Origin of the sequence: Rhodococcus sp. 114MFTsu3.1, assembly GCF_000383555.1 — a bacterium.
GTDB lineage: Bacteria > Actinomycetota > Actinomycetes > Mycobacteriales > Mycobacteriaceae > Rhodococcoides > Rhodococcoides fascians_E.
Genome location: NZ_KB911553.1, coordinates 57,672 through 173,014 on the forward strand (window position 1 = coordinate 57,672; position 115,343 = coordinate 173,014).

General features: G+C 65.0%; 94 protein-coding genes and 3 tRNA genes (2 of these 97 cut by a window edge). 51 read left to right on the top strand and 46 right to left on the bottom strand.

Translation table 11 applies throughout. The features are described from left to right. Both H292_RS0117535 and H292_RS0117540 read right to left on the bottom strand, forming a co-directional pair. Positions 1-154, bottom strand: partial view of an esterase/lipase family protein gene (locus H292_RS0117535; RefSeq protein ID WP_020112237.1) — the beginning only. The gene continues 1,076 nt to the left of window position 1, outside the view; the window shows 154 of its 1,230 coding nt (coding positions 1-154); the start codon lies at positions 152-154; the stop codon falls past the left edge of the window. A gap of 201 nt (positions 155-355) precedes the next feature. Then, complete coding sequence (locus H292_RS0117540) at positions 356-1,195, bottom strand: LysR family transcriptional regulator (protein WP_020112238.1); 840 nt, start codon at positions 1,193-1,195, stop codon at positions 356-358. Positions 1,196-1,279: 84 nt separating this feature from the next. Between H292_RS0117540 and H292_RS0117545 the strand changes: the two genes are divergently transcribed. Beyond that, positions 1,280-2,296: a bile acid:sodium symporter family protein gene (locus tag H292_RS0117545; protein ID WP_020112239.1), complete on the top strand. Its 1,017-nt coding sequence runs from the start codon at positions 1,280-1,282 to the stop codon at positions 2,294-2,296. Between the two features lie 21 nt (positions 2,297-2,317). Beyond that, the gene (locus H292_RS0117550; RefSeq protein WP_020112240.1) at positions 2,318-3,721 is read left to right on the top strand and encodes a glutamate decarboxylase; all 1,404 of its coding nucleotides are present in this window, start codon (positions 2,318-2,320) and stop codon (positions 3,719-3,721) included. Between the two features lie 23 nt (positions 3,722-3,744). On the opposite strand, the gene H292_RS0117555 is transcribed toward H292_RS0117550, so the two are convergent. Next, positions 3,745-4,353, bottom strand: coding sequence for a YqgE/AlgH family protein (locus H292_RS0117555; RefSeq protein WP_019665081.1), 609 nt, complete (start codon positions 4,351-4,353; stop codon positions 3,745-3,747). A gap of 47 nt (positions 4,354-4,400) precedes the next feature. After that, positions 4,401-5,108, bottom strand: a complete 708-nt coding sequence (locus H292_RS0117560) for a TetR/AcrR family transcriptional regulator (protein ID WP_019665080.1) — start codon at positions 5,106-5,108, stop codon at positions 4,401-4,403. A gap of 148 nt (positions 5,109-5,256) precedes the next feature. Between H292_RS0117560 and H292_RS0117565 the strand changes: the two genes are divergently transcribed. Next, positions 5,257-6,189 carry an NAD-dependent epimerase/dehydratase family protein gene (locus H292_RS0117565; RefSeq protein WP_020112241.1) on the top strand — a complete coding sequence of 311 codons (933 nt, stop codon included), beginning with the start codon at positions 5,257-5,259 and terminating at the stop codon, positions 6,187-6,189. 25 nt (positions 6,190-6,214) lie between these two features. After that, positions 6,215-7,498, top strand: a complete 1,284-nt coding sequence (locus tag H292_RS0117570; RefSeq protein WP_020112242.1) for an MFS transporter — start codon at positions 6,215-6,217, stop codon at positions 7,496-7,498. Between the two features lie 53 nt (positions 7,499-7,551). On the opposite strand, the gene H292_RS0117575 is transcribed toward H292_RS0117570, so the two are convergent. After that, positions 7,552-9,021, bottom strand: coding sequence for a CCA tRNA nucleotidyltransferase (locus H292_RS0117575; RefSeq protein ID WP_020112243.1), 1,470 nt, complete (start codon positions 9,019-9,021; stop codon positions 7,552-7,554). A 177-nt stretch (positions 9,022-9,198) separates the two neighbouring features. Here H292_RS0117575 and H292_RS0117580 point away from each other — a divergent pair, with 177 nt between their 5' ends. The 8 genes from H292_RS0117580 (at position 9,199) to H292_RS0117615 (ending at position 20,773) form a co-directional block, all read left to right on the top strand. Further along, positions 9,199-9,762 carry an NUDIX hydrolase gene (locus H292_RS0117580; RefSeq protein WP_026347790.1) on the top strand — a complete coding sequence of 188 codons (564 nt, stop codon included), beginning with the start codon at positions 9,199-9,201 and terminating at the stop codon, positions 9,760-9,762. Then, on the top strand, positions 9,762-12,152 hold the full coding sequence (locus H292_RS0117585; protein WP_020112245.1) for a DUF6049 family protein: 2,391 nt from the start codon (positions 9,762-9,764) through the stop codon (positions 12,150-12,152). The genes H292_RS0117580 and H292_RS0117585 overlap by 1 nt, the downstream gene beginning before the upstream one ends. After that, positions 12,149-16,333: a lipid II flippase MurJ gene (locus H292_RS0117590; RefSeq protein ID WP_027498895.1), complete on the top strand. Its 4,185-nt coding sequence runs from the start codon at positions 12,149-12,151 to the stop codon at positions 16,331-16,333. Before H292_RS0117585 ends, H292_RS0117590 begins: the two co-directional genes overlap by 4 nt. A gap of 123 nt (positions 16,334-16,456) precedes the next feature. Next, entirely contained in the window at positions 16,457-17,047 is a 591-nt protein-coding gene (gene sigM, locus H292_RS0117595) for an RNA polymerase sigma factor SigM (RefSeq protein ID WP_051104895.1), read from the top strand. A gap of 57 nt (positions 17,048-17,104) precedes the next feature. Next, positions 17,105-17,872 (top strand): hypothetical protein, encoded by a 768-nt coding sequence (locus H292_RS0117600; protein ID WP_020112247.1) that lies wholly within the window; start codon positions 17,105-17,107, stop codon positions 17,870-17,872. Between the two features lie 109 nt (positions 17,873-17,981). After that, the gene (gene trxB, locus H292_RS0117605) at positions 17,982-18,971 is read left to right on the top strand and encodes a thioredoxin-disulfide reductase (protein ID WP_019665071.1); all 990 of its coding nucleotides are present in this window, start codon (positions 17,982-17,984) and stop codon (positions 18,969-18,971) included. A gap of 47 nt (positions 18,972-19,018) precedes the next feature. Then, on the top strand, positions 19,019-19,351 hold the full coding sequence (trxA, locus tag H292_RS0117610; RefSeq protein ID WP_019665070.1) for a thioredoxin: 333 nt from the start codon (positions 19,019-19,021) through the stop codon (positions 19,349-19,351). Positions 19,352-19,582: 231 nt separating this feature from the next. After that, the gene (locus tag H292_RS0117615; RefSeq protein WP_019665069.1) at positions 19,583-20,773 is read left to right on the top strand and encodes an N-acetylmuramoyl-L-alanine amidase; all 1,191 of its coding nucleotides are present in this window, start codon (positions 19,583-19,585) and stop codon (positions 20,771-20,773) included. A gap of 56 nt (positions 20,774-20,829) precedes the next feature. Here H292_RS0117615 and H292_RS0117620 read toward each other — a convergent pair whose 3' ends face one another. The 9 genes from H292_RS0117620 to rpmH all read right to left on the bottom strand — a co-directional run bounded on the left by H292_RS0117620 (position 20,830) and on the right by rpmH (position 29,380). Beyond that, positions 20,830-21,516: a hypothetical protein gene (locus tag H292_RS0117620; protein ID WP_019665068.1), complete on the bottom strand. Its 687-nt coding sequence runs from the start codon at positions 21,514-21,516 to the stop codon at positions 20,830-20,832. A 277-nt stretch (positions 21,517-21,793) separates the two neighbouring features. Then, the gene (locus H292_RS0117625) at positions 21,794-22,837 is read right to left on the bottom strand and encodes a ParB/RepB/Spo0J family partition protein (RefSeq protein ID WP_019665067.1); all 1,044 of its coding nucleotides are present in this window, start codon (positions 22,835-22,837) and stop codon (positions 21,794-21,796) included. A 5-nt stretch (positions 22,838-22,842) separates the two neighbouring features. Continuing rightward, positions 22,843-23,883, bottom strand: coding sequence for a ParA family protein (locus tag H292_RS0117630; protein ID WP_027498896.1), 1,041 nt, complete (start codon positions 23,881-23,883; stop codon positions 22,843-22,845). Between the two features lie 70 nt (positions 23,884-23,953). Next, complete coding sequence (rsmG, locus tag H292_RS0117635) at positions 23,954-24,631, bottom strand: 16S rRNA (guanine(527)-N(7))-methyltransferase RsmG (protein WP_019665065.1); 678 nt, start codon at positions 24,629-24,631, stop codon at positions 23,954-23,956. A gap of 2,086 nt (positions 24,632-26,717) precedes the next feature. After that, positions 26,718-27,356 (bottom strand): Jag family protein, encoded by a 639-nt coding sequence (locus H292_RS0117640; RefSeq protein ID WP_020112249.1) that lies wholly within the window; start codon positions 27,354-27,356, stop codon positions 26,718-26,720. Positions 27,357-27,380: 24 nt separating this feature from the next. Beyond that, a complete protein-coding gene (yidC, locus tag H292_RS0117645) occupies positions 27,381-28,469 on the bottom strand; it encodes a membrane protein insertase YidC (RefSeq protein ID WP_020112250.1) in 1,089 nt (362 codons plus the stop codon). A 4-nt stretch (positions 28,470-28,473) separates the two neighbouring features. After that, a complete protein-coding gene (yidD, locus tag H292_RS0117650) occupies positions 28,474-28,812 on the bottom strand; it encodes a membrane protein insertion efficiency factor YidD (protein ID WP_019665060.1) in 339 nt (112 codons plus the stop codon). Beyond that, a complete protein-coding gene (gene rnpA, locus H292_RS0117655) occupies positions 28,813-29,205 on the bottom strand; it encodes a ribonuclease P protein component (RefSeq protein WP_026347787.1) in 393 nt (130 codons plus the stop codon). A 31-nt stretch (positions 29,206-29,236) separates the two neighbouring features. Next, complete coding sequence (rpmH, locus tag H292_RS0117660) at positions 29,237-29,380, bottom strand: 50S ribosomal protein L34 (protein WP_026347786.1); 144 nt, start codon at positions 29,378-29,380, stop codon at positions 29,237-29,239. 677 nt (positions 29,381-30,057) lie between these two features. On the opposite strand from rpmH, the gene dnaA reads away from it, so the two are divergent. From dnaA to H292_RS0117725, 12 genes are all read left to right on the top strand, one after another. After that, on the top strand, positions 30,058-31,590 hold the full coding sequence (dnaA, locus tag H292_RS0117665) for a chromosomal replication initiator protein DnaA (protein ID WP_026347785.1): 1,533 nt from the start codon (positions 30,058-30,060) through the stop codon (positions 31,588-31,590). A 666-nt stretch (positions 31,591-32,256) separates the two neighbouring features. Then, the gene (dnaN, locus tag H292_RS0117670) at positions 32,257-33,441 is read left to right on the top strand and encodes a DNA polymerase III subunit beta (RefSeq protein WP_026347784.1); all 1,185 of its coding nucleotides are present in this window, start codon (positions 32,257-32,259) and stop codon (positions 33,439-33,441) included. Next, positions 33,441-34,436 carry a phosphogluconate dehydrogenase (NAD(+)-dependent, decarboxylating) gene (gene gnd / locus H292_RS0117675; protein WP_371828588.1) on the top strand — a complete coding sequence of 332 codons (996 nt, stop codon included), beginning with the start codon at positions 33,441-33,443 and terminating at the stop codon, positions 34,434-34,436. The genes dnaN and gnd overlap by 1 nt, the downstream gene beginning before the upstream one ends. A gap of 3 nt (positions 34,437-34,439) precedes the next feature. Beyond that, the gene (recF, locus tag H292_RS0117680; RefSeq protein WP_026347783.1) at positions 34,440-35,666 is read left to right on the top strand and encodes a DNA replication/repair protein RecF; all 1,227 of its coding nucleotides are present in this window, start codon (positions 34,440-34,442) and stop codon (positions 35,664-35,666) included. A gap of 3 nt (positions 35,667-35,669) precedes the next feature. Then, entirely contained in the window at positions 35,670-36,218 is a 549-nt protein-coding gene (locus H292_RS0117685) for a DUF721 family protein (protein WP_019665053.1), read from the top strand. 185 nt (positions 36,219-36,403) lie between these two features. Beyond that, positions 36,404-37,321 (top strand): metal-dependent hydrolase, encoded by a 918-nt coding sequence (locus H292_RS0117690; RefSeq protein ID WP_020112252.1) that lies wholly within the window; start codon positions 36,404-36,406, stop codon positions 37,319-37,321. After that, positions 37,309-38,499 (top strand): PDR/VanB family oxidoreductase, encoded by a 1,191-nt coding sequence (locus H292_RS0117695; RefSeq protein WP_020112253.1) that lies wholly within the window; start codon positions 37,309-37,311, stop codon positions 38,497-38,499. Before H292_RS0117690 ends, H292_RS0117695 begins: the two co-directional genes overlap by 13 nt. Before the next feature lie 289 nt (positions 38,500-38,788). Beyond that, complete coding sequence (gene gyrB / locus H292_RS0117700; RefSeq protein WP_026347781.1) at positions 38,789-40,828, top strand: DNA topoisomerase (ATP-hydrolyzing) subunit B; 2,040 nt, start codon at positions 38,789-38,791, stop codon at positions 40,826-40,828. 62 nt (positions 40,829-40,890) lie between these two features. Then, positions 40,891-43,437: a DNA gyrase subunit A gene (gyrA, locus tag H292_RS0117705; protein ID WP_020112254.1), complete on the top strand. Its 2,547-nt coding sequence runs from the start codon at positions 40,891-40,893 to the stop codon at positions 43,435-43,437. Next, a complete protein-coding gene (locus H292_RS28615) occupies positions 43,438-44,919 on the top strand; it encodes a DUF3566 domain-containing protein (protein WP_231383866.1) in 1,482 nt (493 codons plus the stop codon). 112 nt (positions 44,920-45,031) lie between these two features. Beyond that, positions 45,032-45,105, top strand: a tRNA-Ile gene (locus tag H292_RS0117715). A gap of 218 nt (positions 45,106-45,323) precedes the next feature. Then, positions 45,324-45,396, top strand: a tRNA-Ala gene (locus H292_RS0117725). Positions 45,397-45,532: 136 nt separating this feature from the next. On the opposite strand, the gene H292_RS0117730 is transcribed toward H292_RS0117725, so the two are convergent. After that, a complete protein-coding gene (locus H292_RS0117730) occupies positions 45,533-45,742 on the bottom strand; it encodes a hypothetical protein (protein WP_020112257.1) in 210 nt (69 codons plus the stop codon). A gap of 230 nt (positions 45,743-45,972) precedes the next feature. Between H292_RS0117730 and H292_RS0117735 the strand changes: the two genes are divergently transcribed. From H292_RS0117735 to H292_RS0117745, 3 genes are all read left to right on the top strand, one after another. Further along, positions 45,973-46,920 (top strand): acyl-ACP desaturase, encoded by a 948-nt coding sequence (locus H292_RS0117735; protein ID WP_020112258.1) that lies wholly within the window; start codon positions 45,973-45,975, stop codon positions 46,918-46,920. 138 nt (positions 46,921-47,058) lie between these two features. Then, positions 47,059-48,114 (top strand): GGDEF domain-containing protein, encoded by a 1,056-nt coding sequence (locus H292_RS0117740; RefSeq protein WP_020112259.1) that lies wholly within the window; start codon positions 47,059-47,061, stop codon positions 48,112-48,114. A gap of 64 nt (positions 48,115-48,178) precedes the next feature. Beyond that, positions 48,179-49,798, top strand: coding sequence for an alpha/beta hydrolase (locus tag H292_RS0117745; RefSeq protein WP_020112260.1), 1,620 nt, complete (start codon positions 48,179-48,181; stop codon positions 49,796-49,798). 3 nt (positions 49,799-49,801) lie between these two features. On the opposite strand, the gene H292_RS0117750 is transcribed toward H292_RS0117745, so the two are convergent. Beyond that, positions 49,802-50,251 (bottom strand): hypothetical protein, encoded by a 450-nt coding sequence (locus tag H292_RS0117750; protein WP_019665042.1) that lies wholly within the window; start codon positions 50,249-50,251, stop codon positions 49,802-49,804. A gap of 81 nt (positions 50,252-50,332) precedes the next feature. Between H292_RS0117750 and H292_RS0117755 the strand changes: the two genes are divergently transcribed. Together H292_RS0117755 and H292_RS0117760 are read left to right on the top strand one after the other, a co-directional pair. Next, on the top strand, positions 50,333-50,860 hold the full coding sequence (locus H292_RS0117755; protein WP_019665041.1) for a peptidylprolyl isomerase: 528 nt from the start codon (positions 50,333-50,335) through the stop codon (positions 50,858-50,860). Positions 50,861-50,902: 42 nt separating this feature from the next. Next, complete coding sequence (locus H292_RS0117760; protein WP_019665040.1) at positions 50,903-51,814, top strand: rhomboid family intramembrane serine protease; 912 nt, start codon at positions 50,903-50,905, stop codon at positions 51,812-51,814. A gap of 39 nt (positions 51,815-51,853) precedes the next feature. Here the strand turns inward: H292_RS0117760 and H292_RS0117765 are convergent, their stop codons facing one another. Both H292_RS0117765 and crgA read right to left on the bottom strand, forming a co-directional pair. After that, positions 51,854-52,336 (bottom strand): PH domain-containing protein, encoded by a 483-nt coding sequence (locus H292_RS0117765; protein WP_170947521.1) that lies wholly within the window; start codon positions 52,334-52,336, stop codon positions 51,854-51,856. Positions 52,337-52,393: 57 nt separating this feature from the next. Further along, positions 52,394-52,657: a cell division protein CrgA gene (gene crgA / locus H292_RS0117770; RefSeq protein ID WP_019665038.1), complete on the bottom strand. Its 264-nt coding sequence runs from the start codon at positions 52,655-52,657 to the stop codon at positions 52,394-52,396. 275 nt (positions 52,658-52,932) lie between these two features. Between crgA and H292_RS0117775 the strand changes: the two genes are divergently transcribed. Then, the gene (locus tag H292_RS0117775; protein ID WP_019665037.1) at positions 52,933-53,688 is read left to right on the top strand and encodes a DUF881 domain-containing protein; all 756 of its coding nucleotides are present in this window, start codon (positions 52,933-52,935) and stop codon (positions 53,686-53,688) included. Positions 53,689-53,717: 29 nt separating this feature from the next. Next, positions 53,718-54,359, top strand: a complete 642-nt coding sequence (locus tag H292_RS0117780) for an aminodeoxychorismate/anthranilate synthase component II (protein WP_019665036.1) — start codon at positions 53,718-53,720, stop codon at positions 54,357-54,359. A gap of 194 nt (positions 54,360-54,553) precedes the next feature. Here H292_RS0117780 and pknB read toward each other — a convergent pair whose 3' ends face one another. The 7 genes from pknB to H292_RS0117815 form a co-directional block, all read right to left on the bottom strand. Continuing rightward, a complete protein-coding gene (gene pknB / locus H292_RS0117785) occupies positions 54,554-56,488 on the bottom strand; it encodes a Stk1 family PASTA domain-containing Ser/Thr kinase (RefSeq protein WP_020112261.1) in 1,935 nt (644 codons plus the stop codon). Then, positions 56,485-57,957: a serine/threonine-protein kinase gene (locus H292_RS27240; RefSeq protein WP_179278584.1), complete on the bottom strand. Its 1,473-nt coding sequence runs from the start codon at positions 57,955-57,957 to the stop codon at positions 56,485-56,487. Before H292_RS27240 ends, pknB begins: the two co-directional genes overlap by 4 nt. Positions 57,958-57,964: 7 nt before the next feature. Then, positions 57,965-59,452, bottom strand: coding sequence for a peptidoglycan D,D-transpeptidase FtsI family protein (locus H292_RS0117795; protein ID WP_019665033.1), 1,488 nt, complete (start codon positions 59,450-59,452; stop codon positions 57,965-57,967). Further along, on the bottom strand, positions 59,449-60,906 hold the full coding sequence (locus tag H292_RS0117800) for an FtsW/RodA/SpoVE family cell cycle protein (protein WP_026347777.1): 1,458 nt from the start codon (positions 60,904-60,906) through the stop codon (positions 59,449-59,451). The genes H292_RS0117795 and H292_RS0117800 overlap by 4 nt, the downstream gene beginning before the upstream one ends. After that, a complete protein-coding gene (locus H292_RS0117805; protein WP_019665031.1) occupies positions 60,906-62,360 on the bottom strand; it encodes a PP2C family protein-serine/threonine phosphatase in 1,455 nt (484 codons plus the stop codon). The genes H292_RS0117800 and H292_RS0117805 overlap by 1 nt, the downstream gene beginning before the upstream one ends. Then, positions 62,357-62,821, bottom strand: a complete 465-nt coding sequence (locus H292_RS0117810) for an FHA domain-containing protein FhaB/FipA (protein WP_020112263.1) — start codon at positions 62,819-62,821, stop codon at positions 62,357-62,359. Before H292_RS0117810 ends, H292_RS0117805 begins: the two co-directional genes overlap by 4 nt. 154 nt (positions 62,822-62,975) lie before the next feature. Continuing rightward, positions 62,976-64,415 carry a DUF3662 and FHA domain-containing protein gene (locus tag H292_RS0117815; protein ID WP_020112264.1) on the bottom strand — a complete coding sequence of 480 codons (1,440 nt, stop codon included), beginning with the start codon at positions 64,413-64,415 and terminating at the stop codon, positions 62,976-62,978. Positions 64,416-64,594: 179 nt separating this feature from the next. On the opposite strand from H292_RS0117815, the gene H292_RS0117820 reads away from it, so the two are divergent. The 4 genes from H292_RS0117820 (at position 64,595) to H292_RS0117835 (ending at position 72,384) form a co-directional block, all read left to right on the top strand. After that, positions 64,595-64,677, top strand: a tRNA-Leu gene (locus tag H292_RS0117820). 503 nt (positions 64,678-65,180) lie between these two features. Continuing rightward, a complete protein-coding gene (gene gltB, locus H292_RS0117825; RefSeq protein ID WP_019665028.1) occupies positions 65,181-69,770 on the top strand; it encodes a glutamate synthase large subunit in 4,590 nt (1,529 codons plus the stop codon). After that, positions 69,763-71,214: a glutamate synthase subunit beta gene (locus H292_RS0117830; RefSeq protein WP_020112265.1), complete on the top strand. Its 1,452-nt coding sequence runs from the start codon at positions 69,763-69,765 to the stop codon at positions 71,212-71,214. The genes gltB and H292_RS0117830 overlap by 8 nt, the downstream gene beginning before the upstream one ends. Positions 71,215-71,457: 243 nt before the next feature. After that, positions 71,458-72,384, top strand: coding sequence for a cutinase family protein (locus H292_RS0117835; protein ID WP_020112266.1), 927 nt, complete (start codon positions 71,458-71,460; stop codon positions 72,382-72,384). On the opposite strand, the gene H292_RS0117840 is transcribed toward H292_RS0117835, so the two are convergent. After that, positions 72,357-73,049 carry a TetR/AcrR family transcriptional regulator gene (locus tag H292_RS0117840; RefSeq protein WP_019665025.1) on the bottom strand — a complete coding sequence of 231 codons (693 nt, stop codon included), beginning with the start codon at positions 73,047-73,049 and terminating at the stop codon, positions 72,357-72,359. The two genes, H292_RS0117835 and H292_RS0117840, sit on opposite strands and share 28 nt — an antisense overlap. A gap of 201 nt (positions 73,050-73,250) precedes the next feature. Between H292_RS0117840 and H292_RS0117845 the strand changes: the two genes are divergently transcribed. The 5 genes from H292_RS0117845 to atzF are packed head-to-tail and all read left to right on the top strand — an operon-like array spanning position 73,251 to position 79,920. Continuing rightward, positions 73,251-74,792 (top strand): amino acid permease, encoded by a 1,542-nt coding sequence (locus H292_RS0117845; RefSeq protein WP_020112267.1) that lies wholly within the window; start codon positions 73,251-73,253, stop codon positions 74,790-74,792. A 5-nt stretch (positions 74,793-74,797) separates the two neighbouring features. Further along, positions 74,798-75,589, top strand: a complete 792-nt coding sequence (locus H292_RS0117850; protein WP_020112268.1) for an urea amidolyase associated protein UAAP1 — start codon at positions 74,798-74,800, stop codon at positions 75,587-75,589. Further along, positions 75,589-76,209, top strand: coding sequence for an urea amidolyase associated protein UAAP2 (locus tag H292_RS0117855; RefSeq protein ID WP_027498899.1), 621 nt, complete (start codon positions 75,589-75,591; stop codon positions 76,207-76,209). The genes H292_RS0117850 and H292_RS0117855 overlap by 1 nt, the downstream gene beginning before the upstream one ends. After that, on the top strand, positions 76,206-78,248 hold the full coding sequence (locus tag H292_RS0117860) for a 5-oxoprolinase/urea amidolyase family protein (protein WP_020112270.1): 2,043 nt from the start codon (positions 76,206-76,208) through the stop codon (positions 78,246-78,248). Before H292_RS0117855 ends, H292_RS0117860 begins: the two co-directional genes overlap by 4 nt. Then, positions 78,235-79,920: an allophanate hydrolase gene (gene atzF, locus H292_RS0117865; RefSeq protein ID WP_020112271.1), complete on the top strand. Its 1,686-nt coding sequence runs from the start codon at positions 78,235-78,237 to the stop codon at positions 79,918-79,920. Before H292_RS0117860 ends, atzF begins: the two co-directional genes overlap by 14 nt. A 1-nt stretch (position 79,921) precedes the next feature. Here the strand turns inward: atzF and H292_RS0117870 are convergent, their stop codons facing one another. Continuing rightward, positions 79,922-81,427 carry an MFS transporter gene (locus H292_RS0117870; RefSeq protein WP_019665019.1) on the bottom strand — a complete coding sequence of 502 codons (1,506 nt, stop codon included), beginning with the start codon at positions 81,425-81,427 and terminating at the stop codon, positions 79,922-79,924. A 101-nt stretch (positions 81,428-81,528) separates the two neighbouring features. On the opposite strand from H292_RS0117870, the gene H292_RS0117875 reads away from it, so the two are divergent. Next, positions 81,529-81,825: a putative quinol monooxygenase gene (locus H292_RS0117875; protein WP_019665018.1), complete on the top strand. Its 297-nt coding sequence runs from the start codon at positions 81,529-81,531 to the stop codon at positions 81,823-81,825. On the opposite strand, the gene H292_RS0117880 is transcribed toward H292_RS0117875, so the two are convergent. From H292_RS0117880 to H292_RS0117890, 3 genes are all read right to left on the bottom strand, one after another. Next, a complete protein-coding gene (locus H292_RS0117880) occupies positions 81,808-83,292 on the bottom strand; it encodes a hypothetical protein (protein WP_020112272.1) in 1,485 nt (494 codons plus the stop codon). The two genes, H292_RS0117875 and H292_RS0117880, sit on opposite strands and share 18 nt — an antisense overlap. A 115-nt stretch (positions 83,293-83,407) precedes the next feature. Beyond that, on the bottom strand, positions 83,408-84,004 hold the full coding sequence (locus tag H292_RS0117885) for a histidine phosphatase family protein (RefSeq protein ID WP_019665016.1): 597 nt from the start codon (positions 84,002-84,004) through the stop codon (positions 83,408-83,410). A 4-nt stretch (positions 84,005-84,008) separates the two neighbouring features. Continuing rightward, the gene (locus H292_RS0117890; RefSeq protein WP_231383867.1) at positions 84,009-84,911 is read right to left on the bottom strand and encodes a LysR family transcriptional regulator; all 903 of its coding nucleotides are present in this window, start codon (positions 84,909-84,911) and stop codon (positions 84,009-84,011) included. An 82-nt stretch (positions 84,912-84,993) separates the two neighbouring features. Between H292_RS0117890 and H292_RS0117895 the strand changes: the two genes are divergently transcribed. Beyond that, on the top strand, positions 84,994-86,262 hold the full coding sequence (locus H292_RS0117895; RefSeq protein ID WP_020112273.1) for an MFS transporter: 1,269 nt from the start codon (positions 84,994-84,996) through the stop codon (positions 86,260-86,262). Here H292_RS0117895 and H292_RS0117900 read toward each other — a convergent pair. From H292_RS0117900 to H292_RS0117925, 6 genes are all read right to left on the bottom strand, one after another. Next, positions 86,187-86,486, bottom strand: a complete 300-nt coding sequence (locus H292_RS0117900) for a DUF4190 domain-containing protein (protein WP_019665013.1) — start codon at positions 86,484-86,486, stop codon at positions 86,187-86,189. The two genes, H292_RS0117895 and H292_RS0117900, sit on opposite strands and share 76 nt — an antisense overlap. A 47-nt stretch (positions 86,487-86,533) precedes the next feature. After that, entirely contained in the window at positions 86,534-86,935 is a 402-nt protein-coding gene (locus H292_RS0117905; RefSeq protein WP_019665012.1) for a PPOX class F420-dependent oxidoreductase, read from the bottom strand. Between the two features lie 154 nt (positions 86,936-87,089). Then, entirely contained in the window at positions 87,090-88,094 is a 1,005-nt protein-coding gene (locus tag H292_RS0117910) for a beta-ketoacyl-ACP synthase III (protein ID WP_026347775.1), read from the bottom strand. A 78-nt stretch (positions 88,095-88,172) separates the two neighbouring features. Then, entirely contained in the window at positions 88,173-89,087 is a 915-nt protein-coding gene (locus H292_RS0117915; protein ID WP_019665010.1) for an alpha/beta fold hydrolase, read from the bottom strand. Next, on the bottom strand, positions 89,088-92,327 hold the full coding sequence (lysX, locus tag H292_RS0117920) for a bifunctional lysylphosphatidylglycerol synthetase/lysine--tRNA ligase LysX (protein WP_371828333.1): 3,240 nt from the start codon (positions 92,325-92,327) through the stop codon (positions 89,088-89,090). Positions 92,328-92,548: 221 nt separating this feature from the next. After that, positions 92,549-93,790 carry a fatty acid desaturase family protein gene (locus H292_RS0117925; RefSeq protein ID WP_027498900.1) on the bottom strand — a complete coding sequence of 414 codons (1,242 nt, stop codon included), beginning with the start codon at positions 93,788-93,790 and terminating at the stop codon, positions 92,549-92,551. Between the two features lie 308 nt (positions 93,791-94,098). On the opposite strand from H292_RS0117925, the gene H292_RS0117930 reads away from it, so the two are divergent. From H292_RS0117930 to H292_RS0117945, 3 genes are all read left to right on the top strand, one after another. Beyond that, complete coding sequence (locus H292_RS0117930; RefSeq protein WP_020112275.1) at positions 94,099-94,785, top strand: ATP-binding cassette domain-containing protein; 687 nt, start codon at positions 94,099-94,101, stop codon at positions 94,783-94,785. Between the two features lie 4 nt (positions 94,786-94,789). Beyond that, the gene (locus H292_RS0117935; RefSeq protein WP_027498901.1) at positions 94,790-96,796 is read left to right on the top strand and encodes a YhgE/Pip domain-containing protein; all 2,007 of its coding nucleotides are present in this window, start codon (positions 94,790-94,792) and stop codon (positions 96,794-96,796) included. 212 nt (positions 96,797-97,008) lie between these two features. Then, positions 97,009-97,986: a hypothetical protein gene (locus tag H292_RS0117945; protein WP_020112278.1), complete on the top strand. Its 978-nt coding sequence runs from the start codon at positions 97,009-97,011 to the stop codon at positions 97,984-97,986. Here the strand turns inward: H292_RS0117945 and H292_RS0117950 are convergent. The 4 genes from H292_RS0117950 to H292_RS0117965 all read right to left on the bottom strand — a co-directional run bounded on the left by H292_RS0117950 (position 97,971) and on the right by H292_RS0117965 (position 102,354). Then, a complete protein-coding gene (locus H292_RS0117950; RefSeq protein ID WP_020112279.1) occupies positions 97,971-98,507 on the bottom strand; it encodes a GNAT family N-acetyltransferase in 537 nt (178 codons plus the stop codon). The genes H292_RS0117945 and H292_RS0117950 overlap by 16 nt on opposite strands. 200 nt (positions 98,508-98,707) lie before the next feature. Continuing rightward, positions 98,708-99,121 carry a TIGR03668 family PPOX class F420-dependent oxidoreductase gene (locus tag H292_RS0117955; protein ID WP_019665002.1) on the bottom strand — a complete coding sequence of 138 codons (414 nt, stop codon included), beginning with the start codon at positions 99,119-99,121 and terminating at the stop codon, positions 98,708-98,710. 19 nt (positions 99,122-99,140) lie between these two features. Beyond that, the gene (locus H292_RS0117960) at positions 99,141-101,192 is read right to left on the bottom strand and encodes a putative bifunctional diguanylate cyclase/phosphodiesterase (RefSeq protein WP_020112280.1); all 2,052 of its coding nucleotides are present in this window, start codon (positions 101,190-101,192) and stop codon (positions 99,141-99,143) included. Positions 101,193-101,304: 112 nt separating this feature from the next. Then, complete coding sequence (locus H292_RS0117965; protein WP_020112281.1) at positions 101,305-102,354, bottom strand: LacI family DNA-binding transcriptional regulator; 1,050 nt, start codon at positions 102,352-102,354, stop codon at positions 101,305-101,307. Between the two features lie 46 nt (positions 102,355-102,400). Between H292_RS0117965 and H292_RS27245 the strand changes: the two genes are divergently transcribed. Beyond that, a complete protein-coding gene (locus H292_RS27245) occupies positions 102,401-103,612 on the top strand; it encodes an MFS transporter (protein WP_020112282.1) in 1,212 nt (403 codons plus the stop codon). 42 nt (positions 103,613-103,654) lie between these two features. Here the strand turns inward: H292_RS27245 and H292_RS0117975 are convergent, their stop codons facing one another. Continuing rightward, the gene (locus H292_RS0117975; RefSeq protein WP_027498902.1) at positions 103,655-104,287 is read right to left on the bottom strand and encodes a hypothetical protein; all 633 of its coding nucleotides are present in this window, start codon (positions 104,285-104,287) and stop codon (positions 103,655-103,657) included. A 346-nt stretch (positions 104,288-104,633) separates the two neighbouring features. On the opposite strand from H292_RS0117975, the gene H292_RS0117980 reads away from it, so the two are divergent. From H292_RS0117980 to H292_RS0117990, 3 genes are read left to right on the top strand one after another with little or no spacing between them, the layout of a single operon-like run. Beyond that, the gene (locus tag H292_RS0117980; RefSeq protein ID WP_037188680.1) at positions 104,634-105,665 is read left to right on the top strand and encodes an ABC transporter substrate-binding protein; all 1,032 of its coding nucleotides are present in this window, start codon (positions 104,634-104,636) and stop codon (positions 105,663-105,665) included. Between the two features lie 23 nt (positions 105,666-105,688). After that, a complete protein-coding gene (locus tag H292_RS0117985; protein ID WP_020112285.1) occupies positions 105,689-106,726 on the top strand; it encodes a FecCD family ABC transporter permease in 1,038 nt (345 codons plus the stop codon). Beyond that, positions 106,723-107,505, top strand: a complete 783-nt coding sequence (locus H292_RS0117990; RefSeq protein WP_020112286.1) for an ABC transporter ATP-binding protein — start codon at positions 106,723-106,725, stop codon at positions 107,503-107,505. The genes H292_RS0117985 and H292_RS0117990 overlap by 4 nt, the downstream gene beginning before the upstream one ends. Before the next feature lie 9 nt (positions 107,506-107,514). Here the strand turns inward: H292_RS0117990 and H292_RS0117995 are convergent, their stop codons facing one another. The 4 genes from H292_RS0117995 to H292_RS0118010 are packed head-to-tail and all read right to left on the bottom strand — an operon-like array spanning position 107,515 to position 112,014. Continuing rightward, entirely contained in the window at positions 107,515-107,874 is a 360-nt protein-coding gene (locus H292_RS0117995; RefSeq protein WP_019664995.1) for a PLD nuclease N-terminal domain-containing protein, read from the bottom strand. 59 nt (positions 107,875-107,933) lie between these two features. Then, positions 107,934-109,187 (bottom strand): lipase family protein, encoded by a 1,254-nt coding sequence (locus H292_RS0118000; protein WP_020112287.1) that lies wholly within the window; start codon positions 109,185-109,187, stop codon positions 107,934-107,936. An 8-nt stretch (positions 109,188-109,195) separates the two neighbouring features. After that, positions 109,196-110,653, bottom strand: coding sequence for a pyridoxal phosphate-dependent decarboxylase family protein (locus H292_RS0118005; RefSeq protein ID WP_020112288.1), 1,458 nt, complete (start codon positions 110,651-110,653; stop codon positions 109,196-109,198). After that, positions 110,650-112,014 carry an MFS transporter gene (locus tag H292_RS0118010; RefSeq protein WP_020112289.1) on the bottom strand — a complete coding sequence of 455 codons (1,365 nt, stop codon included), beginning with the start codon at positions 112,012-112,014 and terminating at the stop codon, positions 110,650-110,652. The genes H292_RS0118005 and H292_RS0118010 overlap by 4 nt, the downstream gene beginning before the upstream one ends. 167 nt (positions 112,015-112,181) lie before the next feature. On the opposite strand from H292_RS0118010, the gene H292_RS0118015 reads away from it, so the two are divergent. Next, a complete protein-coding gene (locus tag H292_RS0118015; protein WP_020112290.1) occupies positions 112,182-112,832 on the top strand; it encodes a class I SAM-dependent methyltransferase in 651 nt (216 codons plus the stop codon). On the opposite strand, the gene lat is transcribed toward H292_RS0118015, so the two are convergent. Next, complete coding sequence (lat, locus tag H292_RS0118020; protein ID WP_051127771.1) at positions 112,829-114,178, bottom strand: L-lysine 6-transaminase; 1,350 nt, start codon at positions 114,176-114,178, stop codon at positions 112,829-112,831. The two genes, H292_RS0118015 and lat, sit on opposite strands and share 4 nt — an antisense overlap. 121 nt (positions 114,179-114,299) lie before the next feature. Here lat and amaB point away from each other — a divergent pair, with 121 nt between their 5' ends. Continuing rightward, positions 114,300-115,343 carry the 5' portion of an L-piperidine-6-carboxylate dehydrogenase gene (gene amaB / locus H292_RS0118025; RefSeq protein ID WP_020112292.1) on the top strand. 492 nt of this gene lie beyond the right edge of the window, so 1,044 of the gene's 1,536 nt are visible here — the first part of the coding sequence; the start codon lies at positions 114,300-114,302; its stop codon lies beyond the right edge, outside the window.

A 115,343-nucleotide genomic window follows, 5' to 3' on the forward strand; every position in this document is an offset into this window, starting at 1 on the left:
CGGTGGGCTCGCTCGGCTCGGCGGGTTGCGCGGACGCAACCGACATCCCGGCGAACACGACCGCCGCGGACAACGCCGCGAGGGTCGCCGTCCGTCGTGCTCTGCCTCGTACTCGTGAATGGTCGATCGACGTCGACCGAAGCTGTTGAACCATGCGCGTCCCTCTTCTTCTTCGGCATCGCTGACGAGAAGGTCGTGACTCGGTTACAGCGCGATGCTGTTCGCTGAACCACAGCAGACGGTAGAAGTGATACCAATCACTTACCACACCCGCGCCACACGTCTGGAAACGTGGTCGTCCGACGGCAGCGACAGTTGGGTCCAGTCACAACCCAGCAACAGCCGTCCGCGCCGATCAGCGGCCGAGACGCGTCATGATCGCGTCACACAACGCTCCACGAGGCGATCGGGCCGTGTCCTTCGTCAGCAGCACGAACTCGATACCTCCGAGCTCCGGGAGGTCCTGGCCGTCCAGCGCGACCACGCCGTCGGGCAGCGTCGACTCCGCATGCACCAGGTAGCCGAGGCCCGCCTGAACGGCTGCACGCAACCCCAGCTCGCTGTCCGTGACGCAGGTGAACCGCCAGCCCCTACCCTCCCGACCGAGTGCAGCCAACGCCGCGGACCGCGTGATGCTCGGTGGTGGATACGTCACGAACGGCACCGGGCCCGGTTCCACCCGCGTTCCCGGAATACCTGCCCAGACCAACCGATCCGCCCACACCAGATCACCGTGCGTCTCACCTGGGCGACGCTTGCCGAACACCAGGTCCAGCTCGCCGCCGTCGAACTTGGACCGCAATGTCTCGCTCAACCCGACGGTCAGCTCGAGGTCCACGCCGGGATGCGCCCGACGGAAGTCGTAGAGCACGTGCGGCAACTCGGTCGAGACCAGGTCGTCGGACACCCCGAGCCGGAGCCTGCCCGCCAACGGGGCTTCGGCGAAGTAGTGCTCCGCCTCCGCGGTGGCGTCGAGGATGGAGCGAGCGAATCCGATCATCGCGGTGCCGTCGGCCGTCAGCTCCATGTTTCTGGTGTCCCGGAGGAACAACTCGCGCCCGACGGCCTTCTCCAGCCGCGTGATGTGACCGCTGACCGTCGACTGACGCAGCCCCAGCAGATCGCCGCCTGCGGTGAAGCCGCCTTCCCGTTCGACAGCGAGGAAGGTTCGAAGCAGAATCGGATCAAGATTCACCCGTCTTTCCTATCACGATTCACGTTCACAGTTAACGCAGCTATCGACTTTCGCGATCAATCGCCGACCGATATCGTGAGTTCAGTGAACTTTCTGCGGCAGATCCGGCCCGACGGCTTCGTCCTGAGCATCATCGCGATCGCGGTACTGGCCAGCATCTTCCCGGCGTCGGGTACCTCGGAAACCGTCCTCACCTGGGTCACCCGAATCGCCATCGGACTGCTGTTCCTGATCTACGGCGCCCGCCTGTCGCCGCAGGAAGCATGGCAAGGCGTCAAACACTGGCGACTCCACTCCGTCGTGCTGGCCACCACGTACCTCGTGTTCCCCCTCGTCGGACTCGCCCTCCGCCTCCTTGAACCGACTGTCGTCACAGCGGACCTCTACACCGGCATCCTGTTCCTGTGCCTCGTGCCGTCGACGGTTCAGTCCTCCATCGCCTTCACCTCGATCGCACGCGGCAACGTCGCCGGAGCAGTCGTCAGCGCCTCGTTCTCCAACATCATCGGCGTGTTCGTGACACCGCTGCTGGTGATTCTGTTGATGAACACCACCGGGGACGCGCACGTCGACGCATCGTCGATCCTGAGCATCTGCGCTCAGCTGCTCTTGCCCTTCCTCCTCGGGCAGGCCCTCCGACCGTTCGTGAAAGGCTGGCTCACCCGCCATTCCGGGCCGACGAAAATCGTCGACCGCGGCTCGATCCTGCTGGTGGTCTACGCCGCCTTCAGCGAAAGCATGAATCAGAACGTCTGGTCGTCCGTGACGCCCCTGCAGATCGTCGCGGTCGTCCTCGTCTGCATCGTCGTCCTCGCGCTGATTCTGGCGTTCACGTACTGGATCGGCCGCGCCATCGGCTTTTCCGTCGAAGACCGCATCGTCCTCCTGTTCTGCGGCTCCAAGAAGAGCCTTGCGAGTGGACTACCCATGGCCTCGGTCCTCTTCGTCGGCGGGCCCGTCGGCCTGATCGTCCTTCCTCTGCTTCTGTTCCACCAGATCCAACTGATGGTGTGCGCCGTACTCGCCCAGCGATACGCGCGCCGAGCCGAAGCCCGGCTATCGCCTGACAAGGATGATGCGCAATCCGCCCTGGCGGATTAGCGTCGGCACCACAGACGACGAATGTGGAGGATCGACGTGCGGAAAGAGTTGTCGAAGCCAGGCAAACACCCAGGCGGAGTCATCGCCGCGGCATACACCGGGAGACTCGCCACCGATCCCATCCCCGCACTTCGGCTCCCCGACGAGCAACTCGACCCCGAAGCCGCGTACCGCTTCATCCACGACGAACTGATGCTCGACGGCTCCTCCCGCCTCAACCTCGCGACGTTCGTCACGACCTGGATGGACCCGCAGGCCGAGAAGTTGATGGCCGAGACGTTCGACAAGAACATGATCGACAAGGACGAGTACCCGGCGACGGCGTCGATCGAGGAACGCTGCGTCAACATGGTCGCGGACCTGTTCCACGCGCCCGGACTCGACCCGGAGGATTCCAAGTCCGCAACGGGAGTGTCGACGATCGGATCGAGCGAAGCGGTCATGCTCGCCGGCCTCGCCCTGAAATGGCGTTGGCGTGAAGGCCGCACCGACACCTCGCGTCCCAATCTGGTTCTCGGAAGCAATGTTCAGGTCGTGTGGGAGAAGTTCTGCCGCTACTTCGACGTCGAACCCAAGTACCTGCCCGTCGAACCGGGGCGGTACGTCATCACCCCGGAGCAGGTTCGAGATGCCGTCGACGACAACACCATCGGCGTCGTGGCCATCCTCGGAACCACCTTCACCGGCGAACTCGAGCCCGTGGCGGAGATCTGCGCGATGCTCGATTCCGTCGCCGCGTCCGGTGGACCCGACGTCCCCGTCCACGTCGACGCGGCCAGCGGCGGGTTCGTCGTACCGTTCCTTCATCCCCACCTCGAATGGGACTTCCGCCTCCCGCGGGTGAAATCCATCAACGCCAGCGGGCACAAGTACGGATTGACCTATCCGGGAATCGGTTTCGCGGTGTGGCGGACACGCGAGGACCTACCCGAGGACCTGGTGTTCCGGGTGAACTACCTCGGCGGCGACATGCCGACCTTCACCCTCAACTTCTCACGCCCCGGCAACCAGGTGATCGGCCAGTACTACAACTTCCTCCGGCTCGGACGCTCCGGATACAGCGACATCATGCACGCACTGCGCGACACCGCCGTTCGCGTCGCCGGCCACCTGTCCGAGCATCCCGCGTTCCACGTCATCACCGACGGCAGCGCCATCCCCGTCGTCGCATTCGAACTCGCCGGCGACCGCGAGTACACCGTGTTCGACATCTCCCACGAACTACGCGCACGCGGCTGGCAGGTTCCCGCGTACACGATGCCGGACGACGCCACCGGAGTAGCGGTGCTCCGGATCGTCGTGCGAGAGGGATTCAGCGCAGACCTCGGCAGGCTGCTGTGCGGCGCCATCACCGAAGTGATCGATCAACTCGACGCATCGGCGGCGGGAGATGGACACTCGTCGGCCACCCACTTCGCGCACTGAGTCCTCAGTTGCACCCTGGGACCTCAGTTGCGGTCGACGTCGATCGGGTGAGAGGCGAGCATCGCCAGCGGCAGGGGTTGACGACGCAGCACGTGAGCCCACAGATCGATCTTCGGTGGACCGATGACATCGGAGGCGAGGGCGGAGACGACCATCCAGTCGTCCCGCTCCAATTCGCCCTCCAGCTGCCCGAGCGTCCAGCCGGAATACCCCGCGAAGATGCGAACCCCCTCGACGTGCGGCGCGATGTCGGCCGGATCCGAATCCAGATCCACCATGACGACCCGACCGTCGACGCGGCGCACCCCGGCGATCCCGTCGATGTCCACCCCCGTCCTCACCGTCGCCAGACAGAGAGCGGAATCCCTCTTCACCGGACCGCCCACGTACAGGGCCTTCGGACGTGCCGCGAGGTCGGTCCACTGCGGTAACACGTTCTGGACCGCGGTGTCGCTCGGCCGATTGATCACGACACCGAGGCTGCCTGCGTCGTTGTGCTCGATGACGTACACGACAGTGCGCCGGAACGTGGGCTCGACCAGCTCGATCGACGACACCAGCAAGCTCCCCGGTCGCACCGATTGCGGGGCCGGTGCCGTCTGGTCTTCGGGTTCTTCCGCATGCGCCGCCATGCAACACATTGTGGCACCGCGCACCTACGGATGTAACGCAAGGAAGCTCAGGTGTTGTTCGGCGCCCCATCGAACCCCGAGAGCTCGGCCAGGCTCGCCAATTGGTACTCGAACAACGCATCTCGGCTGCTGAAGGTGTCCGAACCGTACTGATCGAACACATCGAAGCTGACGGCACCGAACAGTGCCGCCCACACCAGAACTCCGCGAGCGATCACCTCGTCGGACATTTCCGTTCCCATTTCGTTACGAACGTCCGTGAAATTCCGGCTCAGCGCAGCCAGCGACACCGGCTCCGTACGTTCCGCCAGCGTTCCCGCGGTCCACGCCTGATCGAAAATCGACACCAGCTTGACGATCACCCTCGTACCAGGACCGGTCGTCTGCTCGGCCGGAGCGTTGTATCCGGGCACCGGGCTTCCGAACAACAGCGCATACCGCGCCGGTTCCCGCAGCCCCCACCCACGGACCGCACGACCGAGCGCGAGGAACTTCTCGACGGGACCGGCGACCTCGTCGACAGCCTCGTCCACGACGTCGCCGAGCTCGGTGTACGCGTCGACGACGAGCAGGGTCAGCAGCTCGTCCCGACTCTTGACGTACCGGTACACCGCCGAGGACACGACACCCAGATCCCTGGCGACTGCGCGCAGTGACAACGCCGCGGCACCGTCGGCAGCCAGATGCTCCCGTCCGATACGGGTGATGTCGGCGAGGGTCTGCTGTCTCGCTCGAGCGCGGGGCGTGGTCGGCATGGATTCACAGTATCGGCCCGGCCGACACGTACCCGGCGGCGAAACCGTCCCGCCAGAAACGAGAGCACTGCTCTTGCTTTTCCCAGCCGACGAGTGCACACTGGAGCAAACAGAGAGCAGTGCTCACATTTCGAACGAGGGAGACACCATGAACCAGCTACACGTCGTCATCGGAGCCGGACCGGTCGGCTGGACCGTTGCAGAACAGCTTGCTGCACAGGGACATTCGGTACGGATCCTCACCAGGTCCGGATCGGGCCCGGATCACCCGGCCATCGAACGTCACCGAGTGGACATCGAGACCGACGACCTGACCGACGAATTCGCCGGCGCCACCGCCATTTATCTCTGCACTCACGTCGCCTACCAGAACAAGGTCTGGCGCGAGAAGCTCCCCGCGATGGAACAACGGGTGCTCGACGCCGCCGCCGGAACCGTCGTCGTCTTCCCCGAAAGTCTGTACTCCTACGGCAAGGTCGACGGCCCCATCCGAGAGGACAGCCCACGCACGGCGACTCACCGCAAACTGGGCGTCCGAACCCTCCTGTTGGCCGCCCGCGACGCCCACCGCACCCCGACCGTCAGCGTCGCCGCATCGGACTTCTACGGTCCTCGCGTGAGGACGTCGCACATGGGCGAACGAATCGTCCCCAAGGTCACGGCAGGCAAATCCGTCAGCGTCATCGCGAAGGCCGACGTACCCCACTCCTTCACCTACATACCGGACTTCGCCGCAGCGATGATCGCCGCCGGAGCAAGGAAAGACCTGTGGAACACGTTCCTGCACGCCCCCACCGCACCTGCCGTCACGCAACGACGCATGATCGAACTCTTCGCCGACGCCGCCCGAGTACCCGTACCCACCGTCACCGCGATCCCGGCATGGATCGTCCGAGCGCTGGGCGTCGTACCCGGGCAGATGAAAGAACTGGGCGACACGCTGTACCAGTTCCAGTACCCCTACGTCCTGGACAGCACGCGCAGCGACACACTCCTCGGCCTTCACCCGACCCCGCTCGACGACGGCACCGCAGCCACCGTCGCATGGTGGAACGCCGAGGAGCTGACTCCGACCTCGTAAAGTACGTCAGGCTAAAGTTCAGCGAGTGAGCGAGACGACATTCCTGGCGCGATTGCGCGATTCGCCGGGCGCAGGCAAGCTCACCGCCATTCGTTTCGCAGGCCAGTTCGGCGACGGACTCTTCCAAGCCGCACTCAGCGGCGCCATCCTGTTCAACCCCGAGCGGGAATCGAATCCGGCTGCCATCGCAGCCGGGTTCGCTGTCCTCCTCGTCCCCTACTCCGTCATCGGCCCGTTCGCTGGCGCCATGCTGGACCGCTGGGATCGCCGCGCAGTCGTACTGTGGGCCAACGTACTTCGCATCGTTCTCATCGCCGTCACCGCAACCCTGCTCTGTGCAGGCGGCGGTGAGACACCCCTGCTCCTGCTTGCCCTCACCACCGTCGGACTCAGCCGATTCGTCCTCGCCGGCGTTTCGGCGTCGCTCCCGCACGTCGTACGAACCGAATGGCTCGTACCCATGAACTCCCTCCTCGCCACCATCGGTTCCGGCTTCGCCGCTGCCGGGGCGGGCGCAGCCGTCGGAATCATCGGATACGTCGGGGCGGGAGACTTCGGCTCCGGAATGGCCGTGGCCGCGGCAGCGTCGGGCTCGATCGTGGGCACCGTCGCCGCCGCTCGATTCGCACGTAGGTCACTCGGCCCGGAAACACTCCCCGAGCGTGGTGACCACGGCGCGATGAAAGCCGCGGTGGACATCGCCCACGGACTCGGATCCGGTGCCGTGGCCGTCTGGAGATCGCCGACGGTCACCGCCGCCATGACCGGCATCGGCGCCCACCGAATCGTGTTCGGCGTCGACACCCTCGTCATGGTGCTCATCCTGCGCGAAACCACGTCGAGTTCCCTGCCCGGCGGACTCGCCGGATTCGGCATAGCCGTCGGCGCCACGGCAGCCGGAATGTTCGTCGCTGCCCTGCTGACGCCGTTCGTTCTGCCACGATTCGGCCGTGTTCGCTCGATCATGGTGGCTCTCGCGGCCGCCGCGATCGTCCAGGTCACGTTCATCAACACCCTCACTCAGACGAGCCTGCTCATCGGCGCGTTCCTGCTCGGTGTCGCAGGCCAGACGATCAAGCTCACCGGCGACGCATCGATGCAGACCGAAATCGACGACGATCACCGCGGACGTGTCTTCGCCCTGCAGGACACCGTCTTCAACATCTTCTTCGTCGCCGCTTTGGCGGTCGCGGCGTTCGTCGTCGGTCCGGACACCACCGACCTCGCTGGTGAAACCTCTGCACACGTCGTCGTCCTGGCTGGTGCCGCGGTGTACCTGGTGGGAGTGGTAGCGATACTCCGCAGGTGAGTGGAAATGTAGGCCCTGGCCTACATTTCAACTCACAGGACGTTTTTCTCAACTCACAGGACGTTTTTCCACCAGGCCAGCAGTTCCTTCTCAGCCTCCTCGCGGGGGAGGGGACCTCGGTCGAGTCTGAGCTCCTTCAGGAACTTCCAGGCCTTGCCGACCTCGGGGCCCGCCGGGATACCGAGAAGTTCCATGATGGCGTTGCCGTCGAGATCGGGACGAACCCGCGCCAGGTCCTCTTGCGCCGCCAGGGCGGCTATCCGCTGTTCCAGATCGTCGTAGGTGGCCTGCAGTGCCGCCGCCCGACGCTTGTTACGCGTCGTACTGTCGGCGCGAACGAGCTTGTGCAGCTTGGGAAGTAGATCTCCGGCGTCGGTGGCGTAACGGCGCACGGCCGAATCCGTCCACTGACCTTTGCCGTATCCGTGGAAACGGAGGTGCAGAAACACCAACTGCGACACGTCGTCGATCATCTTCTTGGAGTACTTCAGCGCGCGCATCCGCTTGCGCACCATCTTCGAGCCGACTACCTCGTGGTGGTGGAAGCTGACGCCTCCGCCCGGCTCGTGCCGACGCGTATCCGGCTTCCCGATGTCGTGAAGCAGTGCAGCCCAGCGCAATACGAGGTCCGGGTCACCGTCCTCCAGCTCGATCGCCTGCTTCAGCACCGTCAACGAATGCCAGTAGACGTCCTTGTGCTGGTGATGCTCGTCGATCTCGAGCTTCATCGCAGGTACCTCGGGCAGCACGTACCCGGCCAATCCCGTCTCGCACATCACGTCGACACCCTCGAGCGGGAACTCGCCGAGGATCAGCTTGTCCAACTCCACCTGAACACGCTCGGCCGTGATGCGTTCGATCTGACCGGCCATCTCCGTGATCGCCTGGTGCACCCGCGGCATCAGCGCGAACCCGAGCTGCGACACGAACCGTGCGCCGCGAAGCATCCGCAGCGGGTCGTCGTTGAACGACTTCTCCGGGGTCGACGGAGTGTCCAGCAGTCCCTCGAGCAGTGCGTCCATGCCGCCGAGAGGGTCGACGAACTCCTGCGAGCCATCGGCGCCGAGACGAACGGCCATCGCGTTGACGGTGAAATCACGACGAACCAGGTCCTCGTCCAGGCTGGTGCCGTACCGAACTTCGGGATTACGCGAGACCTGGTCGTAGGAATCGGTGCGGAACGTGGTGATCTCGACCAGCTGATCGCCCTTCGCCGCACTGATCGTGCCGAACGCGATACCGGTGTCCCACTGATTGTCGGCCCACCCGGTCAGGAGCCGCTGGACGACCTCAGGCCTGGCGTCGGTCGTGAAGTCGAGGTCCGTGCCGAGCCGACCCAGAACAGCGTCGCGCACACTGCCGCCGACCAGGAACAATTCATGCCCCTCGGCGGCGAACCGACCGGCCAGCGGCGTCAGGATGTCCGACAGTTCTTTCAACGACACGGCAGCCGACGCCAGCAATCGTGCGCGACGGTCGGCGGACACGTCGGGCTGCTGGGGAACAGGAGACTTCTCGGCCACGTCGACAGAGCCTATTAGCAGGCGGTCCGAACGGGGGAAGGGCCCCACGTGAACAGGCTCGGTATGGCCGCGAGTGGAGCCCGCGGAACGAGCTCGGAATGGCCGCGAGTGGAGCCCGCGGAACGAGCTCGGAATGGCAGCCCGAAGCATTGGTTCTTTCCCTCTAGTATTGGTTGGGTGTCTGCTGGCGAACGTGCGAACAGGAGCCGCCGCAACCCGCGGCGGCGGAATTCGCGTGCCGAGACGGACAAACCGCGGCTTCGAACGGTTCGGGAGACGTCTGCTGGTGGGTTGGTGGTGGATGGGCTGGACGGCCCGCCTGCGCAGCGTTGCGCGGCGTTGATCGGCAGAACGGATCGTCGGGGCCGGTTGTTGTGGTCGCTGCCGAAGGGGCATATCGAGCAGGGCGAGACGGCGGAGCAGACGGCGATGCGTGAGGTCGCCGAGGAGACCGGTATCCAGGGTTCGGTGTTGGCGTCGCTGGGAAGTATCGACTACTGGTTCGTGACGGAGGGCCGTCGCGTCCACAAGACCGTGCACCATTACTTGCTGAGGTTTCTGGGTGGTGAACTCTCCGACGAGGACGTCGAGGTCACCGAAGTGGCGTGGGTCCCGCTGAGTGAACTGAACTCGCGATTGGCGTACGCGGACGAACGGAAGTTGGCGGCCATCGCCAGCCGCCTTATAGACGGTATGAGCGGCGAGACGAACGACCCCGAAACGCCCGTCGGCAAGCAGTGATGGCGCTACGTTCCAGGATCACTGCAGCGACGTCGGTGCTCGTTCTCGGTGCGTCGCTGCTGCTGGGGACCGGTGTTGCTGCTGCACAGGATCCAGCCGCACAGGATCCACCGGAGAGCTCGCAGAGCGAGGACGGGACCGTCACGTACCAGTCGTCGGCGTCCGATCTTCCTCGGACGACGCGCGGTACTCAGTTTCTCGAGATGTCGATCGACGCGGTTGCTCCCGGGACGGTGACGACGACGAGCGAGCCGTTCGTGACGGTGCGCGCCACTGTCCGCAACACCGGGGACCGCCGGGTCGACGACATCAGCGTCCGTATGCAGAGCGCGGACGCTGTGGAGTCACCGGACGAGCTTCGGACGACGCTGTCGTTGGATCAGCAGGAGTACGCCGACGTCGGTGAATTCCAGGTCGTCGCGGACAGTCTCGAGCAGGGCGCCAGCGCTCAGTTCACGGTGTCGATGCCGCTTCGCGGAACGCAGTCTCCGTCGTTGGGCATCGACCGCCCCGGCGTGTATCCGCTGCTTCTCAACGCCAACGGAACGCCGGAGTACGGCGGAACGGCGCGGCTCGACGACGCCCGCTTCCTGCTCCCGGTCACCGGGGTTCCACGCGATCCGACAGTGCCGGACCCGATGGCTCCCGACGCCGTCCCGCTGCCGCCGAGCACCGCGGACCCGGTGGCGACGACGGTTCTGTGGCCGTTGGCGGACAAACCTCGCCTCGCGGCGGGCATTCCGGGTTCGATCGACGACAGGGTTCGACTCGTCGACGACGATCTTGCCGGTGAGTTGGCGTCGGGCGGACGGCTCGATCAACTTCTGGAGGCAGTGGAATCGGCGACCGCGTCGGACGTCGACCCGGGCGGCAAGCTCGCACAGAGCCTCTGCATCGCGGTGGATCCGGACCTGCTGGTCACCGTCTCCAACATGACGCGCGGATACCTCGTCGTCGCCGATCCCGCCGATCCTGCGGGACCGAGCAGGGAAGGCAACGGTCGCGACGCAGCGACGGCGTGGTTGTCGCGGCTCGAGACCCTCACCGAATCGATGTGCGTGACAGCGCTGCCGTTCGCGCAGGTGGATCTGGACACGCTGGGGAACGTGGGCGACGCGTCGTTGGCGTCGACCGCCCTCGAGTCGCCGGCCGAGGTGGTCGACGCGATCCTCGGCGTGACGTCGGTACGCGGTGTGGTGTGGAGTTCGACGGGTCAACTCGGTGAGGCAGGCGCGGCGACGGTGCGGTCCGTCGGCCAACGCACCGCGCTCGTCGCCGACAACAGCATCGCTCCCGGAGCCGCGGGGGCCGTGGCCCGCGTCGTCGGAGACACCACTGTCGCAGCCGAGCTGAACGCGACCGTGTTCGACGGCCCGACGGCGACGGCCCTGGCCGGCGTCGGGACGGATCCGTCGACGCCGCGTTTCACGCCCGACGACCAGCGGTACGACCTGGCCGGCGACTCGCGGACCGCTCGCTTGCAGGATGCGCTCGGCGCGGTGACGTACCACGCGTTGACGCCGCCCGACGGCGCTCCTCGAGCTCTGACCATCGCTCCGCCTCAGTACTGGACGGCAGGCGGTGACGAACCCGATGCGATTCTCGGCACGGTGTCCTCGCTGCTCCGGACCGGTCTGGCGACGCCGCGCCCGTTCACCGAGCTGGCCGAGGAGCAACCGACCGGGCTGCCCGTCGAGACCGTCACGACGAGTGTGAGCGATCGGGACCAGAACCTCGAGGATCGCATTCGAGCACAGAGCAAACGCATCGAGGCGTTGCGTGGATCGCTCGTCGAGGACCCCCAATCGGTGTTGACGCCGCGCCGGTTCACTGCACCGCTACGTGAGGACCTGCTGCGTGCCATCGGGACCGCCGACCGATCGGTGGACCCGACGGCCGCATCGAACACGGCTCGAATCCGTCTGGATACGTCCGAGGCGGGGCTGAACTCCATCTTCGAAGCCGTGACGGTTCTGGCTCCCGGTGGCGTCTACACCCTGGCGTCCGAGCAGAGCCCGCTGCTGTTGGTCGCCCGCAACGATCTCCCCATCGGGGTCAACGTTCGGCTGAAGGTCGACGCTCCCCCCGAGATGACCGTCAGCGACGTTGGAGCGATGGCACTACCGGCGCGCGGAAGTCGAACGATCACCGTGCCCGCCCAGGTCGACGACAGCAGAAACCTCGCCGTCGACTTCTCCTTGACCACTCTGGACGGCCAACAATTGGGCGAAGCGTCCACGGTGTCCGTACGGTCGAACGCGTACGGACAGGCGTTGGCGATCATCACCGCCTGCGCCGGGGTCCTTCTGTTGCTGCTCGCCGGCCGCAGATTGTGGCATCGGTTCAAGGGTCAGCCGGATCCTGCAGACGAAGGGTACGAACGACCATGACGGGTAGCGACTTCCCGTATTCGGGAAACTTGCCCTATAAGGGAGCGCCGCCCGCCGGCGGCGGGCCTCGCGAACGGCTGCCCGCAGCTCAGGTTTTCCGACGCACCGAGCCGCCGAGGCCTGCGCCGTGGGAACGCGACGGACGGACCGCGGTACCGCCTCGGGAGATGCGGAGCTACCCGGCACCGCCGTCCCCCGACGGTGGCCCTGCCCCGGACAACTCGGTCACCCAGCTGATCCCGCGATTCCGCGACGAGGACTATCCGCAGCCCCCTCCGCCGGAGGCGGCACCGCCGCAGATGGACGAGCCGAAACCGCAGAAGAGCCTGCTCGCCGCCACCGGTTCGATCGCGGTGGCGACGCTCGTCAGCCGTATCACCGGCTTCTTCAAGCAGATGATCATGCTGGCGATCCTCGGCGGAGCCATCGCGAGTTCGTTCACCGCCGCCACGATCCTGCCGAACATGATTTCGGAGTTGGTGCTCGGCGCAGTCCTCACCGCGATCGTCGTACCGGTCCTCGTCCGGGCCGAGATGGAGGACCCCGATCGGGGCGCGTCCTTCATCCGTCGGCTCTTCACGTTGGCGTTCACGATGCTGTTCGTCGTATCGGTCGCCGCGACGATCAGCGCGCCCCTCCTCTCGCGCGTCCTGATCAAGGACGACGCCAAGGTCAGCAGCGACCTGACCACCGCGCTGTCCTTCCTGGTTCTCCCCGCGATCCTCTTCTACGGACTGTCCGGCCTGCTGACGGCCGTGCTGAACACCCGCCAGAACTTCCGGCCCGGCGCATGGGCACCGGTGTGGAACAACCTGATCGTGCTCGGTGTCTTCTCCCTCTACTTCTTCGTCCCGGGCGAGATCACGCTGAATCCGGTCGAGATGAGCGATCCGCACATCCTCATCCTGGGCCTCGGCGTCACCGCCGGTGTGGTGACGCAGGTCGCGGCTCTGATCCCGGCGTTGCGGCGCGAAAAGATCGACCTACGACCACTGTGGGGATTCGACGCCCGCCTGAAGGCCTTCGGTGGGATGGCCGCCGCCATCGTCCTCTACGTGGTCATCAGCCAGGTCGGCCTGGTGTTCGCGACGAACATCTCCGCCGTCGCCGACGAAGCAGGCCCGGCCATCTATTCACAGGCCTGGATCCTGCTGCAACTGCCGTACGGCATCCTCGGCGTGACGGTGTTGACGGCCATCATGCCGAGACTGAGTCGCAACGCCGCCAACGGTGACACGCCGGCCGTCGTCGACGACCTGTCCGTCGCGACTCGCCTGACACTGGTCGCCCTGGTGCCGATCGTCGTGTTCCTGACCTTCACCGGCCCGTGGGTCGGCGAAGCACTGTTCGGTTTCGGCAACTTCAAGGACGAGGCACCGCGATTGGGAGAAGCGGTGAGCTGGTCGGCCTTCACCCTCATCCCGTACGCCCTGGTGCTGATCCACCTCCGCGTGTTCTACGCCCGTGAACAGGCTTGGACACCGACGTGGATCATCCTCGGCATCACCGGAATCAAGATCGCCCTGTCCGCGCTCGCCCCGGTCGTCGCCAGCTCGGACGAGCAGGTCGTGCTGTGGCTGGGTGTCGCCAACGGCATCGGTTTCGTCGTCGGCGCCTGTATCGGCGGATTTCTGCTGCACCGCAGCCTCGGAAATCTCCGCATGGCCAACGTCGGCAAGACGATCTGGATGGTTCTGATCGCGTCGGCCGCAGGCGGAACGGCGATGCTCGCGATCGACCGAATCGTCGATCTCGGTGGCCTCACCGAACCGTTCGGCATGATCGGTGCCATCGTCCGCGTCGGCATCTGCGCAGTGCTGATGCTCGGCATCACCTTCGGGATCCTGTGGTTCGGACGCATCCCGGAAGTCCTGGCCGTCACCGTCGCCATCCGCAGAATCGTCGACCGCGTCCTGAAAAGGTCAGCGCCCGCTCCCGAGCCCGTCGTCCCAGCACATCCCGATTCCATACCGGTCGTCAGTTCTGTTTCTGCATGGGACACTGCACCCGACCGACTCCCGTACCCTGGACGTCGGCGGACCGGGACGCCGTCCTCGTCGCGCCTGCCTGAACCTGGCGGGCGCATGGGGCTACCCGGGGCATACACGCGTGAAGGAGTGAGAGTGACCGACGACGAAGTGGCTGGGGGGCCGGCCGAGTCCGCACACAAGGGCGGCGACCGAGCACAAGGTGGCGTGGAGGTGGACGAGCGGCAGGCCGCATCGTCGGACTCCACCGAGCCGACCACAGCAGCGTCGTCCGACAGCACTGCCACAGCCAAGCTCCCGGTGAACAAGCCCGATTCCGACAAGCCCGCTTCCGAGAAGAGCGCCGGCGAGAAGACGTCTCTGATCAAGGGTGCGACCGCGGCCGAGTCCGAGTCGGCTTCGACGCCTGCTGCCGCCGAGCCGGCAGCGAGCAAGACACCTACTTCGAAGGCACCGCAGGCCGCGACAGCGGACTCCGAGACAGCCTCCACGGCTGAAGATGCAACCGAGAAATCGACGCCCACAGCAGGCGCGGAATCGGCCGAGAAGGCCGCAACCCCAGCCAAGCAGGCTCCGGCCAAGCAAGCTCCGGCCAAGGACGCTCCGGCTGCCGAGGTGACGCCGGTGAAGTCCGGTGCCCCGACCGAGAACCCGCGTTCGCTCCGCGGTCCGAAGCTGATCCCCGGCGCTTCGGTTGCCGGTGGCCGCTATCGACTGCTGGCACCGCACGGCGGTGCACGTGGCCTCAAGTTCTGGCAGGCGCACGACGTCAAGCTGGACCGCGAGGTCGCGTTGACGTTCGTCGACTCCGAGCAGCAATCGACCGACGTCTCGGTGGACCGCCCCGAGGGTCCGCAGGCCATCCTGTCCCGCACACTGCGCCTCGGCCGCATCAATTCCCCCGGCCTGGCACGCGTGCTCGACGTCGTGCGCGGAAGTTCCGGCGGAATCGTCGTCGCCGAGTGGACTCCGGGTCGCTCGCTCCGCGAGATGGCGGACACCGTTCCGTCGCCGACGGGTGCAGCACGGGCCATCAAGGCATTGGCGGCCGCGGCCGAGGCTGCCCACCGCAGCGGCGGCGCACTGTCGATCGACCATCCGGACCGCGTCCGTATCAGCACCAGCGGCAACGCCGTTCTGGCGTTCCCGGCAACGTTGGCCGACGCCGATCCAGGTTCCGACGTCCGTGGTCTCGGCGCGATGTTGTACGCGTTGATCACGGCGCGCTGGCCCCTCGTCGACGCCTCGTCCGGCGGGCAGCCTCGATCGGTCGGCGGCATGAAGCCCGCAGATCGCGACTCGAACGGTAACGCCGTCGAGCCACGCCGAGTCCGTTCGGACGTACCGTTCGAGATCTCCGCGGTGGCGGTGCGTGCCCTCGAGCAGAACAGTGGCATCAGGACCGCCGCGACGGTTCAGCATGTCCTCGACCAGGCAGCCGTCGTCAACGACAAGACCGATCTGATGCCCGCATTGAGGCTCGGACAGCGGGCACCCGGTGCATCCGGCCATTCGCTCGCCGATCCGGAGGAGATGGCGGCGCAGAAGGAGCGGTCCCGTCGCACCAACATCGCCTTGGCGGTGCTGGGCGTTCTCACGGTGGTCGTGCTGGGATTCGCGGGGTACTGGCTGTTCACGTTCATCGCGGGCGGCAGCTCGGACGAGCCACTGACGTCTCAGGAAGCCCTCGGTCTGACCACCGAGGAGACGGCACCGCCCGCACCGGGTGCGCCCGCTCCTGCGGCCCCGGCGTCGAGCCCGGTGGCAATCGATTCGGTGGAGGTGTTCTCGCCGCAGGGCAGCGCGGACAACGCCGGATCGGCATCCAATGCCATCGACGGGGACCAGTCGACCGTCTGGGCGACGGACTCCTACTTCCAGCCGTTCCCGTCGCTCAAGGACGGTGTCGGCCTGATCGCAACGCTCCCGTCGTCACAGGTGCTCACCAGCGCGTTCGTCAATTCCCCGTCACCGGGAACGGTCGTCGAGATCAGGTCCGCACCCAGCGATTCGCCGAGTCTGAGCGACACCACCGTGATCGGTCAGGCAACTCTGGGTAGTGGAGTGACCGATATCCCGCTGCAGGTCAGCGAGCCGACAAGCCACGTTCTGCTGTGGATCACCGGGTTGAGCTCGGACAGCGGCCGCAATCAGTCGTCGATCACGGACTTCGGGTTCACCGCACAATCCTGACGAACAGTCTGCGGGATCTCCCCTCACCTGCAGAATGCTTGAATTCGACAACGTTTCGTACTCCGCGGTCTCTATGGCTTAGGCTCTCCAGCAATGCGGTAACACGGGGGGAGCCGTTTTCGTATGGGGAGTGCAGATCTAAGCGGCGTCGGGGATGTTCTGAGTGGGCGTTCCGACGTGGAGTTGTTGGCTGCGCACGTTGCAGGCGACGAGCGGGCGTTCACGACGCTCGTGCATCGACACCACGAGCATCTGTGGATGACGGCGCGGCGAACCAGCTACACCACCGAGGACGCCGCCGACGCCTTGCAGGAAGCTCTGCTGTCCGCGCATCGGACCGCAGCGTCGTTCCGAGCGGATGCGGCCGTACGTAGTTGGCTCCACAAGATCGTCGTCAACGCCTGCCTCGATCGCATCCGACGCAATCGCTCGAGGCCGACGGTTCCGCTGCCCGAGGGTGACTCCGCGGAACTGCCGGACGTCCGCGATCAAATGTCCGCGGTCGAAACGTCGATCGAGGTGCACAACGCACTGATGGAGTTGGCCCCGGAGCAACGTGCGGCGGTCGTGGCGGTGGACATGGAGGGATACTCGGTGTCCGACGCGGCCCGGATCCTCGGTGTTCCGACGGGCACCGTCAAGAGCCGATGTGCGCGCGGCAGATTGAAGCTCGCGGGGCTTCTCGACTTTCTCCGCGAGGAGGGGAACCGATAACCAGGTCGGTGCGTCTTACAGTGTGTAGGACCGAATCATGCGTGGAAGGAGATCGGCATGACTTCATCCGACGCCGGTCTCCTGGAGCCTCCGTACTCGCCGGATCTCCTGGCCGATCTCCATGCAGGCGTTCTTCCGGATGCAGTGAGTGCGCAACTGTGGCCACGCGTCCGACAGGACCCCGATGCGGCCCGGATTCTCGACGCACTCGACGCCGTCACCGGGCGGTTGGCTACCGCAGGCCGTGAGCTGGCCTCGGGCGAGCCGATGCCTCCCGAGGTCGCGGAACGTATCGATCGCGCACTGTCCGCCGCACCCCCGGTTCAGGCTCCGACGGACTCCTCGACCCAGAACCGGGCGCCGGTTCCACTCGCGTCGCGTCGTCGTATGTCACGCACCGTCCTGGCGGCCGGGATCGCAGCGTCGGTCGTGTTGGTGACGGTGGTCGCGGCAGCGGTGGTGGTGGCGACGTCGGACAAATCGGGCGTCACCGACGGCGGGTACGCGGATGATCTTCGAGCGGATGCACCTACGTTGGTGCTGAGCTCCGACGATCTGGACAGCTCCCTCGCCTTCGACGTCATGGCGACGCGGGGGCGAAACGAGGTCACCGACGCGGGCAACCTTCGCGAATGCCTGATCGCCAACGGCTTTCGCTCGAACAGCACGGTGCTCGGATCTGCGCCCGTGGAACTCGACGGCAAGCCGGGAGTGATGCTGGTGATCGCGACCGCCTCGGCTGCCGACGGCATGGTGCTGTTGGCGGTCGGACCGGACTGCGGGGCGAACAATCCGGCCACGTTGGTTCGACGCGACATCGAGTGACTGGCCCGATACGAGCGGGAACAACACCCCTTACCCTGGTGTTGTCACACACGTCTGAAGTTCACTTGCTTCACGCGATTGCTACCCGAACATCTATCGGAAGGTCCGCATGACTACGCCCAAGGTTCACGACCTCATCATCGTCGGCTCGGGACCGGCCGGCTACACCGCTGGTGTCTACGCAGCCCGGGCCGAGCTCGAGCCACTGCTGTTCGAGGGCACTCAGTTCGGTGGCGCATTGATGACCACCACCGAGGTGGAGAACTTTCCCGGTTTCCGGGAAGGAATCATGGGACCGGACCTCATGGAGCAGATGCGCGAGCAGGCCAAGCGCTTCGGAGCCGACATCCGCACCGAGGACGTCGAAGAACTCGACCTGACCGGCGACATCAAGACCGTGTCCGCGAACGGTGAGACCTACCAGGCACGTGCCGTCATCCTCGCGATGGGCGCAGCAGCCCGCTACCTGGGCATTCCCGGGGAAGAGAAATTGCTCGGCCGCGGCGTCAGCGCCTGCGCCACCTGCGACGGCTTCTTCTTCCGCGACCAGGACATCGCCGTCATCGGCGGCGGGGACTCCGCGATGGAGGAGGCGACATTCCTCACTCGGTTCGCGCGCAGTGTCACGATCGTCCATCGCCGCAGCGAATTCCGTGCGTCACGCATCATGCTCGAACGTGCGAAGAAGAACGACAAGATCCGCTTCCTCACCGACACCAAGGTCAACGAAGTCCTCGGTGACACGTCCGTCACCGGCCTGATCATCGAAGACGCCCGCACTGGCGAGACCAGCACCCTCGACGTCACAGGTTTGTTCGTCGCGATCGGCCACGATCCCCGCAGCGAACTCGTCAAAGGCCAGGTGGACCTGGACGACGAGGGCTACGTCAAGGTCGCCTCGCCGTCGTCGGCAACGTCGCTGCCCGGCGTTTTCGCCGCCGGAGATCTCGTCGACCACGTGTACCAGCAGGCCATCACCGCAGCCGGTACCGGATGCACCGCCTCGATCGATGCCGAGCGTTGGCTCGCGGAGCAGGGTGACATCACCAGCAATACGCTCGAACACGCTGACCAGCCGGTCGACGCTGTTTCCGCCTGATCGACCCTGCTTCATCTTTCGTACCAACCCTCAGGAGCACACCGAATATGTCCGATGACAAGAAGACCGTGACCATCACCGATGCGTCGTTCGTCGACGACGTGCTGACCAGCGAAAAGCCGGTCCTCGTCGACTTCTGGGCGACATGGTGCGGACCGTGCAAGATGGTCGCCCCGGTCCTTGAGGAGATCGCCGCCGAGCACTCCGACAAGCTCACCATCGCGAAGCTGGACATCGACGCCAACCCCCAGGCCGCACGCGATTTCAAGGTCATGTCCATCCCGACGCTCATCCTCTTCCAGGGTGGCAAGCCCGTGAAGCAGATCGTCGGCGCCAAGGGCAAGGCAGCACTGCTCAAGGACCTCGACGCCGTTCTGTAGCAGGTACACGGTCGTACCTCATCCACGCCCGACTGCGCAAGGTCGCTCGTCCGGGTCCACCCGGGCGTGGATTGCGGTCCGTCGGCTACTTTCTGCGACAATCGTCTGATGTGCCGACGCAGTGTCGGCACATCGACTGTTGTTCGTCGGCGTCGTAGCCACCGGTGGTCACGGTTCCTCCGGAACGCGACGCGGCCGACGATCAGCGTTCTTCAGCAGGAGGTCTTGGGTATGCACCGACTCGGTCACGGCGACAGCGGTCCCGCCGTCGCAGAGGTACGGAGCACGCTGGTTTCTCTCGGATTCCTGCTGGACACCGCGTCGCCCACCACCGACGACGCGCTGCACTGGAGTGCACCCACCTCGGACTTCGATTCGTCCCTCGATGGCGCCGTCCGTGCATTCCAGCAACACCGCGGTCTACTGGTCGACGGCATCGTCGGGCCCGCCACGTACCGGTCTCTCAAGGAAGCGTCCTACCGGCTCGGCGCTCGCACTTTGATCTACCAGTTGTCCGCGCCGCTGTACGGCGACGACGTCGCCACCCTCCAGACTCGTCTGCAAGATCTGGGCTTCTACAGCGAACGTGTCGACGGCTACTTCGGCCCCAAGACACACGAGGGTCTCTCCTCGTTCCAGCGTGAAATCGGACTGTCTCCCGACGGCATCTGCGGGCCCGCCACACTGCGTTCCCTCGAGTTGCTGGGTGCTCGCGTCACGGGTGGATCCCCGCATGCCATCAGTGAAGAAGAATTGGTACGGCAGTCCGGGCCACAGCTGACCGGCAAGCGCATCGTCATCGACCCCGATCTCGGCGGAGCGGATACCGGTCTGATCGTCGACGGCTTGTACGGCCGAATCTCCGAAGCCGAAATTCTGTGGGACGTGGCAAGCCGACTCGAGGGCCGCATGGCGGCAACCGGTATGGAGACGTTCCTCTCGAGGGCGCGCGGCACCAATCCCAGTGTGGCCGAACGTGCCGAGACTTCCAACGCCTTCAACGCCGACCTGATGATCTCGCTCCGATGTGCGTCGAGTTCCAGCACCGCCGCCAATGGTGTCGCGAGCTTCCACTTCGGCAACTCGCACGGCTCCACCTCGCTCATCGGCCAGGTCCTCACCGGCTACATCCAGCGCGAAATCGTCGCCCGCACACCGCTTCTCGATTGCCGTAGCCACGGCCGAACGTGGGATCTGTTGCGGCTCACCAACATGCCCACCGTTCAGGTGGACCTCGGCTACCTCACCAACTCGGCAGACGTAGCCGTCCTCGGCGATCCTCGCTCACGCGACATCATCGCCGAAGCAATCCTGATCGCAGTCAAGCGTCTCTACCTTCTCGGTCAGGACGATCAGCCGACGGGCACCTTCACGTTCGCGGAACTCCTGGCCGAAGAACTGGCCGCAGCCGACAGGCGCTGACACACCCGCCGACAGGCGCTGAGACACCCGCCGACAGGCGAATGTCGGCGGGTGTGTCAGCGCACTCCGACGGGCGTTTTGTGCTCGATTTCCACCATTGTCAGGCTCGCTGCGATGAGGAGCTGCTCGAGCGCCGATTCGACGTCTTCCTTCCAACCGTGGTCACGGTCGAGCTCGAGGCGAAGGCGAGGGTAACGGTGATGAGGCGCAACAACTTCGAACCCTGCTTTTTCGAGGAAGTCCGCGTCGATCATGCACGTGGCCTCCGTGCACACCAACGACGCCGATGCTCTCGGCCCCTGCACCTCGTCGTCGTCTGTGCGTCGTAGGCCGAATGCCTCGAGTGCCCGTACGCCGCGGTTGACCAGATCTGCGACGACAGCTTGAATCAGCGCTGCCGAGTTTCCTTCGCTGTCGACATCGGATTCGGTTCGGAGGGTCGTCAACAGTACGGCGTCGGCACTCACCGGCGACGTCGGGAATTGCGCTGCTCGGGGGACAGCACTCGGAGGGGCATACAGGGCACAGCCCGCTGTCGCGCCGTCGAGTGTGAGCAGTTGTCCGCAGGATCCCCACTCGAGCATGATCATCGACAACCATGCTTCGTTCTCGAGCTCGAGATCTACGGCACCGCCATCTGCTTTGTCGGTAGCTGGATCGAGTACCCAGAAGCGGCATCGCCGTGTATGGGTCGGTAGTCGATCGAAGGAGTCCAACGTGACTCCCGTGACGAGCGGCGACACTGCTTACCTCAGCTTCCAAGCCCTAGAACTTTCGGCGTCCCGCACAGAACATCGGGCACGCACGTCAAGAATATGCGATCGATCTGCCCGTCGCGCCTCATGTAGCGGGCGCTGAGCCGACTGAACTCGTCCGGTCACACCTCGAATCGACGTGTTCGCTGTAAAGTTCTGCACTGCAGTACTTTTCACGTTCTCGACATACATCTTCGTCCGATCTTCCAGCACTTACGTCACCGTGACGTAATGACCGTGTGTGTCTGTACCTGAATTTTCGCGGCTACTTCTTCTTCTGATTTTCCATCATCTCGACGATGCGCTGAAGATCATCGACCGAGCCGAACTCGACCACAATCTTGCCTTTCTTCTTGCCGAGGCTCACCGTGACTCGGGTGTCGAACGAATCGGAGAGACGATCCGCGACATCCTGGAGCCCCGGCATCTGAATCGGCTTCCGCCGCGGAGCCGGATTGGGACCCGAACTGTCCTCCCGATTTGCGAGAGTGACCGCTTCCTCCGTTGCTCGGACGGACATGCCTTCCGCAACGATCCGTGCCGCGAGAGCCTCCTGAGCGTCGGACCCAGCGTCGAGCGACAGCAACGCACGCGCATGGCCGGCGGACAGAACACCCGCTGCGACGCGTCGTTGCACCGCGATCGGCAGCTTGAGAAGACGAATCATGTTGGTGACAACCGGCCGAGATCGGCCGATCTTGGCCGCCAGTTCCTCGTGAGTGACGTCGAATTCCTCGAGGAGTTGCTGATACGCCGCGGCCTCCTCGAGTGGATTGAGTTGAACTCGGTGAATGTTCTCGAGCAGGGCGTCGCGCAACATCGCGTCATCCGCGGTCTCTCGAACGATCGCCGGGATGGAATCCAGTCCCGCTTCCTGGCTCGCGCGCCACCGACGCTCGCCCATCACGAGCTCGTACTTGCCGCCTTCGAGCGTGCGTACGACGATCGGTTGCATCAACCCGAATTCACGGATCGAGTGAACCAGCTCGGCGAGCGCCTCGTCGTCGAAGACGCTGCGCGGCTGCTTCGGGTTCGGCTGAATCAGCCCCGGAGGAATCTCGCGGTACACCGCGCCCGCGGGGGAGAGGTCCTCGTCGGAACTCCGTACCGGCGGTGTCGGGGTGGGCGCCGACGCCACCTCTTCGGCCGATCCCGCGGCAGCCGGCTTCGGCTTGGCCCGTGTGGCCGAGTTGTCCTTACCGATGACGACGTCCGCGGCTGCGTTGCCGAGCCTTGGTCCTGCGTCGGGTCCGGTGGGAATCAGTGCGGCCAGTCCGCGGCCCAAACCGCCTTTACGTGTCTGACTCATGGTTCCTAGTGCTCCTGCGTTCCGTCGGTTGCTGCGCCGGCGGACCGCGCTGCCAGTTCTCTACCCGCGTCCAAATAGCTCATCGCGCCGCGCGAGCCGGGGTCGTAATCCAAGACGGTCATTCCATAGCCAGGCGCCTCGGAGACCTTCACACTGCGCGGAATCACCGCGCGGAGGACCGCATCTCCGAAGTGTTTCCGAACCTCTTCGGCGACCTGATCCGCGAGCTTCGTACGACCGTCGTACATCGTCAGGATCACGGTGGACACGTGCAGAGCGGGGTTGAGATGTGCCTGAACCAACTCGATGTTGCGGAGCAACTGACCCACACCCTCGAGGGCGTAATACTCGCACTGGATCGGGATCAGTACTTCCGTCGCCGCGACCAGCGCGTTGACGGTCAGCAGTCCGAGCGAGGGCGGGCAGTCGATCAGGACGAAGTCCGCGTCGATGGAGTCGAGGTCCGCCAGTGCCGTCTTCAGGCGTCCCTCACGGGCCACCATGGAGACCAGTTCGATCTCCGCACCGGCGAGGTCGATCGTCGCCGGAATGCAGTACAGGCGCTCGCTGTGGGGGCTCTGTTGGATGGCTTCGCGGGCGCTGACCTCACCGATCAGAACCTCGTAGCTCGAGGGCACCCCGGAATGATGCTCGACGCCCAGAGCGGTGCTGGCGTTGCCCTGAGGGTCGAGATCGACAACCAGAACAGTCAGCCCTTGAATCGCGAGCGCAGCAGCCAGGTTGACGGCCGTCGTCGTCTTACCGACGCCACCCTTCTGGTTGGCGATCGTCAACATCCGTCGCTTGTCGGGCTTGGGGAGCGTGACGCTGCCCGGGTGCAGTACCTGACTCGCTCTGTGCGCCGCCGCACCGATAGGAGTGTCGTCGGGAGAGATACTGCTGTACGCGCCGAAACCAGATCCGTCCGTCGCTTTCGATCCTGCGCCATTCCGAGAACTTCGTGAACTGGGCGCAGATGATTCTGTTTCACGTGAAACGTTGCCTTCTGTTTCACGTGAAACAGTGGGATCGGATCCACCCGACATATGTGCTCCTTAATGCGGAACGGATTGAACTACGTGGATTGAGGGACCTGACTCGAAGCCAAGTGCAGTGTCATGAACGCGGAAAGCGACGGGGGACTCGTTCGGCACGAACCACGATCGTCGGCGTCGGAACAATGTCCACGCCACACTTGACGACCTCCAGCTTGCCAGCACCCATGCGACCAAGGGAAGAGCGATCGCGCTCGATTTCCTCTTCGGCGCTACTTCCCTTGAGGGCGAGCATCCGCCCGCGTTCATGGATCAGTGGGAGAGACCATTTGGCGAGCTTCTCGAGCGGGGCAACGGCGCGAGAGGTGACGACGTCGGCCCCACCTGCTTCCTTCTTCACGCCCGGCTGCTCGGCGCGGCCCCGGACCACCAACACATCCAGCCCGGCGCCCTCGATGAATTCGGCGAGATAGACGGTGCGTCGAAGAAGCGGCTCGACGAGTGTCACGTGGAGATCGGGACGCGCAATCGCGAGAGGGATACCGGGCAACCCCGCTCCGCTTCCAATGTCCACCACACGCTCGCCCTCGTCGATCAGTTCACCGACTACGGCGCAATTCAAGATGTGCCGCTCCCACAACCGAGGAACTTCGCGCGGACCGATCAGCCCTCGCTCGACACCGAGCGTCGCCAACGACTCGTGATACTGCTGTGCCAGATCGAGCCGCGGACCGAACACGCGCTCGGCGATGGCCAATACTTTGTCGTCATCAAGCGGCTCTGGTTGCACGTCCTCCATCCTCCCGTGTAGGGGGTCGCTTCACCAAACCCTCGAGGCGTATTGGCTCGGAAATCACCCAAATTCGTACGATCGGTGGAGTTTCACGTGAAACAGTTCCACCCGACCGGATGTGACCCCGTGGATGTCGGCCGCCGACAAGAGACGCCTGCAGCGGCATGGCTGCCTCGGAGCCGAACTCTGGAGATTCGACCACCGCCCCGCTGGACGGACACACAGTGCTTGACAGTTCGGCAATCATTCCTGGACGCCTTCGACCCGGCTTGGTTCGGACCCACTCGTCACCGTTCAGTGACCGGTTCGCTCGCAGTGGACGGACGCACTCCAACTTCATATCGCTCAGGCGCCCCGGCGGGCTCACTGCGACGGTTTCCGGAGGCCGTCGATGAGCTCAAGGAAGTTGGCAGCGGTCGTGTACGAACATTGACGGGGGAGTTCGCCTGTCTTGAAACTCGTTGCGCATCCGCGACGATCCGGCACCTGTGGGATCGTAGCCACGCCCGTTTTGACGTTTCACGTGGAACAAGGCAACAGGGTCGGCTCCGGTGTGGTCATCTACAGATCGCGACCGACCAGACTCGATACCGCCGGTCTACAGTGAGCTACCGACTTCGGGTCCGTCACGACACGACTTACATGGCTGCACTGACCCGCCCATCGGGTCGCAAAGCCGCATCCTGGTTTCACGTGAAACAGGCGCAATCGGGCTTGGGCATTCCCAACTCGGTGTTTAGTCTCTACCCACTCGACCACGTCCATCGCGCACACCCCTTTGTGCGATAACCCTCGACTGCGAATCCGGCCTTCTTCGCGGAACCAACGCGTCACGGCCGGACCGACCGTTCCAGACTCGATCGTGCATCAGCACCACACCGCCCCCCGAGAGTCCGCGGCCGGTTCCAGCCGGTGCCTGGTTCCGAACCGAACCGGCCTCTTGTCATCGGGCGGACCCTTACAAACAAATCCCGCCACGTAGACACCGAACTCTCTTCTTCGACCTTCGTTCGATACATAAGGCCGCCGGATCACTTCACCACCGGGCGCACTCCTCGCATACCCGCCGGCCCCGATGTCTCGCAATCGGACTCCCACCGTCGATTCTCCGATCATCGCGTATGGGGTTGTGTGGCCGACCGTTCGTTCCGACGCCGGGGAATCCGCGGTTCGCCGTCGAGTCTCCTTCTCGCATTCGCAACAATGCGCTACCGAGCCGATGCGACCATCAATGCAACATCAGCAGTCGGCTGTCAGACGTGACCCAGTACGGCTCCATCGGTCGGATCCTGCGAACCGGACCCTGAGTGGACAGAGACGATCGGGCGACGCTCGACTGATCCTCTCGAACAATGATGATTTCGAACCATAAATTATTCGCACCTCCACCACTCACCCAAGTTTCACGTGAAACACGGTGACGACGTGACTCCGGCGGTCTCGGATCTCACAACCAACACCGCCTACAGCCGGGGGAGTGGGAGACGATCCGACGACGGACCACGACCCACCGACACCTACGGCCGCGTACGTCTCCGACCCCAAACCCGAATCCCGTCGGCACGCCCATCGGGTTTCACGTGAAACAGGCCGTCCGAACGACGACCCGTTCCGACTTTCGATATCGGCGCGGCGCCGAATGGTCACCGAAGAGTCGACGCCCTCGCTAGGGTCGCCGTGATCCGGCTCCGCTATACCCGGCACCAAACCGCCGCCAATCACCGAAGTCTGGATCCAACCTCGCTGAGATTCCGACACGGTCAGTCCATCGATAACCGATCCGATGCGTCGAACCGACCGAGGCGGCTCCCAGTTTCACGTGAAACACACCCACTCCGCGCATCGGCGTCGACGCTATATCGATGATCGAGCTGTCCGACACGACGTGCGTAGGAAACTGTCACAGTGACGTTTCACGGCCACACTGGACTGCACCGGAAAACACATGTAAGTGCGAACCGGTCCACGAATAACATCGATGCAATTCGACCTAGTCCTGACACACGAAAGCCCCCGGCTGATTGCCGGGGGCTTTCGGTTCGAGCTGACATCTTCGTCGAGAGACTCGACTCGACGGGATCTACGTCGGTGACTACGCCTTCACGACGACCACTCGTCGGGACGGCTCGACGCCCGTACTCTCGCTGTCCACGCCGTCGATCTTCGCGACGGCGTCGTGCACGATCTTCCGCTCGAAGGGAGTCATCGGCGTGAGCTCCTCGCGTTCTCCACTTTCCAGAACACGACGTGCCGCTTCCACACCCAAGGTGCTCAGTTCACTGCGTCGGTTGGCGCGCCAACCGGCGACATCGAGCATCAGTTTGCTGCGCTCGCCCGTCGACTGCTGAACCGCAAGACGAGTCAGTTCCTGCAACGCGTCGAGGACCTCGCCCTTGCGTCCGACGAGCTTCGACAGATCGGAGCCACCGTCGATGCTCACAACCGCGCGATCGCCCTCGACGTCCAGATCGATGTCGCCGTCGAAGTCGAGAACGTCGAGCAACTGCTCGAGGTAGTCGCCGGCGATCTCGCCTTCTTCGACGAGGTAGTCTTCCGAATCCTCGTCGTCGACGTCCTCGTCGTCGACCTGTGCGGCATCGACATTCTCGGGTTCGGCAACTACAGGTTCTTTGTCCGACTGCTCGGTGTCGACCACCACGACCTCACTCGCTCCATCCCCAGCGCTCACCGCGTTGTCCGTGTTCGTTTCTTGATCGGTATCTGCAGACATCTCTTGATCCTCGGTATCCCCGCGTCAGCGACGCTTGCGCTTGGACTTGCTTCGGTTGGCCTGTGGTCGCGGCTTGGGCTTCGCGGCGCCGGAGGAACTGCCGGTCGAATCCGCGTCGCTGTCCTCGACCTGTTCGCTTGCCTGAACATCGTCGGGAGCCAATTTCGAAAGCTTCGGACGTGCACCGGGCTTGGGCTTGCTGACGGGCTTCACTCCGGGCTTCGGCGCGTTCTCCGATCGCTTCTCGAGGGCAACCTGCTTCTTCGCTGCTTCCTCTTTGTCGATCTTGCCGAACACGAGGTGCTGCTGACCGTAGGTCCACGCGTTGTTACTCACCCAGTAGAGCAGGATGGCGATGGGCAGGAACGCACCGAACGCCAGGACGCCGAGGGGGAAGACGTACAGCGCGAGCTTGTTCATGATCGCGGACTGCGGGTTGGCCGCTGCAGCCTCACTCTGACGCGCGACCGACGCACGCGAGTTCAGGTGTGTCGCGACAGCCGCAATGATCATCAGCGGCACCGACACTGCGACGATCGTCCACACAGCCGGGATCCCGAGACCGAGGTCTGGGTTGGCGTAGGCGTCGAGCTGATCCTGCGGCATCGTGATGAAGGCCGAGATCGGAGCGCCGAACAAGCGGGCGTCCAGGAACGAGTTGACGTCGTCGACGTTGAACGCGTAGTTCGGAAGCGATCGAGTCTCTTGTGCGCTCAGACCGAGCTGACCGAATCCGGTGCCGGTTCGGTTGAACGACCGAAGCACATGGAACAGGCCGATGAAGACGGGCGCCTGCGCAAGGACCGGGAGACAACCCATGATCGGGTTGAAGCCGTGCTCCTTCTGCAGCTTCTGCATTTCGACGGCCATGCGCTGCTTGTCTTTGCCGTACTTCTTCTGCAGGGCCTTGATCTGCGGCTGCAACTCCTGCATCTGCCGAGTCGTACGCACCTGCTTGACGAAGGGTTTGTACAGAATCAAGCGAAGCGTGAACACCAGGAACACCACGGACAGCGCCCAGGCGAAGCCGTTGTCGTCGCCGAGAACGGCGCCGAACACCTTGTGCCATACCCAGAGAATCCAGGAGACCGGATAGTAGATGAAATCGAGCACGGGTCTATGTACTCCTCTGTTCGTCCACTCCTACGAACGAGTGGATGTCTTCGGTCGAAGTCTGTGTTGCGTCGCTGCTGGTTCGGTGTCGCCACGAACCGCGCTCGGGCACCGGATCCCAACCTCCAGAGTGCCAGGGGGCGCATTTGAGCAAGCGTGCGCAAGCGAGGATCAAGCCTTTGATTGCACCGTGGGTCTTCAACGCGTCGACGGCGTACTCACTGCAGGTGGGGGTGAACCTGCAGGTCGGCAGCCGAAGCGGAGACACGTAATTGCGGTACAGCTCGATCGAGAAGACAAGTGTTCGCACCGGGAGCGAACGAACGAGAGGGAGGAAGCTCATTTACGATGCATCTTTCGACGCAGTGGGGCCGGATGCATCCAGGTAGCCCATCTTCTTCAGTCCGGACCGGACCTGACGATGCAGTTCTTTCGACGTCAGCACCGAAGCTCCTGGTAGAGCTCTGATCACCACGTCGGTGCTCGGCGGCACATCCACCACGAGCTGAGCGCAGATATGCCGAAGCCGGCGCGCAACTCGATGACGAGTTACCGCCGGCCCGACTGCCTTGCTCACGATCAGTCCGAATCTGGGGGAGCCGACAGAGAAGACCGAACGTGCGTCGTCTCGCGCGAACGCGTGAACAACCACGTCTTGTCTTCCCATTCGACGGCCTCGACGCACGGCACGCGAGAAATCCGCGCTGCGGTGCAGTCTGTTCGGCTCAGGTAACACCCCGAGCTCCGTAACTCAGACGAACAATGATTTAGGCGGTGAGTTCCTTGCGGCCCTTGCCGCGACGCGCAGAAACGATTGCACGACCTGCACGCGTACGCATACGAAGACGGAAGCCGTGAACGCGCGCGCGGCGTCGGTTGTTCGGCTGGAACGTCCGCTTGCCCTTGGCCACGGTCAACACTCCTCGAAAATTTTCGGCGCCCACTCCAGGCGCCTACTGGCGGTAGTACCGAGTTCGGTCGAACTCGAATTACATCCCACAGCGAGAAGGCCGACCACCGAACTGTAAACACCCAGCAAGCATCGGTCACCTCGCTTCGGGTGACTGTTCGAGAGTACTGATGGAGCGCGGACGGGTCAAACTCACCCAACCGGGTGGGGAGCCCGGAGGAACGACGCAAGCACCGGAGTGGAGCCTGCAGGAACGACCCGAGCAATTCGTCTCCCAGAAGACTACATCGGTGTAATTCATCCACAAGGGTGGGGACAGAGGTGTGTGAATAACCGCTCGGTCGCGTGCCGGCGACGCCGTCGACAGGATTCTTCCGTAGCTCGAGAATTTCGTCGAACGCAACATTGCAGCTCAGAGACCATGAGTGGCCGTTTTCCGACGGATTTCGACGTTCGGGGGTAACACCGGTGTCGTTCATCCACACCTGTGGATAATTGTGTGGAAACAGCCCGCAGGTGGCATATTCGTACCCGGCGCGCGCAATGTCCGTCTTCAAACTCGCCGGCATCCGTTCGCCGTCGGTGACGCTAGTCGACGACGAAGCGCCGCATGACCGCTTCGGCGATCTTCGTTTCGCTGAAATCTGCACAGTTCGGTTTGGTCTAGTAGGAGGCGCCGTGAGCGACGATCCGGGTGCGCTGGCGCGCGTCTGGCCAGAGGTTGTCACGGAGTTGACGTCCGACAGGCACAGTGGTCAACCGCTGACCAAAGGTCAGAAGGCATGGCTCGCTCTGGTCGAGCCGCTCACTCTGACCCAGGGGTTCGCGCTGCTCGCGGTGCCGTCGTCCTTCGCGCAGGAAGCGATCGAACGCGACCTACGTGAGCCGATTCTGCACGCACTCGGCCGTCATCTCGGCCAGGGAGTCGAAGGCCTCGGCGTCAGAATCTCCGCTCCCGAGGACGAGAAGCCCGAGCCCGAACGGACCGGCTATCCCGAGACTCCGAGCTCTCCGACGTATCGGCGCCGCTTCCTCACCAGCTCCGACGACGAGCCGTCGGACTCGGAGACCGCGGACTACGAGGAAGTCGACGACGAGCGAGAAGCGCTCGCGAGTGTGCAGAACTCGTGGCCGACCTACTTCACCAAGCCGCCGGAGACGACGACCACCACCCCGGGTGCGGGAAGTCTCAACGCGAAGTACACCTTCGACACCTTCGTCATCGGTGCTTCCAACCGGTTCGCTCACGCGGCCGCCGTCGCGATCGCCGAAGCTCCGGCCCGCGCCTACAACCCTTTGTTCGTGTGGGGCGCGTCGGGTCTGGGCAAGACTCACCTGTTGCATGCCGCCGGGCACTACGCACAGAGACTTTTCCCCGGCATGCGCGTGAAGTACGTCTCGACCGAGGAATTCACGAACGACTTCATCAACTCGCTTCGTGACGACCGCAAGGTCGCCTTCAAGCGTCGCTACCGCGAAACCGACGTGCTGCTGGTCGACGACATCCAGTTCATCGAGGGCAAGGAAGGTATCCAGGAAGAGTTCTTCCACACCTTCAACACCCTCCACAATGCGAACAAGCAGATCGTCGTGTCCTCCGATCGGCCACCCAAACAGTTGGCCACCCTCGAGGAGCGCCTGCGTACGCGATTCGAATGGGGTCTGATCACCGACGTCCAGCCGCCCGAGCTCGAAACTCGGATCGCGATCCTCAGCAAAAAAGCGAGAATGGATCGCCTGGACGTTCCCCACGACGTCCTCGAGCTGATCGCCAGTCGAATCGAACGCAACATCCGTGAGCTCGAAGGTGCGCTGATTCGCGTCACAGCCTTCGCCTCGCTGAACGGACAAGCACTGGATCTGACGCTGGCCGAGGTCGTACTCCGGGATCTGATGCCGGATTCGACGAGCCTCGAGATCAACGCGGCAACGATCATGGCGGTCACGGCCGAGTACTTCAACACCACCATCGACGACCTGTGTGGCCCCGGCAAGGCCCGCGCCCTGGCCATGGCCAGGCAGATCGCCATGTATCTCTGCCGGGAACTGACGGATCTGTCGCTGCCCAAGATCGGCCAGACCTTCGGCCGCGACCACACGACCGTCATGTACGCCGACAAGAAGATCCGCAAGGAAATGACCGAGCGTCGCAAGGTATACGACCAGGTCCAGGAGCTCACCGCTCGGATCAAGCAGCGCTCGAAGCGCTAGCGACACCGCTCGGATCAAGCAGCGCTCGAAGCGCTAGCGACACCGCTCGGACACCCCTCGAGGAACGATCACGGCGCGAGTCACCCGGAGGTACGGGGCTCGCGCCGTTTCACGTCGTGACTCGAGGGATGTGGTGTGTTCCAGGTCATGTTTCGACCTCCGGAAACAACCCTCGAGTCGGTACCGAGGAGTTTTTTTCGTACTTCACTCCATTGATTCACACCTGTGGATAACCATGTGGATAGTGGAGGACTTCTGGGGATGAACTGTGAGGGCCTGTGCACCGCCGAATTTCGTCCACAGGCGGTCCCGAGTTGGCCACCGATTGGTTCAGAGTTCATCCCCACGACACCACGCCTGACGACCAGCGCCGCATGGTGTGTGTGCACAGATTCCACAGGACCTATTAATAAGAAGATTTTCTCTTCGAAGGAATCTCTTCTAAAACAGGTGTTGTGGACCAATCCGTTCACAGGGTCGCTCAAGGGTCTCCGTCGGCGCTCGCCGTCGGGACGTTCCGCTTTCAAGTTGGTCACGAAGGGCATACGGTGTTCATCACCGCAGCCTGTGTCAGACTCTTTGACGCACCGGTAAACGAGCTCACCCGATGCTCGACGAAGACCCCTTCGAGACGATCCGCTGCCGAACGAGAGGAAAAACCGAGCGATGGAGCTTGGAAGTCTGAAGTTTCGCGTTGCTCGCGAAGATTTTTCCGATTCCGTTGCCTGGGTTGCTCGTAGCCTGCCGTCCAGGCCGCCGGTACCAGTGCTGGGTGGTGTACTGCTCGCCGCGGACGACCAAGGTCTGACCGTCTCCGGTTTCGACTACGAAGTCTCGGCTCAGGTCCGCGTCTCTGCGGAGGTGGCGACGTCCGGTCGCGTCCTGGTGTCCGGCAAGTTGCTCGCCGACATCACGAAGTCGCTTCCCAACAAGCCCGTCGACGTCAGTGTCGACGGCACCCGGGTGCTCATCAACTGCGGAAGCGCGAAATTCTCGCTTCCGACGATGCCCGTCGAGGACTACCCCCAGTTGCCCGAGCTGCCGACGCAGACCGGGTCGATCGCAGTGGATGTGTTCTCCGAGGCAATCGCGCAGGTTGCTGTCGCCGCAGGCAAGGACGACACGTTGCCGATGCTCACCGGTATCCGCGTCGAAATTCACGGCACGACGGTCGTCCTCGCGGCGACCGACCGCTTCCGGCTCGCAGTCCGCGAGCTCGAGTGGCTGCCCGTCGGCGGAGAGACCAAGACCGAGGTCCTGATCCCGGCCCGTACGTTGTCGGAATCGGCAAAGACGTTGACGGGCAACGCAAGTTCGCCGGTGGAGCTCGCTCTGGGGTCCGGATCGTCGATCGGCGCCGACGGCCTCCTCGGCATCATCAGCGGAGGTCGTCGGACGACGACGCGCCTCCTCGATGCCGACTTCCCGAAGTTCCGACAGCTGTTGCCACCCGAGCACACGGCGGTTGCCGTCGTGGAGATCGCACCTCTCGTCGAAGCGATCAAGCGTGTGGCGCTCGTCGCCGAGCGTGGTGCGCAGGTTCGCCTCGAGTTCTCCTCCGAAGGCGTCCTGCTGTCGGCCGGTGGTGACGATGCCGGTCGGGCCGAGGAGGCACTGCTCGCCGACTTCCAGGGTGAGCCGCTGACCATCGCGTTCAACCCCGGCTATCTGATCGACGGGTTGTCGTCGCTGCACAGCGAGAAGGTCACATTCGGATTCACGACTCCCAGTAGGCCTGCGGTTCTCCGGCCGACGACGGATGATGAACTGGTACCGGATTCCTCGGGTAAGTTCGCGGCACCGCAGAGCGCCTACACGTATCTGCTGATGCCGGTGCGCCTTCCCGGCTGATCGGGTACCACCCGCGAGGACGTCGGTGGACGCCCTCATCATCGGCAGCATCTTCGACGCAAAGGACACTTCGCATGCAGCTGGGACTGGTCGGCCTCGGAAAGATGGGCTTCAACATGCGCGAGCGGTTGCGCTCGCACGGCCACGAAGTCATCGGTTACGACCCGCGGCCCGAGGTCACGGATACCCCGTCGCTCGAGGGTCTGGCGCAGGCGCTCACCGCGCCGCGCATCGTCTGGGTGATGGTCCCGTCGGGCGAGATCACCCGAAACACCATCGTCGGGCTCGCGGATGCCCTCGAGGAGGGCGACCTCGTCATCGACGGTGGTAACTCGCGCTTCACCGACGATGGACCCAACGCGGAACTGCTGGCGAAGAAGGGCATCGGCTACATCGACGCAGGCGTGTCCGGCGGAGTCTGGGGCCTCGAGAACGGCTACGGCCTGATGGTCGGAGGATCGGAAGACGATGTCGCACGCGCTCAGCCGATCTTCGACGCGCTTCGTCCGGAAGGTGAGCGGGCCGACGGTTTCGTCCATGCGGGCCCTGTCGGTGCCGGCCACTACTCGAAGATGGTGCACAACGGCATCGAGTACGGGCTGATGCAGGCGTACGCCGAGGGGTACGAGCTGCTCGAGGCCGAGGAACTCGTGCAGGACACTCATGGTGTTCTTCGTGCGTGGAGCAAGGGCACCGTTGTCCGGTCGTGGCTGCTCGACCTGCTGGTTCAGGCGCTGGCCGAGGACCCCGAGTTCGCTGAAATCTCCGGTTACACAGAGGATTCCGGCGAAGGAAGGTGGACGGTCGAAGAAGCGATTCGGCACGCGGTTCCGGCACCGGTCATCTCTGCGGCCCTGTTCGCTCGATTCGCATCCCGCCAGGACGATTCACCGGCGATGAAAGCCGTGTCCGCGCTGCGCAATCAGTTCGGTGGTCACGCCGTCAAACGTGCGTCGACCGAAGAAACTCTTCGCGCACCCGATCCCAAGAAATAGATCTTGTTCGTTCGCTCTTTCACCGTGCGGGACTTCAGGTCCTGGGACGACGTCACCGTCGAACTCGAGCCGGGTTCGACGGTGTTCGTCGGTCCCAACGGTCACGGCAAGACGAACCTGCTCGAGTCGCTCGGCTATCTGTCGACGCTGTCGTCGCACCGGGTGTCCTCCGATGCTCCGATGATCCGCGCGGGTGCACAGCGTGCGTTCGCCAGTGCCTCGGTGGTCAACCTCGGTCGAGAACTGACCATCGACATCGAGTTGCTCGAGGGAAAAGCCAACAAGGCCAGGATGAATCGCTCCCCGGTGCGCCGACCGCGGGAGATACTGGGCGTTCTGCACAGCGTGCTCTTCGCTCCGGAGGACCTGTCCCTCGTGCGGGGAGATCCAGGGGATCGACGTCGCTATCTGGACGAGTTGCTGACCACCCGTAGGCCTCGAATGGCTGGTGTGCGAGCAGATTACGACAAGGTGCTTCGGCAACGGTCGGCGTTGCTGAAGACCGCGGGTGGGGCATTGCGTCGTGGCTCACGGTCGACCGACGGTGCCAGCGCGCTCGCCACGCTCGACGTGTGGGACGGTCATCTCGCGGCGCACGGTGCCCAGTTGCTGGCCGCGCGCATCGGCTTGGTTCACGAACTCGAACCGTTGGTGGCCGAGTCCTACGCATCCATTGCGCCTGAATCACGCCCTGCCGCAGTGACATACAGAAGCAGTCTGGGGGACGTACTGCCGCCGGAGTTCGCGGATGTAGCCCGTGTACCGGAGCCCGACGACGTCGATGTGCTCGAAGCTGCGTTTCTCCATCGGCTGAACGAGATGCGTCAACGCGAGATCGAGCGCGGAGTCTGTCTGGTGGGACCACACCGAGACGACCTCGAGTTGATGCTCGGTGATCAGCCCGCGAAAGGGTTTGCCAGCCATGGTGAATCGTGGTCGTACGCCTTGTCGTTGCGGCTGGCGTCCTTTCGGTTGTTACGGGCGGAGGGTACCGACCCGGTGTTGATGCTCGACGACGTCTTCGCCGAGCTCGACCGCAAGCGTCGCAGTGCCCTGGCCGCCGTCGCGGCCGAGGCGGAGCAAGTGTTGATCACCGCCGCCGTCGCGGAGGACATTCCGCCGGAGATCGATGCTCGTCGGTGGAAAGTCGAAGCAGTGCAACATAGTTCGGAACGAATCTCGACGATAACCCCGATCGACGCCACCGTCGACTCCACCGAAGGAGTATGAGACGTGAACGAAGAATCAGGCGAAGGAACGGACGAGCTCAAGGGCGTCGACTTGGCGCGCCGTGCCCTCGAGGACGCGCGAGCTGCCGCGAAGGCGAGCGGCAAATCCGTCGGGCAGGGGCGTTCTTCGCCGAAGGGTGGCGTCCGCGCACTTCGAGGTCGACGTAAGCGCGGATGGTCTGGTGCAGGTCCCGACGACCGTGACCCGCAGACTCTGGGTTCGCTCGCCGGGTCGATCGCGCAGAAACGCGGATGGTCGGACAAGGTGGCGGAAGGTACGGTGCTCGGGCGGTGGCCCGCGGTGGTCGGGGAGGACATCGCGTCCCACGCGACGCCGACGAAACTCGAGGACGGTGTTCTGAGCGTCACCGCCGAGTCCACGGCGTGGGCGACGCAGCTGCGCTTGATGCAAGCGCAGATTCTGGCCAAGATCGCCGCGGCAGTGGGACACGGCGTCGTGAAGTCCTTGAAGATCCACGGACCCACGACCAAGAGTTGGCGTAAGGGCGACCGCCACATCAAGGGCCGCGGGCCGCGAGACACGTACGGGTAGATTCAACTCCTACCGAAGCGGACCGACGCTGTGAATTGTCCCTATTGCTTGGATCACACTGATGAATCAAGGTGATCTTGGTTGCTCTGCACAGCCTCGGTGCGTAGCGTAATTCGGTGATCGATCACAAGCAACGAGATCGGGATCGTTGCTCGTGATCCGACCCGCTACGACGAAGGGACCGTGTGTTCTCACCCGACGCCAAAGAAGAATCCGACAGGTCGGCGATCGACCGACAGCCGGAGGACCGCGTGGTGCTCCAGGCTCGAAACGTCAGATTCGACTGGTCTGCTCTGCCGCTGCACTACGTCGACGGCGATCCGCTCGCGACTCATCTGGTCAACGTGATGCATCTACTCCTGCCCGAGGGTGAGGAGTGGTTCGTCCGTACCTTCAAGGAAGCGCTTCCTCTGATTCACGACGAGCGCCTACGTGAAGACGTCATCGGTTTCATCGGCCAGGAGGCGATGCACGCCACGGCCCACACCCAGGTGCTCGATTCGTTGACCGCCCACGGTATCGATGTCGCACCGTACGTCGAGCAGATGCAGTTCCTGTTCGGTCGCGCGCTCGGAAACAGGCGCACGCACACCAGGAACAGCTTGGTGGAACGAGTGGCGCTGATCGCAGCCGTCGAACATCTGACGGCGTTCCTCGGTGACTGGGTGCTCAACGCGCGTGCGCTCGACGAGGTCGATTTCGATCCGACCATGCTCGACCTGCTTCGGTGGCACGGGGCCGAGGAAGTCGAGCACCGCTCGGTGGCATTCGAGGTCATGCAGTACTTCGATGTTCGCCCCGCCCGGCGCATCCGAACCTACGTCGCGATCGCACCAACGTTGGTGTGGTTCTGGACTCGTGGCGTGCGGTACCTGATGGATCGCGATCCGACGCTGGCTCACCTGCCCGCGAAGCAACGCCGGCCGTCGCTTCGAAATTATCGCGCGGTTGCTGCACGTGGTCTCTTCCCCGGCCCCAAGATGATCTGGAAGGCCTCGCTTCGCTACTTCGCCCGTGACTACCACCCCTCGAGCGAAGGGTCGACCGAGCAAGCCGTGCAGTACCTTGCAACGTCGCCCGCCGCACGAGCGTGCGCACGGTGACCGCGGTTTCGAATCCGGATTCGAGAGTCGAGCTCGTGGTGTCCAAGAAGAAGCAGGGACTGCGAAAGCGGTTGTCCGACATGGCCAGAACGGTCGAAACCTTTCGTGAGGGTCGTCAGGTTCCACAGGATCTGTACGGGCGCGCTGTACCCGATCAGACGATGTCTCTCGTCACCGACGCGTTGGACAAGTGGTTCGCGTTGCTGGACAACGGCGAGTTCGACGACAGCCACGCGGCGGCGCCGGTAGTCCGCGACATCGCATTGACGCTCCGCTCGCGCGAGGTTCTGTGCGTGGACCAACAGGTCGTCCGGCTGGAATTCGAAAGTGCACTGGGCGAGGAACTTCCGGCATGGGCTCCGGGAATGCACCTCGATTTCGTCCTGCCGTCCGGTCGACGCCGGCAGTACTCGTTGTGCGGTGACCCGTCGGATGCACGCGCGTACACCGTTGCGGTGCGGTTCATTCCGGACGGCGGCGGTGGTTCGGCGGAGATGCATGCACTCGAGATCGGAACGCCCGTCACCGTGACAGGTCCGCGCAACGGATTTCCGTTCGTCGCCGACGGCCGGGCGGTGTTCGTCGCAGGCGGAATCGGTATCACCGCCATCCTTCCGATGGTGCGGGCAGCCCGCGCCTCCGGGATGGACTGGTACCTGGAGTACCGGGGGCGCTCGCGGGAGTCGCTGCCGTTCCTCGACGAGATTCTCGCCTTGGACAGCGAACGGGTGAACGTCCGCACCGACGACGTCGACGGGATCGCGTCGGGTAGTGAACTGCTCGGTCGCGTGGCGGGCGGTGCCGTCTACTGCTGTGGCCCGCCGCCGATGATCGACGCGGTGCGCGCGGCCGTCGACGGCACCGACGCCACCCATCTGTACTTCGAGCGTTTCTCTCCACCTCCGGTTCGGAACGGTGTGGAGTTCGAGGTCCAATTGGTCGATTCCGGTGACGTGATCACCGTCGGTGCAGAACAGACAGCGTTGCAGGCGATCCGTGAGGTGAAGCCGTCCGTGGCGTACTCGTGTCAGCAGGGTTTCTGCGGAACGTGCCGAACCCGAGTGCTCGTCGGCACTCCCGAACACCGCGAGACTCGGCTGACCCCCGAGGAGCAGGAGAACGAGATGCTGATCTGCGTGTCGCGGGCAGCGGGTGGACGGATCGTCCTCGATCTGTAGCCCTCGGAGCTGATTCTGCTGTCCATATTTGCCGTCGGGACGCGAAAAAATGCGTCTGTGAGGCAACCAGGGGGCATTTCGGGGTGTCATCGTCCCCATGCCGTCGGTACGTACCAGTAGTATGGACGGGTAACAGAGAAGCCCTTCGGATCTGCTCACCGTCACGGCCTACCCGCAGGGTGAGGCAGGACGGCCGAGCAGACTCGTGCGGTGGCACCACCCGGTGCCCACACGGCAGCACCCATTCGGTGCGAGGGGGACCTTGACGCTGAAGGAGAACAACCGAATCGTGGCTGCCGAGAAGTCGGGTAAGACCGAGAACAAGGATTACGGCGCTTCGTCGATCACCGTGCTCGAGGGACTGGAAGCAGTTCGCAAGAGGCCCGGTATGTACATCGGATCCACTGGTGAGCGAGGCCTGCACCACCTGATCTGGGAGGTCGTCGACAACTCCGTCGACGAGGCCATGGCCGGATACGCTTCCACCGTCGACGTCACCATTCACGAGGACGGCAGCGTCGAGGTCAAGGACGACGGTCGAGGAATTCCCGTCGCCACGCACGCCTCCGGTGTTCCCACCGTCGAGGTCGTCATGACGCAGCTGCACGCCGGTGGAAAGTTCGACTCGGACTCGTACGCCGTGTCCGGTGGTCTGCACGGCGTCGGCATCTCCGTGGTCAACGCTCTCTCCACCAAGGTGGAACTCCAGATTGCTCGCGACGGTCACCGCTACACGCAGACGTACGACTACGCCAAACCAGGGCCGCTCGAGACCGTCGGCGACACCGAGGACACCGGCACGATCGTCCGCTTCTGGCCGGACGGCAAGATCTTCGAGACACTCGATTTCAGCTTCGACATCGTGCACCGTCGCCTCCAGGAGATGGCGTTCCTGAACAAGGGACTGACCATCAACTTCACCGACGAGCGCGTGGCAGCAACCGACGCCAGCGAGGAAGAGCTGGCCGAGACCGCGGAGGCACCGAAGTCCGCGTCCGAGGAAGAAGCTCAGGCCGTCGAGGCCAAGCCTGCCAAGGTCAAGAAGCGCACCTACCACTACCCCGACGGCCTCGTCGACTTCGTCAAGCACATCAACAAGACGAAGACGTCCATCCACAACTCCGTCGTCGGCTTCACCGCCAAGGGTGAAGGCCACGAGGTCGAGATCGCGATGCAGTGGAACGCCGGCTACTCCGAGTCGGTCCACACGTTCGCCAACACGATCAACACGCACGAGGGCGGCACGCACGAGGAAGGCTTCCGTACCGCGCTCACCTCGACGGTGAACAAGTACGCAGCGGACAAGAAGCTCGTCAAGGAGAAGGACGGCAAACTCACCGGCGACGACATCCGCGAGGGTCTCGCCGCGGTCATCTCCGTTCGCGTGGGCGAGCCGCAGTTCGAGGGTCAGACCAAGACGAAGCTCGGCAACACCGAGGTCCGCTCGTTCGTGCAGAAGGCGTGCAACGAGCACCTGGCGCACTGGTTCGAGTCCAACCCGGCCGACGCGAAGACCATCATCAACAAGGCCGTGTCCTCGGCTCAGGCCCGTATGGCCGCGCGCAAGGCGCGAGAGTTGGTGCGACGCAAGAGCGCAACGGACATCGGTGGCCTTCCCGGCAAGCTCGCCGACTGCCGCTCCAACGACCCGAGCAAGTCCGAGATCTACATCGTGGAGGGCGACTCCGCCGGTGGCTCGGCCAAGTCCGGTCGTGACTCGATGTACCAGGCGATCCTCCCGCTCCGCGGAAAGATCATCAACGTCGAGAAAGCGCGCATCGACCGCGTTCTGAAGAACAACGAGGTCCAGTCGATCATCACCGCGTTCGGCACCGGTATCCACGACGAGTTCGACATCACCAAGCTCCGCTACCACAAGATCGTGCTGATGGCCGACGCCGACGTGGACGGCCAGCACATCTCGACGCTGCTGATGACGTTGCTGTTCCGTTTCATGCGTCCGCTCATCGAGCACGGCCACGTCTATCTGGCCATGCCGCCGCTGTACAAGTTGAAGTGGAGCCGCGGCGAACCCGACTTCGCGTACTCCGATCGCGAACGCGACGGACTGCTCGAGGCCGGCATCGCCAACAAGCGCAAGATCAACATCGAGGACGGCGTCCAGCGTTACAAAGGCCTCGGCGAGATGAACGCGAAGGAACTGTGGGAGACCACGATGGATCCATCGGTGCGCGTGCTCCGATTGGTCACCCTCGACGATGCCGCCGCCGCGGACGAGCTGTTCAGTGTCCTGATGGGCGAGGACGTCAGTGCCCGGCGCAGTTTCATCGCCCGCAATGCCAAGGACGTCCGCTTCCTGGACGTGTGACGAACTTTCACGCACTACTTGAAATTCGTTACACCTCTTAGACTTTCGCTGAAGGAGATTCCATGTCGGACATAACCGAGCCTCCTGTCGGGCCTCCCGGACAGACCACGAACGCCGAGGGCGGCGACCGCATCGATCCGGTCGACATCCAGCAGGAGATGCAGCGTAGCTACATCGACTACGCGATGAGCGTCATCGTCGGCCGCGCACTTCCCGAAGTACGCGACGGCCTCAAGCCCGTGCACCGTCGTGTGTTGTACGCGATGTACGACTCCGGCTTCCGCCCGGACCGCAGTTACGTCAAATCCGCACGCCCCGTTGCCGAAACGATGGGTAACTACCACCCGCACGGTGACACCTCGATCTACGACGCGCTGGTGCGTCTGGCTCAGCCCTGGTCCATGCGGTACCCGTTGGTCGACGGCCAGGGCAACTTCGGCTCCCGTGGCAACGACGGCGCGGCTGCCATGCGATACACCGAGGCACGTCTGACGCCTCTCGCCATGGAGATGTTGCGGGACATCGACGAGGAAACCGTCGACTTCATCCCCAACTACGACGGCAAAACCCAAGAGCCGACGGTACTTCCGTCGCGGGTGCCCAACCTGCTGATGAACGGCTCCAACGGCATCGCCGTCGGTATGGCCACCAACATTCCGCCGCACAACCTGCGTGAACTCGGCGACGCCGTCTTCTGGGCACTCGACAACCACGAGGCCGACGAAGAAGCGACCCTCGCCGCGTGCATGGAACGCGTGAAGGGCCCCGACTTCCCGACCCACGGCTTGATCGTCGGCGGGCAGGGCATCCAGGATGCGTACTCGACCGGACGCGGATCCATTCGCATGCGCGGCGTCGTCGAGATCGAGGAAGACTCCAACGGCCGCACCACGATCGTCATGACCGAGCTGCCGTACCAGGTCAACCCGGACAACCTGATCACGTCGATCGCGGAGCAGGTGCGCGACGGCAAACTGGCCGGCATCTCCAAGATCGACGACGAGTCCTCGGACCGCGTCGGCATGCGCATCGTCGTCACCATCAAGCGCGACGCCGTCGCGAAGGTGGTGCTGAACAACCTCTACAAGCACACCCAGCTGCAGACGAGTTTCGGCGCGAACATGTTGTCGATCGTCGACGGTGTGCCGCGCACCCTGCGTCTGGATCAGATGATCCGCTACTACGTGGCTCATCAGCTCGACGTCATCATCAGGCGCACGCGATACCGGCTGCGCAAGGCCGAGGAGCGCGCTCACATCCTGCGCGGACTGGTCAAGGCACTCGACGCTCTGGACGAGGTCATCGCCCTCATCCGTCGTTCGCCGACCGCCGACGACGCCAAGGCCGGCTTGATCGAACTGCTCGACATCGACGAGATCCAGGCCGACGCCATCCTCGCGATGCAGTTGCGTCGTCTGGCTGCCCTCGAGCGTCAGAAGATCATCGACGAGTTGGCCGAGATCGAACGCACCATCGCCGACCTGCAGGACATCCTGGCCCGGCCGGAGCGTCAGCGTCAGATCGTCCGCGACGAGCTCGGCGAGATCGTCGAGAAGTACGGCGACGACCGTCGTACCCGCATCATCGCCAGCGACGGAGACGTCAACGACGAGGATCTCATCGCCCGCGAGAACGTCGTTGTCACCATCACCGAAACCGGCTACGCCAAGCGCACCAGAACCGACCTGTACCGCTCGCAGAAGCGCGGCGGCAAGGGAGTGCAGGGCGCGGGACTGAAGCAGGACGACATCGTCAGCAAGTTCTTCGTCTGCTCGACGCATGACTGGATTCTGTTCTTCACCACCAAGGGCAGGGTCTATCGCGCCAAGGCGTACGAGCTTCCCGAGGCCAACCGGACGGCCCGCGGGCAGCACGTCGCGAACCTGCTGGCGTTCCAGCCCGACGAGCGCATCGCGCAGGTCATTCAGATCAAGACTTACGAGGACGCGCCCTACCTGGTGCTCGCCACCAAGGGTGGGCTGGTCAAGAAGTCCAAGCTCACCGACTTCGACTCCAACCGAAGCGGCGGCATCGTCGCGGTCAACCTCCGCGGCGAGGACGAACTGGTCGGCGCTGTGTTGGCGTCGTCCGACGACGACCTGTTGCTGGTGTCCGCTCAGGGTCAGTCGATTCGCTTCTCCGCAACCGACGAGGTTCTGCGTCCGATGGGTCGCGCGACCTCCGGTGTCCAGGGCATGCGGTTCAACGGCGAGGACGAGCTGTTGTCGCTGAACGTGGTGCGGGAGGGCAAGTACCTGCTGGTGGCCACCTCCGGTGGCTACTCCAAGCGCACCGCGATGGAGGACTACCCGGCGCAGGGCCGCGGCGGAAAGGGCGTGCTGACGATCCAGTACGACCCGAAGCGTGGCACCCTGGTGGGGGCTCTTATCGTCGACGACGAGGACGAGCTGTACGCCATCACCTCCAGTGGTGGTGTAATCCGGACCGCAGCGAAGCAGGTACGGAAGGCCGGTCGACAGACGAAGGGCGTTCGGTTGATGAATCTCGGGGAAGGCGACACACTGCTCGCTATTGCCCGTAACGCCGACGAAGCCGAACCCGAGCCCGGCGCCGCCGGAGACGAAGACGACGCACCGAAGGAGTCGTAAGTGAGCACTCCCAACAGGCCTGGCAGCAGGCCCGTTCCGCCCAGCGACGCCGAGCAGCCACGCACTTCTGCGCGGCCGCAGCCGGCGGTTCGCCCCGGAACGCCGCAGAACGGCGGCGGGCGTCCTCCGTCGCGACCCGGTGCGCCGGCCCCTCAGCAGGCCGGTCCTCAGCAGGGCGCTCCACAGCAGTCCGGTTCTCAGCAGTCCGACCCACGGCAAGGGAACGGTGCGCGTCCCGCCGGCGGCGATCGGCAACCGCCGAGCCAGCCGGCGCGTCAGGCACCCGAACGCCAGGCACCCGAACGTCAGGGAGGTGCTCCGGAAACCGCGAGGACGTCCGACGGCTCGGCGCGTGAGCAGGCAACAGCTCGGCCTCCTCAGCCGTCGGCAGCGCCCCAGCCGCCGACGACTCAGCCGCCGACGACTCAGCAGGCTCCGACTCAGCAGGCTCCGGCATCGTCACCTCAGCGTCCGGATCAGCGTCAGCCGGAGAACCAGCGGCCCGCGGAGGCACCGAAGTCGCAGCCGCAGAATCAGCCGCGTCCGCCTGCACCGGCACGCCCGGCTGCTGCCCAACAGCCGCCCACCGAGGCGGCACCGCGGGTGGACAACGAGCGTCCGTTCGATCCATTGGGTGCGGGTGACGTCACGCAGCCGGCGGCGGGTGGCTACAAGAACGGTCCGGGACCGGTGCGCAGTGCGCCTGTCCAGAACGGTTCGGGTCAGGGCGCACCTCCGTGGCAGCGCGGTCCGGCGAACGGCGCACAGAGCCAGCCGCAGACCAACCTGTCGGCGCGCGGCGGAACGTTGCCGCCGGTCGGACCGGGCGCTCAATCGGGCCAGCCGGGACAGTCCGGACAGCCAGGCGACGATCGTCGTGGAACCCAGGCAGGGGCCGCAGCAGCAGCCACCGCCGCAGTGGGCGCCGAGAGTTCGGCGGACAGTTCACAGCGTCGCGAAGCAGCCAAGACGAAGGCCGCCGGCATCGACGGACCGACGCGGCACATCGAACGCAAGGATCTGGCGAAGGACATGCCGGACCTGTCGGAGGTCCGGCACACGGCACCGGCGTCGGAGACGCAGCAGATCGCTCAGCCGGTCGCCATCGCAGCGCGTGAGGACGGAACTCCTCTGCGTGCCACGATTCAACTGCGCAAGATCGATCCGTGGTCGACGCTCAAGATCTCCCTCGTCATCGCGGTATCGCTGTTCTTCGTGTGGATGGTCGCAGTCGGGCTGCTGTACGCGGTTCTCGACGGAATGGGTGTCTGGGATCGCTTGAACAGTGCGTTCACCGACATCGTGTCCGAGTCGGGCGACGGTGGATTGGTCAGTGCCGGACAGGTATTCGGCTACGCCGCAGTGATCGGTGTCATCAACGTGGTGTTGTTCACGGCGTTGACGACCATCGGATCGTTCATCTACAACTTGTCCTCCGACCTGGTCGGGGGCGTCGAAGTAACCCTCGCGGATCGGGACTGAACCAGGTCGCTCGAGAGTGCCGGATCGAGCCGTTTTGGAGTACGGCGGTTCGATGCGGTAATCTCTCTCCTCGGTTCGGAAAGAGAAATCTTCTGTCCGAATCGAGGTTCACGGGCCTATAGCTCAGGCGGTTAGAGCGCTTCCCTGATAAGGAAGAGGTCGGAGGTTCAAGTCCTCCTAGGCCCACACCGAGCAATACGGAAGAGGGACATGATCATGAAAATCCTTCTTCTGATCGGTGCAGTGATAGCAGTCGTGTCGGTAGCGTCGAAGGTGCGGTCCCTCCGCAACAGTGACGGTGTGTGGCACGAGGTTTCCACTCGCTGATCGTCCGCACGGAGGCGTCAGGACCAGGAAATTTCGAGTTCGAGATTTCGTAAGGTACTGTTCGCTTGCACCACCCCGGGGCCTTAGCTCAGTTGGTAGAGCGCTGCCTTTGCAAGGCAGATGTCAGGAGTTCGAATCTCCTAGGCTCCACAATTAGATAGCTCCACAATTCGATAGCTTTACAGATCGACAGTGACCCCGATACGCGAATGCGTGTCGGGGTCACTGCGTTGTGGGGTCAGTGCGTTGTGGGTCCGATTTCATCCCGAGGTGCGTGTGTCAGGGTTCAGGTCCCTGATATGCAGTCGGCAGCAGCGCGGCTGTCCGTCCGGGTGTGGTGGGTGGGAACGGATTCCTCGTCGGGACGGAAGTAGTTGTATCGGTAGGGGCTGGCCCAGAGTCTGCTGACCGAGCTCGAGGTCTGGTGCCGCACGTAGGTGGTGGCGGCGACGTGGATGAATCCGAGTACGAGTACCAGTGCGAGGAAAGTTGCCATGGTGCAAGTGTCGATCGGTGCAGGCCACGTCGAACAGTGGCAGTTATGTCATGCTTCCGCGAAAAACTGCCAATGTCTGTGACGGTGGCCAAGCGGCCGCGGTCCGGATGTGGAGATTCCCAGACAACCGGCGGACGGGGGACCGGGCGCCGGGGACTGCTCTAGCGTCAGCGCGTATCAGGCCACCTCGGACGCGACGTGCGTATCGAACTCGTGAACAGGAATCAGCGATGCGCAACCTCGATCACACCGAACTGCTGACCGAACTCGAGGCGACGATGGAGCTGAACCTCGACCGCCACCTCGCGATAGCGAAGGAATGGCATCCCCACGACTACATTCCGTGGGACGAAGGCAGGAACTTCGCGGCGATGGGCGGTGACGACTGGGACGAGTCGCAGTCGTCACTGTCCGACCTGGCGCGTACGGCGATGATCACGAACCTGCTCACCGAGGACAACCTGCCGTCGTATCACCGAGGTCTGGCGGACAACTTCTCGCTCGACGGGGCCTGGGGTACGTGGGTCGGTCGGTGGACGGCAGAAGAGAACCGGCACGGCATCGTGATGCGGGATTACCTCGTCGCGACCCGAGCGGTGGACCCTGTGGAGCTCGAACGGGCACGGATGCAGCACATGACCACAGGCGTCGACGCTCCGATGGACGGTGCGAACTTCCTGCATTCGGTCGCCTACGTGACGTTGCAGGAGCTTGCGACGCGTGTGTCCCACCGCAACACCGGCCATGCGTGCGGTGACCCGGTGGCGGACCGAATGCTGGCTCGAATCGCCGCGGACGAGAACCTGCACATGATCTTCTACCGGAACCTCGGCGAGGCCGCGCTCGACCTGACACCGGATCAGACGGTGCGGGCAATCGCCGACGTCGTGACGGACTTCGCCATGCCGGGACTCAACATGCCCAACTTCCGCAAGAATGCGATGTCCCTGGCCAAGCACGGAATCTACGATTTACGCCAGCACCTCGACGAGGTACTGATGCCGGTCCTGCGGAAGTGGCGCATCTTCGACCGCACCGACTTCGGGCCCGGCGGCGAGCAGGACAGGGATCGCCTCGCGGCATTCGTCGAGCAACTCGGGGTGAAGGCGACCAAGTTCGAGGAGTCGCGCGATCGCCTCCTTGCCCGCGAGTCGGCTCGAGCCGAACTGGTGTCCTAGCTTTCTCCCCCTCGGCTCGTTCCCTACGGTTCACCGGGTTCGCTTCGCGTTCGGATGTCGGCGGAAGGTGTTAAAGTCCCGCACGACAGACGTCGCCGTCGACGCTGGATGCGATGTTCTGGGGGAGGTGGGGCGGCAATGCTGGATCGTCTGATGGCGAAAACTCGAAAGCTGGACGAGTCCGCGCTCACCCTTCTGGTGTACATCGGGGGCACGACGGTTCTGTACGCGGCAGGGGGAAGCGCGTACTGGCCGAGCGCAAATACCTGGGCGCGGTGTGCGGTTCTCGTGTCCCTGATTCTCGGTGTCGCGGCGACCGTCATGTTGATGCGGTTGAAGGGTCCGAGCCCCAAGCGCACGATCGGTCATGTCACCTTCATGGGGATCGTTGCTGTCGCACTGTCCTTCTCGGCCAGCAACACCTTGCCGACGTACCTGATCTGTGTCCTGGCGACGATGTTCCTCGGCATGCACATCGGCGCTTTCTGGTCCGAGCGCAACGCCGGGATGTGGGTGGGCGCGCTTGCGGTGTTCGCGGTACTCGGCGCCGCGGCAGGCCCGTTCGAGTCCTCGTTCATCGCGTACGTGCTCATTGCCCTCGGCGTCGTGGGTGCCACCGAAGTGTTCGGGGCCTTCGCCAGGCGCATGCGGTACACCGCCACGCACGATGCGCTCACCGGATTGTTGAACAGATTCGGCTTCGAGTCCAAGGTCGCCAAGATGTTGCCCGTATGCGCGGCGCGCGGTCTGTCGGTCAGCATGGCCGTTCTGGACCTGGATCATTTCAAGGACATCAACGACGAGTACGGGCACATCGCAGGCGATGTCCTTCTCACGCGCGTGTCGAAGGCCTGGAAGGCGGAGTTGAGCCGACGGGACGTGCTGGGCCGTCTGGGCGGCGACGAGTTCGTGCTCTTCATGCCCGGAGTGCTCGAGGCCGAGGCGTGGCAGATCATCGACCGTCTTCGGCGTGCACATCGTGTCGAGTGGAGTGTGGGCATCGTCTGCATGCCTGCTGCGCGTCGCTGGGCGGAGATCTACCGCGCGGCCGACGCCGATCTGTATCGAGCCAAGCGAAGCCGTCCTCCCAAGTCGGCCCGCCCGTCCGCCCCGTCCGCCCCGCCCCGCCCGTCCACACCGCCCCGGCCGGGCACGTCGGGGCCTGAACAGTCGGAGTGGAGAATAGCGCGCTGACGTTGCTCCACAGATTTCATCCACAGGCTGTGGACAACGCTCCGCAGCCTGGCGCCGGGCGGGGTTGACTGTCAGTCATGTCGATCGCGTCCGCGTCGACCTGACCGACATCGGGGTGGATGTGTTGTTGTGGAACGAAATTCAGCGATGGCAACCGTCGGAGATCACCCTGCTGGGTGCGCGGGTTGCACGGACGGCCGACTCTCTCGCCTCCACGGTCGGCGAGATCGAGGCCGCCGTTGCACAGCTCGGGTGGAGCGGAGACGCGGCTGATGCCGCACAGTTCTCGGTGTCGCACCTGATCGCGGACTACCGCGCTCACGCCGACGAGCTGGGTCGCATCGCCCGCGCTGTGACGACGTTCGCGAAACAGGCCCATCCTGTGCGGGCCGCGCTGCGAGAGTGCGACAGCATCGGCGTCGAACACAGGCTCGAGATTTCCGATTCGGGAACGGTGGCCGATCCGCTGACGACGTACTCCGTCGCGGCCGAGGATGCGTTCGACCATGCACGCGATCGTCTCAGGGTGATACGTGAGCTCGAGGCCCGAGCCCGGCAGGTGATCCGTCGTGCCACCGACATCGACGTCGCAACGGCCGCTGCGCTTGCCGCGGACGTCGATACAGCCCCGGACGTCTTACCCACGCCGACAGCGGCAGCAGCGGCGAACAACGTGTCCTGGCAGATGGCGAGTCCGGCGGAGCGAACGGCACTGCTCGTCCGTGATCCCGGCGCTGTCGGGAATCTCGACGGCGTTCCGGCCGAGGTACGCGACGCCGCGAATCGGAGGCTCCTGATCTCCGAGCGAGCGCGTCTGGAATCGGTTGCCGACGACCTCGCTCGGACGTTCGACGGCAACGTCTTCGGCGGGCTGTTCGACGACGCGGACGCCGGTCTCGCTCAGACCGAGAAGCGGTTGAAAGCACTCGACGAGATCGAAGCCGTTCTGGCACAGGGTAATCGCCAATTGCTGGTGCTGGACAACACCAGCGGTGAGGACACGTTGGCGGCTGTTTCGGTGGGTAACGTGTCGACAGCCACTCACGTCGCCGTGTTCGTCCCTGGACTGGATTCCGATATCGGCGGCGATGTCGGGCGCTACGACTCCGACATGGACGCGCTGGCTGCGACTGTGCGAAGCGTGCTGCCCCCGGACGAATCGGTGGCGTGCGTGACGTGGATGAATTACGAGGCGCCGCATCTCGGCTGGAACCTGCTCGATCCGACGCGCACAGTCGTCTCGCCGATGGCGGCCGCGGTCGGCGCTCCCCGCTTGGCTGCGTTCCTGGATGGTCTCGACGCCTCACGCACCGACGATCCGCATCTGACGCTGCTGGGGCACTCGTACGGCTCTCTCACTGCCGCGCTCGCCCTACGAGGGGTGTCCGGCGTGGACGATCTCGTGGCGCTGGGCTCACCCGGTCTCGGCTTCGACGACATCTCGGCACTCTCGGTACCGCCGGGACACACGTTCGTGGCGGAGGCGCGTGAGGACGTCGTCGCCGATACGGGGTTCTTCGGATCGGATCCGAGTGAGCTCGACGGTGTCAGGCCACTGGCGACACGGTCCGACGGAGGTCTCTCGGACAGCCGAGGCCACAGTGAGTATCTGACGGACGGCACCGTCACACAGCGAAACGTCGGCCTGGTGATCGCGGGTCGAGCCGGTGAGGCGAGCGGCTAGACGCTACGTCTGCTGCGGGGTGTCCGCGCGCGTCGCGGCCTGTGCGGACGATCCGTTCACCGGGGACTCGCTGTAGTCCTCGAGGCTCGGCGGAGCGTCCGCCGGCGGGTCGAACGCGTTTCGCCGCTTGGACACGAGCACCGCGATGCCTCCGGCCGCACCCAGAACTGCGCCGACCGCGACGATCTTGCGTGTCGGAGTACCGAGCAGCGACGGGCCCGAGGAGGTCTTCGACGCACGGGTCTTCGCCGTCTGGATCTTCGACGATGCCGAGGTCACTCGACGGACTCGGCGACGGGCGGCTTCGCGTCGGGCCAGCGCGTACGCCCGGTTCGCCAGCTGTAGTCCGACGCCTGCGGATCCGGTTCCGAAAATTTTCGCTGCCTTGACGAGGGTGCCCCCGGTGCTCACGGCGACATCCCGGAACTGCGCAGACTTCGTTGTGCTCGTCATGCCCCCACTGTTCCACATCCTGTGCGGCCACATCCGACCGTCCGCGACCGGCCGACGAGCGCGGGGTGGCACGATGGTGGGGTGAGCACACCAAACAAGACATCAACGGCAACGCTGCACACCAACCGCGGCGACATCGTCATCGAGCTGTTCGGCAACCACGCGCCGAAGACCGTCGAGAACTTCACCGGCCTCGCGGACGGTTCCAAGGAGTACACGACGTCCAACGCGTCGGGCTCCGATTCCGGTCCGTTCTACGACGGCGCGATCTTCCACCGCGTCATCGACGGCTTCATGATCCAGGGCGGAGACCCCACCGGCACCGGTGCAGGTGGCCCCGGCTACAAGTTCGCCGACGAGTTCCACCCGGAACTCCAGTTCGACCGCCCCTACCTGCTGGCCATGGCCAACGCCGGACCGGGAACCAACGGATCGCAGTTCTTCATCACCACGACGAAGACGCCGCACCTCAACCGCAAGCACACCATCTTCGGTGAGGTCACCGACGAGGCGTCGAAGAAGGTCGTCGACGCTATCTCCGGCACTCCCGTCGGACGCGGTGACCGTCCCGTCGACGAGGTCGTCATCACCAGCGTCACGCTGGCCTGATACCTCGAGTTTCAACTCTTTTTCGAAGAGGAGCATCGGTAGATGACGAACCCCGGCTGGGGTGGCGCGTACGGCGATCAGCCCACTCCACCTCAGTCGAGGTGCGTCCGACACCCTGACCGACCCACGGGCCTTGCGTGCTCGCGGTGCGGTCGTCCCGCGTGTCCACAGTGCCTGCAGGCAGCGGCCGTCGGGCAGCACTGCGTCGACTGCGTACGTGCAGGCAACGCGCAGGTCCGTCGTGCACGCACCGTCGCCGGCGGGTCTGCGGACTCGACGTACGGTCTGGTCACGTACGTCATCATGGCGCTGAACGTTCTGGCGTTCGCGGCGACGGCCCTGCAGTCCCGCAGTGTCATGGACAACACCGGCGCGTCGTCGCTGTACGAGTCCTTGGCCTTGTTTCCGCCTGCCGTCGCGCTCGGAGACTACGAGCGGCTGATCGGTAGCGGATTTCTCCACTACGGCTTGATTCACCTGCTCGTCAACATGTTCGCGCTGTACATCATCGGTCGCGACGTGGAAGCGATCCTCGGAAAGACCCGCTACATCGCGGTGTACGTGGTTTCTCTCGTCGGCGGTAGTGCGTCGGTGATGCTGCTCGAGGACCCGTTCACCGCGACGGTCGGCGCATCCGGTGCCATCTTCGGCCTACTGGGTGCACAGGCGATCATCCTGCTCAAACTCCGCCGGAGCCCGACGCCTGCGCTGGTCGTGATCGGCCTCAACATCGTCATCAGCATCACCATCCCCGGCATCTCGCTGTGGGGACACATGGGTGGCCTGGTCGCCGGTGCGCTCGCGACGGCGGGCATTCTGTTCGTTCCCGCGCGGGTGCAGAACCGTCGGACCCGCAGCTACCTCGGATGGGCGGCCGTAGCCGCGGTCGCAGTGGTGGCGCTCGCGGTCATCGCCTTCCGGGTGCTCGACCTCCGGTCCCGAATGGGCCTCTGACGCTCTGCCTGTCTCCGGGGGCCGGTGTCGGGAGTGCTGTCAGCGCTCCTCGACGAATCCGCGTTGCTCGAGGGCGTCGTACACGTTCTGGGGGCTCGTCCCCAGATCCCACCGGCCGAAGATCACGAGTCGATCGTCGTCCTCGCCCGGGTGGCGGACGTTCAGCTCGAGCATCGGAACGCGACGTCCCAGCCGGGGGTACGGCACCAGCGTGATCCGGGAGATTTCGTCGCGCGTGTACGTGTGAATGCCGGACAACCGCTTCACGGACAGCCGTCCCGCCGAATCTATCCACAGGCGCGGTCGCTGATACGCAGCGAGACCGGCGATTATCCACAGGCCCAGGGCGCCGATCGAGATCAGCACGCGGCCCGCTGGATCGTTGTCGGTGAGAAATGCGGCCACGAGCAGGGCAAACCCGCCGACGGTCAGTGCGATCACCGCAGGCAGGGGCGTCGCCCACGACAAGTTGTCCACATTCTGTGGATGGCTGCCCGATTCATCCACAGGCTTTATCCACATTGGGGATGAATAACATGTGTGTAAGTAGATCGGCCGGACGACGGTAGGGCGACGCCGTCATCGCCACTTCATCGTCATGACGAGACCGACCACCATGAACCCGAAGCCGATCAGGAAGTTCCATGCTCCGAGGCTGTTCATCCACGAGATGTCCTCGGCGGCCAAGTAGTAGACGAGCAGCCACAGGAGCCCGACCAGCATGAATCCGAGCATCACGGCAACGTAGAACGGGCTGGACGGGCCCGACGCCACCGAACCGGGCGTACGCGTCCCGGGAGCGATCACATAGTCCTTCTTCTTGCGTACCTTCGATTTCGGCATTCCTCGCCCTTTCGTCGTCGCGGTCTTCGTCTGGGTGTGCACGGAAGCGGTGCCTGTGGATACCGGACTGTGAACAGCTGTGGACAATCGCGGACCGGCCTGTGGATGAACACGGCCGAGTCGCCACTGCGTGACCTTGCGGCCCGCGGAGATCCCCCGAGCAGGTAGCGTTCGGTGCTGTCACATGATCACGGCAGCCTGAAGGCCCAACTGCGTGCACATGTCCTGTACACGCTAGCTCAGCGGAAACGCTGGGGAGAGCACCGGAGGATTTCATGGCTTCGGACAACGACCGCTCGGGCGTGCTCGCGTCGCGCGCGTGGCAGGTGATGGTGGTCGTCGTGTGCCTTCTCGTCGGTGTGCTGTTGTCCACCACGCGGCAGTTCTCCAGCGGTGACGAGATCCGTCGGACCGACACCACACGCCTGTCGACGCTGGTCAGATCAGCTCAGGATGATGCGGACCAGGCCGAGAACACGCGGGACGAGCTGGCGGCGCAGGTCGAGCAACTCCAGCGGGAAGCCGGTGCCGGAGACTCCGACGTCGCCGACGCGCTCGCCGGCGTCGGCCCACTGTTGGCGCCTGCCGGGCTCGAGGCGGAGTCGGGCCCGGGAGTCGTGGTGACACTGACCGATGCACCGAGGGGAAGCGACGGGCGGTACGCCTCGGACGCATCCCCGGACGATCTCGTGGTCCATCAACAGGATGTGCAGAGCGTTCTCAACGCGTTGTGGTCCGGCGGCGCTACCGCGATCGCGATGCAGGACCAGCGGGTCGCCGGCAATGTCGCACCCCGGTGCATCGGAAACACGCTGCTGTTGGGCGGGCGGACGTACAGCCCGCCGTACATCGTCACCGCGCTGGGCGACGCGGCCGCACTGAACGCCGCTCTCGACGCCGAGCCGGGTGTGCAACTCTTTCGCCAGTACTCGGTCCGATACGGCCTGGGTCTCACCGTCGGAGCCTCCGACGATCTGACGGTGCCCGCATACCAGGGGTCTCTCCGGCTGCAGTTCGCCCAGCCAGGATGACCGACAGGCCGTGACCTATTCTGGGGCGCATGCGCATCCTCGTCGTCGACAACTACGACAGCTTCGTCTTCAACCTCGTCCAGTACCTGGGCCAGCTTGGAGTCGACGCAACGGTCTGGCGCAACGACGATCCGCGCTTGGACGACCGCGATGCCGTGGCCCGCGACTTCGACGGCATTCTGCTCAGCCCGGGACCAGGCACTCCTCAGCGTGCGGGAGCGACGATGGATCTCGTCACCGCCGCCGCGAAGGAAAGGACCCCTCTGTTGGGGGTGTGCCTCGGGCACCAGGCGATCGGGGCCGCGTTCGGTGCGACGGTCGACCGCGCGCCGGAACTACTGCACGGCAAGACCAGCTCGGTGAATCACGATGGCATCGGAGTCCTCGAAGGGCTGCCGCAACCGTTCACCGCTACTCGGTACCACTCGCTGACGGTGCTTGCCGACACCATTCCCGACGAGCTCGAGGTGACGGGCCGAACCGACTCGGGTCTCGTGATGGCCATGCGGCACAAAGACTTTCCGATCCACGGTGTCCAGTTCCACCCGGAATCGATCATGACCGAGGGCGGGCACCGAATGTTGGCGAACTGGTTGAAGGTATGCGGGGCGGAAGCCGACGACGCGTTGGTGGATCGGCTCGAGGCCGAGGTAGCGCTGGCGTTTCGGTAGCAGCGAACGTGCCGATGTGACGGCCATCGGGCGCCCGTCGAACCAACCTGCACATCCCGCCGCTCGAATCCGTACGTGCACGCACCGCGGCGGGCATTTTGCTCCACTGTTCGGCCGAAGTCGGCAGGACGTGCACTTTTCGCCCCGATAGTGGAGGTTTTTGCCCGCTCGCCGTGTGTGAACGAGAGCGAACGTCAGCGCCCCGGAATTCCCAGGGCGCCGACCGTGACGTTGACGGTCTGGGTCTTGGTGATTTCCGACCCGGCTGGTTCGGCCTGATTGACGATGCGGTTCACGACGGTCGGGTCGAGCTGGACCTCGGTCGTGGTGCTGATGTTGGACGTCGTGCCGGTCCAGCCTGCGGACTCGAGGGCGGACAGTGCCTGGGACACCGTCAGACCGAGCAGGTCCGGCATCGGGATCTTGTCGCCGTTGGACACTCGCAGGGTGACGGTGTCACCTTCGACTGCGTTGGACCCACCTGCCGGGCTGGTCGAGACGACCTCTCCCACGGGTTGGCTCGAGTCGATGTTCTCGACCTGAACTCTGAATCCGGCGCCTTCGACGTTCGGCTGCGCCACGGCGATCTGCTGGCCGACGACGTCCGGCACGCGGATCTGCGCGGGACCGGAGCCGAGGGTGATCTTCACGGACGATCCGACGGTGATGCCGACCCCCGACGACGGATTTTGCTCGACGACCTTGTCGAGGTTCTCCGGCGTCGACGGTGCACGTGCGCGGGTGCCGTCGAGTTCGAGGCCCAGCGCGGACAGGGCCTGTGCGGCCTGCTGTTCGGTCTTGCCGGTCAACTGCGGCACCTGAACCTGCTCGGGTCCGGTCGACACCTCGAGGTTGACGGTGCTCTTGGAGTCCACTTCGGCGCCTGCGCCTGGTCTGGTGGTGATGACGTCGCCGGATGCGACGGTGGCGTCGGGCTTCTCCTGGATCGCGACCCGCAGGTCGGCCTCCTGGAGGCGTGCTTCGGCGTCGGACGCGGACAGGTTGGACACGTCGGGGATCGCGACGCGGTCCGGTGAGGAGCCGGGGCCCAGAGACCACAGGAACGCACCCACGATTCCTACGATCACCAGTGCCGCGACGGACAGAAGGGCGATCCTGACGCCGCGGTGCCGCGGCTCGGAGTCATCGGAGTCCGCGTGGCGCCCGGTGCTCGTGCTGTCGGCGGAGTCGGCGGTCGCCTTCGCTCGTGGTTGCGGTGCACGTGCGTCCATGGCGCCGAGGATCGTGGTGCGATCCTCGTCGTTCATGACGGTCGGTGCACTGGGGCGTTGCCCACCGAGGACGCGGACCAGATCGGTACGCATCTCCGCGGCGGACTGATAGCGGTTGGCGGGGTTCTTGGCCATCGCCTTGAGGATGATCGAGTCGAGTTCGCGCGGAACGTCTGGGTTGACGCGTGACGGAAGCTCGGGATCCTCACGGACGTGCTGGTAGGCGACGGCGACGGGCGAGTCACCCTTGAACGGCGGTTCCCCGGTGAGGATCTCGAACAGGACGCAGCCCAGCGAGTACACGTCCGACCGTGCGTCGACCTGCTCGCCCCTGGCCTGTTCCGGCGACAGGTACTGCGCGGTTCCGATGACGGCGGCGGTCTGCGTCATCGGGCTCGAGCTGTCGGCGATGGCGCGGGCGATGCCGAAGTCCATGACCTTGACGGCGCCGGCGTTGTTGATCATCACGTTCGCCGGTTTGACGTCGCGGTGGACGATTCCGTTGCGGTGCGAGAAATCCAGCGCAGCGCAGACGTCGGCGATGACTTCCATCGCGCGCCTGGCGGGCATCGGACCTTCGGCGCGCACGATGTCCCGCAGTGTGCTGCCGTCGACGTACTCCATGACGATGAACGGAAGCGGTCCTGCTTCCGTCTCGGCTTCACCGGTGTCGTAGACCGCGACGATCGCGGGATGGTTGAGTGCGGCCGCGTTCTGGGCTTCGCGACGGAAACGCAGGTAGAACGTGGGGTCGCGGGCGAGGTCGGCACGCAGGACCTTGATGGCGACGTCGCGGTCGAGGCGGTTGTCGCGCGCGAGATGAACCTCGGACATGCCACCGAATCCGAGAATCTCGCCCAGCTCGTAGCGGGACGAGAGGTTGCGGGGAGTCGTCATGGCTGTCCTAGTCGATCAAAGAAGGGTCGATCGGTGGGGGGTCGATCCGAGAATTCGTCCGCTGCGGCGGCGCCGTCCGTGGTGCCCGACGCCTGAGGTTCTTCCTCCTGGCCGCCGCCGATACCGGGGATGGACGGCAACGTGAACGACGGGATGGTGATCCCGCCGCGGCTCGTCGTCGTGGTCTCCGAGGTGGTGGTCGGTTCGGTCGTCGTCGGTTCCGTCGTGGTCGTCGTGGTGGTGGTGGTCGTCGGTTCCGTGGTGGTCGTCGTCGGCTCGGTCGTGGTGGTGGACGGCTCCGTGGTGGTCGTCGTGGTCGTGACCGGCTGCTGAGACGTCGTCGGCGGAACGAACGGCGCGGGAGTTTCGTCCTCCCGATTCAGCAACACGAACCCTCCGATGACGATCGCGAGGAGCAGCAGACCTCCGCCGCCCCAGGCGAGGGCCTTCTGCGCCGAGGACATGCCGGTCTGTTCGGGTACCGCAGGCGCAGCGGCACCTGTCTGTGGGCCGGTGTAGCGGTTCTGCGACGTCGGCATCATCTGCGTGCTGGTCGGCGTCGGCGCCGGTACGACGCCCGGCATCATCACTCGACCCGTGCCGGGTCCCCGGCTGGTACCGGGAGCGGGCGGCCTCCGGCCCGCGCGGACGGCGGCGACGGCGTCGGCGAATTCACCGCCGTTGGCGTAACGCTGTGCCGGGTCCTTCGCCATCGTGATCTCGATGAGCTCTCGGACGCCTGCAGGGAGGTCGGCGGGCAGCGGGGCAGGTGTCTCGCGCACGTGCTTCATCGCGACCGTCAAAGCCCCGTCGCCGACGAACGGGCGTGTCCCCGACAACGCCTCGTACCCGACGACTCCGAGCGAGTAGACGTCGGATGCCGAGGTGGCTTCCTCACCCAGGGCCTGTTCCGGCGCGATGTACTGCGCGGTGCCCATCACCATGCCGGTCTTCGTGACCGGGGAGGCGTCGACGGCCTTCGCGATTCCGAAGTCGGTGATCTTCACCTGGCCGGCCGGGGTGATCAGGATGTTTCCCGGCTTGACGTCGCGGTGTACCACTCCCGCGGTGTGGGCGACCTGCAGTGAACGCCCGGTCTGCTCGAGCATGTCGAGAGCATGACCGAGGGGGAGCCGGCCGATGCGTCCGAGGACGGCATTGAGGGGCTCGCCGTTGACGAGTTCCATCACCAGGTACGCGAGGGACTCGCCTGCTTCGTCGCGGGTCTCGCCGTAGTCGTAGACACCCGCGATGCCGGGGTGGTTGAGCTGGGCGGTGGTCCGGGCTTCGAAACGGAAGCGCTGCAGGAACTCCGGGTCTTCGGAGAACTCGGCCTTGAGCACCTTGACGGCGACCTTGCGATCGAGGCGGTTGTCCATCGCCTCCCACACCTGGCCCATTCCGCCTGTCGCGATCAGTCGTAGCAGGCGGTAGCGCTGTGCAATGACTGCACCGTTCTTCAGTGGCACGAGATGGTCACCTCCCCTGCAATCCGGCAGCGATGACGGCGCGACCGACCGGAGCTGCGACCGACCCACCGGTTGCGGCGAGGGCGCGGTCGCCGCCGTCCTCGACGATTACTGCGATTGCGATCTTCGGATTGTCGGCGGGCGCGAACCCGATGTACCAGGCGTGCGGCGGTGTGTTCCGCGGATCGGTGCCGTGCTCGGCGGTTCCGGTCTTCGACGCGATCTGCACGCCCGGGATCTTGCCTTCGCCGCCGGTGTTGTTCTCCGACCCGATCATCAGGTCGGTGAGCGTCTTCGCGGTTTCGGGACTGATCGCCTCGCCTGCGGACTGCGGGACCGTCGTCGACAGGTTGGACAGGTCAGGGGACTGCAGCTGGCTGACCAGGTGCGGGTCCATCCGTACACCGGAGTTGGCGACGGTCGCCGCGATCACCGCGTCCTGCAACGGCGTCAGTGCGACATCGCGCTGTCCGATGCTGGACTGACCCAGGGCGGCATCGTCGGGGATCTGGCCGATGGTGCTGTCCGCGACAGGCAGCGGCAGCGACGTCGTCTCGCTGCCGATTCCGAATGCGCTCGCCGTGTCCTTCAGTGCGTCGGCGCCGGTTGCGATACCGAGCTCGACGAAGGCGGTGTTGCACGAGCGCGCGAAGGCCTCACGCAGCGTCGCCGTCGGGCCGCCGCCGCAGGTGCTTCCGTTGTAGTTCTCGAGGGTGGTCTCGGTGCCGGGCAGCGTGATGGTCGGGGCCGCCGTCAACTGGTCGTCGGGTGTTGCACCGTTCTGGAGGGCCGCGGCGGTGACGAGCACCTTGAACGTCGACCCGGGCGGGTACGTCGCCGAGATGGCGCGGTTCAGAAGCGGTTTCGCGGGGTCGGCGTTCAGTGCGTCCCAGGCCTCGGTGGTCTGCGCGCCGTCGTGGCTGGCCAGCAGGTTCGGGTCGTAGCTCGGCGAGCTGGCCATCGCGAGGATGTTGCCGGTCGACGGTTCGATCGCCACGACCGATCCGGTGTATCCGCGGGAGAACAGCTGATCGTAGGCGACCTGCTGGACGACGGGATCGATTGTCGTGACGACGTTGCCGCCGCGTGGGTCGCGTCCGGAGATCAGGTCGAACAGGCGGCGACCGAACAGGCGGTCGTCGGAGCCGTTGAGTACTTGATCCTCGGTCCGCTCGAGGCCGGTGCTCGAGTACAGCATCGAGTAGAACCCGGTGATCGGGGCGTTGGCCATCGGGCTGTTGGGCGCCAACTGGTTCGGTGGATAGGTACGCAGGTACTTGTACCGATCGTCGGTGGCGATCGACGCGGCGAGGACCTGGCCGCCGGCCGAGATCTGACCGCGTTGGCGGGAGTACTCGTCGAGCAGGACTCGGGAGTTGCGTGGATCGGACCGTAGGTCGTCGGCCTTGATGACCTGCAGGTACGTGGCGTTGAGCAGCAGCGCGACGACCATCACCATGACGGCGACGGAGACGCGACGGAGCGGAGTGTTCATGAGCGCTTCACCATCTCGGTCGGTGCCTCGGCGATGGGGGCGGCCGGTGCCGGCTTCTTCTTCGGCGTCGCGGGTTCACGTGCGGCGTCGGAGATCTTGATCAGCAGGGCGACGAGCAGGTAGTTGGCGAGAAGAGACGATCCTCCGTAGGACAGGTACGGCGTGGTGAGGCCGGTGAGCGGGATGAGCTTGGTGACGCCGCCGACGACGACGAACAACTGGATCGCGACGGTGAAGGACAGGCCTGCGGCGAGGAGTTTGCCGAAGCTGTCACGCACCGCCAACGCAGTCCGCAGACCACGGATGATGAAGACCAGGTACAGGACCAGCACCGCGGTGAGTCCGATGAGGCCGAGTTCCTCGCCGATGGCCGCGATGATGAAGTCGGTCTTCGCGAACGGCACCTGCGACGGACGTCCGCTGCCGAGGCCCGTTCCTGCGAGACCACCGGTGGCGAAACTGAACATCGACTGGACGATCTGGTAGCCGGTGTCGTTGTAGTCGTCGAACGGGTGCAGCCACGTGTCGGTACGGATCTTGACGTGGCCGAACACCTGGTACGCGAACAGGAACCCGACGAGCAGCAGGCCGAAACCGATGATGAGCCATCCGACGCGTTCGGTCGCGATGTAGATCATCACCAGCACGGTGCCGAAGATCAGCAGCGACGAACCGAGGTCCTTCTCGAACACGAGAACACCGACGGAGACGATCCACACCAGAAGGATGGGCCCCAGGTCGCGGGCGCGGGGGAAGTCCATGCCGAGGAAGTGCTTACCGGCGGTGGTGAACAGTTCACGCTTGGCGACCAGCAGCGACGCGAAGAAGATGAGCAGCAGGATCTTCGCGAACTCGCCCGGCTGAATGCTGAACCCCGGCAGCCTGATCCAGATCTTGGAACCGTTGACCTCGGAGAACGCCGATGGTAGGACGGCCGGGATGGCGAGCAGCACCAAACCGCACAATCCGACGGTGTAGCTGTACCGAGCGAGGGTGCGGTAGTCGCGGAGGAGAACGAGGAGCGCGATGAAACCGGCGATGGCCAGGGTTGTCCACAGGACTTGCTGGTTGGCGTCGGGAGACGGAATCTCCTGTCCCAGATACGCAGCCGACTGCTGGTCCGCGAGATCCAGTCGATGGATCAACACCAATCCGAGCCCGTTGAGCAGCGCCACGATCGGCAGCAGCAGCGGGTCGGCGTACGGAGCGAACCGGCGTACGGCCAGATGAGCGACTGTGACCAGCGCGAGGTACGCCAGACCGTACTTCGCCAGATCCCACGTGATCGCCTGTTCCTGGCTCGCTTCCACCAGAACGAGCGACAGCGTCGTGATGAGCACTGCGATACCGAGCAGAAGCAACTCGATGTTGCGGCGATTGGACTGGACCGGAGCAGGCGCGAATCCGCCCGGTGGGCTCGGAAAGGACGCCCCCACAGATGGATTGGAGCTCATCAAGTACCGGTCCTGCAGTTCTGACCCGGCAACTGGGTGACCGTGGGTGCCGGAGTGGTCGTGGTCGGCGGCGCCGCAGGATCGGCAGGCGGCGCGGCCGGGTCTGCGGGCGGTGCAGGAGGTGCCGCCGGATCCGCGGGCGGCGCGGCGGGCGTCGGCGACGGAGTGGTCTGGCTCGTCGTCGAGGCGACCTCGTCGCACGGCGGGAGAAGATCTCCCGAGGCGAGGCGGTTCATCTGACTGTCGACGTCGTCCAGCTTGCCCGACGGCAGCCCCGCGCGCACCTGCTCGCGGGCGGCAGGAGCGAGGTCGTCGACCTGGAAGACGGTGCAGTCGGCGGGAACGGTGTCGGGTGCGCTCAACGTGAGTGCGCCCTCGTCGCCGAGGCATCCGATGCTGTGCACGGATTGCAACGAGTATCCGAGGATCGAACCGGGCACACCGCGCATCACGGCGACGCGGCCGTTGTCCTCGCCCACGTAGTAGTTGCCACGGATGGCCGCATTGGCGACGAAGGCGCCGCCGACGAGCAATGCGACGACGGCGAGAGCAACGAGCGTCCACCGCAGCTTGTGCGACTTCTTCTCCGGCACCGGTGCAGGCGTCGTCACCCGCTTCGGTGTGGTCCGGGGTGGGCGCATGGCCGCGGCGCGTCCGGCTGCCGTGTTCGGCGGCGGAGCGTCTTCCTCGTCCTCGGTGCTGGCTGCGCCGCCGAGAATGGGCGAGCTCTGCCCGTAGTCGATGTCCACGACGTCGGCGACGACGACGGTCACGTTGTCCGGACCGCCACTGCGCAGCGCCAATTCGATGAGGCGGTCCGCGCACGACGCGCAATCGCCCTCGTTCATCGTGTTCTCGATGGTCTCGTCGCTCACGACGTCGGACAATCCGTCGGAGCACAGGAGATAGCGGTCTCCGGCTTTCGCTTCCCGCACGGTCAGCGTCGGCTCGATCTCGTTGCCGGTCAACGCGCGCATGATCAACGAACGCTGCGGGTGCGTATGTGCCTGTTCGGCGGTGATCCTGCCCTCGTCGACGAGGGATTGGACGAACGTGTCGTCGCGGGTGATCTGGGTCAGCTTGGTGTCGCGGAGCATGTACGCGCGGGAGTCGCCGATGTGGCAGAGCCCGATCTTCCTGCCTGCGAACAGAATTGCGGTCAGGGTTGTGCCCATGCCGTCGAGCTCGGGCTCGTCCTCGACCTGATCGGCGATGGACGCGTTGCCCTCGCGCGTCGCGGCTTCGAGCTTGCCGAGGAGGTCGTCGCCCGGTTCGTCGTCGTCGAGGTGCGCGAGCGCGGCGATCATCAACTGCGACGCCACCTCGCCTGCCGCGTGGCCGCCCATGCCGTCGGCGAGGGCGAGAAGACGCGCACCGGCGTAGACGGAATCCTCGTTGTTCGAGCGCACCAAGCCGCGATCACTGCGGGCGGCGTATCGCAGTACCAGTGTCACGGGCGCAGCTCGATCACGGTCTTACCGACACGCACCGGCGTGCCGAGCGGAACTCGAACTGCCGTCGTCACCTTCGCGCGATCGAGGTAGGTCCCGTTGGTCGAACCCAGATCCTCGACGTACCAGTCGCCGCCGCGTGGCGAGATTCGAGCGTGGCGAGTGGACGCGTAATCGTCGGTCAGCACGAGCGTTGAGTCATCCGCGCGGCCGATGAGAACCGGCTGGGTACCGAGTGAAATTCGTGTTCCGGCGAGACCGCCCTGTGTCACCACTAGATTCTTGGCAACCTTCTGTTTGTTGAACGACGGGAGAACTTTCGACCCGCCCGAGTACCGCGCAGGCATCCGCATGCCCGACGCCGCGTAGATGTCGCTGCGAAGCGTGCGAAGTACGGCCCAGACGAAGAACCACAACAACAGCAGAAAGCCTGCCCTGGTCAACTGCAGAATCAAGCCCTGCACAGCCGTCCACCTCCTTCGCAGGTCGTACTTGGTCGGCGTCGCGGGCGTACGCCGGGATCTCCCCCCGAGTCGCCAGCGATCGTAATGACACGACGTCTCACGCAGCATCCTAAGGGGAAGCTGCGCGTGTCGATCACCATACGGGTGAGGTGCGTCAGACGATGCGGACGAGGATCTCCGAGTGACCAGCGCGAATGACGTCGCCGTCGGCGAGTTGCCAATCCTGGACCGGTGATCCGTTGACCGTCGTTCCGTTGGTGGATCCGAGGTCGGAGAGCATCGCCACCCGGCCGTCCCAGCGGATCTCGACGTGCCGGCGGGACACGCCGGTGTCCGGGAGACGGAACTGGGCGTCCTGGCCACGTCCGATGATGTTCTGGCCGTCGCGGAGCTGGAAGTACCGTCCGCTGCCGTCCTCGAGTTGCAGCGTTGCCGTCAGGCCCTGGCTGTCGGAGTACGCGGGCTCGTCGTAACCGTAGGCAGGCTGCTGATACCCCGCGGTGGGGTACTGGCCCTGGGGGTACCCGTTCTGCTGCGGCGGGTAGTCGTACGCGGGCTGCTGGTAGCCGGCGGGTTCGGCGTACGCCTGCTGGTCGTAGCCCTGGTCCGCGTATGCCTGTTGGCCGTAGTTCTGCTGTCCGTATGCCTGCTGGTCGTAACCCTGGCGTCCGTACGACGGATCGGAGTAGGCCTGGCCGCCCTGATCACGTGCAGCCTGCTCATGCCCTGCCTGCTCGTACCCGTTCTGATCCGCGTACGCCTGCTGGCCGTATGCCTGCTGGTCGTATCCCTGATCCGGATACTGCTGGTCGTAGCCCTGATCTGCGTACTGCTGGTCGCCGTACGCCTGGTCGTCGTGGCCCTGGCCGTAGGACTGCGGGTCGTACTGACCCTCCTGGACGGGTGCCTGTGCTGCCGGGGCGCCGTAGCCGCCTCCGTACGGCGCACCGTTGCGGTAGCCCTGGTCTGCTGCTGCGCGCGGATCGCGTCCGTTCTGCTGTGCGTACCGAGGATCCTGACCCGGCGCCGGGTATCCGCCGCGTGCGCGAGGGTCGGGGCGAGAGCCGTCGGCCGGGTCGCGTTGCGGGTCGTAACCTGGGTTCTGCGTCATGTGGCCGGCTCCTGATGTCGACTTAGGTGGGGCGGACGGGCGCGGGGGTCGCGGACCGGGTGCTGCAGGTTTCTGTGGCGCGGCACCGGCTGCAGTCGGTGATCGTCCCACATCGGGGTCGACCGAACCACTGGCCCGGAACTGGCCGGTGTGCAAAGTAGGGGACGGCTCGAAGCGAACCACGATCTCTCCGTACGTCTGCCAGCCCTGATCGCGTATGTAGTCGCCCAGGTGGCGGGAGAATGCCTTCATGGTCAGGTCCTGGTCCGCGGCCAGTTCCTCGTGATCGGAGCTGTTGATGGTGATCACATAGCTGTTGGGGGCGAGATAATGACCACCGTCGAGTGGTCGGACTCTGTCCGACGCCTCCTGCTGAAGTGCCGCCTCGACCTCTTGGGGAACGACACCGCCGCCGAACACTCGGGCGAAGACGTCGCCCACTGCGCCCTGGAGCTTTCGCTCGAAACGCTGGACAATGCCCATGGTGACCTCACTTCCCGGTCGTGCTTCGTTGGATTGCGCCTCAGGCGCGTGTCGCCTACAGGTCGTCGTCTCAGCATGATATACGTTGCCGCTCGGAGCCTGTCGGTGCTGCAGTCGGCCGACGAACGGGCACGATTTTCATGCAGCGATATCTGCGTGTTAATGTTCACCGGTCGCCCGGGCGGGTGGCGGAATGGCAGACGCGCTGGCTTCAGGTGCCAGTGTCCTTCGGGACGTGGGGGTTCAAGTCCCCCTCCGCCCACAACACTGGCCGCAGCTGATTCACTCGCTGCGGCCAGTAGTCATTTTCGGGGTAGTGCGTCCAGGACGCGTCCGATCGGATCGAAATTTCCTCCGTGTAATTACCGGATCCTCTTCCAGTACCGCAGAACTCGCCGCGAACGCGGGCCGATGAGGGTATTTTTCGAGTTCGAACGATCATCGAGCGAGCCAGGGGGGCGCAATGCGGGGGTCAGGGAATTGTAAAAGCCCAGGTAGAGAGCCTGAATAGGCTTACCTTATTTGCAGGTTGGCCTAGGTGCTGACTTATCGTTTGTTGTTGGACCGACGTACCCAATTGTCGATCCGCCCGAAAGGCACCTTCGTTTCACCGTTTCGAGCGCACCCGCTCGACGTTATCCGAAGATCGCCTCCGGTGGTGCTGCTTCAACGGCGAACGGCACCGAATAGCCGTCCGCGACGGCCGGTTATCTGTGCCGCGCCGATCCGACGTACTTGAAGGCTGGACTTATCCGAAGGCTAGGTATGAAGCACACTCCGGGCCCCCAAGGCCTCTACGACCCCCGCAACGAACACGACTCCTGTGGTGTCGCGTTCGTGGTGGACATGCATGGTCGTCGTAGTCGAGACATCGTCGAGAAGGCCATCACCGCGCTGGTCAACCTCGAGCACCGGGGCGCCGCCGGCTCCGAACCCAACACCGGTGACGGCGCCGGAATCCTGATCCAGGTACCGGACGCGTTCTTCCGTGCCGTGGTCGATTTCGAGCTGCCCGCCGCTGGTTCGTACGCCACCGGAATCGCATTCCTGCCGCAGGGCAAGAAGGACGCCGCCCGCGCGAGCGACGACGTCGTCCGCATCGTCGAAGAAGAGGGCATGAAGGTCCTCGGATGGCGTGAAGTTCCCACCGACGACTCCTCCCTCGGGGCGCTCGCGCGTGACGCGATGCCGACGTTCCGTCAATTGTTCTTCGCCTCGCCGGATGGCTCCGTTACCGATCTGGCTCTCGAGCGCGCCGCGTTCGTCATCCGTAAGCGCGTCGAGCACGAGCTCGGCGAAGAGGGTGCAGGCAAGGACGGGCCCGGCCGCGAGACCGTGTACTTCCCGTCGCTGTCCTCGCAGACCTTCGTCTACAAGGGCATGCTGACGACGCCTCAGCTCAAGGGCTTCTACCTCGACCTGCAGGACGAGCGCGTGGAAAGCGCTCTCGGCCTTGTGCATTCGCGCTTCTCCACCAACACGTTCCCGTCGTGGCCGCTGGCGCACCCGTTCCGCCGCGTCGCGCACAACGGTGAGATCAACACCGCCACCGGTAACGAGAACTGGATGCGCGCCCGTGAGGCACTGATCACCTCCGACGTGTTCGGTGGATCCGAGGCCCTCGAGAAGATCTTCCCGGTCGTTACCGAAGGCGCAAGCGACACTGCACGTTTCGACGAGGTGCTCGAGCTTCTGCACCTCGGCGGCCGCAGCCTTCCGCACGCCGTCCTCATGATGATCCCCGAAGCCTGGGAGCGTCACGAGTCGATGGACCCCGCTCGCCGGGCGTTCTACAAGTACCACTCCTCGCTGATGGAGCCGTGGGATGGACCGGCGTCGGTGTGCTTCACCGACGGCACCGTCATCGGCGCGGTCCTGGACCGAAACGGTCTGCGCCCCAGCCGACTCTGGGTCACCGACGACGGATTGGTCGTCATGGCCTCCGAGGTCGGCGTCCTGGACATCGATCCGGCGAAGGTGGTCCGCAAGGTTCGTCTGCAGCCCGGCCGTATGTTCCTGGTGGACACCGCGCAGGGCCGCATCGTCTCCGACGACGAGATCAAGGACGAGCTCGCCGCCGAGCACCCGTACCAGCAGTGGCTCGACGAAGGTCTGACCTCGATCGACGACCTGCCGGACCGCCCGCACGTGCACATGCCGCACGACCGCGTTCTCATCCGTCAGCAGATCTTCGGCTACACCACCGAGGAGCTGAACGTTCTGGTCTCGCCGATGGCGAAGACCGGCGCCGAGGCCATCGGTTCGATGGGTACCGACACTCCGATCGCCGTGCTGTCGGTTCGTCCTCGGATGCTGTTCGACTACTTCTCGCAGCTGTTCGCCCAGGTCACCAACCCGCCGCTCGACGCGATCCGCGAGGAGATCGTCACCAGCCTCGGCGGAACGATCGGACCCGAGGGCGACCTGCTCAACCCCGGCCCCGACGCGTGCAAGCAGATCGTGCTCCCGCAGCCGATCCTGCACAACGACGACCTGGCCAAGCTCGTCCACATCAACGACGAGGGCACGCAGGAAGGCCTGCGCTCGGTCGTCGTGCGCGGCCTCTACCCCGTCGCCGAAGGTGGCGAAGGTCTGCAGAAGTCGTTGGAGGCCATCCGCGCTCAGGTGTCCGCCGCCATCTCCGGTGGCGCACGGATCATCGTGCTGTCGGACCGTGAGTCGAGCGAGAAGCTGGCCCCGATCCCGTCGCTGCTGCTGACCTCGGCGGTGCACCACCACCTCGTTCGCGAGAAGACGCGTACCAAGGTCGGCCTGATCGTGGAGTCCGGTGACGCCCGCGAGGTGCACCACATGGCTCTGCTCATCGGCTTCGGTGCCGCTGCGGTCAACCCGTACATGGCGTTCGAGTCCATCGAGGACATGATCGAGCGCGGCGCACTGACGGGCATCGAGTTCGACAAGGCCGTCTCCAACTACATCAAGGCCGCAGGCAAGGGCGTGCTGAAGGTGATGTCCAAGATGGGCATCTCCACCCTCGCCTCGTACACCGGCGCACAGCTGTTCCAGGTCATCGGCCTGTCGCAGGGCCTCGTCGACGAGTACTTCACCGGTTTGAACAGTCACCTCGGCGGTATCGAGCTCGAGCAGATCGCACAGGATGTGGCCACCCGCCACGGCATGGCGTACCTCGAGAACCGTCAGGAACGTGCACACCGTGAACTCGAAGTCGGCGGTGAGTACCAGTGGCGTCGTGAAGGGGAGTACCACCTCTTCAACCCCGACACCGTGTTCAAGCTGCAGCACTCGACCCGCACCGGTCAGTACGACATCTTCAAGGAATACACGAAGATGGTCGACGATCAGTCCGAGCGCCTCGCGTCGCTTCGCGGTCTGTTCCGCTTCAAGACCGAAGAGCGCCAAGCGATTTCCATCGACGAGGTGGAGCCCGCATCGGAGATCGTCAAGCGATTCTCGACGGGTGCGATGAGCTACGGATCCATCTCCGCCGAGGCTCACGAGACTCTCGCGATCGCCATGAACCGCCTCGGCGGACGCTCCAACTCCGGTGAGGGCGGCGAGAGCGTCGACCGCTTCGAGCCCGACGAGAACGGCGACTGGCGTCGTAGCGCGATCAAGCAGGTGGCGTCGGGACGTTTCGGCGTCACCTCGCACTACCTGACCAACTGCACCGACATCCAGATCAAGATGGCGCAGGGCGCCAAGCCCGGTGAGGGCGGCCAGCTCCCGGCGCACAAGGTGTACCCGTGGGTCGCCGAGGTTCGCCACTCGACGCCCGGTGTCGGCCTCATCTCGCCGCCGCCGCACCACGACATCTACTCGATCGAGGATCTCGCTCAGCTGATCCACGACCTGAAGAACGCCAACCCGCAGGCACGCATCCACGTGAAGCTGGTCTCCGAGGTCGGTGTCGGCACGGTCGCGGCCGGTGTCTCGAAGGCACACGCCGACGTGGTGCTCATCTCCGGCCACGACGGCGGTACCGGCGCAACGCCGCTGACGTCGGTCAAGCACGCAGGTGGACCGTGGGAGCTCGGCCTCGCCGAGACCCAGCAGACGTTGCTGCTCAACGGTCTTCGTGACCGCATCGTCGTGCAGGTCGACGGCCAGCTCAAGACCGGCCGCGACGTCATGGTCGCCGCACTGCTCGGCGGCGAGGAGTTCGGATTCGCGACCGCGCCTCTCGTCGTGTCGGGCTGCATCATGATGCGCGTCTGCCATCTCGACACCTGCCCCGTCGGTGTCGCGACGCAGAACCCGGTGCTGCGCAAGCGTTTCGCAGGCAAGCCCGAGTTCGTCGAGAACTTCTTCATGTTCATCGCAGAAGAGGTTCGCGAGCTTCTGGCCGAGCTGGGCTTCCGCACGCTCAACGAAGCCGTCGGCCAGGTCGCTCTGTTGGACACCACCGCTGCGAAGGAAGCGTGGAAGGCGTCCAAGCTGGATCTGTCGCCCATCCTCGACGAGGTCGAGTCGGCGTTCATGAACCAGGACCTCTACAACACGGGCGTCCAGGATCACGGACTCGACAAGGCGCTGGACCAGCAGCTCATCGTGCAGAGCCGCAATGCTCTGGACAGGGGCGAGAAGGTCACGTTCGAGTCCAAGATCACCAACGTCAACCGCACCGTCGGCACCATGCTCGGACACGAGTTGACCAAGGCATACGGCGGAGTCGGCTTGCCGGACAACACCATCGACATCACGTTCACCGGTTCGGCCGGTAACAGCTTCGGCGCGTTCGTGCCGTCGGGCATGACCCTGCGCCTCAACGGCGACGCCAACGACTTCGTCGGTAAGGGCCTGTCCGGCGGACGCATCATCGTGCGGCCGTCGCTGAACGCTCCTGCAGGATTCGTCGCCGAGGACAACATCATCGGCGGCAACGTCTTCCTGTTCGGCGCGACGCAGGGTGAGGCTCTGATCCGCGGTGTAGTCGGCGAGCGTTTCGCGGTCCGTAACTCCGGTGCCGTTGCCGTCGTCGAAGGCGTCGGTGACCACGGCTGCGAGTACATGACCGGTGGAAAGGTCGTCATCCTCGGCGAGACCGGCCGCAACTTCGGTGCCGGTATGTCCGGCGGCGTGGCGTTCGTCTTCGATCCGAACAAGACGTTCGAGGCGAACCTCAACACCGAGCTGGTCGACATCGAGAGCATCGAGGGCGACGAGTTCACCTGGCTCAAGGAAATCGTCACTCGTCACCACGAGGAAACGGGATCCGATGTCGCGGAGCGCATCCTGGCGGACTGGTCACAGCAGGTGAACCACTTCGTGAAGGTCATGCCTCGCGATTACAAGAAGGTACTGCTTGCCATCTCCGAGGCCGAGAAGAACGGCGCGGACGTGGACGAGGCGATCATGGAGGCAGCTCGTGGGTGACCCACAGGGATTTCTGAAGAACACCGTCCGCGAACTGCCGAAGCGTCGGCCGGTCGACCTGCGGCTGATGGACTGGAAAGAGGTCTACGAAGACTTCCCGAAGGACACTCTGCAGACCCAGGCCAGCCGGTGCATGGACTGCGGAATTCCGTTCTGCCACAACGGCTGCCCGCTCGGGAACCTGATTCCCGAGTGGAACGACCTGGTCTTCAAGGACCGCTGGCGTGAGGGAATCGACCGTCTGCACGCCACCAACAACTTCCCGGAGTTCACCGGGCGGCTGTGCCCGGCGCCGTGCGAGGCGTCGTGCGTTCTGGGCATCAACCAGGATCCGGTGACGATCAAGCAGGTCGAGGTCGAGATCATCGACAAGGCCTTCGAGGAAGGCTGGGTCACCCCGGTCTACCCGACGCACCTGACCGGCAAGACGGTCGCCGTCGTCGGCTCCGGTCCTGCGGGTCTCGCTGCAGCGCAGCAGCTGACGCGTGCCGGCCACACCGTGACGGTGTTCGAGCGTGCCGACCGCATCGGCGGACTGCTGCGCTACGGCATCCCCGAGTTCAAGATGGAGAAGCGCCACATCGACCGCCGTCTGGCGCAGATGGAGGCCGAGGGCACGGTGTTCCGCACCGGCGTCAACGTCGGCGTCGACATCACCGCCGACGAACTGCGCGCGGAATTCGACGCTGTCGTTCTCTCCGGTGGCGCCACCGCGTGGCGCGACCTGCCGATCGAAGGCCGCGAGAACGAGGGCATCTACCAGGCCATGGAGTTCCTGCCCCACGCCAACCGCGTGCAGCAGGGCGACTTCGCCGAGCCTCCGGTCAGCGCCGAGGGCAAGAAGGTCGTCATCGTCGGCGGCGGCGACACCGGTGCGGACTGCCTCGGTACCTCGCACCGTCAGGGCGCGGCAAGCGTTCACCAGTTCGAGATCATGGCGCGTCCGCCGGAAGAGCGTGCAACGTCCACTCCGTGGCCGCTGTACCCGCTGATGTTCCGCGTCGCGTCGGCGCACGAAGAGGGCGGCGAGCGCGTGTTCTCCGTCAACACCGAGCGTTTTCTCGGCAAGGACGGCAAGGTCACCGGACTCGAGGCTCACGAGGTCGAGTTCAAGGCAGGCAAGTTCGAGAAGGTCGAGGGCAGCGAGTTCACCCTCGAGGCCGATCTCGTCCTCCTCGCCATGGGCTTCGTCGGGCCGGAGAAGCCAGGCCTGCTCACCGATCTCGGTGTGGACCTGAACGAGCGCGGCAACGTCAAGCGCTCGAACGAGTGGGTCACCAACGTTCCCGGCGTCTTCGTCGCCGGTGACATGGGCCGCGGCCAGTCGCTCATCGTGTGGGCCATCGCCGAGGGTCGCTCCTGCGCAGCCGCTGTCGACACCTTTCTGCAGGGTGCCACCGCACTGCCCGCGCCGATCGTCCCGACCCAGGCGCCGCAGAGGTAGTTTCTTCTCGCTTCGGCATGAATGCGCCACCGCAACCGTCAGACGGCTGCGGTGGCGCATTCATGCGTTTGGGGGCCGGTCGAAAAGCACGTTTCACGCGCTGAAACCTCGTTTTCGTTCCCGTATGTGAACCTTCATGAATTTAGGTAACCTGCGTTTACCGATTGGGCATCGATTCGACATCAGGCACTGGAATTCTCACAGTGAGTTGTCGAATGTCCGCTGACGCAGTGAGGCCGCACCATGCGCGTGAAGAAGCTTGTCGCCACCATCGGATCCGTGTTGACGATCGCTGCCGGGTCGGCGGCGATGTCCACCGTCACTGCCAGCACGGCGTCGGCGGATCCGGCATCGTGCCCCAGCATGTACGTAGTCGCGATTCCGGGCACGTGGGAGACCAGTTCGGGCGCTGCGCCGCGGCCGGGGATGCTCACTGCCGTCACCGACCGCATCGCGAGCAGCGATATCCGAACCGACTACGTGTCCTACCCGGCGACGGCGTTTCCGTGGGAAGGCGGCATCTACGGCGAGTCGCGTGCAATCGCCACCGCCAACGCGGGCGGCATGCTGAAGTCCGTGGCCGACCGTTGTGGCGCAACGAAATTCGGCATCATCGGATACAGCCAGGGCGCGGATGCCGCAGGCGACCTCGCGGCGTCGATCGGTACCGGCCTCGGCGTGGTTCCGGCGGACAAGGTCGTCGCGGTGGGGCTGATCTCCGATCCCAAGCGGTCCGACGCCGATGCGCTGGTCGGGCCCGAGGTCGTCGGCACCGGTGTCGGTGGGCCTCGGGTGGGCGGGTTCGGATACGTCAGCCCGGTCGTCCGAACGTTCTGTGCGGTCGGTGACCTGTACTGCTCGACACCGAAGGACGACTACGTGGCGCGGCTCGCGGGTTTCCTTGCGGTGTCGTCGGATCCGAGCCCGGACGTCGCAGCGAAGGCACAGCAGGATGCACAGATCCTGCTCGGTGACATCGCGTCGGCCGGCGGGCTCCCGGTTCTGCAGGGGCAATTGTCGGACCAGGCGAACGAGCAGCGGCGCCGTGAGATCGAGGCGTTCTACCGCTCCGGAATTCACCAGGAATACGCGTCGTACGCGGTGGATTCGAGCGGTGTGAGCGTGACGACGTGGCTGGCGAACTACCTCGTGGGTGCGTCGGGCACGTGATCGGCCGCATACTCCAGTAGCGGCCTGGCCTGGGTGTGCAGCTCGTCCACCGAGCCGGTCCAGCCGAGTACCCGGACCGCTGCTTCCGCGACGACGCGGGCGTAGTCCTCTCCTGACGCGTCGCGGCCACTCTCGGCGTCGGCACGACCGTTGACGACGGTCTCGACGAGCCGGAACGGCAACTCCTCGGTGCCGGGCAGTGCAGCCGTCGTTCCGTGGAGAACCTCGGCTGCTATCGAGGCGTAGCGGTCCATCAGTGCGTGCCGGTGTGCACGGAAGGTATCGAAGCGAGGTTCGCGGATCTCCGGGAGTAGATACAGCGCACCGAGGTTCCACCGGGATCGGCAGAGCTGGTCGGCGTCGAACAGTGCGAGCGCGTACATCTTGACCGCAGCGGCCGCGTCGGAATCGGCGATGCGCTGTGCGACGGCCAGTGGACCGTCGACGGTTCCGCTCAGCAACAGACTCAGCAACTCGTCCTTGTTGGCGAAGTGGTGGTACAGCGACGCCTGACGCATGCCCACGGCGTCGGCGATCATGCGCGTGGACGTGTTGGTGAAGCCGCGGGTGGTGAACAGCTCCGCCGCGGCGTCGAGGATTTCTTCGAGAGCCGTGTCTCCTGGCCGCTTCTTGGTACTGAGCCTCGGTCGGCCTGCGGTGGTCATGGGTCCATCCTGGCATCGACGACGCGGCAGTGAAGTTTCTGTCATTCGATAGAAACCTGCGAAACGTAGTTGTTTCATCGCTGTCACTCGTGGGGCACCTCGGGCCGGAAAACTATCGACTGACAGAAAAGCCCGCACCGGCAGCGCAGACGGGCGGTCAGGCACCTTCCCGCAGTCACTCTTTCTCTCGAGGAGACATCCATGAGCTCGACTACTCTGCCCGCACCCGAAGGGTCCTCGCCACCGCGCAGTGACCACTCCGATCTCGCGGAGCTCGGATACGAACAGCAACTGCACCGTTCGCTCGGTAAATTCGCCTCGTTCGCGGCGGGGTTCTCGTTCGTCTCGATTCTCACCACGATCTTCCAGCTGTTCGCACTCGGCTTCAGTTTCGGCGGCCCCGCGTTCTTCTTCACCTGGCCGCTGGTGTTCCTCGGCCAGTTCATGGTTGCGCTGAACTTCGCGGAACTTGCTGCCCGGTATCCCATTTCAGGCGCCATCTACCAGTGGGCGCGCAGGATGGGCGGTGAGATCGTCGGCTGGTTCGCCGGCTGGTTCATGATCATCGCGCAGATCGTCACGGCGTCGGCCGCGGCGATCGCGCTGCAGGTGGTTCTGCCGAGCATATGGAGCGGGTTCCAGATCGTCGGCGACGATCCGGCACTGACGTCCCCCAGCGGTGCCACCAACGCAGTGGTCCTCGGGTCCGTGTTGCTCGTCCTGACGACGACCATCAACTCGATCGGCGTGAACTGGATGTCACGCATCAACTCGATCGGTGTGACGTGCGAGATCGTCGGAGTCATCGCCCTGGTACTCGTGTTCTTCACCCACGCACAGCGCGGACCCCAGGTCGTCCTCGACACCGGTGCCGCGGGAGCCGAACCCGGTTACATCTGGGCGTGGATCGTCTCGGGACTCATGGCCGCCTACGTGATGGTCGGATTCGGTTCTGCCGGTGAGCTTGCCGAGGAAACCCACAACCCGCGTCGGGTCGCGCCGCGTACGATCAGGCTTGCGTTGTCCGCGTCGGCCCTCGGCGGTGGGCTGATGATCGTCGGCGCACTGATGGCGGCACCGTCGCTCACCGACGGCAATCTCGCGACGCTCGGCCTGCCTTACGTCATCGACTCCATCCTGACGTCGCCGTGGGGCACGGTCCTCCTGATCGACGTCGCCATCGCGGTGTTCATCTGCACGTTGGCCATCCAGACCGCTGCCTCGCGACTGATGTTCTCCATGGCCCGTGACGGACGACTGCCCGCGTCGGACATCCTGTCCAAGGTGAACTCCAAGACCGGAACGCCCATTGCCCCTTCGGTTCTCATCGGACTGGCCTGTGTCGCGGTCCTCGCGGTCAACGTCGGCAACGCCGCCCTGTTCACGACCCTCACCAGTGTCTGCATCGTTCTGATCTACCTCGCCTACATGATGGTCACCGTCCCACTGCTGGTCCAGCGACTGAAAGGCTGGCCCCGCGGCGGAGTGCAGGTGGATGCCGAAGGAAAGAAACTCTTCACCCTCGGCTGGCTCGGTATCCCTGTGAACATCGCAGCAGTTCTGTACGGCGGGCTGATGGTGGTCAACCTGTCCTGGCCGCGTGCCGAAATCTTCAATCCCACCGGGGAATACCCGATTCTGCAGTGGGCCGCCCCGCTGACCGTCCTGGCCGTCGTGGTGGTGGGCATCGCCTGCTTTCCCCGCGCCAAAGCACACCCACGACCCGTCACGATCGGAGCGTAGAACACATGAGCACAGCAACCACCCACGCCGCCAAGGAACATGCTCGCTCGCAGGCCGCTGAGGTCGACGCCCCCACCGGCCCCGACGGTGTGACGCTCACCTGGGCCGAGACGATTCCCGGCGGCCGGTATTCCACCAAGGTCCTGGCCCGCGGTACACGGCTGCGTTTGCGCGACGTCGACGGCGCCGCCTGCGCCCACCTGCTGCTCTACCGCGCCGATGCCCCGTGGGAGAGACTCAATGCGGCCGACACGGTGAAGGTCCCGTGGCAGGCGTACGTCACGACGGGACATCCGCTGCTGTCGGACCAGGGCAGAGTCCTCGCCACCGTCGTCGCGGACAGTTCGGGTCGTCACGACGCGCTGTGCGGAACCACCTCGGCAGCAACGAATGCGGCGAAGTACGGGACCGGGGCGCTGCATTCCTCGTCGCCGGCGGGCCGCGAGATGTTCACCGTCGGCGCTGCCAAGAACGGTCTGGAGCCGCGCGATCTGCCCCCGTCGATCTCGTTCTTCCACGGGGTACGCGTCGAGGCCGACGGCGCACTCACCAGCACCGGCTCGGCCGGCCCCGGCACCGAAGTCGATCTACTGATGCACCTGCCGGTCGTCGTGCTGCTCGCGAACACCGCGCACCCACTCGACCCCGCGGACACGTTCGGTACGACGGCGCTCGACGTCACCGCCTGGGATGCGTCGGAGGAGTTGCTCGGACTGGCGAACACCGAACCGGAGTACGAACGCGCGGTATGGAACACCGACAGCGCCTGGAACGCGCTGAACCCGAAAGGTGCATGATGACAACGACACTCGGATCAGTGGTACTGGACCAGGTCGCCGACGCCCGGGGCCCCTGGTCGGCCGTCGTGAAGGCAGGCGATGTCCTGACGATGATCGACCTGCACGGCAACCAGGCCGTGGACACGTTGCTCTATGCCGCCGACGATCACGCCGTCCGGTACTCCGCCGCGGCGACGGTCACCTCCCAGCGCAACCTGTTCCTCACCACCGGAACCGTGCTGCGCAGCGATGATTCGACACCGCTGATGACGATCGTCGCCGACGAGGTCGGTAACCACGACACCGTCGGCGGCGCCTGCTCGCAGGAGTCGAACACCCTGCGGTACGGCCACCACACTCGGCACCAGCACGCGTGCGTGGAGAATTTCCTGATCGAGGGCGCCAAGTGGGGACTCGGCAAGCGAGACATGGTGTCCAACATCAACTTCTTCATGAACGTTCCCGTCGACGCGGACGGCACGCTCGGCATCGTCGACGGTTTGTCTGCGCCCGGGAAGTCACTGTCCTTGCGAGCCGAGGTGGACACTCTGGTTCTGGTCTCGAACTGCCCGCAGATCAACAACCCGTGCAACGGGTTCGACCCGACGTCGGTTCGTCTGGTGGTGACCAGGCCATGAGCACCACCAAGATGACCGTCGTGCGGCCGGGCATGCTGACGACGGTGCAGGACTGGCCGGGACGCGTCGGCTACTGGAAGGTGGGGGTTCCTCCGTCCGGACCGATGGACGATCTGTCGTTCCGACTGGGCAATGTGGCCCTGGGCAATCCCGAGGGCGCCCCGGGTCTCGAGTCCGCGATGGCCGGCCCGGCGCTGACGTTCGACGCCGATACCTACGTGTGCGTCACCGGCGCGGACGCTCGTGTGCGGATCGACGGGACCGACGTGCCTCAGTGGCGGCCCGTCCTGGTCTCGGCCGGTGCGGTGCTGGACGTCGGACCCACCACCGGCGCAGGCCTGCGTGTGTACGTGACGGTGCAGGGAAGGATCGAGGTGGACGACTACCTCGGCAGCGCAGCCACATTCACGCTCGGCAAATTCGGGGGCCACCGCGGCGGCACCCTTGCCGAAGGAGACGTCCTCGAGGTCGCCGGGGGCGCCGGTCGAGACGGCATTCGATCCATTCCGATGGAACATCGGCCCGTCCTGACGACGACGTGGGACATCGCGGTGACCGAGGGGCCGCACGGCGCGCCCGAGTTCTTCACCCGCGCGGACATGGACACTCTGTACGCGACGCGGTACGAGGTCCACTTCAACTCCGACCGCACCGGTGTGCGCCTCATCGGTCCCAAACCGGAATGGGCGCGCGAGGACGGCGGTGAGGCCGGACTCCACCCGTCGAACATCCATGACAACGCGTACTCGGTAGGCGCGCTCGATTTCACCGGTGACACCCCGATCCTCCTGGGGCCCGACGGCCCGAGCCTCGGCGGCTTCGTCTGCCCGGTCACCGTGGTGGCTGCCGAGCGCTGGAAGCTCGGGCAGTTGAAGCCGGGGGACACCATGAGGTTCGTACCGGTGAAGGCAGCGCATGCCGCCGCGCTCGGCGCACTGGGACTCGAACGCAGGGCATCGCTTCCGGTTGTCTTCTCCGCCGGCGGAGACGGGGACGACGGCGTCATCGCGCGCCGCGACGGTGAGACCGCGGTGACGTATCGGCGCTCCGGCGACGACAACGTGCTCGTCGAGTACGGCGACATGAAGCTGGACCTGGCACTGCGCGCACGGGCACATGCGCTGCACCAGCGCATCGAGGCGATCGCCCCGAAGGGACTGCTGGACCTGACACCCGGAATCCGGTCTCTGCAGGTCAAGGTCGACCCGGACGTACTGCCGATCACGACGCTGATGGGGTTGCTCGACGAGGTCGAATCCGACCTCCCCGCCGCATCGGAGCTCGTCGTTCCGTCCCGGACGGTCCGCATGCCCTTGTCCTGGGACGACCCGTCGACCCGCGAAGCCATCGCCCGCTACATGCACGGCGTCCGGTCCGATGCACCGTGGTGCCCGTGGAACATCGAATTCATCCGGCGCATGAACGGATTGGATTCCGTCGCAGACGTGTTCGACACCGTCTTCGCAGCCGACTACATGGTCCTCGGCCTCGGTGACGTCTACCTCGGCGCACCCGTCGCCACCCCACTCGACCCGCGGCACAGGCTGGTCACCACCAAATACAATCCCGCACGTACCTGGACCCCGGAGAACGCTGTCGGAATCGGCGGGGCATACCTCTGCATCTACGGAATGGAAGGCCCTGGTGGTTACCAGTTCGTCGGCCGCACAACTCAGGTCTGGAACCACCGCTATTCCGGCGAAACAAAGTCCACAGGCTCCGGTCCTGCCTCCCCAGGACAGTTCCAACCCGAAAGCCCCTGGCTGCTGAGGTTTTTCGACCGGATTTCGTGGTATCCGGTCGAGCCCGAGGAACTGATGGATCTGCGCGCGGACACGGCGGCCGGGAGAGGCAACGGCGGAGTGGAGATCACCGACGGTGAATTCTCGCTGGCCGAGCACGACGAGTTCCTCGCTGCCGAACACGAGTCGATCGAGCAGTTCCGCACGATTCAGGCGGCAGCCTTCGATGCCGAGCGTGCTGCATGGTCGGCAGCGGGCGAGTTCAGCAAGAAGGAGGGGTCCGATGCAGCTGCATGACAGGATTCGGCAGGCGTACGCGCGAATTGCCGAGGTCGATCGTCCCGAGGTGTGGATCACGCTGCGCAGTGAGGCCGACGTGCTTGCCGATGCGGACCTCGTCGACGCGTCGTTGCCCCTCGCGGGGATGCTCGTCGCGGTGAAGGACAACGTCGACGTAGCCGGGCTGCCGACGACGGCTGCGTGCCCCGAGTTCTCGTACGTGCCCGAGGTGTCCGCGACGGCGGTGGCCCGGCTCGTCGAGCAGGGTGCACTGATTCTCGGCAAGACCAACCTCGACCAGTTCGCCACCGGTCTCGTCGGGACGAGAAGCCCGTACGGGGCAGTGCGATGTGCGTGGGATCCCGAGCGAGTGTCAGGCGGTTCCAGTTCCGGATCGGCCGTGGCGGTCGCGCTGGGAATCGCGGATATCGGAATCGGCACGGACACTGCAGGTTCGGGACGCGTGCCGGCGTCGTTCCACGGTCTCGTCGGGATCAAGACGACTCTCGGGGTCGTTCCGACGACCGGTGTGGTCCCGGCGTGCGTCGACTACGACTGCGTGACGGTGATGGCCGCCGACCTCGACACGGCGACCCTCGCCACCCGCGTCATGGCCGGGTTCGACGAGGCCGATCCACGCAGCCGGTCGTGGCCGGTGGACGTGAGGCTCGCTGCGTCGCCGACGCCGAGGGTGGCGGTGCCCCGAGCCGAGGACCTCGCCGCACTGAGTCCCGAGTACCGCGATGCGTTCGACAGAACGGTGGCCGGCCTGCGGGTACGGGGGATCGAGTACGACACGGTGGACATCTCGCCACTTCTGGACATCGCGACGTTGCTGTACGACGGAGCGATTGTCGCGCAGAGGTATTCGGCGGTGGGAGAGTTCCTGGCCTCGAGTCCTGCGTCAGCGGACCCTACGGTGGCGCGCATCGTCTCCGGGGCCGCCGAGCCGTCGGCGCACCGGTACGTCGACGATCTGTCGACGATTGCCGCAGGCAAGCGCATTGCCGTGGCCCTGCTGGACGGGTACGACGCGCTAGTGCTTCCGACGACGACCGAGCACCCGACGATCGCTGCGGTACAGGCGGATCCGCTTGCCGTCAATCGGCGAATGGGGACGTTCACCAACTTCTGCAACCTACTGGACATGGCGGCCGTCGCGGTTCCGGGAGAGCCGACCGGTGCCGGTGACCCGTTCGGGGTCATGGTCGTCGTACCGGGTTTCCACGATCAGGTCGCCGTGGACATCGCTGCTGCGCTCACCTCGGCCCCGGCACCTGTCCTCGTCGCCGAGGGCATCGATGTTCTCGTCGTGGGAGCGCATCTGAAGGGCTTTCCGGTGCACCACCAGCTGACCGATCGAGGTGCGCGCTTCCTCGGCGACGTCCTGACGTCCGACGCGTATCGCCTGGTCGATCTGGGGACGACGCCGCCGAAACCCGGTCTGGTGCGGCACGCCTCCGGCACCGGGGCTGCGATTGCCGGGGAGTTGTATTGGATGTCCGCGGCGGGTGTGGGCACGTTCCTGGCCGGTCTTCCGGTGCCGATGGGTCTGACGTCGGTGGAACTGTCCGACGGGCGGTGGGTCACGGGTTTCTGCTGCTCGTACGAGGCGGCCGACGCGGCTGTGGACATCACGAAGTTCGGTGGCTGGCGCGCGTACCGCGAGCGCACCCCCGCACCGGTATGAATCAGGTACGACGCAGGAGGCCGTAGACCACGACGGCGGAGACGGCCATGAGCCCTGCGCTCCACACGGCAGCCAGGTTCAAGCCGTCGACGAAGCTCTGTGCGGCGAGTTCGCGCAGCATGTCGTTCAGCGGGGGTGGCAGTAGCTCGGCCACTGCCATTCCGCCGCCGACGGTTTCGGTGGCGGGTCCGGCGATGTCCGCGGGGGTGTTCGGCGGTACCTGGGCGGAGACGCCGTTGCGGTAGACGGTGGATCCGATGGTGCCGAGGATGGCGATGCCGACGGCACCGCCGAGCTCGGCGCCGGTCTCGGAGAGTGCCGATGCTGCACCGGCCTTTTCGGGTGCGGCGGCGGTCAGGACGATGTCGGAGTTGAGGGTGGACGCGGCACCGACGCCGAGGGTGATCAGGGACATTCCGGTGATCAGAAGCGGGATGCCGGAGTTCGAGCCGACGAAGTGCAGCGCCAGCGAACCCACGGCGATGAGCACCAGTCCGCCGGCGATGATGGTGCCCGTCGGGACGATCTTGCTCAGCGTCGGGGAGAAGACGGCACCGACTGCCGCTGCCGCAGCGGGGATCAGCAACCACAGTCCGGCAGCCAACGGGCCGAGGCCGACGAGGAGTTGGAGGTACTGCGAGGCGAACAGGCTGAAGCCGGTCAGTGCGAAGATCACCAGGAACTGGACCAGGACGGCTGCGCTGAATGCGCGTTCGCCGAAGAGTGTCACGTCGATCAGCGGGTCCTTGGCCTTGCGTTGCCGGAGGACGAACAGGAATCCGAGTACCAGCCCGCCTGCCGCCGTGGAGACGGTGGCGACGTCGAAACCTTCCTGTGCACCGTGTTTGATCGCGTAGACGATGCCGAGCATCGCGACGATGGACAGGGCGACGCTGATGGGGTCGAACTTGCCGGGCTCGGGGTCCTTGAACTCGGGAACCAGCAGGGGCGCCGCGACCAGGATCACGATCATCACCGGAATGTTGACGAGGAAGACCGATCCCCACCAGAAATGCTCCAGCAGGAACCCGCCGATGACGGGTCCGATCGCCCCGCCGCCGGCGAAACCTGCCGTCCACAACCCGATTGCTTCCTTGCGTTGCGCGGGGTCGCGAAACATGTTGCGAATCAGAGACAGTGTGCTCGGCGCGATGGTGGCACCGCCGACACCGAGAAGAGCGCGGGCGATCAGGAGCATCTCCGGCGAGGTGGAGAACGCGGCCAGTACCGAGGCGGCACCGAACACGAGGGCGCCGACCATCAGCAGTCGCCGTCGGCCGATCCGGTCACCTACCGACCCCATCGTGATCAGAAGTCCGGCGAGGAAGAACCCGTAGAGGTCCAGAATCCAGAGGGTCTGGTTGCTGCTCGGCTCGAGGTCGGCGGTCACCGCGGGCAACGCGAGGTAGAGCACCGAGATGTCCATCGAGACGAGCAGAATGGGTACGACGAGGACAGCGAGCCCCAGCCAGTCCTTCCGCGTCGCCTTCTCGTGCACGTCGCTCACGATTCCCCTTTGATCTGTTTCAGCCGATGCGGATGCGCTCATGACGGTACCGTCGGACTCGGTGGTTGCCGTACACCCCACCACTGGCGAAAGGGAGAATTGTGCTCAGTGATCTGAAGGTCGTCGCAACGATCACCGCGAAACCCGAATCGGTGGACGTCGTTCGCGCAGGCTTGGCCGAACTCGCGGCGGAGTCACTGCACGAGGACGGCAACGTGTCCTACGAACTGTTCGAATCCGCCGCCGAACGGGGAACGTTCGTGACCATCGAGGTATGGCGGTCCGAGGACGATCTGGACGCGCACATGAAGACCCCGCACCTACAGAAGGCGCTGAGCGAATTCGGCGAGCACTTGGCAGCCCCGCCTGCCATTCACCCGCTACGCGTGGTTCGGTAGCTCCGCGGCTCTTTCCTCGGTTCGCGAGGACGTCCGGTACACGACTCCGGAGACGACGAGCAGCGCGGCGGTCAGCACCAACGCCAGCCAACCGGTCGACGTCATCGACGAGTAACCGATCTCGCGAGCACCCGCCGCGGTGTACGCCATCGGCATGAAGGCCGACAGGTGTCCCCAGATGGCCGCGCTACTGGCCGAGGCAGCGCCGCAGACGACGACCTGGACCACGAGAAGCACCACGTTCACCGCCTGTCCGACGGTCGATCCCAGTACCCGTTGGATGGCACCCGCGGCCGCGAGGTAGGCGCCTGCCGAGACGACGAGGAACGCTCCTGCTCCGATCAGGGCACCGATCGAGGCGTCGGGTGCGGTGAAGGCGAACGCGAGAGCTGCGCACGCTCCGACGGCTGCCACTGCGACGGCGGCGGCAACCCACCGCAGACGGGAGTCGCGGCTCAGGACTCGTACGAGGCTGACGGCGCCGACCGCGCCGACGGCGACGAGTGCTGCGATGAGGTACGGGGCGACCGAGGTCGTGGAACCGGATGTGCCGGAGGCTGCTGCCACGTCGGTCGAATCGTCGGAGGCGGCAGCGTTCCCGCTGTTCAGTTGCTTGGCCGTTGGGAGGCCGGCTGTTGCTTCCTGGACGTTGGTCTGGATGCCGCTGACGATGCCGGAGACCGGTTCCACCGCGGTCACGAGTTGGTCGGTGCCGGCCCGCAGCTGGCCACCGCCGTCGTCGAGCTGTCCCAGCCCGTCCCGGAGCTGAACGGTGGCGTCGCCGATTTGGCTTGTGGCCGAAAGGAATTGGCTCGACGGGTCGTTGAGTTCCCCGGAGAGCTGGCGGGCTCCCGCCTTGAGTGTCTGCAACTGATCCAGAGTGTCGGGGCCGAAGCCCTGGGTGTTCAGAGTGTCGATGACCCCGCGAATCTGGCCGGAGATACCGTCGGATCCGGGGTGGGGGAACGCGTCGACCTGCTGCGCCGCGGCTTCGAGCGATGCGGTGAACTGAGCCTGCTGGGCACCGAATCCGGCGAGGGTGTCCACGACCTCGTCGACGCCTCCGCTGATCTGCGACGCGCCGTCACCGAGTTGGCCGATGCCTGCGCGGTACTCCACGAACCCGTCGGCGAGTTGGACGGTGCCGTCGTGTGCCTGGGTGATGCCGTCGGTGAGCTGCACGACTCCGTCGTTGAGCTGGTTGCCGCCGTCGGTGAGTTGGCTGACGCCTGCAGACAGGAAGCTCACGGGCAGTCCGGCTTCCTGCAGGTTCTTCCGCGAGGTGGCCAGCGGATCACCGGTGGGGGTTTCGGTCGGAGCCTCGGCCGTGGACGCGACCGTGGTCGGCTGGGTGTCCGCAGTCAGGTCGACGCCGGCGCCGAGCGCGAACGAACCAGCAGCCACCAGCGGAAAAGCGATGGCGAGAAGTGCGACGGACGGCCGACGAGTGAGACTGAATTTACCCATAGTGATCCTGAGGCTAACTGCCTCTCGCGAGCCGGTTGACCAGCCGATGAGCGGAAACGGCGTCGAAACCGTCTCTGAACTGCCTGTTTAAGAGGTCTATGAGGATTCCAGCTCGCTACCGGTTGCGTGGAAGCAGGTCCCAGACGTGATGGGTTTCGTTGACCGACGACACGGACCTGGTGCCGTTGCGCGAGAACAGCACTCGGGTGATGGAGCAGTAGTCGATGGGGAAACCGAGAGCTTTCGGAGTGCCGAGGATGTCCTGGAGGAAGATGTTGATGACCCCGCCGTGCGCGAACAGGGCGACGGTGTCGGTGTGTTCGATTCCGTTGACCGCGGCCGCGATACCGCCGAGGACTCGGGCGCGGAAGGCGGCCTCGTCGACCTGCTCGGGCAGATGGCCAGCCTTGATGCGGTCGAACGCGTCGCGGAGTTCGGTGCGTGCATCTTCGATGGGGATGTAGCCGCCGAAGTCGCGGTCGTATTCGGTGATTCTGTCGTCGGTGCCCAGGTCGAGTCCCAGTTGGGCCGCCACCGGGGTGCCGGTCTGCACTGCCCGGAGCTGAGTGCTCGCGATCGTCCGGGTGATGGGGAAGCGGGACAGTGCGTCGGGGAGGCGACCGGCCTGCTCGTGTCCGAGTTCGGCGAGGGGCGGATCGGCGGATTCGTCGGATCGCAGGGGGAGCGCATGTCGAATCAGGATCAGCTGCACACGATCACCTAACCACGAGCGATCTGCCGCTGCGGATCACCATCGTCCGGAAAGCGTGCACCTGCCCGGCTGCCGTCCTGCCGGACCACACCATGCCGATTCTTCGTCGAGCCGCGGGATCGGAGATCTTCACCTCGACGACCTCGGGACCCAGGCCACGGGATCGAGGCAGGATCGCGATGCCCAGGCCCGCGCCGACCAGGCCCCGCACGGTGTGAATGTCTCGGCCTTCGAATTCGATGTCCGGTGCTATCCCGGCGTCGGCCCACAGGTCTTCGCAGATCGACCGCATCCCGTAACCGTGACCCATCGCGATGTAGCTGTCGCCTGCGGTGTCCCGGACGTGGACCGAACGCGCACGCGCCAGACGGTGGTCGGCGGGTACGACGAGGACGAGCCGCTCGTCGTAGAGCTGGAACGAGTTGGCCTCGGTGTGTTCGGCGCTGAGCGAGACGAAGGCGAGATCGGCCAGCCCGTCGTCGAGACGGTCCAGGCACCGTGCCCGCGCGCCTTGATCCAGGTCGAACGTCACCGCCGGGTGGTCCCCGCGAAATTGCCGGATCAACGCCGGAACGATGTCCTCACCGAGGGTGTTCTGGAAGCTGATGGCGATGCGGCCCCGAGCGTTCGCATCGTGTTCCCCCGCGGCGTCGAGGCCGGCTTCGAGGTCGACGGCGACGCGTTGCAGGTACGGGACGAGTATTCGGCCCGCGGTGGTGAGCGCGATACCGCGTCCGCTCCGTTCGACGAGCTGTACCCCGAGGATGCTCGACGCCCGGGCGATCTGCCGGCTGACAGTCGGTTGGGGGACGCCGAGAAGCTCGGATGCTTCGGTCATGTGCTCGGTCTCCGCGACCGCGAGGATCGCCGGTATCAGAGGAAGTAGGTGACGGGCCTCGTCGCGCATGAGCAAATCATAACGCTGATGCATGAATTCGAACCCGATCATGCATTGGACCGTGATAGTTTCCCGGCCTAACGTTGCCGTCATGACTGCGACGACCGACGTGACACTGGAGTGGGAAGGCCACCCTCGTGGATCGCGCGAGTACAAGCGCCTGGTGGCGGCCCTGTTGTTCGCGGGTATCGCCACGTTCGCTCAGCTCTACTCGGTCCAGGGGATCCTGCCTCTGATCGCATCCGGCCTCGAGATCACACCGTCCCAGTCCTCCCTGGCTGTGGGATTGGCCACCGTCGGTGTCGCGGTGTCGGTGCTGCCGTGGTCCGTCGTGGCCGACCGCATCGGTCGCGTCAAGGCCATGAGCATCTCGATCGTCGTCGCCACGATCCTCGGCCTGGTGGTGCCGTTGTCGTCGTCGCTGCCGGTGCTGCTGTCCATACGATTCTTCGAAGGTGCAGCGCTCGGTGGACTCCCGGCCATCGCGATCGCCTACTTGAGCGAGGAAGTCCATCGCAACCACACGGCACTCGCCGCCGCCACCTACGTCTCGGGCACGACACTCGGGGGTCTGCTCGGCCGCATCGTCGCCGGACCGGTCGCGGAGGTGACCAACTGGCGCATCGGCACCCTCACGGTGTCGATCCTCGCCGCCGTCGCCGCGACGTTGTTCCTGGTTCTCGCACCGGTGCCACGACGCTTTCGAGCCGGTGACTCGGCCGGTCCGTCGCTCGGCACCCGCCTGTGGGCCAACCTGAAAGAACCGGGAATGCTGGTGCTGTACGCGCAGGCGTTTCTGTTGATGGGCGGATTCGTCGCGATCTACAACTTCCTCGGATTCCGCCTGGAAGGATCCGGTTTCGGTCTGCCGCAGTCGCTGATCAGCCTGATCTTTCTCGCCTACCTCAGCGGCACGGTGTCCTCACGTGTCGCCGGTCAGCTTGCCGTTCGCCACGGTCGAGCCGGGGTTCTGGCCGGGTCCACGCTGCTGATGATCGCGGGCGTCGGCCTGACGATCAGCAGCAACCTGATCGTCATCCTCGTCGGCCTGGTGATCCTGACCGTCGGGTTCTTCGCGGCCCACGCCATCGCGTCGGGCTGGACCGGTCAACGCGCGACCGTCGGGCGTGCGCAGGCGACGTCGTTGTACAACCTCTTCTACTACGGCGGCTCGTCCGTCGTCGGTTGGCTCGGCGGCGTGGTGTACCAGCAGTTCGGGTGGACCGCGATGGCACTGTTCGTCATGGGCCTCGCGGTACTGGCCCTGATTGCGGCAGCCTCGCATCATGCGTTGACGAACAGGACCGCGATCCAGAAGAAGACGGCGATCACGACGAACAGAAGCACCACGCTGACGTAACCGAGGATCAGCCCGGCGAGCGCGATTCCGGCGCCGTCCTCGCCCGTCCGCTTGATCTGACTCCGAGCGATGTGGCCGAGAACGATGGCGACGAAGCCGACGAGCCCGGTGAACAACCCCACCACGCCGCAGATCAGTGCCGCGACAGCGGTGGAGTTGGTCCGGGGCGGGCCGGGGACAGGCCCTGCGTAGTGCCCGTACGGGGTGCCCTGCGGATAGGTCATGCCCGAGTGTTGCACTCTCGGACAAATCGGGCAATCGGCACCGGAAGCTAGGAACCGATCTTGCCCCAGCCGACGTAGGCGTCGACCTCGAGCAGCCCGGTGACGCGCTCCTTGTCCCGCACGGGGTACGGCTCACCGGTGTAATGCGTGGAGATCCGGTCGATGTCGACCTGACCCGGATCGTCCTGCAGCGTGATGGTGCCGTGAATGGTGACGTGGGTGTACCAACTCGCCTCGTCGAGCACCGAGATCGACACCTTCGGGTTCGCCCGAATGTGCTCGAGACGCTTGCGATCGGCCTGGAAGTTCAGAACGATCTTGTCGTCCTCCCAGAGGTACCACGTCGGCGCCGTGATGGGCGTTCCGTCGGCACGAACAACCGCCATGACAGCGGGATTGGGCTTCTTCAGAAGTTCGATGGCATCTGCAGGCAACGGTGGCTTCGGCATGACGCCCAGCCTAACCGCCGACGAGTCCGAGGTTGTGGACGAAAATCATCGGATTGTCGTCCACAACCTCGGGCGGGAGTGGAGCCTGCGGAATGACCCAGTTAGGCGGGAGTGGAGCCTGCGGAATGACCCAGTTGGGCGGGAGTGGAGCCGGTTACAGCTTGGGGAGTTTGACGACCTGCCCGGCGTAGGAGAGGCCTGCACCGAATGCGAGCAGCAGCGCGGTGTCGCCTTCCTTGGCCTTGCCGGTGCGGAGTAGTTCCTCCATGGCCAGTGGGATCGACGCGGCCGACGTGTTGCCGGTCTCGGCGATGTCGTTGGCGACCGGGGTCTCCTCGTTCAGGTTCAGGCTCTTGGCGAGGAGTTCGGTGATGCGGCTGTTGGCCTGGTGCGGGACGAAGGCATGCAGTTCGTCGGCTTTGATGCCGGCGACGTCGAGGACCTTCTGTGCTGCCTTGCCCATCTCGAACGCGGCCCAACGGAACACGGAGATGCCGTTCATCTTGATCCACGGACGTTCGGCGTCCTCGCCGGTGATGTAGTCGTACCAGTCGATGGTCTGGACGATGGCGTCGGACTGCGATCCGTCCGATCCCCAGACGACGGGGCCGATCTCGGTCTCGTCGCTCTGCCCGACGACTACTGCGCCTGCGCCGTCGGCGAAGATGAAGCGAGTGGTGCGGTCGTACGGGTCGGTGGTCAGGCTGAGCTGCTCGGCACCGATGACGAGGACGTACTGTGCCGTTCCGGCCTTCACCAGGTCCGATGCGACAGCGAGCGCGTAGCAGAAGCCGGCGCAGCCTGCGCAGATGTCGAACGCGGCGGGGCCCTTGGTGCCGAGGCCGTGTGCGACCTTCGCGGCAGCCTGGGGCGTCAACTCGAGGTGCGTCGACGTCGCGACGATGACGGTGTCGATCTGCTCGGCGGCGATGCCGCTGGCTTCGAGCGCCTTCTTGCCTGCGGAGATCGACATCTGGACGACGTTCTCTTCGGGTTCTGCGAACCGGCGGTTCTTGATGCCCGATCGAGTCTGGATCCACTCGTCGCTCGAGTCGATGAACTCGCAGATCTCGTCGTTGGTCACCACCCGCTCGGGTCGGTGGACTCCCAAGCCGAGGAGCTTGGTCTGCCGGCCTTGCGTTGTGCTGATCGCACCCATCTTCAGTTCCTCTCGGTGGCTACCGTGCCATCGCCGGGCTTCGGCTCGGGTCTTGGGCAACGGGCTCGACAGAACACGTTACGTGTCGATGCTCCTGTGATGTGACACCAACCTCACGATGAGAGCGGAGACGTCCGCGGGTTGATCGATCATCGCGTGATGATGGGCGTGGTCCACCACGGCGAACTCGGCTCCCAGGTATCCGGCGAGCCGCGCCTGCTTGCGCAGCCACCAGCGACCCCACGGCGTTTGCCTGCCGGTGTGCGCGGCCGCGACGATCGCCGCGGACTCGAATCGTGTTCGGCGCCGGATCTCGTTCAACTCCGCGGCCATGTCCGGGTAGACGAAGTCCTCGATCAGGGCGGCTTTCAGATACGACCGTCTCCGGTAGATCCGCCGGGTCCAGTCCAGCGTCTCGAGCGGAATGCCGTCGGGTGGGATGGAGTGGTTCAGAATCCTGCGGACCGTCGGTCCCAGAACGAACTGAAGACCGCTGCCCGACGCCACCGCCGCGAGCAGGTGGGCCCCGGCAACTCGCCACGGTTTCGGAAGAACGACCCACGGGTCGCGTTCGGCACTGGAGTCGAGCAGCAGCACACCGGCGGTCCGCTGCGGATACAGCCTCGCGAAGGCCTCGGCGTAGAAACCGGCGATCGAGTGCCCGACGATCACCGCCGGGCTCGTCAGCTCCAAGGAGTCGAGGACGGCGAGAATGCGGGCGGCCTCGTCGGCAACCGTCGGGACCCGGTCGTCGGGAAGCGGTTCGCTCAGCCCGAAGCCCGGCCGATCGAACACCACGACGGTGTGGAACGGGGACAGAATTCGGACGCAGTCGTCCCAGTCGAACCAATTGCTTGCCAGTCCGCCGCACAGCACCACCGTCGGCGCGGCTCCGAATCCGTCCTCACCCTGCGCATGAGACAGGACGACGTGAGTTGTCCGGTCGTCGACGGTCACGAACTGCCCGGGCGCAAATTGTTTCACGTTGAACAATCACTGCCGGGGTTTGGCGAGCGGGAACGCGAGGGTCTCGCGGATGGAGCCACCGGTGATGAGCATGACGACACGGTCGACGCCCATGCCGAGTCCACCGGTGGGCGGCATGCCGTACTCGAGGGCCTGCAGGAAGTCCTCGTCGAGACTCATCGCCTCCTCGTCACCGCCTGCTGCAAGCAACGACTGCTCGGTCAGACGCTGACGTTGATCGACCGGGTCGGTGAGTTCGCTGTACGCGGTACCCAACTCCACGCCCCAGGCGACGAGGTCCCACTTCTCCGCGACGCCCGGTATGGACCGGTGCGGCCGAGTCAGCGGCGACATCGACGTCGGGAAGTCCTTGTAGAACGTCGGGAACTCGGTGTAGTCCTCGACCAGGTGCTCGTACATTCCCTGCGCGACGGCCCCTGCGTCCCATTCCTTCTCGTAGGGAATGTCGTTCTCGTCGCAGAGTCGCTGCAGTTCCGCGAGCGGTGTACTGGGCGCGACGTCGACGCCGAGTTTCTCCGCGACGGCTCCGTGCAGTGTCTTGACGGGCCACTCCCCGGAGATGTCGATCTCGATCATCTCGCCGTTCGGTCCGTCGGGACGCAGGATGATCTCGCGCCCGTGTGCCGCGACGGCTGCTTTCTGAATCAGCTCGCGGCACAGCACCATTGCGCGCTCGTAGTCGCTGTGTGCCTCGTACGCCTCGAGGATCGTGAACTCCGGATTGTGCTTGAAGTCCGCGCCTTCGTTGCGGAAGACCCGACCGATTTCGAACACCTTGTCCATGCCGCCGACGCACAGACGCTTCAGGTACAGCTCCGGAGCGATACGGAGATAGAGGTCGAGGTTGTACGCGTTGATGTGGGTGATGAACGGCGCCGCGTTGGCACCTCCGTGCACCTGCTGCAGGATCGGCGTCTCGACTTCCATGTAGCCGCGGTCGGACAGTGAATCCCGCAGAGACTTCACGACGTTGCTGCGCGCGATCATCAGGTCACGGGCACTGCGGTTGATCGCGAGGTCGACGTAGCGCTGACGCACGCGGGACTCCGGGTCCTGCAGTCCTTTCCACTTGTCCGGCAGCGGGTGCAGGCACTTGGCGTTCATCCGCCACTCCGCGGCCAGCAGCGAGAGCTCACCCTTCTTGCTGCGGCCGATGGTGCCACTGACCTCGATGAGGTCGCCGAGGTCGAAGTCGGAGTCGAAACTGTCCAACCTGTCGCCGACGCGTTCCCGGTCGAACAGCACCTGGATGTCGTCCGTCCAGTCCCGCACGACCGCGAACGCGACGCCGCCGTAATCGCGGTTGCGCAGGATGCGGCCGGCGATGCGGACCGTCGTTCCCTGCGGGGCGGCCAGTGCTTCGGCGACGGAATGCGTCGGGGGATAGGCGACGGGATAACCCTCGGTGCCCTCGTCGTTCAACCGCTGGAGCTTTGCGAGCCGCACCCGCACCTGGTCGGGACGCTTGGGGCCCCGCTGGGGCTCGTCGTCCTCGTCGATCTGATCGGGGCCGCTGCCGTCGGCGTGGATGTCGGCGGTGTCCGCCAGGGCCGCCGGGACCGCCGTGTGAGAACCGGTGTGCTTGTGGGCGCGCCGGAAGCTCGGAAGCGTCAGGAACCCTTCGGCGATGGCCGACGCGATGCCGACCTTGGGAAGCTCACGGTTGTCCGCGAAGCACAGGTACCGGGGCTCCCAGTCCGGCAGGTACTTCAGGTTGGAGCGATACAGAGCCTCCAGCTGCCACCACCGGGAGAAGAACACCAGCACCGACCGCCAGATCCGCAGGACAGGGCCTGCGCCGATGCGGCTGCCCTCCTCGAAGACCGCACGGAACACCGCGAAGTTCAACGAGATCCTACTGATTCCGAATTGATCTCCGCCGGTTGCCAATTCGGTGACCAGAAGCTCGATCACACCGTTCGGTGCCTGCGGGTCGCGGCGCATCAGATCGAGCGACACTCCGGTGCGGCCCCACGGAGCGAGCGAGAGCACCGCGACGGTCTTCTCGCCCTCGCGGGCCTGAACCAGTAGGCAGTCACCGTCGAGAGGATCGCCGAGGCGGCCCAACGCCATCGAGAACCCACGCTCGGTCTCGGTGTCACGCCACTCGTCGGCGCACCGGATGATGTCGGCCATCTCCTGAGCCGGAATGTCGCGGTGGCGTCGTATCTGCACTGTGACGCCTGCCTTGCGGGCGCGGTTGACCGCCTGCCTGACCGGCCTCATCTCCCGGCCGGCGAGGTTGAACTTCTTGGTGTCGAGGATGGCCTCGTCGCCGAGTTCGAGAACGTTCAACCCCGCCCGCTTGAACGCCGTGGCGCCCGTCTCGCTCGCGCCCATGACCGCGGGCGTCCACCCGTACTTCTCCGCCAGGTCCAGCCAGGCATCGATTGCGTGCGGCCACGCCTCCGGGTTGCCGATGGGATCGCCGCTGGCGAGACACACCCCGATCTCGACACGGTAGGTGACGGCGGCTTTGCCACTCGGTGCGAACACGACGGCCTTGTCGCGGCGGGTCGCGAAGTATCCGAGCGAGTCGTCGGCGCCCCACTTGTCCAGCAGGCCGCGAAGCGCGGACTCGTCGCTACCGGTCAGTGCGTTGGACGAGCGCTGCGACCGGAACAACGTGACGACGGCCGCCAACAGTGCGAGCGCCCCGAACAAGCCGAGGAGCGTGTTGACGAAAACGTGTGTGCGGCCGTCGAACTGCTCGTTGTCGACGGTTGCGAGGGCGGTGACTCGGTTGAATGCCCACAGGAACGTCTGGTTCTCCGGGAGTGTGCCGGGGAACAGAGCGACCAGCGCCCAGCCGACCAGCGTTCCGACGACCGCGCCGAGGATCAGTACACCCAGAGCCTTCCACGCCGCACCGCGTCGAACACGGGTGTAGAACTCCTTGCGAGCGGCGATGAGCACACCGACGATCACGATGTGCACGCCCAGCGCGATCCACGCGCTGATGTTGTTGCCGTCGATCACATCCGCCAGGTTGCTGACCGCGACGAGCACGAGATACAGCGTCAGAAACCACCAGGCGATGCGTTTGCGGCTCGCGAGGGCGGCTGCGGTGAGCCCGAGCACCAGAGCCCACGCGAGCGAAGTGTCCGGTGCGTCGATGTAGTAGTTGTCGATGTACTCGCGTGGCACACGGATGACGGCGCGCAGCGCCGGAGACAGGCTCCAGAGAAACACCAGTACCGCGAACACCCCGAGGACGAGCCCGGAGATGTGCGGCACCTCGCGCAGACGCCCGTGCTCCGGCGGCGTGAATGCCCGCGGAGTGCGGTGTTCTGGATTCTTCGTCGACTCCGATGTCACCGGTGTGCTCGTCACGATCCGCTCCTGCCCTCGGCGCTTGCCGTTCCCTTCGTCGGCTGCTGCGAAAACAGCCGAGGTAACGGTAGCGCCGAGGACCGACTTCGAGTGATCATTCGGCGCCTCGCGGCGCGGTAATCACCCGCCGCGGATCAGGCGGGATGGACCGGTGTGTGCTGCTTCAGCATTCCCAATGCAGTTTTCAGGCCGCGGCGCCGGCCCGTCGCCGGATCCACACCGAACACTTCCTTGATTCCACCGCGAATGCGGAACTTCAGCTCGGACGACGTTTCCGGCGCATTGTCCGATGTCGCGGAGAGCAGTCGATTCGGCAAGGACAGTTTCAGAATGGTGCGCAGCGTCTGCCCGTACTGGTGAGCAAGCGAACCCGTCGTGTACGGAAGGTCGTACTTGTCGCACAACTGCCGAATTCTCGGAGCGATCTCCGCATAGCGATTGCTCGGTAGATCCGGAAAGAGGTGATGCTCGATCTGGTAGCAGAGGTTGCCGCTCATGAACGCCAACGTGTCGCCTGCCTCGAAATTGGCGCTACCCAGCATCTGTCGCAGATACCATTCCGGCTGCGTCTCGGTCTCGTATTCCTCCAGCGTGAACTTCTCCGCGCCATCGGGAAAGTGACCGCAGAAAATGACCGCGTACGACCAGTAATTCCGAATGAGATTGGCGACGACATTCGCCGTGAGCGTCGACTTCCACGCAGGGCCGGTCAGCAACGGGAAAAGAACGTAATCCTTGCCCACCTGCTTTCCGATCTTGCGGACGACGTCGACCGCCATCTCCTTCTTGTCCTCCCACTTCACCTCGCCGGTCCTAAGCTTGTCGGTCTCGAGGTGATGCAGCGCCACGCCCCACTCGAAGAACGTCGCCAGCAACGCGTTCACCAGCGGCTGCGCGACATACTTCGGATGCCACTCCTGATCGCGCGTGATGCGCAGAATGCCGTAACCGACATCGTTGTCCAAACCGACGATGTTGGTGTACTTGTGATGCGTGAAGTTGTGCGAATGCTTCCACCCCGACGACGGGCACGTGTTGTCCCACTCCCAGTTACTGGAATGGATCTCAGGATCGTTCATCCAATCCCACTGACCGTGAATGACGTTGTGCCCCAACTCCATGTTCTCGATGATCTTGCCCGCACCGAGCAACGCAGTACCGAGCAACCACGCAGGCCTCTTCTTGCTCGCGAACAACACCGCCCGGCCCGCAACCATCAACGACCGCTGAAACGTGATGGTTCGCTGGACATACCTGGCATCCCGCTCACCACGAGAATCCTCGACATCACGCCGGATCGCATCCAACTCCGCACCGAGCGCCTCGATATCCGCCTCGGTCAAATGGGCATATTCCTGAATATCCGATATCGCCATGATTCCCCTCCACATGCGAACCCGAGTGTCCCCGGTCACCACCTCGACCCTACGTACCCCCGGCCCCGCCGTCGACCGGTGTCCGCTACCCCCTAGTTTTTGCGGACCGAACGTGACGTTCGGTCACTCCAAGTGACCGAACGCCACGTTCGGTCCGAGGTAGGGGCGAAAGACGTGCGCGGAACGGGCGACATCGGGGGTGCAACGGCACGTCGGAACCCAAGACCGGTCGACGGTTCACATGGTTAGCTGGCCGCAAGAACCAGCCAGCCGACCTGTGAGGCCGGCTCGTCCGATGGAGAGTGCCGGTGACGGAGCAATCGGTAGCGGTCAGTGCACGAGGTATCGCCGTCCGGCGCTCGCCGGGGATGGCCTACGGCCCACTCGACCTGGAGGTGGAGGCCGGCGGGGTGACGGTGCTCGTCGGGCCTGCGGGGGAGGGTCGTACCGCGTTGTTGCTGACGCTGGCGGGCCGGATGTCACCGTCGGAGGGAACCCTGACGGTGTTCGGTCGAGGACGCACCCGTGACATCTTCGCCGACGCGGCCGTCGCCGGCATCGACGAGCTCGATTCCCCACCGGACGGGGTGACGGTGGGCGATCTGGTCACCGAACGGATTCGCTGGGATGCGCCCTGGTATCGACTCGTCCGCAAGGCCGGGTCGTCGGAGTTGGATCGAGTGTGTGCGCCGGTGTTCGGGCCGCGCACCCCGCCGTCGGCGACGGATGTCGTCGGCGAACTCGGTGAACTCGACGAATTGCTGCTTCGCATCGCGCTGGCTGATTCCTCGGCGCCGCGTGTGCTCGTCGTGGGCGATCTCGATCGATTGGGGAGCGCCTACGACCGGGACGTGCTCCTCGACAGACTCGTCGCGCTCGGCGAGCAACGCACGGTGATCACGGCCAGTTCGGACGCCGTCGACCCGTCGTCGGGCATCGTCGCGCAGATCTCCGTAGTGCCATCAGGCCGTCACGAGCAGAAAGACGTGGGGTGAGACGGTGCTCGCTGGACTGTCCTTCGGGACCGATATCAAGCGTTACGGACGCGGAACCCTCCCACGGGTGGCGCTCCTGACCATCGTCGTCCTTCCCCTGTTGTACGGAGCGATGTATCTGTGGGCGTTCTGGAATCCGTTCGCCGCTGTCGACAAGGTGCCTGCTGCGCTCGTCAACTCCGATCGAGGGGCTGTTGTCTCCGGCGAGGAGCTCGATGCAGGCCAGCAGGTGGCGTCGGCCCTGATGGACTCGGGTGAACTGGACCTGACCCTGGTATCGGAAGAAGAAGCCGCGCAGGGTGTCTCGGACGGAGACTACTACTTCTCGATCACGCTTCCCGAGAACTTCAGTGCCGCAGTCGGATCCCCGACGGGTTCGGACCCGCAGAAGGCCGAGCTGGCCTTCGCGTTCAACGACGCGAACAACTATCTCGCGACGGTCATCGGCCAGAACGCTGCGCAGCAGGTACTGAATCAGGTCGGCTCGACCATCGGCGAGCAGGCGGTCGACAAGGTTCTCGTCGGTCTCACCGATGCAGGAGCCGGACTGTCGAAGGCCGCCGACGGCGCCGAACAGCTGTCCGACGGCCTCGTGACCGCCGACGCGGGGGCTGCGCGTCTGGCAGAAGGGTCGAAGACTCTGGCGGACAACATGGTCACCGCACAGGACGGCTCGGCGCAGCTGGCGGCAGGAGCAAGCGAGCTGTCGACGGGCATCACCACGGCCACCGATCCGTTGCTCGCGATCATCGGTGACGTCGGTCGGATCGGCGTCGACCCCGCCCAGCTCGGAGCGGGCGCCACACAACTGAGCACCGGAATCGACGCCGTCGTGTCCCGGCTGGGCGAGGTCGGTGCAGTGCAGTCCCAGGCGGCGGTGGCCGTCGAGCAGGCGGTGACGATGTTGCGGGCCAATCCGGATCCGTTGTCCGGGCAGGTCGCGTCGGCGTTGACACCAGTGCTGGACACACTGCGCACGCAGGGGATCGACCCCGGTACCACCGCGGAATTGAACAGGTTGTCCTCCGACGCGCAGCAACTGTCCTACCAACTCGACGACCCGAGCAGTCCGCTGCGCACCGGTTTCACACTGCTCCAGGACGGTGGGCTGCAATCCGACGTCCTGCGGCTTCGAGACGGTGCCCAGCAGCTCGCGACGGGATCGGCAACCCTCGCCGACGGGCTGGTTCAGCTGACCGACGGAAGCAACAAACTCGCCTCGGGCGCAGGTGAGCTGGCCGACGGGACCACGAGGCTCGACGCAGGCGCGAAGGAACTGTCCACAGCCCTGCGCGACGGCGTGTCCCAGGTGCCGAGTTGGACCGAGAACCAGAGAACGTCGGTGGCACAGACATTGTCGGCGCCGGTTGCGTTGTCCCTCGAGTACGAGAATCGTGCGGCGACATTCGGCACCGGATTCGCACCGTTCTTCCTCCCGCTCGCGCTGTTCATCGGTGCTCTCATCATCTGGATGTTGTTGACGCCGTTGCAGTCCCGCGCCGTCGCAGCCGGTCTCGGTTCGATCCGAGTAGTTCTCGCATCGTACTGGCCCGCCTTGGTGGTCGCAGTGTGCCAGGTCCTGGTGATGTACACGGTGGTTCACTTCGGGGTCGGGCTGCACGCGCGGTACGTTGCAGGAACGATCGCGTTCCTCGTGCTTGCGTCCGCGGCGTTCCTCGCACTGATCCAAGCATTCAACTCGGTGTTCGGAGTGGCCGTCGGCCGCGTTGTGACCTTGGCATTCCTGATGTTGCAACTGGTCTCGGCCGGTGGCATCTACCCCGTCGAGACCACCGCCAAGCCGTTCCAGATCCTGCATCCCTTCGACCCGATGACCTACGCCGTCAACGGACTGAGACAGCTGACCGTCGGCGGCATCGACTCACGATTGTGGAGCGCCATCGCCGTGCTCTCCGGCGTACTCGTCGCCTCCCTGGCCGCAAGCTCCCTGGCAGCACGACGAAACCGGCAATACACCATGCAACGCCTATACCCACCCATCGAAGTCTGAGCGGTCGTCTGCCCCCTTTTTTCCGGACCGAACGTGACGTTCGGTCACTTCAAGTGACCGAACGCCACGTTCGCTCCGACGGAATGGGGTCCGGAAGCCGATGTGCCGTTCGGTCTCGACCGAAACGGACGTTGTCCACAGGGTGAGAGTTATCCACAGGCGGGTCGAGCCGAGGGCCGAAATTGTCGGTCCGGTGGTATTCGATGCGCAGCATGAAACGGGGCGACTGGGCACAAGACCGAGAACTGCTGATGAGGCATGCGAGAAACGGTGTGATCGGATCCGCGAAGCTGCGCAGGTTGGGGGTGGGGGCCAAGACGATCGTCGACAGAACTGCCGGTGGACCGTGGCAGCGAATCCTGCCTGGGCTGGTTTTGCTGCACAATGGCCAGCCGACCAGGCACGAACGCAACACCGCGGCGGTGATGTACGGCGGAACCGATGTGATGTTGTCGGGTCGCGCGGGGCTGGCACTGCACGGCTTCGGAGCGTCGACGCAGACAACGGACACGCTGCTTCTGATTCCGGACGAACGAAATCGGAAGGATTCGAAATTCGTGGTGGTCGAGCGTACGACGAGGTTGCCGGAGGCGACGACGAAGCGGGGGTTGCCTGTCGCGCCAATCGATCGATGCCTGCTCGACGCGTCCCGTCGGATATCCGATCTGCGACAGTGCACGGCGTTGATTGCCGAAGTGGTGCAGCGAGGCGGCGCCGAGATCAGGGCATTGATGAGGGAACTCGACGAGGGTTCCTCGCGCGGAAGTGCGGTACCGCGGCGTGCGCTGCACGACCTCGGCGACGGCGCCCACTCGGTCGCCGAGGTGGATGCGCGGGCGTTGTGCGCAAGGAGCGGCCTGCCCCCATCGATGGCCAACTGCGTCATTCTGAGTGAAGCCGGTGAGTTCATCGCGATCATGGACAACTGGTGGGACGACGTCGCCATGGGCGAAGAAATCGAATCCTTCCAGCACCATGCGTCGCCTGCAGCGTTCGAGAAGACGTACGAACGACGCACGGGTATTCAGAATCACGGCATCGTCCTGACCGCGCACACTCCGAAAGCCATCAGAACGCAACCGAATTCGGTCATCGCGGATCTACGTCGTGCCTACGATGAAGCGAGTGCCCGCCCGCGACCGAACGTACGGGCGATACCGTTGTCGGAGTGGCGTCAGGACGCGTCGTAGATCCAGATCATCTGGCGGCCGGTCTGATGCGACGTCGTGATCGGGTGATCGATCACGCGGTCGAGGCGGTATCCGAGGCGCTCGGGTACCGCCCGACTGCGGTCGTTCGCAGCATCGCAATGGATTTCGACTCGAACGATGCCGTCGAGCTCCGCGGCGAGGGCCGTCAGAGCTCGCGCGACACGAGTGACGATTCCTCGTCCCTCCGCATCTTCGGTGACCCAATAACCGATCGTCGCGTGATCCGGTCCCGCTAATCGAATCCCCGCTTTGCCGAGGAATTCATCGCCCGAACCGTCGGCGATCATGTAGTCGAACATCGAACCCGAATCCCATTGTGCAAGAGAGTCGGCAATTCGACTTTCCTGGGTTGCGACGGGTGTGGCGTCCTCGACGGCCCACTCCATCCACGGCGCAAGCCGCGGGATGTTCGACGCTATCGCCTCGGCGACGACAGGTGCATCGGCCAAGTTCTCCCGGCGAAGAACAATTTCGTCCAGGTCGATCCGAAGTGGGGGCATGCAGTGCAGTGTGCATCGATCATGGTTCGCAATGCGAGCGATTTTCGTCGCACCCACGTGGAGCGAACGTGGCGTTCAGTCACTTGGAGTGACCGAACGTCACGTTCGGTCCCGAAGTGGGGAACTGAAAGTGGGGAACTGAAAGTGGGGAACTGAAGCGGGGGCTGACGGTGGAGTATCGAGAAACGAGCCGCTGAATTCTAGGACGCTTGCCAGGATCGCCAGGTGAGCTTGCTGATGACGATCACGGGGCCGTCGGGGGGTGTGGGGGTGTAGTGCTCGTATTTCTTCACCAGCGCGGCGATGGCGGTGCGGCCGCGGTCGGTGTCGGCGTCGATGACTTCGGCCGAGCCGCCGGCGCGGATCCACCAGAGGTCTTTCCAGTTCTCGGAGTAGTTGTCGACGATGAGGCTGACGGCCGGGTCGGCGCGGATGTTCTCGAGTCGCTTGAGTTTCTGGGTGCTTTTGGGTTTCCAGTCGATGGCGGTGACGAGGGTGTCGTCCACGCGGGCGAAGACGATCGGCACGAGGTGCGGGGTGCCGTCGGCGTTGACGCTGGAGAGGATGGCGCGTCGGGCTTCGCTGAAGCGTCCTATTTCGTCGTCGATCTTCACGGTGCGTCGTGTCCTCGTGTCAGGCCGACGCGCTGTGTGCGTCGTTCGGCAGCAGGATCGTTTCGAGCTGTGGTGCGGTCATGGGCTTGCCCAGTAGATGACCTTGCCCGAATGTGACGCCCATGTCGACGCAGCTGGCGAGTTGGTCTTTGGTTTCGATGCCTTCGACGACGGTGTCGCGTCCGAGATCGTGCGTGACGTCGACGACGGCTTTGCAGAGCGAGGTCATGGCTCGTCTGCGCTGTAGGTCGCGACTGTCGAGGTGTTGGGTGAGTGATTTGTCGATTTTGAGGATGTCGACGGGCAGGGTGGCGAGGCGTTCGAGGGAGGAGAAGCCGGAGCCGAAATCGTCGATGGCGATGAGGGATCCGTGGCGTCGGACATCCATGAGTTGGTAGTGCACTGCGTCGATGTCGTGCAGCGATTTCGACTCGGCGAGTTCGAGGACCAGCCGGCCCGGTTCGATTCCGAGGGAGTCGATGATGCTGTTGACGTCGGTGGCGAGTGTGCCTGCGGCGAAGTGGAGTGGGCTGACGTTGACGCCGACCTGAATGTTCAGGTCTTTGCACTGCCAGGCGGCGAGGGTGCGGCAGACCTGCGAGAGGATCCAGTTGCTGAGCGGAATGATCAGGTCTGCGTCTTCGGCGAGACCGATGAAGCTGTCCGGCATCAGCAGGCCCAGTTCAGGGTGGTCCCACCGGATCAGTGCTTCGGCGCCGATGACTGCGCCGGACGCGAGTTCGACGATGGGTTGGTAGACCATCTGCAGCTCGTGTTCGGCCATCGCGACTCCGCGGAGGCGTTCGACGAGTTCGAGGCGTGTGCGGTTGCTGTCGCGCAGATCCGCCGAGAACACCTGGTGGCTGCTGCGGCCGAGGTTCTTGGCTGCGTGCATGGCGGTGGTGGCGTCGTGGATGAGCTGGACCGGGTCGTCGGAATCCGGTCCCGAGGTGGCGACGCCGACGCTCGCGGTCACCGTCAGCTGACGGTCGTCGACGGTGAAGGACGGTTCGAGGACACTGGAGAAGCCGGCGGCGAGGGCTCGAGCAGCGATCGACTGGCAGCCTCGGGCGATGACGACGAACTCGTCGCCGGTGAGCCTGCCGAGGGTGTCGTTGGGCCGGGTGGAGGCGGCGATTCTTTCCGCGACCTGCTGGAGAAGTTCGTCGCCGTGTACGGGGCCGAGTGCGTCGTTGAATTCACGGAAGCCGTCGATGTCGACGAGCAGGATGCTCACTTCGTTCTCGTCGGAGCGCACCGCGAGTTCGGTGGCGAGGAGCGCTTCGATCTCGTCGCGGTTCGGCAGACCGGTCAGGGGATCCTGGCGGACGGGCGCCTCCGCGGCCTGCGCGGTGATGTCGGTGTGGGTGAGGTAGATGCCGCCGTCGGCGAGGCGGGTGGCTCGGATTCGGTAGACCACGGACCCGAATCTGTGGTTGGAGGAGAAGACCTGCCCGGATCCGGAGATCAGGGCGCGCAGGCCGTCGACCAGTGAGATTGCGGTGTCGTTCCCTCGGGCGATCGCCGGTGCCCACAGGTCGAAGTAATTGGTTCCGGGGAGGCACCCGTCGGTCTGTGGTCGATCCGCCCAGAACGTGGACCACACGCTGTTGACCAGGACGACCACCCCGTCGACGTCCAGGACGACGACGCCGGACGGAACGGCGTCGAGCATGGTGCGCGCGAGGTCGTCGGTCCATTCGACGCGGGTGTCTCCGAGCCGCTCGCTGGTGATGTCCGTTGCCCAGATCGCGTGCCCGGAACTGCCCTTGACGGTGCGGTAGGACAGCCATTTCTGCAGGGTGTACGAGAAGTCCTCGTACACTCCTGGGCCGTTGCAGGAGGAGACGAACGCGGTCCAGGCGGGATCGGTGAACCAGGCGTCGATGCATCGTCCGACAAGGGTGTCGATCGGCGCCGTGAGCAGCGCCGCGGCAGCGGGATTTGCGTAGGTGACGACGAAATCTCGATCGACCAGCACGAGGGGGTCGGACAGCAGGTCCAGCTCGGCCTGAGGAACGGCAAATGGATTCTCGACGGCAGGGCGGGGCATGGGTGTCTCTCGGTTCATACTTCCCCCCCGTGGCCGGTCGGCCGCGTTCACCATAACCCGAAGTTTGCTTATGCGCTACAAACAGGTCGCCTTCCCCGTTTTGAGGCGACTTCGAGTGTGAATTACCCGGTTACTGGGGGCGCGCGGGTCTCGTCGAATTCCGGACCTGCACCGACCATGGGCTCTCAGGGATGCGGTCGAGGGAGCCGAGCACCCAGCGCGCTGCGTCGCAGCCCTGATCGAACAGTGATTGCGCGACGGTGGTCAGACCGGCGGCTCGGGCCGCATCGGAATCGTCCCAGCCGGTGATCGCAACGCCGTCGCAGCCGTCGAGCGGGCCGACGACATCGAGTGCCCCGAGCGCGAGGTCGTCGCTGCAACACAGAAGTGCGTCGGCGCCGACTAGTCGCCGTGCCGCGTCGGCGCCGTCGGGGGACGCGTTCGATCCGGCGAAGGCGACGGGAGTGGACTCCCACTTGAAACCCGCGTCGACGACGGCTCGGCGGAAGCCGGCGAGGCGTGCGGCGGTGACCGGGAAGGTGGCGTCGGCCGGGTCGGGGCCGTGCACGATTTCGACGACGCGGTCGCGATTGCGCGGAAAGCTGATCACTGCAGGCTTTGTCGACTGTCGCAGTCCTACTTGCCCGACTGCGAGTGCTGCTGCCGAATCGTCGATCCCGATCATTGCTGCGCCCGGGACGACGGGTCCGCCCTGGATGCAGACCGGCTTGCCGGTGCCGATCACGACGTCCAGCATCGGGTCGTCGGACACCGTGGTCCACAACACGTACCCGTCGACCTGAGCGCCGCGTATGCGCTCCAGATCGGCCTTCGCCGGCGAATTCGGCTGAGACCGGCCTCCATTGGGCAGCAGGACGAGTCCGGAGTCGGTGTCGAGGCAGGCCTCGGCGATTCCGGTCAGGAACGCGCGGGCCTGGGGGTTCTCGAACGAATACGTCAGTTTCTCGCTGAGGACGACGCCCACGTTGTTGGTCTTGCCGCTGCGCAGCGATCGTGCGCCCGTGTGCGGGCCGGTGTATCCGAGGCGCTCCGCTGCAGCGAGGACTCGCGTCCTGGTGGCGTCGGAGACGCGTGTCGGTTGGTTGTAGGTGTAGGAGACGCTCATCGTGGACACGCCCGCGGCGGCGGCGACGTCGGCCATGGTCGGGCGGGGGTGCATGCGTTCACACTAGCGTTCCTCGTCGACATGTGTAACGATACACATCATGGGTGACGGTAGATCTCTCGCCAAGCTTCTCGTTCTTGCGGCCGCGGCCTTCGTCTACGTGACCGCCGAGACGCTGCCCGTCGGGCTGCTGCCGGAGATCTCGTCGGACATGGGGGTCAGTGAATCGAGCGTCGGCCTGCTGTTGACGTTCTATGCCTACGGAGTCGCGGTGATGACGATGCCGCTCATGACGTTCGTGCGCAGGTGGCCGCGTCGAACAGTGGTCGTGGTGACCGTGGGCGCACTCGCGGTGTCGCAATTGCTGTCCGCGGTAGCCATCGGATATCCGATGCTGGTCGTCGCTCGAATGATCTGTGCTGCAACGCACGGCGTGTTCTGGGCAGTGGTCGCACCGGTCGCAGCATCGCTCGTCGCCCCGGAACGCAAAGGCAAGGCCATCGCGACGGTCTACGCCGGAACGTCGTTGGCGCTGGTGGCAGGCAATCCGTTGACCGCTGCCCTCGGCCAGTGGCTCGGCTGGCGCACAGCGGCCGTGTGCATCGGTGCCGTCGCGGGGATCATCGCGGTGACGCTGTTCGCGGTGCTGCCGACGATGAAGGTCGCCGACGCCGGCTCGGGCCCCGGATCACGGGTTCGCGTCCTCGACCGATCGCTGGTGATGATCTGTGTTGCAACGTTTCTCGCAGTGCTCGGCCACTTCGTCGCGTACACGTACTTCTCGTTGATCGTGGACCGCGGCCTCGGGTCCGTCGGAACGACCCTGACCGCGATGCTGCTGCTGTACGGGCTGTGCGGAGTCGTCGGTATCTGGATCGTCGGCAGGACCTTCGATCGCTGGCCGAGGCGATCCACCATCGGTGCACTGTCCGTCGTTGTCGCCGCACTCACCCTGCTGTGGACGACCATGCTCTCCGCCCCAGGTTCCCTTGCAGCACTGAGTGTCCTGGGCATCGGACTGTGGGGTCTGGCCTTCACCACCGTCCCGGTATGCCTGCAGTCGACCGTCCTGAACACCGCGCGCTCCGACCCTGACCGCGCCTCGGCCGTCTACGTCGTCGCATTCCAGCTCGCCATCGCCTCGGGCGCCCTCGTGGGCGGAATCGTCGTCGACAGGGCATCCATCGCCGACGTCATCGCCCTCGCCGGCCTACTCGTCATCGGCGCCCTCGTCACCGTCACCGCCGGGCGCAACACCTTCCCGGGCGCGCGTCCCACCGAACCGAACGTGACGTTCAGTCACTCCAACTGACCGAACGCCACGTTCGCTCCGGGAACAGGGGCCACGTTCGGTTCACGGTGCGGCGTCGAGTACTCCGATCCAATGGTGTCCGGGGTGGACGAGTCGAAGCCAGGACTGCAGACGTGCGCGCATTGCCTGGTCGAGATGGGGGAGGACGCGACGGAAGTCCAGTTCGTCCTTTGCCCGACAGTGTTTGGCTTTGAACAGCAACACCACTTCGGGTGTGGAATAGGGGACGCCGTCCGTGGTGCGCCGGATCATGACGTCGTACGGCAGGGAGATCGCCGAGTTACGTCGGTACACCCAGTGGTCCCCGGCGTGTGGTTCGCGAAAGACGTCCAGCCGATAGGTGCCGGCGTCGTCGCGCAGCCACGTCTGGAAGTGCCTGTCCAAATGGTCGGGATACGGCCACAACCGCCCGTCCCCGACGACATCCCACTCGTAACCGTCGAGCGCCGGAGATATCTCGCCGAACCGATGTGCCGGAACACCGATCTCCACGTCGCTGTGATCGCGAGCCGCGTCGTCGGTGAACAGCTCGAGCGCCCATCCCGCGGTGATGCACCACGGTGCTCGAACGGTTGCCAGTCGTTCCGCCACATCGACGGGTGACCAGGCGGCCCACCGCGAGGTGGCTTCGGCGTCGGAAATCGGGCGGCCGACGGACAAATTCACGGCCCCCATCATGCCTTCTGTAGGAGCGAACGCGGATTCCGGTCAGTCTGACTGACCGAACGTCACGTTCGCTCCGGGAACAGGGGCACGCTCGCTCCACGAACAGGGGCCACGTTCGGTCCGTGAACAGGGGCGAGAGCTGAACGACCGGGTCGAGGGGAAACGTCAAGAGGGGTTAAAGTAAGCCCAGGATTACCGGTGTAGTGGTCTGTGTGATGGGCGAGGGAATCCGGTGTGAATCCGGGACTGACGCGCAACGGTGACCACGAGTGTGGGAGTCCGATCGCTTGCCTGTTGCAGCGTATGTCCCGCGGCTCCGCGACCAGGGCCCCTAGTAGGAAGTTTGCGCCACCTCATGGCTATTCGTGTCCCCTTCGGTGTTGCTGTGCTGTCAGCAGCTCTTGTTCTGTCTGCTTGTTCTTCCGGTTCCGAGTCGGAGGCGGTGCAGGAATCGTCCGGCAATTTTCCGTTGACTATCTTCAACTGTGGTCAGGAGGTGGTGATCGATGCGCCTCCGCAGCGAGCGGTGTCGCTGAATCAGGGGTCGACGGAGATTCTGTTGAGTCTCGGTTTGGCGGATCGGATGGTCGGGTCGGCGACGTGGACGGATCCGGTGCGGGAGAACCTGGCGGCGGACAACGAGCGTGTTCCGCGTTTGGCGGACAACAAGCCGTCGTTGGAGGTGGTGCTCGACGCCGAGCCGGATTTCGTGTCGGCGTCGTTCGGCGGGACCCTCGGGCCTGGCGGGGTGGCGGAGCGTGGTCAGCTCGAGCAGCTCGGTGTGCCCAACTACCTGTCGCCGACGGACTGCAACGGCAAGACCGACGAGAGCGTCAATTCGGATGGTGCTCGTACTCAGCCGTTGGAGATCGAGTCCGTCTACCAGGAGGTTCGTGATCTTGCGGCCATCTTCGACGTGTCCGAGCGCGGTGAGGAGTTCGTCGCCGAACTGCAGGAGCGGTTCGACAAGGCGTCGGGCACGGTGAATGCGTCGGGCACCTCGTTGGTCTACTGGTTCGCCGATACTGCGACGCCGTACATGGCGGGGTGCTGCGGGTCGTCGGGCATCATCACCAATTCGGTGGGCGCGGAGAACATCTACTCGGACACCACCGACGAGTGGCCGCAGGTCAGCTGGGAGTCGGTGGCGGACCGCAACCCGACGGCGTTCGTGCTGGCCGATCTGAGCCGCCGGTCGCTGGCCGGTGACGCGTTGGATTCCAAGATCGAGTTCCTGGAGACCAATCCGGTGACTCAGCGCCTTCCTGCGGTGACCGACAAGCGCTACATCGTCGTGAACGGGGCGGATCTGAATCCGTCGATCAGGACCGTCGACGGCGTCGAGAAGGTCGCTGCTGCACTCCAGGGCTGGGGCCTGGCGAATTGACCGTGCCCCAGGCGGAGCCATCGGTGCGGAAGGCGGAGCCGTCGGTACGGCGGAGCTTTCTGCTTCCGCTGCTGCTGATCGGCTCCGTCGTCCTGGTGCTGTCGATCGCAGTGGCGATCACGATCGGTCCGGCGGATCTGTCGGTGGCCGATGTCTACCGAATCACGTTCGAGCACATGGGGTTCGGAAGCTCCGGCGTGAGCCGGATCAAGGATGGGATCGTGTGGGAGCTTCGGCTTCCGCGGACGCTGCTGGCAGCGGTGTGCGGCGCCGGTCTGGCTCTGTGCGGCGCGATCATGCAGTCCCTGCTGCGTAACCCGTTGGCCGATCCGTTCGTGCTGGGTATCTCGTCCGGGGCATCGACGGGCGCGGTGCTGGTCGCGGTCCTCGGGATCGGCAGCGGTATGTACTCGCTGTCGACGGGCGCGTTCGTCGGAGCGGTGTTCTCGTTTCTGCTGGTGATGTTGCTCGCCGCCGGTGCCGGGGGAGGCACCGATCGGGTAGTGCTCGCCGGAGTGGCTGGGACGCAGTTGTTCTCGGCGTTGACGTCGTTCATCGTCATCTCGTCGGCCGATGCAGAACAGACACGAGGGGTTCTGTTCTGGCTGCTCGGATCTCTCGGTGGCGCCGACTGGGGCGATGTGATGATGTGCGGGATCGTCTGTGCCGTCGGCATCGTCGTGTGCCTGCTGTATTCGTCGGCGCTCGACGCGTTCACCTTCGGTAACGACGCCGCGGCCTCGCTGGGAGTGTCCGTCAAGTGGATTCGGATCGTGCTGTTGGTCATCACCGCGTTGATCACCGCGACGTTGGTCAGTGCTGCCGGAGCGATCGGATTCGTCGGGTTGGTTCTGCCGCACGCGGCGCGGTTCCTGGTCGGCGCCCGGCATCGTCGGCTGTTGCCGACGACGGTGCTCGTCGGCGCGATCTTCATGGTGTGGGTCGACGCGATCGCCCGCACGGTGTTCCAGCCACAGGAAATTCCGGTGGGCGTGGTGACCGCGCTGATCGGCGTGCCTGCGTTCGCGGTGATTCTCTTCAGAATGCGGAGGACGAGATGACGATCGAGGCCGCATCCGTGCGTTGGTCTCGCGGCCACAACCAGATCCTCGACGGAGTGGATTTCGATCCGCATCCGGGTGAGACCGTCGGGCTGATCGGACCGAACGGGTCCGGTAAGTCGTCGCTGCTGCGGATTCTGGCGGGAATCGTCTCACCCGATTCCGGTGACGTCACGCTCGACGGCGCGCCGATGGCGTCGATGCGGCGCAAGCAGATCGCTCGACGCGTGGCGATGGTGGATCAGCATTCGGACACCGAGGTGGACATCGCGGTGCGCGACGTGGTTCGACTCGGTCGGATCCCGCACCACGGTTTGCTGGGCGGAGATTCGGCAGCCGACGACGTCGCCGTGGACAAGGCCCTGACGGACACGGGAATGACGTCGAAGGCGAATCGGCTGTGGCACACCCTGTCCGGCGGTGAGCGTCAGCGCACGCAGATCGCCCGTGCGTTGGCGCAGGAACCGACGGAACTGCTCCTCGACGAGCCCACCAACCACCTCGACATCCAGCACCAACTCGACATCCTGGCGTTGATTTCGGGCCTGCCGTTGACCAGTTTCATCGCATTGCACGATTTGAATCTGGCGTCGATGTTCTGCGATCGCATCGTGGTGTTGCAAGCGGGAAAAGTCGTGGCCGTGGGCAGGCCGTCGGACGTCATCACCCAGGATTTGGTGCAGGAGGTCTACCACGTGCGAGCGTCGGTGGAACTGGACGAGACGGGCACGTATCCGCAGGTCACCTACAAACCGTTGGTCTCGAGAGCTGTTCGCTGATCCCCGCCGTCAGGCGCCGTCGCCGCGAGCTTTACGACGCTGTTCCTCGGCGCGGGCACGGCACTGACGCAGAAATTCCTCGTCGGCCTCGGCCGTGGTTCCGGTTGCCCGGCCGGGCCGCGTGTCGTATTCCGGATACGCCGAGTTGCTGCGGCGGGCTGAACTTCCGCCGCCCGCTCCGCCCCAGATTCCGCCGTCGACGGGCCGTCCCACGAGGAGCCACACGATCGATCCGGCGAGCGGGATGAAGATGACCAACAGCAGCCACATCATCTTGGGAAGGTGCCGTACACCGCCTTCGTCGGCGGTGATGACGTCGATCAGGCAGAACACCCACAGGATCATGATGATCAGGCCGAGGTACGGCATCGAACTTCCCTCCAAGTAGAGACCGGTCGGTCTTTCGCGAAGGGAACTTTACTATCGGCTCAGATTTCTGCACAGCGGGAAGTGGTCGGTACTCCTGCGAACCGATCCTTGATCCAGCCGAGCCCGACGCCGAAGTCCGTCGCCGCGGGTGCGAGGTGGTTGACCCCGAGGCCTCCTGGGACGGGCGGGAGCTCGTTGACGTACAGCGATGCGTCGGCGCCGCGAGAGCACCATTCGGTGACGAGTCGGCGTGCTTGGTCCGTCGGGATGAAGTCGTCGGCCTGCGCGGTGTTGACCAGAACCGGAGCGCTCGGGGTTCCGTTTCCGATGCGCTGGTCGTCGAAGACCCGCTGCACGACGGGGTTGCCGCCGATCGAGTCCGCCAGTGTCTTTCCGTCCTTGGTCCATTGCGCCGTGGAGGTGCCACCGAACTCGCGCCGAGCTTCGATGAGGCATTGCGTCGACACGCGCCTCAGTACTTCCTTGCCTCGATCGTTCGACGCCTCGTCGACGACGGACTGCAGTTCCGGATAGCGGGCGACGAAACCGTTGATCGCAAAGCCGATTGCCGCAGTCAGTCCCGTCCCGTCGATGTGCCGCAGTACGGCGTCGAGGTCGGAGGGAGGCGCACTCGCGTAGGTGCCGGCCACGTTCAGTTCCGGCGCGTAGTCACCTACCAGTTCGGCCGCCGATGCCGCGGCACCGCCGCCCTGGGAGTGCCCCCAGAATGCGACGGGTCCCGCATGGTCATCGTCGCCCAGTGTCGTGGCGGCGCGGGCGGCGTCGATCATGGCGTGCCCTTCCTCGACGCGGTTGACGTAGGTGTGGATGCCCGGTGTGCCGAGGCCGATGTAGTCGGTGACGAACACGCGGATGCCCTGTGTCAGGAATGCGACGGCGAAGGCGCCTTCGTAGTTGATGGAGGTGCTCCCGGTCTTCGGGTCGTATTGGCCGCCGGTCGGGAATTGCCGCGACGGCGCACACTGGTCACCTTGGCCCTGCGTGCCCGGCCCGATGACGACGGTCGGCGTCGGGCCGGCCGGGTAGGGGGCCGACGGTTCGAGGTACGTGCCCGTCACCGCGACGGGCGTGCCGTCGGCGAGGGTGGAGGTGTACTTCACGCGCTGGGCGGGCGCACCTGTCTGCCCGACGAACGGGATCGGCTCGGTAGCGACAACGGTCCCCGGTTCCGAGGGGATCTCCGCCGGTTCGGCGTAGAAGTCCGGTGCAGCCTGGGCCGGTACAGCACCGGCTGCCAGTACAAGTCCCGCTGCCACTATCAACCGCGCTGCCAGTGCAAGTCGAATACGCATGTCCACCCCTACTTTTCGATCACTCGTGCCAGAAATTCGATCAGCATCGCGGCGCTCACGTCGCGGGGCAACTGTTCGACGCCTGCAAGTACCGACGCCATGTCCAGGTCCCCGCTCCCGGTCACGCCTGCCGCTTGGAGTGCGCCGTACACCTCGTCGGACGACAGTGCCGATGCCTGTTCGGAGGTGAGCACGCCGTCGCGGAACAGTCGGGCGAGCTCGGCCAGTGCGGGCGGCGGCTCCGCTGCGGCCTGTCCACGCACGTCGTCGGCGGCACCTACGAGAGCTGCGACCAACTCGCCCTGCACGGACACTGTCGCGGGTGTGACGGTCAGATGAGTGGTGCGCGGCAGCACCGTTCCGTCGGATTGCGTCAACGACGGCTGTGCCTGCAGCGAGAAACCACGCTTGCCGACGGCGCCGAGCCACACATGCGGATCGACGGCAGCCCGCGGCCCGTCTGCGGAATCCTTGGCCACTGCGAACAGCGGCCCGACGGGGTCGCCGACGACGCGTAGCCCGTCGATGGCGCGGATCGCGGCGACGAGTGCCGTTGTGGAATCGTGCATTCGGTCGGTGAGGTCGGCGAATCCGTCGACGCCGAGTGCGGTGACTATCGCCCATGCCGCCGTCATCGCCCCGACCGATCTGGAACCGAGCAACGTCGGGTTGACGACGGGATATCCTGGCCAGTCCGTGAGCCCGAAGTACTGGTGGCGGTGGCGATCTCGGCCGCGCACCAGCAACAGCGATGCACCTTTGGGGGAGTAGCCGTACTTGTGCAGGTCCGCCGAGATGCTCGTGACGCCGGGCACTCCGAAGTCCCAGGCAGGCACGTCGCCCCACCAGGGCAGTGCCAGACCGCCGATACAGGCGTCGACGTGAACGGCCACCCCGCGCGCTGCCGCGATGGCAGCGATGTCCGCGACGGGGTCCATCGTCGCGAACGGGTAACTGGGAGCCGATGCGACGACGAGAATCGTGTCGTCGCGGATGGCGTCGGCGATGCGTCCTGGATCCGGCACGCCCGAGACCGGATCGACCGGTACGACAATGGATTCCACACCGAGTAGGTGCGCGGCCTTGCGGAAGGCGGCATGTGCCGTCGTCGGGTGGACGATGGAGCCGCCGTGCTTACCTGCCGCATCACGTGCTCCGAGGACCGCCAGGATGCAGCTTTCGGTGCCGCCGGTCGTGACGTTGCCGACGACGTCCTCGCCTCCGTGGAAGATCGAACGCCCGAAATCGACGAGATCCCGCTCGATCGTGGCAACCGAGGGAAACACCGTCGGATCGAGGCCGTTGACGGATTGGACCTCACGCATGGCCGCAGCGGCGAGCTCGTCGAGTTCGGCGACACCACTGTCGTAGACGTAGGACAGGACACGGCCGCCGTGGGTCGGTGCGTCGGCGGTGCGCAGCTCCCGCAGGCGCGCCAGCACGGCCTTCATGTTCGACGCTCTCATAAGGTCCTTTCGTCGATTCGGCCACGACGCCGGCTCGGCTCTGATATTCGAAACTGCTTCAGCAGAACGACACTCAGTATCACCAACGCGGCAGGAACGATCGAGCATCCCACGACGATGCCGGGAACCACCGAATCCGGTTGGGACACGATGTCGTCCGTCGTGCTGGACCGGAACCCGACCGAAGCGAGGATCAGCAGGAACACCGCAGGCCCGACGGCTCCCGCCCCTGTCTCGCAGGCAGTCCACACGCCGCTGAGTGCGCCTGCTCGTGATCGGCCGAAGCGGGCGGCGTCGTCCTCGATGGTGTCCGGCAGCAGGGAAAGTGGAAAGGCCTGCATCCCTGCGTATCCGATGCCGCAGGCGGCTGCCGACGCGAACACCCACGGGCCGGGCGTCCACAACGCGATGACGAACGACACGCTGCCGAGCGCGAAGACGATCGACGCCGCAACGAATCCGACCGTCCTGCTGTACTTCAGACCGAAGCGATACCACACCGGCATCACCAGAAGAGCGGGTCCGACGACGGCAGCGAACAGCAGCGTCAGCGCGGCTTCGTCGCCCAGGACGTAGGTGGCGAGATACTGCACACCTGCGAGCAGGATTGCGACCGCAAGTGCCTGAACGACGAAGGTGATCAGCAAGATCCGAAACGACCGTGTGGAACGCACTGCGCCGAGGCCTTCGCGGTACTGCGCCCACACCGTCCCGTCCGACGGATCGGCCCGACTCACCGATTTCCCTCTCGTGCCCCACACCGTCAGCAGCATGCCGACGCCCATGACCGTCGCCGCCGCGATCGCCATGACGAGGTATCCGGTGGGACCGCCGCCCGCAGCATCGCGAACCGCTGGTCCTCCTCCGCCGACCAGAAGGATCGCGGCGGCGAGCACCGCGATGCGCACGGTGACGAGGCGGGTCCGATCTTTCGCGTCGGTGTACAGCTCGGTGGGCAGCGCAATGTACGGCACCTGAAAGAAGCTGTATGCCGTTGCGGCGAGCAGGAAGAACACGAACACCCACAGCGCAGCAGGGCCGATCGGAGGCGCGAACGTCAGCACGAACAGCACGGGCATGGCCAGCGCGCCGACAACCATTTCCGGCGTTCGAGACCCGGTGCGCGCCGAGCGTGTATCGCTGAGCGCTCCGACGAGTGGGCCGAGCAGCACATCCCAGATCTTCGGAACCAGGATGACGAGCGAGGCGAGTCCGGCAGCCACGCCGAGGGTGTCCGTCAGGTAGTACGCCAATACGAGGCCCGGAAGAGCAGCGAACCCACCGGTGCCGATACTGCCTGCGCCGTACCCTGCAACAACACCCGCAGCAGCGCTGCCTGCAGGTACCGCACGATCGGTCACCCGGTCAGACTAGAGGTAGATCCGATGAATGCGAACGGTTTCGATCACCCTGACGTCAGGAGTGGAGCCGGCGGAATGACCCAGGTGTTCAGGAGTGGAGCGGGGGGTTCGGTTGGCGGTGATGGGGGTAGTGAAGTGGCGAGAAACGAATCGAGACGGAGGTCCACGTGGGGTTGAGTGAGCTCGAGGCGATGGTGAGACGCACCGTCACTGCAGGCCAGCCGTTCGAGTACGGCGCCGATGAGGCGGAGCTTGCCTATCTGAGTTCATTGGCGGCCGACGACGGCGTGGAGTTGATCTGCGAGATCGGCTTCAACGCAGGCTTTTCGACGTGGGCCTTTCTGTCCGCGTCGCCGACGGTCACGGTCGTGTCGTTCGATCTGGCCGAATACGAGTACAGCGATGCCGCCAAAGCTCACATCGACGAACTGTTCCCGGGCCGACACACCTTGATCCGGGGAGATTCGCACTCCACCGTCACCGAGTACGCCCGCACGAATCCCGACGTGCGCTTCGACGTCGTGTTCGTCGACGGTGACCATTCGCTGGACGGAGCGCGTGCGGACCTGGCGGACGCGCGCGCGTTCAGCACCACGGACACCGTCGTCGTCATGGACGACATCACCCCGTGGCTCTGGTTCGGTGAAGGCCCGACCGCTGCGTGGCAAGATGCCGTCGACTCCGGCTTGATCGACCACCGGAGCTACTACCAGGACGGCAGGATCGTGGACGCCGTCGTACCCCCGGCCGACCGAGCCTGGGCCGTCGGCCGCTACGTGACCCCCGGAACCTCGGCCGAAAGTACCGCTCCCATCTAGTTTCCGCGTTCCTGAAGCCGTGCCACACACCGCTCCACCGCCTCGAGTCCTCGGTCCAGGTCCGCTTCGCTGATCGTCAGCGCCGGCCGGAACCGAACCGAGCTTCCGCCACATCCGAGAGCAAGGACGTGCTCGGTCTCGCGGAGGTCGTCGATCAGACGATCCCGGGTGGTGGCGTCGGGAAGGGTGAAGGCGCACATCAGACCGCGGCCGCGTACCTCGGTCACCACGGCATGCCGCGACGCGATGTCCCGCATCCGTCCCAGCACGCGGTCACCGAGCGTGCCGGCGCGCTCGATCAGGTTCTCGGACTCGATCACCTCGAGAATGCGACGAGCCCGCACCATGTCGGTGAGATTGCCACCCCACGTGGAGTTGATACGCGACGAGACCTCGAAGACGTTGTTCGGGACGTCGTCGACGCGGCCGCCTGCCATGACTCCGCACACCTGGACCTTCTTCCCGAAGGCCACCACGTCGGGTACGACGCCGAGCTGCTGGAAAGCCCAGGCGGTTCCCGTCATTCCAGCGCCCGTTTGCACTTCGTCGACGACGAACAGTGCGTCGTGTTCGTGGCACAGCTGCCGCAGCTTCTGCAGGAACCGTGGCCGGAAGTGGTTGTCGCCGCCCTCGCCTTGAATGGGTTCGACGATGGCACAGGCAATATCGTGCGGGTTGGCTTCGAACGCGAGGCGTGCCGCGGCCAGGGCGTCGTCCTCCAGTGCGTCCATGTCCGCGCCGGTTCGGATGTACGGCGACGGGATGCGGGGCCAGTCGAACTTGGGGAAGCGGGACACCTTGTTGGGGTCGGTGTTCGTCAGCGACATCGTGTAGCCGGATCGTCCGTGGAATGCGTGCTCGAGGTGCAGTACCTGCGTACCCAGGTCGGCGTCCAACCCGTGCGCTTGGTTCCAGCGGCTCTTCCAGTCGAACGCGACCTTCAGCGCGTTCTCGACGGCGAGTGCACCACCTTCGACGAAGAACAGATGAGGTAGCCGCGGATCGCCCAGCACCCGTGCGAACGTGTCGACGAACCGAGCCATCGGGATCGAGTAGATGTCGGAGTTGCTCGGCTTGTTCATCGCGGCCTCGAGCAAATCGGCTCGGAACTGCGCATCGCCTGTCAGCCTGGCGTGATTCATGCCGAGAGCATTGGATGCGAAGAAGGTGAACAGATCCAGGTACTCGGTGCCGTCCCGCGCGTCGACGAGGGTGGATCCGCGGGAAGCCGTCAGGTCCAGCACCATCGCGAAGCCGTCGGCGAGCATGTGGCGGCCGATCGTGTCGTGAACGTCCGATGCGTCGAAGGAACCGGAGGCATGTGGGGTGTGCAATACCTGCGTCATGATCGCCAACGTACCCGACAATATTCCGTAAAGAAACGGCTACGACCGTAAATTTTACGGCGTTGTGACCCGTCGGCTAGATTGAATGTTGCTGCCACGGCGACGAAAGGTGATTTTCGCGATGACTTCCCCGGTCAAGCACGACGAGCTGAGCGTCCGTACCCGCGCAATCCTGGGACGCCTGGGGGTGACCGCCGACCTCGACGTGCCCAGGTCGGAACTGCCGGTCGTCGCACGTTCACCGATCACCGGGGGCAATCTCGCGTCCCTCGCCGCGGCCACCGCTGCGGATGTCGACGCCGTCGTCACCGTGGCGAAATCTTCGTTCGCCGAGTGGTCCGCCGTTCCCGCTCCGGTTCGAGGTGGACTGATCCGCGAACTCGGCGAATTACTGCGTGAGTACAAGGCCGATCTGGGCGAGTTGGTCTCCATCGAAGCGGGCAAGATTCTGTCCGAGGGCCTGGGCGAGGTCCAGGAGATGATCGACATCTGCGACTTCGGCGTCGGGCTGTCCCGTCAGCTCTACGGCAACACCATCGCAACCGAGCGCCCGGGCCATCGCATGATGGAGCAGTGGCATCCGCTCGGCGTCGTCGGAGTCGTCACTGCCTTCAACTTTCCTGTCGCAGTCTGGTCGTGGAACACCGTCCTCGCCTTGGTCGCCGGCGACACCGTCGTGTGGAAGCCGTCGGAGAAGACGCCCCTGACCGCGCTCGCTGTTCAAGCGCTGTTCGAGCGTGCCGCCGCCAACGCGGACGTCGATCCCCTCGTTGCGCAGTTGGTCATCGGCGACCGAGTGGCCGGTGAGGCGCTCGTCGACGATTCCCGCGTGGCTCTCCTGTCCGCGACCGGGTCCACGCGCATGGGCCGAGCCGTGGCGCCCCGCGTCGCGGAGAGATTCGGACGCGTACTGCTCGAACTCGGTGGCAACAACGCCGCAATCGTGACCCCGTCCGCCGATCTGGACCTGACGACCCGCGGGATCGTGTTCTCCGCGGCGGGTACCGCAGGGCAACGGTGTACGTCTCTGCGACGACTGATCGTGCATTCCTCCATCGCCGACGAGCTGGTCGGGCGGATTGCGAAGGCGTACGAATCGCTGGCCATCGGGTCGCCCCTGGACGCCGACACGCTCGTCGGGCCGCTGATCGACGCGCCGGCCTTC

Coding starts and splice junctions, on each gene's coding strand:
- H292_RS27245 (WP_020112282.1), top strand. CDS start 102,401: ATGGGTGACGGTAGATCTCTCGCCAAGCTTCTCGTTCTTGCGGCCGCG.
- H292_RS0117975 (WP_027498902.1), bottom strand. CDS start 104,287: ATGGGGGCCGTGAATTTGTCCGTCGGCCGCCCGATTTCCGACGCCGAA.
- atzF (WP_020112271.1), top strand. CDS start 78,235: ATGCAGCTGCATGACAGGATTCGGCAGGCGTACGCGCGAATTGCCGAG.
- H292_RS0117560 (WP_019665080.1), bottom strand. CDS start 5,108: ATGCCGACCACGCCCCGCGCTCGAGCGAGACAGCAGACCCTCGCCGAC.
- pknB (WP_020112261.1), bottom strand. CDS start 56,488: ATGACGACTCCCCGCAACCTCTCGTCCCGCTACGAGCTGGGCGAGATT.
- H292_RS0117750 (WP_019665042.1), bottom strand. CDS start 50,251: ATGACGAGCACAACGAAGTCTGCGCAGTTCCGGGATGTCGCCGTGAGC.
- H292_RS0117990 (WP_020112286.1), top strand. CDS start 106,723: ATGACGATCGAGGCCGCATCCGTGCGTTGGTCTCGCGGCCACAACCAG.
- H292_RS0117910 (WP_026347775.1), bottom strand. CDS start 88,094: ATGGGTGCGATCAGCACAACGCAAGGCCGGCAGACCAAGCTCCTCGGC.
- H292_RS0117565 (WP_020112241.1), top strand. CDS start 5,257: ATGAACCAGCTACACGTCGTCATCGGAGCCGGACCGGTCGGCTGGACC.
- H292_RS0117585 (WP_020112245.1), top strand. CDS start 9,762: ATGGCGCTACGTTCCAGGATCACTGCAGCGACGTCGGTGCTCGTTCTC.
- crgA (WP_019665038.1), bottom strand. CDS start 52,657: ATGCCGAAATCGAAGGTACGCAAGAAGAAGGACTATGTGATCGCTCCC.
- sigM (WP_051104895.1), top strand. CDS start 16,457: ATGGGGAGTGCAGATCTAAGCGGCGTCGGGGATGTTCTGAGTGGGCGT.
- H292_RS0117590 (WP_027498895.1), top strand. CDS start 12,149: ATGACGGGTAGCGACTTCCCGTATTCGGGAAACTTGCCCTATAAGGGA.
- H292_RS0117980 (WP_037188680.1), top strand. CDS start 104,634: ATGGCTATTCGTGTCCCCTTCGGTGTTGCTGTGCTGTCAGCAGCTCTT.
- H292_RS0117995 (WP_019664995.1), bottom strand. CDS start 107,874: ATGCCGTACCTCGGCCTGATCATCATGATCCTGTGGGTGTTCTGCCTG.
- H292_RS0117945 (WP_020112278.1), top strand. CDS start 97,009: ATGAAACGGGGCGACTGGGCACAAGACCGAGAACTGCTGATGAGGCAT.
- lat (WP_051127771.1), bottom strand. CDS start 114,178: ATGACGCAGGTATTGCACACCCCACATGCCTCCGGTTCCTTCGACGCA.
- H292_RS0117900 (WP_019665013.1), bottom strand. CDS start 86,486: ATGACCTATCCGCAGGGCACCCCGTACGGGCACTACGCAGGGCCTGTC.
- H292_RS0118005 (WP_020112288.1), bottom strand. CDS start 110,653: ATGAGAGCGTCGAACATGAAGGCCGTGCTGGCGCGCCTGCGGGAGCTG.
- H292_RS0117950 (WP_020112279.1), bottom strand. CDS start 98,507: ATGCCCCCACTTCGGATCGACCTGGACGAAATTGTTCTTCGCCGGGAG.
- H292_RS0117835 (WP_020112266.1), top strand. CDS start 71,458: ATGCGCGTGAAGAAGCTTGTCGCCACCATCGGATCCGTGTTGACGATC.
- H292_RS0117765 (WP_170947521.1), bottom strand. CDS start 52,336: ATGTGGATAAAGCCTGTGGATGAATCGGGCAGCCATCCACAGAATGTG.
- H292_RS0117890 (WP_231383867.1), bottom strand. CDS start 84,911: ATGCGCGACGAGGCCCGTCACCTACTTCCTCTGATACCGGCGATCCTC.
- dnaN (WP_026347784.1), top strand. CDS start 32,257: ATGGAGCTTGGAAGTCTGAAGTTTCGCGTTGCTCGCGAAGATTTTTCC.
- H292_RS0117550 (WP_020112240.1), top strand. CDS start 2,318: ATGTGGAGGATCGACGTGCGGAAAGAGTTGTCGAAGCCAGGCAAACAC.
- H292_RS0117850 (WP_020112268.1), top strand. CDS start 74,798: ATGAGCACAGCAACCACCCACGCCGCCAAGGAACATGCTCGCTCGCAG.
- H292_RS0117795 (WP_019665033.1), bottom strand. CDS start 59,452: ATGAACACTCCGCTCCGTCGCGTCTCCGTCGCCGTCATGGTGATGGTC.
- H292_RS0117630 (WP_027498896.1), bottom strand. CDS start 23,883: ATGTCGGGTGGATCCGATCCCACTGTTTCACGTGAAACAGAAGGCAAC.
- H292_RS0117815 (WP_020112264.1), bottom strand. CDS start 64,415: ATGGGCATTGTCCAGCGTTTCGAGCGAAAGCTCCAGGGCGCAGTGGGC.
- H292_RS0117905 (WP_019665012.1), bottom strand. CDS start 86,935: ATGCCGAAGCCACCGTTGCCTGCAGATGCCATCGAACTTCTGAAGAAG.
- trxA (WP_019665070.1), top strand. CDS start 19,019: ATGTCCGATGACAAGAAGACCGTGACCATCACCGATGCGTCGTTCGTC.
- trxB (WP_019665071.1), top strand. CDS start 17,982: ATGACTACGCCCAAGGTTCACGACCTCATCATCGTCGGCTCGGGACCG.
- H292_RS0117965 (WP_020112281.1), bottom strand. CDS start 102,354: ATGCACCCCCGCCCGACCATGGCCGACGTCGCCGCCGCCGCGGGCGTG.
- H292_RS0117730 (WP_020112257.1), bottom strand. CDS start 45,742: ATGGCAACTTTCCTCGCACTGGTACTCGTACTCGGATTCATCCACGTC.
- H292_RS0117855 (WP_027498899.1), top strand. CDS start 75,589: ATGACAACGACACTCGGATCAGTGGTACTGGACCAGGTCGCCGACGCC.
- H292_RS0117845 (WP_020112267.1), top strand. CDS start 73,251: ATGAGCTCGACTACTCTGCCCGCACCCGAAGGGTCCTCGCCACCGCGC.
- H292_RS0117735 (WP_020112258.1), top strand. CDS start 45,973: ATGCGCAACCTCGATCACACCGAACTGCTGACCGAACTCGAGGCGACG.
- gltB (WP_019665028.1), top strand. CDS start 65,181: ATGAAGCACACTCCGGGCCCCCAAGGCCTCTACGACCCCCGCAACGAA.
- H292_RS0117600 (WP_020112247.1), top strand. CDS start 17,105: ATGACTTCATCCGACGCCGGTCTCCTGGAGCCTCCGTACTCGCCGGAT.
- H292_RS0117555 (WP_019665081.1), bottom strand. CDS start 4,353: ATGGCGGCGCATGCGGAAGAACCCGAAGACCAGACGGCACCGGCCCCG.
- H292_RS0117960 (WP_020112280.1), bottom strand. CDS start 101,192: ATGAACCGAGAGACACCCATGCCCCGCCCTGCCGTCGAGAATCCATTT.
- H292_RS0118000 (WP_020112287.1), bottom strand. CDS start 109,187: ATGCGTATTCGACTTGCACTGGCAGCGCGGTTGATAGTGGCAGCGGGA.
- H292_RS0117640 (WP_020112249.1), bottom strand. CDS start 27,356: ATGTCTGCAGATACCGATCAAGAAACGAACACGGACAACGCGGTGAGC.
- H292_RS0117760 (WP_019665040.1), top strand. CDS start 50,903: ATGACGAACCCCGGCTGGGGTGGCGCGTACGGCGATCAGCCCACTCCA.
- rsmG (WP_019665065.1), bottom strand. CDS start 24,631: ATGGAGGACGTGCAACCAGAGCCGCTTGATGACGACAAAGTATTGGCC.
- H292_RS0117925 (WP_027498900.1), bottom strand. CDS start 93,790: ATGGCGATATCGGATATTCAGGAATATGCCCATTTGACCGAGGCGGAT.
- H292_RS0117775 (WP_019665037.1), top strand. CDS start 52,933: ATGGCTTCGGACAACGACCGCTCGGGCGTGCTCGCGTCGCGCGCGTGG.
- H292_RS0117800 (WP_026347777.1), bottom strand. CDS start 60,906: ATGAGCTCCAATCCATCTGTGGGGGCGTCCTTTCCGAGCCCACCGGGC.
- H292_RS0117780 (WP_019665036.1), top strand. CDS start 53,718: ATGCGCATCCTCGTCGTCGACAACTACGACAGCTTCGTCTTCAACCTC.
- yidD (WP_019665060.1), bottom strand. CDS start 28,812: ATGAGCTTCCTCCCTCTCGTTCGTTCGCTCCCGGTGCGAACACTTGTC.
- H292_RS0117860 (WP_020112270.1), top strand. CDS start 76,206: ATGAGCACCACCAAGATGACCGTCGTGCGGCCGGGCATGCTGACGACG.
- H292_RS0117615 (WP_019665069.1), top strand. CDS start 19,583: ATGCACCGACTCGGTCACGGCGACAGCGGTCCCGCCGTCGCAGAGGTA.
- H292_RS0117740 (WP_020112259.1), top strand. CDS start 47,059: ATGCTGGATCGTCTGATGGCGAAAACTCGAAAGCTGGACGAGTCCGCG.
- H292_RS0117895 (WP_020112273.1), top strand. CDS start 84,994: ATGACTGCGACGACCGACGTGACACTGGAGTGGGAAGGCCACCCTCGT.
- H292_RS0117840 (WP_019665025.1), bottom strand. CDS start 73,049: ATGACCACCGCAGGCCGACCGAGGCTCAGTACCAAGAAGCGGCCAGGA.
- H292_RS0117880 (WP_020112272.1), bottom strand. CDS start 83,292: ATGGGTAAATTCAGTCTCACTCGTCGGCCGTCCGTCGCACTTCTCGCC.
- gyrA (WP_020112254.1), top strand. CDS start 40,891: ATGTCGGACATAACCGAGCCTCCTGTCGGGCCTCCCGGACAGACCACG.
- H292_RS0117625 (WP_019665067.1), bottom strand. CDS start 22,837: ATGAGTCAGACACGTAAAGGCGGTTTGGGCCGCGGACTGGCCGCACTG.